106 protein-coding genes and 1 pseudogene (2 of these 107 cut by a window edge) are annotated in these 112,791 nt (G+C 62.5%); 52 read left to right on the top strand and 55 right to left on the bottom strand.

Annotated elements, in window-relative coordinates; translation table 11 throughout:
- Window positions 1-238, bottom strand: the 5' portion of a protein-coding gene (locus tag ACTJKM_RS07245; protein WP_058329436.1) for a TIGR02301 family protein. It extends 209 nt beyond the left edge of the window; only the first 238 of its 447 coding nucleotides appear in the window; the start codon lies at window positions 236-238; its stop codon lies off the left edge, out of view.
- Entirely contained in the window at window positions 235-696 is a 462-nt protein-coding gene (locus tag ACTJKM_RS07240) for an NUDIX hydrolase (protein WP_058329435.1), read from the bottom strand. The genes ACTJKM_RS07245 and ACTJKM_RS07240 overlap by 4 nt, the downstream gene beginning before the upstream one ends.
- 60 nt (window positions 697-756) lie before the next feature.
- Between ACTJKM_RS07240 and ACTJKM_RS07235 the strand changes: the two genes are divergently transcribed.
- Window positions 757-1,530, top strand: coding sequence for an SOS response-associated peptidase (locus ACTJKM_RS07235; RefSeq protein ID WP_058320248.1), 774 nt, complete (start codon window positions 757-759; stop codon window positions 1,528-1,530).
- 3 nt (window positions 1,531-1,533) lie between these two features.
- On the opposite strand, the gene ACTJKM_RS07230 is transcribed toward ACTJKM_RS07235, so the two are convergent.
- Complete coding sequence (locus ACTJKM_RS07230) at window positions 1,534-1,677, bottom strand: hypothetical protein (RefSeq protein ID WP_176907119.1); 144 nt, start codon at window positions 1,675-1,677, stop codon at window positions 1,534-1,536.
- A gap of 413 nt (window positions 1,678-2,090) precedes the next feature.
- On the opposite strand from ACTJKM_RS07230, the gene cysS reads away from it, so the two are divergent.
- The 8 genes from cysS (at window position 2,091) to rarD (ending at window position 9,313) form a co-directional block, all read left to right on the top strand.
- Window positions 2,091-3,482, top strand: a complete 1,392-nt coding sequence (cysS, locus tag ACTJKM_RS07225; protein WP_058329434.1) for a cysteine--tRNA ligase — start codon at window positions 2,091-2,093, stop codon at window positions 3,480-3,482.
- A 107-nt stretch (window positions 3,483-3,589) separates the two neighbouring features.
- Window positions 3,590-3,970 (top strand): VOC family protein, encoded by a 381-nt coding sequence (locus tag ACTJKM_RS07220; protein ID WP_058320247.1) that lies wholly within the window; start codon window positions 3,590-3,592, stop codon window positions 3,968-3,970.
- A 12-nt stretch (window positions 3,971-3,982) separates the two neighbouring features.
- Window positions 3,983-4,474 (top strand): GFA family protein, encoded by a 492-nt coding sequence (locus ACTJKM_RS07215; protein WP_058320246.1) that lies wholly within the window; start codon window positions 3,983-3,985, stop codon window positions 4,472-4,474.
- Entirely contained in the window at window positions 4,471-4,947 is a 477-nt protein-coding gene (locus ACTJKM_RS07210; protein WP_058320245.1) for a GFA family protein, read from the top strand. The genes ACTJKM_RS07215 and ACTJKM_RS07210 overlap by 4 nt, the downstream gene beginning before the upstream one ends.
- Window positions 4,920-5,441: a GFA family protein gene (locus tag ACTJKM_RS07205; RefSeq protein WP_440635488.1), complete on the top strand. Its 522-nt coding sequence runs from the start codon at window positions 4,920-4,922 to the stop codon at window positions 5,439-5,441. The genes ACTJKM_RS07210 and ACTJKM_RS07205 overlap by 28 nt, the downstream gene beginning before the upstream one ends.
- Before the next feature lie 2 nt (window positions 5,442-5,443).
- Window positions 5,444-6,406 carry a prolyl aminopeptidase gene (gene pip / locus ACTJKM_RS07200; RefSeq protein ID WP_058329433.1) on the top strand — a complete coding sequence of 321 codons (963 nt, stop codon included), beginning with the start codon at window positions 5,444-5,446 and terminating at the stop codon, window positions 6,404-6,406.
- 34 nt (window positions 6,407-6,440) lie between these two features.
- Window positions 6,441-8,057, top strand: a complete 1,617-nt coding sequence (cimA, locus tag ACTJKM_RS07195) for a citramalate synthase (RefSeq protein WP_058329432.1) — start codon at window positions 6,441-6,443, stop codon at window positions 8,055-8,057.
- Window positions 8,058-8,371: 314 nt separating this feature from the next.
- On the top strand, window positions 8,372-9,313 hold the full coding sequence (gene rarD / locus ACTJKM_RS07190) for an EamA family transporter RarD (protein WP_058329431.1): 942 nt from the start codon (window positions 8,372-8,374) through the stop codon (window positions 9,311-9,313).
- A 73-nt stretch (window positions 9,314-9,386) separates the two neighbouring features.
- Here the strand turns inward: rarD and ACTJKM_RS07185 are convergent, their stop codons facing one another.
- A complete protein-coding gene (locus tag ACTJKM_RS07185) occupies window positions 9,387-10,007 on the bottom strand; it encodes a TIGR00730 family Rossman fold protein (protein ID WP_058320243.1) in 621 nt (206 codons plus the stop codon).
- A 244-nt stretch (window positions 10,008-10,251) separates the two neighbouring features.
- Between ACTJKM_RS07185 and ACTJKM_RS07180 the strand changes: the two genes are divergently transcribed.
- The 4 genes from ACTJKM_RS07180 (at window position 10,252) to pssA (ending at window position 15,809) form a co-directional block, all read left to right on the top strand.
- Window positions 10,252-12,027: an Ig-like domain-containing protein gene (locus ACTJKM_RS07180; protein ID WP_440660087.1), complete on the top strand. Its 1,776-nt coding sequence runs from the start codon at window positions 10,252-10,254 to the stop codon at window positions 12,025-12,027.
- A 196-nt stretch (window positions 12,028-12,223) separates the two neighbouring features.
- A complete protein-coding gene (locus ACTJKM_RS07175; RefSeq protein WP_057252736.1) occupies window positions 12,224-14,110 on the top strand; it encodes an ABCB family ABC transporter ATP-binding protein/permease in 1,887 nt (628 codons plus the stop codon).
- Between the two features lie 115 nt (window positions 14,111-14,225).
- Entirely contained in the window at window positions 14,226-14,924 is a 699-nt protein-coding gene (locus ACTJKM_RS07170) for a phosphatidylserine decarboxylase (RefSeq protein WP_058329429.1), read from the top strand.
- A gap of 9 nt (window positions 14,925-14,933) precedes the next feature.
- Window positions 14,934-15,809, top strand: a complete 876-nt coding sequence (pssA, locus tag ACTJKM_RS07165; protein WP_057252733.1) for a CDP-diacylglycerol--serine O-phosphatidyltransferase — start codon at window positions 14,934-14,936, stop codon at window positions 15,807-15,809.
- A gap of 75 nt (window positions 15,810-15,884) precedes the next feature.
- On the opposite strand, the gene ACTJKM_RS07160 is transcribed toward pssA, so the two are convergent.
- The 5 genes from ACTJKM_RS07160 to alr all read right to left on the bottom strand — a co-directional run bounded on the left by ACTJKM_RS07160 (window position 15,885) and on the right by alr (window position 21,829).
- Window positions 15,885-16,625: an SDR family NAD(P)-dependent oxidoreductase gene (locus tag ACTJKM_RS07160; protein WP_057252731.1), complete on the bottom strand. Its 741-nt coding sequence runs from the start codon at window positions 16,623-16,625 to the stop codon at window positions 15,885-15,887.
- 12 nt (window positions 16,626-16,637) lie between these two features.
- Complete coding sequence (gene purF, locus ACTJKM_RS07155; protein WP_057252730.1) at window positions 16,638-18,128, bottom strand: amidophosphoribosyltransferase; 1,491 nt, start codon at window positions 18,126-18,128, stop codon at window positions 16,638-16,640.
- 145 nt (window positions 18,129-18,273) lie between these two features.
- Complete coding sequence (locus ACTJKM_RS07150) at window positions 18,274-18,897, bottom strand: CvpA family protein (RefSeq protein ID WP_057252728.1); 624 nt, start codon at window positions 18,895-18,897, stop codon at window positions 18,274-18,276.
- A 231-nt stretch (window positions 18,898-19,128) separates the two neighbouring features.
- A complete protein-coding gene (gene radA, locus ACTJKM_RS07145; RefSeq protein WP_058329428.1) occupies window positions 19,129-20,532 on the bottom strand; it encodes a DNA repair protein RadA in 1,404 nt (467 codons plus the stop codon).
- Window positions 20,533-20,689: 157 nt separating this feature from the next.
- On the bottom strand, window positions 20,690-21,829 hold the full coding sequence (alr, locus tag ACTJKM_RS07140) for an alanine racemase (protein WP_058329427.1): 1,140 nt from the start codon (window positions 21,827-21,829) through the stop codon (window positions 20,690-20,692).
- 154 nt (window positions 21,830-21,983) lie between these two features.
- Here alr and ACTJKM_RS07135 point away from each other — a divergent pair, with 154 nt between their 5' ends.
- The 3 genes from ACTJKM_RS07135 (at window position 21,984) to ACTJKM_RS07125 (ending at window position 23,924) form a co-directional block, all read left to right on the top strand.
- Window positions 21,984-22,841, top strand: coding sequence for an AraC family transcriptional regulator (locus tag ACTJKM_RS07135; protein WP_058329426.1), 858 nt, complete (start codon window positions 21,984-21,986; stop codon window positions 22,839-22,841).
- A gap of 121 nt (window positions 22,842-22,962) precedes the next feature.
- Window positions 22,963-23,616, top strand: coding sequence for an AzlC family ABC transporter permease (locus tag ACTJKM_RS07130; RefSeq protein ID WP_058329475.1), 654 nt, complete (start codon window positions 22,963-22,965; stop codon window positions 23,614-23,616).
- Entirely contained in the window at window positions 23,613-23,924 is a 312-nt protein-coding gene (locus ACTJKM_RS07125) for an AzlD family protein (RefSeq protein ID WP_057252725.1), read from the top strand. Before ACTJKM_RS07130 ends, ACTJKM_RS07125 begins: the two co-directional genes overlap by 4 nt.
- A 110-nt stretch (window positions 23,925-24,034) precedes the next feature.
- Here ACTJKM_RS07125 and ACTJKM_RS07120 read toward each other — a convergent pair whose 3' ends face one another.
- A complete protein-coding gene (locus ACTJKM_RS07120) occupies window positions 24,035-25,537 on the bottom strand; it encodes a replicative DNA helicase (RefSeq protein ID WP_057252724.1) in 1,503 nt (500 codons plus the stop codon).
- Between the two features lie 334 nt (window positions 25,538-25,871).
- Between ACTJKM_RS07120 and ACTJKM_RS07115 the strand changes: the two genes are divergently transcribed.
- The 3 genes from ACTJKM_RS07115 to ACTJKM_RS07105 are packed head-to-tail and all read left to right on the top strand — an operon-like array spanning window position 25,872 to window position 29,146.
- Window positions 25,872-26,315, top strand: a complete 444-nt coding sequence (locus ACTJKM_RS07115; protein ID WP_057252722.1) for a MarR family winged helix-turn-helix transcriptional regulator — start codon at window positions 25,872-25,874, stop codon at window positions 26,313-26,315.
- Between the two features lie 5 nt (window positions 26,316-26,320).
- The gene (locus tag ACTJKM_RS07110) at window positions 26,321-28,030 is read left to right on the top strand and encodes an MFS transporter (protein ID WP_082663723.1); all 1,710 of its coding nucleotides are present in this window, start codon (window positions 26,321-26,323) and stop codon (window positions 28,028-28,030) included.
- A gap of 18 nt (window positions 28,031-28,048) precedes the next feature.
- The gene (locus ACTJKM_RS07105; RefSeq protein ID WP_058329424.1) at window positions 28,049-29,146 is read left to right on the top strand and encodes an HlyD family secretion protein; all 1,098 of its coding nucleotides are present in this window, start codon (window positions 28,049-28,051) and stop codon (window positions 29,144-29,146) included.
- Between the two features lie 102 nt (window positions 29,147-29,248).
- Here the strand turns inward: ACTJKM_RS07105 and rplI are convergent, their stop codons facing one another.
- The 6 genes from rplI to ACTJKM_RS07075 all read right to left on the bottom strand — a co-directional run bounded on the left by rplI (window position 29,249) and on the right by ACTJKM_RS07075 (window position 33,574).
- Window positions 29,249-29,824 carry a 50S ribosomal protein L9 gene (gene rplI, locus ACTJKM_RS07100; protein WP_057252717.1) on the bottom strand — a complete coding sequence of 192 codons (576 nt, stop codon included), beginning with the start codon at window positions 29,822-29,824 and terminating at the stop codon, window positions 29,249-29,251.
- 33 nt (window positions 29,825-29,857) lie between these two features.
- Complete coding sequence (locus tag ACTJKM_RS07095) at window positions 29,858-30,811, bottom strand: hypothetical protein (protein ID WP_058329423.1); 954 nt, start codon at window positions 30,809-30,811, stop codon at window positions 29,858-29,860.
- A gap of 191 nt (window positions 30,812-31,002) precedes the next feature.
- The gene (gene rpsR / locus ACTJKM_RS07090) at window positions 31,003-31,251 is read right to left on the bottom strand and encodes a 30S ribosomal protein S18 (protein ID WP_025426448.1); all 249 of its coding nucleotides are present in this window, start codon (window positions 31,249-31,251) and stop codon (window positions 31,003-31,005) included.
- Window positions 31,252-31,277: 26 nt separating this feature from the next.
- The gene (rpsF, locus tag ACTJKM_RS07085; RefSeq protein ID WP_057252714.1) at window positions 31,278-31,724 is read right to left on the bottom strand and encodes a 30S ribosomal protein S6; all 447 of its coding nucleotides are present in this window, start codon (window positions 31,722-31,724) and stop codon (window positions 31,278-31,280) included.
- A gap of 274 nt (window positions 31,725-31,998) precedes the next feature.
- Window positions 31,999-32,511: a ClbS/DfsB family four-helix bundle protein gene (locus ACTJKM_RS07080; protein WP_058329422.1), complete on the bottom strand. Its 513-nt coding sequence runs from the start codon at window positions 32,509-32,511 to the stop codon at window positions 31,999-32,001.
- Between the two features lie 19 nt (window positions 32,512-32,530).
- Entirely contained in the window at window positions 32,531-33,574 is a 1,044-nt protein-coding gene (locus ACTJKM_RS07075) for an aldo/keto reductase (protein WP_058329473.1), read from the bottom strand.
- A 355-nt stretch (window positions 33,575-33,929) separates the two neighbouring features.
- Here ACTJKM_RS07075 and fabD point away from each other — a divergent pair, with 355 nt between their 5' ends.
- The 7 genes from fabD (at window position 33,930) to gmk (ending at window position 41,110) form a co-directional block, all read left to right on the top strand.
- A complete protein-coding gene (fabD, locus tag ACTJKM_RS07070) occupies window positions 33,930-34,874 on the top strand; it encodes an ACP S-malonyltransferase (RefSeq protein ID WP_058329421.1) in 945 nt (314 codons plus the stop codon).
- A gap of 39 nt (window positions 34,875-34,913) precedes the next feature.
- On the top strand, window positions 34,914-35,651 hold the full coding sequence (gene fabG / locus ACTJKM_RS07065) for a 3-oxoacyl-[acyl-carrier-protein] reductase (RefSeq protein WP_058329420.1): 738 nt from the start codon (window positions 34,914-34,916) through the stop codon (window positions 35,649-35,651).
- Window positions 35,652-35,984: 333 nt separating this feature from the next.
- Complete coding sequence (locus ACTJKM_RS07060; protein WP_003531676.1) at window positions 35,985-36,221, top strand: acyl carrier protein; 237 nt, start codon at window positions 35,985-35,987, stop codon at window positions 36,219-36,221.
- Window positions 36,222-36,437: 216 nt separating this feature from the next.
- The gene (fabF, locus tag ACTJKM_RS07055; RefSeq protein ID WP_057252706.1) at window positions 36,438-37,703 is read left to right on the top strand and encodes a beta-ketoacyl-ACP synthase II; all 1,266 of its coding nucleotides are present in this window, start codon (window positions 36,438-36,440) and stop codon (window positions 37,701-37,703) included.
- Between the two features lie 551 nt (window positions 37,704-38,254).
- On the top strand, window positions 38,255-39,460 hold the full coding sequence (mltG, locus tag ACTJKM_RS07050; protein ID WP_058320228.1) for an endolytic transglycosylase MltG: 1,206 nt from the start codon (window positions 38,255-38,257) through the stop codon (window positions 39,458-39,460).
- Between the two features lie 99 nt (window positions 39,461-39,559).
- A complete protein-coding gene (locus ACTJKM_RS07045; RefSeq protein WP_058329419.1) occupies window positions 39,560-40,447 on the top strand; it encodes a YicC/YloC family endoribonuclease in 888 nt (295 codons plus the stop codon).
- Window positions 40,448-40,450: 3 nt separating this feature from the next.
- A complete protein-coding gene (gene gmk, locus ACTJKM_RS07040; protein WP_057252701.1) occupies window positions 40,451-41,110 on the top strand; it encodes a guanylate kinase in 660 nt (219 codons plus the stop codon).
- A gap of 93 nt (window positions 41,111-41,203) precedes the next feature.
- Here the strand turns inward: gmk and rsmA are convergent, their stop codons facing one another.
- From rsmA to ACTJKM_RS07005, 7 genes are all read right to left on the bottom strand, one after another.
- Window positions 41,204-42,031, bottom strand: a complete 828-nt coding sequence (gene rsmA, locus ACTJKM_RS07035) for a 16S rRNA (adenine(1518)-N(6)/adenine(1519)-N(6))-dimethyltransferase RsmA (protein WP_057252700.1) — start codon at window positions 42,029-42,031, stop codon at window positions 41,204-41,206.
- Entirely contained in the window at window positions 42,031-43,059 is a 1,029-nt protein-coding gene (gene pdxA, locus ACTJKM_RS07030; RefSeq protein WP_057252698.1) for a 4-hydroxythreonine-4-phosphate dehydrogenase PdxA, read from the bottom strand. Before pdxA ends, rsmA begins: the two co-directional genes overlap by 1 nt.
- A 13-nt stretch (window positions 43,060-43,072) precedes the next feature.
- Window positions 43,073-44,011 carry a peptidylprolyl isomerase gene (locus tag ACTJKM_RS07025; RefSeq protein ID WP_057252696.1) on the bottom strand — a complete coding sequence of 313 codons (939 nt, stop codon included), beginning with the start codon at window positions 44,009-44,011 and terminating at the stop codon, window positions 43,073-43,075.
- A gap of 187 nt (window positions 44,012-44,198) precedes the next feature.
- Complete coding sequence (locus tag ACTJKM_RS07020) at window positions 44,199-46,550, bottom strand: LPS-assembly protein LptD (protein WP_058320227.1); 2,352 nt, start codon at window positions 46,548-46,550, stop codon at window positions 44,199-44,201.
- Complete coding sequence (gene lptG, locus ACTJKM_RS07015) at window positions 46,550-47,632, bottom strand: LPS export ABC transporter permease LptG (RefSeq protein ID WP_058320226.1); 1,083 nt, start codon at window positions 47,630-47,632, stop codon at window positions 46,550-46,552. The genes ACTJKM_RS07020 and lptG overlap by 1 nt, the downstream gene beginning before the upstream one ends.
- A complete protein-coding gene (gene lptF / locus ACTJKM_RS07010) occupies window positions 47,626-48,795 on the bottom strand; it encodes an LPS export ABC transporter permease LptF (protein ID WP_058329472.1) in 1,170 nt (389 codons plus the stop codon). Before lptF ends, lptG begins: the two co-directional genes overlap by 7 nt.
- A gap of 97 nt (window positions 48,796-48,892) precedes the next feature.
- Window positions 48,893-49,234: a hypothetical protein gene (locus ACTJKM_RS07005; RefSeq protein WP_156432983.1), complete on the bottom strand. Its 342-nt coding sequence runs from the start codon at window positions 49,232-49,234 to the stop codon at window positions 48,893-48,895.
- On the opposite strand from ACTJKM_RS07005, the gene ACTJKM_RS07000 reads away from it, so the two are divergent.
- Both ACTJKM_RS07000 and ACTJKM_RS06995 read left to right on the top strand, forming a co-directional pair.
- The gene (locus tag ACTJKM_RS07000) at window positions 49,212-50,705 is read left to right on the top strand and encodes a leucyl aminopeptidase (protein WP_058329418.1); all 1,494 of its coding nucleotides are present in this window, start codon (window positions 49,212-49,214) and stop codon (window positions 50,703-50,705) included. The two genes, ACTJKM_RS07005 and ACTJKM_RS07000, sit on opposite strands and share 23 nt — an antisense overlap.
- 41 nt (window positions 50,706-50,746) lie before the next feature.
- On the top strand, window positions 50,747-51,196 hold the full coding sequence (locus tag ACTJKM_RS06995) for a DNA polymerase III subunit chi (protein WP_058329417.1): 450 nt from the start codon (window positions 50,747-50,749) through the stop codon (window positions 51,194-51,196).
- A 73-nt stretch (window positions 51,197-51,269) separates the two neighbouring features.
- Here the strand turns inward: ACTJKM_RS06995 and ACTJKM_RS06990 are convergent, their stop codons facing one another.
- On the bottom strand, window positions 51,270-52,196 hold the full coding sequence (locus ACTJKM_RS06990) for a Gfo/Idh/MocA family protein (protein ID WP_058329416.1): 927 nt from the start codon (window positions 52,194-52,196) through the stop codon (window positions 51,270-51,272).
- Window positions 52,197-52,422: 226 nt separating this feature from the next.
- On the opposite strand from ACTJKM_RS06990, the gene ACTJKM_RS06985 reads away from it, so the two are divergent.
- On the top strand, window positions 52,423-53,265 hold the full coding sequence (locus ACTJKM_RS06985) for a GNAT family N-acetyltransferase (protein ID WP_058329415.1): 843 nt from the start codon (window positions 52,423-52,425) through the stop codon (window positions 53,263-53,265).
- 19 nt (window positions 53,266-53,284) lie between these two features.
- On the opposite strand, the gene ACTJKM_RS06980 is transcribed toward ACTJKM_RS06985, so the two are convergent.
- Window positions 53,285-55,174, bottom strand: a complete 1,890-nt coding sequence (locus ACTJKM_RS06980; RefSeq protein WP_058329414.1) for an ABC-F family ATP-binding cassette domain-containing protein — start codon at window positions 55,172-55,174, stop codon at window positions 53,285-53,287.
- Between the two features lie 324 nt (window positions 55,175-55,498).
- Between ACTJKM_RS06980 and ACTJKM_RS06975 the strand changes: the two genes are divergently transcribed.
- From ACTJKM_RS06975 to ACTJKM_RS06965, 3 genes are all read left to right on the top strand, one after another.
- Complete coding sequence (locus ACTJKM_RS06975; RefSeq protein ID WP_057252679.1) at window positions 55,499-55,786, top strand: hypothetical protein; 288 nt, start codon at window positions 55,499-55,501, stop codon at window positions 55,784-55,786.
- A 145-nt stretch (window positions 55,787-55,931) separates the two neighbouring features.
- Window positions 55,932-56,210, top strand: coding sequence for a hypothetical protein (locus ACTJKM_RS06970; RefSeq protein ID WP_058329413.1), 279 nt, complete (start codon window positions 55,932-55,934; stop codon window positions 56,208-56,210).
- Window positions 56,211-56,299: 89 nt separating this feature from the next.
- Window positions 56,300-56,752, top strand: coding sequence for a MarR family winged helix-turn-helix transcriptional regulator (locus ACTJKM_RS06965; protein ID WP_058329412.1), 453 nt, complete (start codon window positions 56,300-56,302; stop codon window positions 56,750-56,752).
- 10 nt (window positions 56,753-56,762) lie between these two features.
- Here the strand turns inward: ACTJKM_RS06965 and ACTJKM_RS06960 are convergent, their stop codons facing one another.
- Window positions 56,763-57,842 (bottom strand): GGDEF domain-containing protein, encoded by a 1,080-nt coding sequence (locus tag ACTJKM_RS06960; protein WP_162770863.1) that lies wholly within the window; start codon window positions 57,840-57,842, stop codon window positions 56,763-56,765.
- A gap of 248 nt (window positions 57,843-58,090) precedes the next feature.
- Between ACTJKM_RS06960 and ACTJKM_RS06955 the strand changes: the two genes are divergently transcribed.
- On the top strand, window positions 58,091-60,727 hold the full coding sequence (locus tag ACTJKM_RS06955; RefSeq protein ID WP_375374133.1) for a non-ribosomal peptide synthetase: 2,637 nt from the start codon (window positions 58,091-58,093) through the stop codon (window positions 60,725-60,727).
- Here ACTJKM_RS06955 and ACTJKM_RS06950 read toward each other — a convergent pair.
- A complete protein-coding gene (locus ACTJKM_RS06950) occupies window positions 60,713-61,222 on the bottom strand; it encodes a DinB family protein (RefSeq protein WP_057252670.1) in 510 nt (169 codons plus the stop codon). The genes ACTJKM_RS06955 and ACTJKM_RS06950 overlap by 15 nt on opposite strands.
- 136 nt (window positions 61,223-61,358) lie before the next feature.
- Between ACTJKM_RS06950 and ACTJKM_RS06945 the strand changes: the two genes are divergently transcribed.
- Window positions 61,359-62,048 (top strand): glutathione S-transferase family protein, encoded by a 690-nt coding sequence (locus ACTJKM_RS06945; protein WP_058329409.1) that lies wholly within the window; start codon window positions 61,359-61,361, stop codon window positions 62,046-62,048.
- 102 nt (window positions 62,049-62,150) lie between these two features.
- The gene (ndk, locus tag ACTJKM_RS06940) at window positions 62,151-62,573 is read left to right on the top strand and encodes a nucleoside-diphosphate kinase (protein WP_034803877.1); all 423 of its coding nucleotides are present in this window, start codon (window positions 62,151-62,153) and stop codon (window positions 62,571-62,573) included.
- A 77-nt stretch (window positions 62,574-62,650) separates the two neighbouring features.
- Here ndk and ACTJKM_RS06935 read toward each other — a convergent pair whose 3' ends face one another.
- On the bottom strand, window positions 62,651-63,160 hold the full coding sequence (locus ACTJKM_RS06935; RefSeq protein WP_058329408.1) for a hypothetical protein: 510 nt from the start codon (window positions 63,158-63,160) through the stop codon (window positions 62,651-62,653).
- Window positions 63,157-63,717: a CGNR zinc finger domain-containing protein gene (locus ACTJKM_RS06930; protein WP_058329407.1), complete on the bottom strand. Its 561-nt coding sequence runs from the start codon at window positions 63,715-63,717 to the stop codon at window positions 63,157-63,159. Before ACTJKM_RS06930 ends, ACTJKM_RS06935 begins: the two co-directional genes overlap by 4 nt.
- A gap of 67 nt (window positions 63,718-63,784) precedes the next feature.
- On the opposite strand from ACTJKM_RS06930, the gene ACTJKM_RS06925 reads away from it, so the two are divergent.
- Window positions 63,785-64,681, top strand: a complete 897-nt coding sequence (locus ACTJKM_RS06925) for a branched-chain amino acid ABC transporter permease (RefSeq protein ID WP_110878171.1) — start codon at window positions 63,785-63,787, stop codon at window positions 64,679-64,681.
- Window positions 64,682-64,713: 32 nt separating this feature from the next.
- Here the strand turns inward: ACTJKM_RS06925 and ACTJKM_RS06920 are convergent, their stop codons facing one another.
- The 5 genes from ACTJKM_RS06920 to ACTJKM_RS06900 all read right to left on the bottom strand — a co-directional run bounded on the left by ACTJKM_RS06920 (window position 64,714) and on the right by ACTJKM_RS06900 (window position 68,942).
- Window positions 64,714-65,181, bottom strand: a complete 468-nt coding sequence (locus ACTJKM_RS06920) for a molybdenum cofactor biosynthesis protein MoaE (protein WP_058329405.1) — start codon at window positions 65,179-65,181, stop codon at window positions 64,714-64,716.
- A gap of 4 nt (window positions 65,182-65,185) precedes the next feature.
- Window positions 65,186-65,446, bottom strand: coding sequence for a molybdopterin converting factor subunit 1 (moaD, locus tag ACTJKM_RS06915; RefSeq protein ID WP_057252659.1), 261 nt, complete (start codon window positions 65,444-65,446; stop codon window positions 65,186-65,188).
- Window positions 65,443-66,030 (bottom strand): CDP-diacylglycerol--glycerol-3-phosphate 3-phosphatidyltransferase, encoded by a 588-nt coding sequence (pgsA, locus tag ACTJKM_RS06910; protein WP_057252657.1) that lies wholly within the window; start codon window positions 66,028-66,030, stop codon window positions 65,443-65,445. The genes moaD and pgsA overlap by 4 nt, the downstream gene beginning before the upstream one ends.
- 129 nt (window positions 66,031-66,159) lie before the next feature.
- Complete coding sequence (uvrC, locus tag ACTJKM_RS06905; protein ID WP_058329403.1) at window positions 66,160-68,181, bottom strand: excinuclease ABC subunit UvrC; 2,022 nt, start codon at window positions 68,179-68,181, stop codon at window positions 66,160-66,162.
- Window positions 68,178-68,942 (bottom strand): SDR family oxidoreductase, encoded by a 765-nt coding sequence (locus ACTJKM_RS06900; RefSeq protein ID WP_057252655.1) that lies wholly within the window; start codon window positions 68,940-68,942, stop codon window positions 68,178-68,180. Before ACTJKM_RS06900 ends, uvrC begins: the two co-directional genes overlap by 4 nt.
- 367 nt (window positions 68,943-69,309) lie before the next feature.
- Here ACTJKM_RS06900 and ACTJKM_RS06895 point away from each other — a divergent pair, with 367 nt between their 5' ends.
- Window positions 69,310-69,948, top strand: a complete 639-nt coding sequence (locus ACTJKM_RS06895; protein ID WP_057252653.1) for an outer membrane protein — start codon at window positions 69,310-69,312, stop codon at window positions 69,946-69,948.
- A 61-nt stretch (window positions 69,949-70,009) separates the two neighbouring features.
- Here ACTJKM_RS06895 and ACTJKM_RS06890 read toward each other — a convergent pair whose 3' ends face one another.
- The 4 genes from ACTJKM_RS06890 to ACTJKM_RS06875 form a co-directional block, all read right to left on the bottom strand.
- Complete coding sequence (locus ACTJKM_RS06890; RefSeq protein ID WP_057252648.1) at window positions 70,010-70,600, bottom strand: glutathione S-transferase; 591 nt, start codon at window positions 70,598-70,600, stop codon at window positions 70,010-70,012.
- An 82-nt stretch (window positions 70,601-70,682) separates the two neighbouring features.
- Window positions 70,683-71,399, bottom strand: coding sequence for a ribonuclease T2 family protein (locus ACTJKM_RS06885; protein ID WP_440660079.1), 717 nt, complete (start codon window positions 71,397-71,399; stop codon window positions 70,683-70,685).
- Window positions 71,400-71,401: 2 nt separating this feature from the next.
- Complete coding sequence (locus ACTJKM_RS06880; protein ID WP_058329402.1) at window positions 71,402-71,842, bottom strand: hypothetical protein; 441 nt, start codon at window positions 71,840-71,842, stop codon at window positions 71,402-71,404.
- 51 nt (window positions 71,843-71,893) lie between these two features.
- On the bottom strand, window positions 71,894-72,763 hold the full coding sequence (locus ACTJKM_RS06875) for a 23S rRNA (adenine(2030)-N(6))-methyltransferase RlmJ (RefSeq protein WP_058329401.1): 870 nt from the start codon (window positions 72,761-72,763) through the stop codon (window positions 71,894-71,896).
- A gap of 69 nt (window positions 72,764-72,832) precedes the next feature.
- Between ACTJKM_RS06875 and ACTJKM_RS06870 the strand changes: the two genes are divergently transcribed.
- The 5 genes from ACTJKM_RS06870 to ACTJKM_RS06850 all read left to right on the top strand — a co-directional run bounded on the left by ACTJKM_RS06870 (window position 72,833) and on the right by ACTJKM_RS06850 (window position 80,732).
- Entirely contained in the window at window positions 72,833-74,968 is a 2,136-nt protein-coding gene (locus ACTJKM_RS06870) for a molybdopterin-containing oxidoreductase family protein (RefSeq protein ID WP_058329400.1), read from the top strand.
- A gap of 32 nt (window positions 74,969-75,000) precedes the next feature.
- Window positions 75,001-75,894 carry a cation diffusion facilitator family transporter gene (locus ACTJKM_RS06865; protein ID WP_058329399.1) on the top strand — a complete coding sequence of 298 codons (894 nt, stop codon included), beginning with the start codon at window positions 75,001-75,003 and terminating at the stop codon, window positions 75,892-75,894.
- Window positions 75,895-76,040: 146 nt separating this feature from the next.
- Window positions 76,041-76,637, top strand: coding sequence for an NUDIX domain-containing protein (locus ACTJKM_RS06860; RefSeq protein ID WP_058329471.1), 597 nt, complete (start codon window positions 76,041-76,043; stop codon window positions 76,635-76,637).
- Between the two features lie 103 nt (window positions 76,638-76,740).
- Window positions 76,741-79,350, top strand: a complete 2,610-nt coding sequence (gene mprF, locus ACTJKM_RS06855) for a bifunctional lysylphosphatidylglycerol flippase/synthetase MprF (protein WP_093232191.1) — start codon at window positions 76,741-76,743, stop codon at window positions 79,348-79,350.
- Entirely contained in the window at window positions 79,347-80,732 is a 1,386-nt protein-coding gene (locus ACTJKM_RS06850) for a virulence factor family protein (RefSeq protein ID WP_058329397.1), read from the top strand. Before mprF ends, ACTJKM_RS06850 begins: the two co-directional genes overlap by 4 nt.
- 59 nt (window positions 80,733-80,791) lie before the next feature.
- Here the strand turns inward: ACTJKM_RS06850 and purN are convergent, their stop codons facing one another.
- Both purN and purM read right to left on the bottom strand, forming a co-directional pair.
- Window positions 80,792-81,460, bottom strand: a complete 669-nt coding sequence (purN, locus tag ACTJKM_RS06845; RefSeq protein ID WP_057252632.1) for a phosphoribosylglycinamide formyltransferase — start codon at window positions 81,458-81,460, stop codon at window positions 80,792-80,794.
- Entirely contained in the window at window positions 81,457-82,527 is a 1,071-nt protein-coding gene (gene purM / locus ACTJKM_RS06840; protein ID WP_058329396.1) for a phosphoribosylformylglycinamidine cyclo-ligase, read from the bottom strand. Before purM ends, purN begins: the two co-directional genes overlap by 4 nt.
- 372 nt (window positions 82,528-82,899) lie before the next feature.
- Between purM and ACTJKM_RS06835 the strand changes: the two genes are divergently transcribed.
- The 4 genes from ACTJKM_RS06835 (at window position 82,900) to ppx (ending at window position 88,523) form a co-directional block, all read left to right on the top strand.
- Complete coding sequence (locus ACTJKM_RS06835) at window positions 82,900-84,021, top strand: AI-2E family transporter (protein WP_058329395.1); 1,122 nt, start codon at window positions 82,900-82,902, stop codon at window positions 84,019-84,021.
- Between the two features lie 26 nt (window positions 84,022-84,047).
- Window positions 84,048-84,737, top strand: coding sequence for a DnaA regulatory inactivator HdaA (gene hdaA / locus ACTJKM_RS06830; protein ID WP_058329394.1), 690 nt, complete (start codon window positions 84,048-84,050; stop codon window positions 84,735-84,737).
- 64 nt (window positions 84,738-84,801) lie between these two features.
- A complete protein-coding gene (locus ACTJKM_RS06825; RefSeq protein ID WP_057252898.1) occupies window positions 84,802-86,988 on the top strand; it encodes an RNA degradosome polyphosphate kinase in 2,187 nt (728 codons plus the stop codon).
- Window positions 86,989-86,999: 11 nt separating this feature from the next.
- The gene (gene ppx / locus ACTJKM_RS06820) at window positions 87,000-88,523 is read left to right on the top strand and encodes an exopolyphosphatase (protein ID WP_058329393.1); all 1,524 of its coding nucleotides are present in this window, start codon (window positions 87,000-87,002) and stop codon (window positions 88,521-88,523) included.
- Between the two features lie 65 nt (window positions 88,524-88,588).
- Here ppx and ACTJKM_RS06815 read toward each other — a convergent pair whose 3' ends face one another.
- Entirely contained in the window at window positions 88,589-89,947 is a 1,359-nt protein-coding gene (locus tag ACTJKM_RS06815; RefSeq protein WP_058329470.1) for an esterase-like activity of phytase family protein, read from the bottom strand.
- Window positions 89,948-90,153: 206 nt separating this feature from the next.
- Window positions 90,154-91,050, bottom strand: a complete 897-nt coding sequence (locus ACTJKM_RS06810) for an AraC family transcriptional regulator (protein WP_082663721.1) — start codon at window positions 91,048-91,050, stop codon at window positions 90,154-90,156.
- Here ACTJKM_RS06810 and ACTJKM_RS06805 point away from each other — a divergent pair.
- Window positions 91,049-91,456: a DUF2000 family protein gene (locus ACTJKM_RS06805; RefSeq protein ID WP_058320201.1), complete on the top strand. Its 408-nt coding sequence runs from the start codon at window positions 91,049-91,051 to the stop codon at window positions 91,454-91,456. The genes ACTJKM_RS06810 and ACTJKM_RS06805 overlap by 2 nt on opposite strands.
- A gap of 22 nt (window positions 91,457-91,478) precedes the next feature.
- Here ACTJKM_RS06805 and ACTJKM_RS06800 read toward each other — a convergent pair whose 3' ends face one another.
- From ACTJKM_RS06800 to ACTJKM_RS06785, 4 genes are all read right to left on the bottom strand, one after another.
- Window positions 91,479-92,528, bottom strand: coding sequence for an adenylate/guanylate cyclase domain-containing protein (locus tag ACTJKM_RS06800; RefSeq protein ID WP_058329392.1), 1,050 nt, complete (start codon window positions 92,526-92,528; stop codon window positions 91,479-91,481).
- Between the two features lie 283 nt (window positions 92,529-92,811).
- Window positions 92,812-93,963, bottom strand: a complete 1,152-nt coding sequence (rnd, locus tag ACTJKM_RS06795) for a ribonuclease D (protein WP_057252617.1) — start codon at window positions 93,961-93,963, stop codon at window positions 92,812-92,814.
- 78 nt (window positions 93,964-94,041) lie between these two features.
- Complete coding sequence (locus ACTJKM_RS06790; protein ID WP_058329391.1) at window positions 94,042-95,442, bottom strand: multicopper oxidase family protein; 1,401 nt, start codon at window positions 95,440-95,442, stop codon at window positions 94,042-94,044.
- Between the two features lie 95 nt (window positions 95,443-95,537).
- Window positions 95,538-96,779: an MFS transporter gene (locus tag ACTJKM_RS06785; protein WP_058329468.1), complete on the bottom strand. Its 1,242-nt coding sequence runs from the start codon at window positions 96,777-96,779 to the stop codon at window positions 95,538-95,540.
- Window positions 96,780-97,102: 323 nt separating this feature from the next.
- Between ACTJKM_RS06785 and aspS the strand changes: the two genes are divergently transcribed.
- Window positions 97,103-98,890 (top strand): aspartate--tRNA ligase, encoded by a 1,788-nt coding sequence (gene aspS, locus ACTJKM_RS06780; protein WP_058329390.1) that lies wholly within the window; start codon window positions 97,103-97,105, stop codon window positions 98,888-98,890.
- A gap of 168 nt (window positions 98,891-99,058) precedes the next feature.
- On the opposite strand, the gene groL is transcribed toward aspS, so the two are convergent.
- The 5 genes from groL to ACTJKM_RS06755 all read right to left on the bottom strand — a co-directional run bounded on the left by groL (window position 99,059) and on the right by ACTJKM_RS06755 (window position 105,261).
- Complete coding sequence (gene groL, locus ACTJKM_RS06775; RefSeq protein ID WP_057252609.1) at window positions 99,059-100,684, bottom strand: chaperonin GroEL; 1,626 nt, start codon at window positions 100,682-100,684, stop codon at window positions 99,059-99,061.
- Window positions 100,685-100,796: 112 nt separating this feature from the next.
- Window positions 100,797-101,030 (bottom strand): hypothetical protein, encoded by a 234-nt coding sequence (locus ACTJKM_RS06770; RefSeq protein WP_057252607.1) that lies wholly within the window; start codon window positions 101,028-101,030, stop codon window positions 100,797-100,799.
- A gap of 134 nt (window positions 101,031-101,164) precedes the next feature.
- Window positions 101,165-102,172: a lysophospholipid acyltransferase family protein gene (locus tag ACTJKM_RS06765; RefSeq protein ID WP_057252605.1), complete on the bottom strand. Its 1,008-nt coding sequence runs from the start codon at window positions 102,170-102,172 to the stop codon at window positions 101,165-101,167.
- Window positions 102,159-103,592: a cytochrome P450 gene (locus ACTJKM_RS06760; RefSeq protein WP_110878177.1), complete on the bottom strand. Its 1,434-nt coding sequence runs from the start codon at window positions 103,590-103,592 to the stop codon at window positions 102,159-102,161. The genes ACTJKM_RS06765 and ACTJKM_RS06760 overlap by 14 nt, the downstream gene beginning before the upstream one ends.
- Window positions 103,593-104,061: 469 nt before the next feature.
- Entirely contained in the window at window positions 104,062-105,261 is a 1,200-nt protein-coding gene (locus ACTJKM_RS06755) for a hypothetical protein (protein WP_058320196.1), read from the bottom strand.
- A 425-nt stretch (window positions 105,262-105,686) separates the two neighbouring features.
- Between ACTJKM_RS06755 and parC the strand changes: the two genes are divergently transcribed.
- Both parC and ACTJKM_RS06745 read left to right on the top strand, forming a co-directional pair.
- Window positions 105,687-107,963 carry a DNA topoisomerase IV subunit A gene (gene parC / locus ACTJKM_RS06750; RefSeq protein WP_057252599.1) on the top strand — a complete coding sequence of 759 codons (2,277 nt, stop codon included), beginning with the start codon at window positions 105,687-105,689 and terminating at the stop codon, window positions 107,961-107,963.
- A gap of 168 nt (window positions 107,964-108,131) precedes the next feature.
- Window positions 108,132-108,458: pseudogene (locus ACTJKM_RS06745) on the top strand (helix-turn-helix domain-containing protein); the annotation flags it as partial.
- Between the two features lie 105 nt (window positions 108,459-108,563).
- Here the strand turns inward: ACTJKM_RS06745 and ACTJKM_RS06740 are convergent.
- The 4 genes from ACTJKM_RS06740 to hemB all read right to left on the bottom strand — a co-directional run bounded on the left by ACTJKM_RS06740 (window position 108,564) and on the right by hemB (window position 112,019).
- Entirely contained in the window at window positions 108,564-109,460 is an 897-nt protein-coding gene (locus ACTJKM_RS06740) for a DMT family transporter (protein ID WP_058329388.1), read from the bottom strand.
- A 3-nt stretch (window positions 109,461-109,463) separates the two neighbouring features.
- A complete protein-coding gene (locus ACTJKM_RS06735) occupies window positions 109,464-110,252 on the bottom strand; it encodes an arginyltransferase (RefSeq protein WP_057252595.1) in 789 nt (262 codons plus the stop codon).
- 138 nt (window positions 110,253-110,390) lie between these two features.
- Window positions 110,391-110,855: an RDD family protein gene (locus ACTJKM_RS06730; RefSeq protein ID WP_058320193.1), complete on the bottom strand. Its 465-nt coding sequence runs from the start codon at window positions 110,853-110,855 to the stop codon at window positions 110,391-110,393.
- A gap of 147 nt (window positions 110,856-111,002) precedes the next feature.
- Window positions 111,003-112,019, bottom strand: a complete 1,017-nt coding sequence (hemB, locus tag ACTJKM_RS06725; RefSeq protein ID WP_058320192.1) for a porphobilinogen synthase — start codon at window positions 112,017-112,019, stop codon at window positions 111,003-111,005.
- A 186-nt stretch (window positions 112,020-112,205) separates the two neighbouring features.
- On the opposite strand from hemB, the gene ACTJKM_RS06720 reads away from it, so the two are divergent.
- Window positions 112,206-112,643 (top strand): DUF6163 family protein, encoded by a 438-nt coding sequence (locus tag ACTJKM_RS06720; RefSeq protein ID WP_058320191.1) that lies wholly within the window; start codon window positions 112,206-112,208, stop codon window positions 112,641-112,643.
- A 130-nt stretch (window positions 112,644-112,773) separates the two neighbouring features.
- Window positions 112,774-112,791 carry the start of a transcriptional regulator LdtR gene (gene ldtR, locus ACTJKM_RS06715; RefSeq protein WP_058320190.1) on the top strand. It continues 495 nt past the right edge of the window, so the window shows 18 of its 513 coding nt (coding positions 1-18); its start codon is at window positions 112,774-112,776; the stop codon falls past the right edge of the window.

The raw sequence follows: 112,791 nt of genomic DNA, 5'->3' as shown, positions 1-112,791 counted from the left end.
AGACATCCTCCGGCTCCTTGACGCAAAGGTTCCTGAGATAGTGAACGGAGCCGATGATTTCGGAAAGCCGGATCAACCTCTGGTCGTAGGGTGTGGGTTTCTCCTCCGCGACGGCAGGGGCTGCAGCCTCGGTGGTTGCCGTCTCTTTCGTCGGCGTTTTTTGCGCCGCCGCACCGGTGGCGGCTGTCAGCGCGAGGCCGGCCAGGGCAAGCCGCGCAAGGATCGGGGCAGTGATCATGGCTCCACCAAGCCGGAATTGACGGCGGTTTCAAGGCCGCGGCCGGATTCCGTGTCGATCTCCGCGAGCCTTTCCACGCATTCGCGCACGCTGTCCGGGATCGGCAAGGCAAAGATTTCGGCCGGCGTGAACCAGGCAAGACCGGCGGCGTCGTCGCTGGCAACGGCTACCGCGTCGCCACCCGCGTCGGCTCGGAAGACAGAAAGCAGGAAATGCCGTCCTTCCGATTCCTTGCCGGGCAGGTCGTAGGTTTCGAACAGCACGGGATTGCGGGCCTCTATGCCGGTCTCTTCCAACAATTCGCGAAGCGCAGTTTCAGCCGGCGTCTCTCCGGGCTCCGCCCGTCCACCGGGAAAGGCGTACATGTCGGCCGACGGCGGGTTGGCCCGCCTCACGAGCAGGTAGCGGCCGTCGCGTTCGAGAATGACCGAGGAGGCGAGTTCAGGCTTGGTCGACATCGGGAATCAAATTGCCTCAGTAACGTTGACCCATCCTACGTGAAGTGCCACATCCGTGTCATGTGCGGACGTTTTGCGTTGACGGCGACGCCGGAAGAATTGTTGGAATTATTTGCGCTGCTGGAAAGCGAAGACTTTCCGGCGCGCTTCAACATAGCGCCCACCCAGCCGATCATGGTCGTCGTTTCCGGCGAACGGGCTCAGCCCGGCAGCAATCTTCCGGAACGCAAGGCGGTCCTCGTGCGCTGGGGGTTCATGCCCGGGTGGGTCAAGGACCCGCGTGACTTTCCGCTGCTGATCAATGCCCGCGCCGAATCGGCGATTGAAAAGGCATCGTTCCGGGCGGCCATGCGACACCGGCGCGTGCTGGTGCCGGCCTCCGGCTTCTACGAGTGGCGCCGGCCGCCGAAAGGCAGCCGCGAGCCGTCGCAAGCCTATTGGGTGCGCCCGCGCAAGGGCGGGATCGTTGCCTTCGCCGGTCTGATGGAGACCTGGTCGTCGGCCGATGGCTCGGAAGTCGACACCGCCGCCATCCTGACGACGGCGGCCAATGCCTCGATCCGGCAGATCCACGACCGTATGCCCGTCGTCATTAAGCCCGAGGATTTCGCCCGCTGGCTGGACTGCAAGACGCAGGAGCCGCGCGAGATTGTCGATCTCTTCGGCCCCGTGGCGGAGGATTACTTCGAGGCGATCCCCGTTTCCGACAAAGTCAACAAGGTTGCCAATGCCGGCCCTGACATTCAGGAGGCGGTGACGCCCAAGGTCGCGCCGGACGCTCGACCCGAGAGCAAACCGGCCGAACCGGCTAACGCACAGATGTCCCTGTTCTGAGGGTCAGGCGGGCCGCTTGGTCAGCTTGGTCGCAGGCTTCACCTTTGCCTGCAGCGCGGCGGCGAGTACGGCCTTCAGGCCGAGCGGGCGATACTGTTCGATGAGATTTGCGGATTTGGCGACGTCTTTGGTCTTTGCGGCTTTCACTTGCACTCACTCCTTGATGCTTACCTGAACCGGATACATGCCGTTCTCGTCATTCAGCGCGAAAACGACGCTCCTCCCTGTTCTCCGGAGACAGGAACCGTGGTGCAGAACCAACTACACCGCGAATCTGTTTTCCGCGTGGCGCTCTCAGATAAGCCCAATCATGACAAATCCATGGCCGCCGTTTCCCTTTCGATAGCTTACTGTGCTTGCATGCGGCTGACCTCTTGACCGAGCACAGGCGACGCGCGATAAGTGAGCCTATGAAAACGGTTATCTGCATTATCTGCCGGAAGATTATTCGCTAGCGTCCCGCTGGCCTGGCCGTTTTCGTCTCCTAAAATCCAAGATGACAAACGCGCGGGCCGCCCGGGCGCCGTGTTTCGACGGTCGTATGCATATGGAGATTGGGAATGGGCGGAGCGCCGACACTAAAGCTGTACAACACGCTGACGCGGGAGAAGGTCGAGTTCCGGCCGATCGATCCCGACAACGTCCGCATGTATGTCTGCGGCCCGACGGTCTATGATTATGCCCATATCGGCAATGCCCGGCCGGTGATTGTCTTCGATGTGCTTTTCCGGCTGCTGCGCCACGTCTATGGCGCGGAGCACGTGACCTATGCCCGCAACATCACCGACGTCGACGACAAGATCAATGCGCGGGCGCTGCGCGACTATCCGACCCTGCCGCTCAATGAAGCGATCCGGCGGGTGACAGAGAAGACCGAAACGCAGTTTCTGGCGGACGCCAAATCGCTCGGCTGCCTCGATCCCGACGTGCAGCCGAGGGCGACCGACAACATCGCGCAGATGATCGAAATCATCGAAAAGCTGCTTGCCAAGGCGCATGCCTATCAGGCGGGCGGCGAGGTGCTGTTCGATACCAAGTCGATGGCCGACTACGGTCAGCTTTCAAAGCGCAACCTCGACGAACAGCAGGCCGGCGCCCGCATTGCCGTGGAAGTGCACAAGAAAAATCCCGGCGATTTCGTGCTGTGGAAGCTTTCGGCCGACAACGAGCCGGGCTGGGACAGTCCGTGGGGCAGGGGCCGTCCGGGCTGGCATATTGAGTGCTCGGCGATGAGCAGCCGTTATCTCGGAGAGGTCTTCGACATTCATGGCGGCGGGCTCGACCTCATCTTCCCGCATCATGAAAACGAGATCGCCCAGTCCCGTTGCGCCCACGGCACGCAAGTGATGGCGAATGTCTGGATGCACAACGGCTTCCTGCAGGTCGAAGGCCGCAAGATGTCGAAGTCCGAGGGCAACTTCGTCACGATCTACGAATTGCTGCACACGGAGAAGTTTGCCGGCCGCCAGTGGCCGGGCGACGTGCTGAGGCTTGCCATGCTGATGACGCATTACCGCGAACCGATCGATTTTTCGGTGAAGCGGCTGGAGGAAGCCGAACACCTGCTTTCGAAATGGCCGGTGCCGGGCGAGGCGAAGGGTGAGGCCGATCCGGCCGTCGTGGCGGCGCTCGCCGACGACCTCAACACCGTCGCGGCGGTTCAGGCGCTCCATGCGCTCGCCCAAAAGGCGGCGGCCGATCCGAAGCTGCTCGGCGCCTTCGCGGCAAGTGCTGCGCTGATCGGCGTTGTGCCTGAGGCGGTCGAACTCGACGAGGGCGTGGTACGCGACATCGACGGCCGTGTCCGCGCCCGCCTGGAACTGCTGAAGGCGAAGAATTTCGCCGAGGCCGACAAGATCCGCGACGATCTTCTCGCCCAGGGCATCCAGCTCAAGGATGGCAAGGATGCGGCAACCGGCGAGCGTGTGACGACCTGGGACATCAAACGGTGATCGCGAGCCCGGCAGCGAGTTTTGTCCGATCCCTCTGAGCGGGATCGGACAATGCCTCGAGGAACGGCGGAAACGCGGAGAGCAGGCATGAAAGAGGAGTTCGTGCGATGATCGACCATACGGGCATTCCCGTCTCGGATTTCGACCGGGCGCGGTCGTTCTACGACAAGGCCTTCGCTCCGCTCGGCGCCTCGCTGCTGATGATGGTGCCGGTGGAACATACCGGCGGCGTCAAGGTTGGCGGCTATGGCCGCGAACGGCCGGTCTTCTGGTTGCACGAGGCGACGACCGGTCCGGGACGGCACTATGCGTTTTCGGCAAGAAGCCGCGCCGAAGTCGATGCCTTCTACGAGGCGGCGATGGCGGCCGGCGGGCGCGACAACGGCAAGCCCGGGCTTCGGCCGCACTATCACCCCGATTACTACGGCGCCTTCGTACTCGATCCCGACGGCAACAACATCGAAGCCGTCTGCCACGCGCCGGCTTGAGGAGGGGTTGCGATGAGTCTCGACAACAGGCCCTATTATACCGGAGGCTGTCAGTGCGGCGCGGTCCGCTTCCGCGTCGAGGGCAAACTTGGTGACGCATCCGTCTGTCATTGCCGCATGTGCCAGAAGGCGAGCGGCAACTTCTATATGCCCTTGGTTTCCGTTCGCGGCGCACATGTCACCTGGACGCGCGGCGAGCCGAAGCGCTTTCAGTCGTCAAACGCCGCGCGACGCGGCTTCTGCGCCGATTGCGGCACGCCGCTGACCTACGAGGCACCGGATGGCATGGCGCTCGCCATCGCCACCTTCGACGAGCCGCAGGGCATCGTGCCCACCATCCAGTGGGGCATCGAGGGCAAGCTGCCCTATGTCGATCACGTGGCCGATCTGCCGGGCGTTCATACGATGGAAGATCCGGACGCGATCGAATTTCTGACCAATCTCGTTTCCTACCAGCATCCCGACCACGACACCGAAACTTGGCCCCCGGAGGAAAGTCGATGAGCGAAAACGTTCGAACAGGCGGATGCCAATGCGGCGCAGTCCGTTTCCGTATCCGGGGGCAGCTTGGCCGTCCGTCGATCTGCCATTGCCGCATGTGCCAGAAGCAGTTCGGCTCGTTCTTCTCGGCGCTGGTGACGGCGCCGAAGGATGGCGTCGAATGGGTACGGGACGAGCCGAGCTACTTTCAGTCCTCGGTCAACATCGATCGCGGCTTCTGCCCGAAATGCGGCACGCCGATGACCTACCGGCACCCCGGCGGCCTCGAGATCGCGATCGGCACGTTTGACGATCGCACCGATCTCGCGCCGAAAATCCAGGTCAATCACGCGTCGCGGCTGCCCTGGGTCGATACCATCTTCGAACAGCCGGTGCTGGAGGATCAGGACTTCTATGCGCGGCAGGAGAGCATCATCTCCTTCCAGCACCCGGATCACGAGACCGAGCAATGGCACCCTTCGGGGGCATTCCGGTGACCATCGCCCGCATCTATACCGGTGGATGCCAATGCGGCGCCGTCCGCTACCGTGCCGAAGGCACGCTCGCGGATCCGCATATCTGTCATTGCCGCATGTGCCAGAAGGCGGCCGGCAACTATTTCATGCCGCTGGCGAATGTCGCGCGCGACAGTTTCGATATTACCCGCGGCCAGCCGTCCTGGTTCCGCTCGTCGCATCTGGTTCGACGCGGCTTCTGCCGCGACTGCGGCACGCCGCTGTTCTATGACATGCCGGATGCGGATTTCATCAATATCACGCTCGGTTCGCTCGACGATCCGGATGACGTGTTGCCCGTCTATCAGGCCGGCGTCGAGTCTCGTGTGCTGTGGTTTTCGCGGCTCGCCAGACTGCCCGAAAAAGAGACGGATGACGGCAGCGAGGTGTCCGCCACCCGCCATCTGATCATACTCGAAACGAACCGCCAGCACCCGGACTACGACACCGTGCACTGGCCGCTGACGAAAGACTGAAAATGACGACTGTACTGCGTACGCTCTACCCGGAAATCGAACCCTATGCATCGGGCCACCTCGATGTCGGCGACGGTCACGTGATCTATTGGGAAAAGGTCGGCACGCCAGGCGCCAAGCCTGCCGTCTTCCTGCATGGCGGACCGGGCGGCACGATTTCTGCCAACCATCGTCGCCTGTTCGATCCGGCGCTCTATGATGTGACTTTGTTCGACCAGCGCGGCTGCGGCAAGTCGACTCCGCACGCGAAGATCGAGGCCAACACCACATGGCATCTCGTCGCCGATATCGAGCGGCTGCGCGCACAGGCTGGGGTCGCCAAGTGGTTGGTCTTCGGCGGCTCCTGGGGATCGACGCTGGCGCTCGCCTATGCCGAGAAGCACCCGGAGCGGGTTTCGGAACTCGTGCTGCGCGGCATCTACACGCTGACGAAGGCCGAGCTCGACTGGTACTATCAGTTCGGCGTCTCGGAGATGTTCCCGGACAAATGGGAGCGGTTCATCGCGCCGATCCCGGAAGACGAACGGCACGAGATGATGCACGCCTACCACCGCCGCCTGATGAGCGACGACAAGGCGACGCGTCTTGCCGCCGCCAAGGCCTGGAGCATCTGGGAAGGCGAGACGATTACGCTGCTGCCGGAACTGTCGACGAGCGCACCTTTCGCCGACGACGAATATGCCGATGCCTTCGCGCGCATCGAAAACCACTTCTTCGTCAATGCCGGCTGGATGGACGACGGCCAATTGTTGCGGGATGTTCACCGGCTTCACGGCATTCCCGGCGTCGTCATCCACGGGCGTTACGACATGCCGTGCCCGGCGAAATATGCCTGGCAGTTGCACAAGGCCTGGCCGGGGTCCGAGCTCCATCTGATCGAAGGGGCAGGGCACGCCTATTCCGAGCCCGGCATTCTCGACCGGCTGATCCGGGCGACGGACCAATACGCAGGCAAGACCGAGTAAGACCAGCAAGAACCGAGCATTTGGACGATTAGCCATGACCAGGGAACGCATCTACCTCTTCGACACGACGCTACGGGACGGGCAGCAGACGCCCGGCATCGACTTTTCGGTCGAGGACAAGATTGCGATTGCGGGTCTGCTCGACGCGTTCGGCATGGACTACATCGAGGGCGGCTATCCCGGCGCGAACCCGACCGACACCGAGTTTTTCACGCGCAAGCGCACGCAGAAGGCATCTTTCGTCGCCTTTGGCATGACCAAGCGCGCCGGGGTTTCGGCGTCGAATGATCCGGGCCTCGCGGCCCTGCTTGCCGCAAAGAGCGACGCCATCTGTCTGGTCGCCAAGAGCTGGGACTATCATGTCGAGGTCGCTCTCGGCTGCACGAACGAGGAAAACCTCGACAATATCCGCGCTTCTGTCGAGGCGGTGGTCGCCTCCGGTCGTGAGGCGATGGTCGACTGCGAGCATTTCTTCGATGGCTACAAGGCCAATCCGGCTTACGCGCTCGCCTGCGCGAAGACTGCTTTTGAAGCCGGCGCCCGCTGGGTTGTGCTCTGCGACACCAATGGCGGCACGCAGCCGCCGGAGGTGCGCGAGATCGTCACTGCTGCGATCGCTGCCGGCGTGCCCGGCGCCAATCTCGGCATCCATGCCCACAACGACACCGGCCAGGCGGTCGCCAACTCGCTGGCGGCGGTGGAGGCCGGCGTGCGCCAGATCCAGGGAACGCTGAACGGCATCGGCGAGCGTTGCGGCAACGCCAATCTCGTCACGCTGATCCCGACGCTCGCGCTCAAGGAGACCTATTCCAATCGCTTCGAAACGGCGATCGATGCCGATCGCCTGCAGGAATTGACGAAGCTCGCCCATTCTTTCGACGAGCTGTTGAACCGCTCGCCGGATCAGCAGGCGCCCTATGTCGGCGCATCGGCCTTTGCCACCAAAGCCGGCATCCATGCTTCGGCACTGCTCAAGGACCCGCGCACCTATGAGCACGTCGCGCCGGAAAGCATCGGCAACCTGCGCAAGGTCATGGTCTCCGATCAGGGCGGCAAGGCCAATTTCATCAACGCGCTGAAGCGCCGCGGCATCGTCGTCAGCAAGGACGACCCGAAACTCGACAAGCTGATCGCCATCGTCAAGGAACGGGAAGCGACCGGCTATGCCTATGAGGGGGCGGATGCGAGCTTCGCGCTGCTGGCAAGCCGCATCCTCGGCACGGTGCCGGATTTCTTCCACGTCGAAAGCTTCCGGGTGATGGTCGAGCGCCGCTTCGACGCCAACGGCCATCTGAAGACCGTATCGGAAGCGGTGGTGAAGGTGGTGGTCGACGGCGAGACGATGATGTCGGTTGCCGAAGGCCATGGCCCGGTCAATGCGCTTGACCTCGCGCTGCGCAAGGACCTCGGCAAGTACCAGTCGGAAATCGAAGATCTCGAACTGGCGGACTATAAGGTCCGTATCCTCAATGGCGGCACCGAGGCGATCACGCGCGTGCTGATCGAGTCGACTGACGGGACCGGCGCACGCTGGTGGACGGTGGGCGTCTCCGACAACATCATCGACGCATCCTTCCAGGCACTGATGGACAGCATCATCTTCAAGCTGTTGAAGAACCGCGACCATGTCGGCCTGATTGCCGCCGAATGACGTCGGCGGCGAGGTAGGGCAGGCTCCGCTGCGGTGGGATGATAAGCAAAACTCACCATCTCTTCACGGAAATGAATTGGTGCATTCCCGGGCGTTGGAGTAGGACGCATCCGTGGGAGGCTTTGTCGGTTGGTAAGCCGCGCCTTCCCTTCAGCACCGCGCGTCTTATCCGACGCGCAAAGGTCGCTGTAGCACTTTGAATTGCTGCATGTTTTTGTCCTTAAATCGGATGCGATTTAAGGACGCACGCAGGAGCGACCGGAGAGCGGCCCGTTGCCACCACGGCTTCGCCAAACACACCAGGAAAAGATGTTATGGCTGAGCCGAACGCGAAAGCACCCGCCGAAAATACCGATTCCGCGAGAGGCTTTGCCTTCGCGCTGACCGCCTATCTGCTTTGGGGCTTTCTGCCCTTCTTCATGAAGGCCGTCTCTCACATTCCGGCGCCGGAAGTGGTGGCGCACCGGATCGTGTGGTCGGTGCCGCTCGCGGGTCTGGTTCTGCTTTGGCTCGGTCGTACCGATGACATCACGGTGGCGCTGCGCTCGCCGCGCATGCTGCGCATGGCGGCGTTGACCGCCGTGCTGATCACCATCAACTGGGGCATCTATGTCTGGGCGATTGGCGCCGGCCGCGCGATCGAGACGGCGCTCGGCTACTATATCAACCCGCTGTTTTCGATCTTCCTCGGCGCGGTGCTGCTGAAGGAAAAGCCGAACCCGGCGCAGATGGTTGCGATCGCGCTTGCGGCATCGGCCGTCGCCGTGCTCGCCTTCGATGCCGGCGGCCTGCCGTGGGTGTCGATCGGCCTTTGCCTGTCCTGGGGCTTCTATGCTTTCTTCCGCAAGACGCTGCCGGTCGGTCCGAACCAGGGCTTCTTCCTGGAGGTGTTGCTGCTCAGCGTTCCGGCGCTCGGCTATATCATCTGGCTCGAGGCGACCGGGCAGGGGCATTTCGGCGATACAGGCACGGCCGATGTTCTCTGGCTGATGTCCTGCGGCGTCGTCACCGCCATTCCATTGATGATCTATGCCAACGGCGCCAAGCTGCTGCGGCTGTCGACCATCGGCATCATGCAGTACATCGCCCCGACGATGATCTTCCTGATCGCCGTCTTCGTCTTCCACGAGCCCTTCGGCACCGCGAAGCTCATTGCCTTCGGCCTGATCTGGGCGGCGCTGGTGATCTATTCGGGCGCGATGTTGGCCGAAAGCCGTGCGCGTCGCGCAGCATTGCAGGCGAGTCCGGCCGAGTAACACAAGCGAATGGGACAAAAACGAAAAAGGCGCGCCGGTGAGCGCGCCTTTTTGTTGTCCGGAAATTAAAAGATCAAAGCCTGGAAATGATCTCAGCCTCGCCCTCGCGCCCGTTGCCACCACTGGCAGCAGCAAGAATGGTCGGAACGATGTCGACCGCATCATTGACGACGAGCGGCTGCACGAGGTGCGCCGTGTGTACGAAACCCTCCTCGCGCATGTGCTGCAGCAGATCCAGCATCGGCCGCCAGAAGTTGTTGATGTTACCGAAGACCATCGGCTTGCGGTGACGGCCAAGCTGCGCCCAGGTCATGATCTCGACGATCTCTTCCAGAGTGCCGATGCCGCCCGGGAGCGCCACGAAAGCGTCGGCCCGTTCGAACATCGTGTGTTTGCGCTCGTGCATGTCGGCAGTGACGATCAGTTCGTTCAGCTGGCCGAGCGAATGGCGGGTGGCTTCCTTGTCCATGAGGAATTCCGGGATGATCCCGGTGACTTCGCCGCCGTTGGAAAGGACGCCGCTGGCGACGGCTCCCATGATGCCGCGCGTGCCGCCGCCATAGACCAGGCGAAGACCGTGATCGGCAATCGAGCGGCCAAGTGCGCGGCCGGCTTCCATGTAGGCGTTGTCGCGTCCCGGCTGTGAACCGCAATAGACGCAGATGGATCGAATCGTGCTGTTCTCAGTGCTCATGCCCCCAAAAAACATTGCAGCGCAGCATGGGTCAAGAAAAATGAGGGGAAAGCTGGGTTTCCGGCGGTTGCGGCGCCCTTGACTGCTTGTGTGCCGAATCGCGAATCGCTAGCAATTTCAGGGATTGATTGAAGAAATCGGACGGTTCGCTTGCTGTTGCGCTATAATGAATGGCGCAAGCCCGCACCGCAGGCCGATGAGTGGGCATGCGCGGAGCGTTGCTCCGCTCCGTGTGGAGAGTGGCATGATCAAAAATAAGGCCGGCTGGGTGGCCATTACTGTCCTCGTGGCAGCGACAGCGTTGATGGTATTCGTGGTGCAACCGAACCTGCGTGGTGACGGCAAGAAGCCGGCAGACGAACCGGCCGCAGGCAACGCGAGCCAATCGAACGAGACTGCTGCTGGCACCGGCGGCCCGCAGGCGACCGAAGGAACCGCGAAGCCGCTGGACGCCAAGGCCGGTGAGGCCGAACAGACAGCCAATGCTGCGCCGACGAACGCACCCGCCGAAAATCCGGACGTGCCCGGTTTCGATGTGCTGCGCGTGGAGCCCGATGGATCGACCGTGATCGCTGGGCACGCCGAGCCCGGTTCGAAGCTCGAGATTCTGAGCGGCGACACCGTTGTCGGTACCGCCGATGTCGGCGCGACGGGTGACTTTGCGGCCGTCTTCGACAAGCCTCTGCCGGCTGGCGACTATCAGTTGACGCTGCGCAGCACCGGTGAAGACGGCACGGTGAAGAGTTCCGAGGAAGTTGCGACCGTTTCGGTTCCCAAGGACCCCTCCGGTCAACTTCTCGCCATGGTGTCGAAGCCAGGTGAGGCAAGCCGACTGATCGCGACGCCGGAAGCTGCCAAGGCCGAAAGCGAGCAAGGGACCGACAACAAGCCGACCGAGGTCGCATCGACTGCGACGCAGACGCCGCTCGCGACCGGCGACGCATCCTCGGCTCCGGCAAAGGCGCTCGGTGTTCCCGGCTTGCAGGTGAGTGCCGTCGAGATCGAGGGAAGCAAGATGTTCGTCGCGGGCAGCGCCAGGCCGCGTGCGCTGGTGCGCGTCTATGCGGATGACAAGCTGCTCGGAGAAATGAAGGCCGACGACAAGGGCAATTTCGTCGTCGATGGCGAGATCGAGTTGACCGTTGGCAGCCACATCATCCGCGCCGATATGCTGAACGAGGATGGCACCAAGGTCGCTATGCGCGCTTCGGTTCCCTTCGACCGCCCCGCAGGCTCGCAGGTCGCCGCCGTGGCGCCGTCGGGCACGCCCTCGGCGACAGCCGGTCTTGATGGCGTACGCGCCGAGGCAGGCAAGGCGCTGGCTCTGTTGAAGGGGCTCTATGCCAATGGCAAGGTCCCGACAGGCGAGCAACTCGCCGCAGCGCGTTCCGCAACAGAGATCGCTCTGAAGTCGCTGGCCGACTTCCGGCTCGCCGACAGCTCCGATCAGGCGCTGGCCGCGGCCTCGGCACGGGCGTCGAAGGCGGCAGCCGATGCGCTGGCAGCCTTGAAGGCCGCGCCGCAGGATGCGCCGAGCGTTGCTTCGGCGCTTGCCAAGGTCGACGCGAGCGTCGGTCCGGTTCTGGCCGAGCGCGGCAGCGCGACGCCGGCGTCGGACGCGCAGGCCCAGCCGAAGGGCAATGCCCCGGCGCAGGGTGAACTGGCAAAGGCGATGGGTGCAGGCAGCGCAGTGGCGAGCGACGCCACGACGACGCCGGCGCCAAGCACTGAAACCGCAGCCGCGGCCCCCACGCAGGAAGAGCCTCAGACGGTCCAGCAGGAGCCGCTCAAGGAGAGCAAATCCTCCGTGATCATCCGTCGCGGCGACACGCTGTGGCAGATTTCGCGTCGCGTCTACGGTGCCGGCTTGCGCTACACCACGATCTACCTGGCCAACCAGGACCAGATCGAAGACCCGGACCGCATTCGCCCGGGACAGGTTTTCGGTGTGCCGGATAAGGCGCTGCCGGACGATGAATCGCGCGAGATTCACAGAAAGCACATGAAACACGAGCAATAGGCAGTCGATCGCCCGCCAACAACATTGCGGCGGCGGCGATGGATGCCTATCTCTCGATCAAGGGCGGCGCCTTCAACGAGGCGCCGCTTTTCATTGAACGGTGATGACGGCGCTGTAGAGGGAAAGCACGGTGCGGCAAGGCTCGTGGGGCTCCCTAAGCCGTCAAGCAGCGCGAAACGTAAGAGCGGATCAGAACGTGGCACCCCAGAAGAAAACTGTTTCGGCCGATACGAGCAATCCGTTGCAGACGATCGCCAATCTCTGGCCCTATATGTGGCCGACGGACAGGGCCGATCTCAAGCTCCGGGTCATCTGGGCAACGGTCATTCTGATCATCGCCAAGGTCGTTCTGATCCTCGTTCCCTATTCCTTCAAGTGGGCAACCGATGCGCTGAACGGCAAGCCGGATGCCTTGGGTTTCCTGCCTCAGTTCCTCACCGGCGCGGTGATGCTAGTGCTCGCCTACAATCTCGCGCGCTTGCTGCAGGCCGGCTTGAACCAGCTTCGCGATGCGCTGTTTGCAAGCGTTGGCCAACACGCGGTTCGCCAACTTGCCTACAAGACCTTTGTCCACATGCACCAGCTCTCGCTGCGCTTCCATCTGGAGCGGCGCACCGGTGGGCTTTCGCGCGTCATCGAGCGCGGCACCAAGGGCATCGAGACGATCGTCCGATTCACGATCCTGAACAGCGTGCCGACCCTGATCGAATTTCTGCTGACGGCGGTGATCTTCTGGTGGGGCTACGGTTTCAGCTATCTGTTTGTGACGGCCGTCACCGTCTGGCTGTACATCTGGTTCACGGTCAAGGCGAGCGACTGGCGCATCGCCATTCGCCGCTCGATGAACGACAGCGACACCGACGCCAACACCAAGGCGATCGACTCGCTCCTGAACTTCGAGACGGTCAAATATTTCGGCAACGAAGAGATGGAAGCCCGTCGCTTCGACAAGTCGATGGAGCGCTATGAGGCCGCGGCGACCCAGGTCTGGACGTCGCTCGGTTGGCTCAACTTCGGCCAGGCGCTGATCTTCGGCGCCGGCACGGCTGTCATGATGATCATGTCGGCGCTCGCCGTTCAGCGCGGTGAACAGACGCTCGGTGATTTCGTCTTCATCAACGCAATGCTGATCCAGCTTGCAATTCCGCTCAATTTCATCGGCTTCGTCTACCGCGAAATTCGCCAGGGCCTGACCGATATCGAGCACATGTTCGATCTGCTCGACGTACGCGCCGAAGTGGTGGATCGCCCGGATGCGAGCGAACTCGTCATCGGCAAGGGCGCCATCGCCTTCAAGGACGTGCATTTCGCCTATGATCCGGCGCGACCGATCCTCAAGGGCATTACCTTCGAAGTGCCCGCCGGCAAGACGGTCGCGGTCGTCGGCCCGTCGGGCGCCGGCAAGTCGACGCTCTCCCGGCTGCTCTATCGCTTCTACGACGTGCAGGAAGGGGCCATCACCGTCGATGGCCAGGACGTGCGGACCGTGACGCAAAAGAGCCTGCGCTCGGTCATCGGCATGGTGCCGCAGGATACCGTGCTCTTCAACGACACCATTGCCTATAACATCCGCTACGGCCGGGTCTCTGCCAGCGAGGCCGAGGTCGAAGCGGCCGCTGAGGCGGCACAGATCGCCGGCTTCATCCACACGCTGCCCGAAGGCTTCCAGGCCATGGTCGGCGAGCGTGGCCTGAAGCTCTCAGGCGGCGAGAAGCAGCGCGTCGCAATCGCCCGCACCATCCTCAAGGCGCCGCCGATCCTGATCCTCGACGAGGCGACATCGGCACTCGACACGCGCACGGAACAGGAAATCCAGTCAGCGCTCGACGTGGTCTCGCGCAACCGCACGACGCTCGTGATCGCCCACCGGCTTTCGACCGTAATCAACGCCGACGAGATCATCGTGCTGAAGGATGGCGTCATCGCCGAGCGCGGCACCCATGGCGAGCTGATTGACCGCGACGGCCTCTATGCGTCGATGTGGAGCCGCCAGCGCGAAGCAACGCAGGCCGAGGAGCAGTTGAAGCGCGTGCGCGAAAGTGACGATCTCGGCATCGTTACCCGCGGCGAGCCGGCGATCTGATGGCGTTTCTTTCTTTGCTGAGCGCGACGCGTTTTGTCGCTGTCTGGCGGGCAACGTTGCCCGCCAGGGGATTTCGCGCTAGTTCACGTTCCACGGAAAATCTGGAGTAGAGTTTATGAGCCTGGTCAATACGATCCGCAACACGCTCGTACCGGTGCACAAGGAAGGCTATCGCTTCGTCGCGATCTTCTTTGTCGTGTCGCTGGTGCTTGGCTTCCTGTGGGAGCCGTTGATGTGGATCGGCTTCGTGCTGACCGCCTGGTGCGCCTATTTCTTCCGCGACCCTGAACGCATGACGCCGATCGACGACGATCTGGTGATCAGCCCAGCCGATGGCCGCGTTTCGTCGATCGCAACGGTGCTGCCGCCGGAAGAGCTGAACCTCGGCTCGGAACCGATGCTCCGCATCTCGGTTTTCATGAACGTGTTCAACTGCCATGTGAACCGTGCGCCGATGGCCGGCACCATCACCCGCGTCGCCTACCGCGCCGGCAAGTTCGTCAATGCCGAGCTCGACAAGGCCAGCCACGAGAACGAGCGCAACGGCCTGGTGATCGAGACCAAGCACGGTGCGATCGGCGTCGTCCAGATCGCCGGCCTCGTTGCCCGTCGCATTCTCTGCTGGAAATATGAGAACGGCTCGCTGGACGCAGGCGAGCGCTTCGGCCTGATCCGCTTCGGTTCGCGGCTCGACGTCTTCCTGCCCGCAGGAGCCGAGCCGCGCGTCAGCGTCGGCCAGACTGCCGTTGCCGGCGAAACCGTGCTTGCCGAGTTCGGCTCGGCCAAGGGCCCGGTCCTCAGCCGTCGCGCATAAGGAGTGTACATGGAAGGCTCTGAACAGGAAAACCCAGCCGAACCGCCGAAAGCTACCGGCGACGCGAGCGGTTCAAACGACACCGGTCGTGGTCCTCGGCTGCGCGAGATACCGCTGCGGCTGATGATCCCGAACCTGATCACGGTGCTGGCGATCTGTGCCGGTCTCTCGGGCATTCGGCTCGCCTTCGAAAACCGCATCGAGCTTGCCGTTGCCATGGTCTTGCTCGCGGCCTTCCTCGACGGCATCGACGGCCGCGTTGCACGCCTGCTGAAGGCGACGTCGAATTTTGGCGGCCAGATGGACTCCCTCGCCGATATTATCAATTTCGGCGTTGCGCCGGCGCTCGTGCTTTACGTCTTCATCCTGGATCAGGCCCGCTCGATCGGCTGGATCGCGGCGCTGATCTACGCGATCGCCTGTGGCCTGCGGCTTGCGCGCTTCAACGTCATGGCCGAGCGCCAGTCCAAGGCGCCGTGGCAGTCGGAATATTTCGTTGGCGTGCCGGCACCGGCAGGCGCCATGCTGGTCCTGCTTCCGGTCTATCTCGGCCTCTTGGGATTGGCGCCCGAGCGCACCTTCGCGCTGATTGCATCGGGCTACACCGTGCTGATCGCCTTCCTGCTGGTCAGCCGTCTGCCGGTCTGGTCCGGCAAGTCGGAAAACAGCCGTGTGCGCCGCGATCTCGTCCTGCCGGCCATTCTCGGCGTCGTCTTCTATGTCGCGACGCTGATGACCTATACCTGGGAGACGATGGCGGTGACGGCCCTTGGCTACCTGATCACGCTGCCTTTCGGCGCGCGCTCCTGGCAGCGCAAATACGGCGGCGACTGGCCGGCCCATCCATCGACAGGCGGCGACGGCCTGCCGGGTGACAAGGACTGACTGAGTTTCAGCTAAGGTACAAAAAGGCCACCGTGGTGACACGGTGGCCTTTTTGTTTGGAAAGCGCGCCGAAGCTTACTCCGGCATCCGGTAATCGACGATCTTGTCTTCGCGGACGATGTAGAGCTTGCCGGTCTCAGTCTGGTCAGGGCCGACGAGCGGCAGAAGCTTGGCGGCAACTTCGGAGGGATGCGGCACGGTCTCCGGATCCTCGCCGGGCATCGCCTGGGCGCGCATCGCCGTGCGGGTGGCGCCGGGATCGACAGAGAGGATGCGCAGCGGCAGGCGCTGCGTTTCGCCGGCCCAGGTGCGAGCCAGCGCCTCGACGGCGGCCTTCGATGCGGAGTAGGGGCCCCAGAAGGGCTTGCACTTGTGCGCAGCGCTCGACGACAGGATCAGCGCACGGCCGGCGTCCGATTTGATCAGCAGCGGCTCCAGCGAGCGGATCAGCCGCCAGGTGGCGTTGACGTTGATGTTCATTACCTTTTCGAACACCTTCGCCTCGACATGGCCGATCGGCGAGATCGTGCCGAGCACGCCGGCATTGGCGACCATGATGTCGAGCTTGCCCCAGCGCTCGTTGATGGCGCCACCGAGCTTGTCGATCGCTGCCATGTCGGCGAGATCGAACGGCACCAGCGTCGCCGAACCGCCCGCCGCCTTGATCGCGTCGTCGAGTTCTTCAAGCCCGCCGACGGTGCGCGCGCAGGCGACGACATGGGCACCGGCCTTGGCCAGTTCGAGAGCGGTGAAATAGCCGATACCGCGCGATGCGCCGGTGACCACGGCCACCCGGCCTTTGAGATCGATCGTCATTTTATTGTCTGATTATCCGTTGCTGGCGAGAACCGAGAGTTTGCGGACATTGCTGGCGCCTTCCTGGTCGAGAAGGCGGGTCGGATAGTCCCCGGTGAAATAGTGGTCGGTGAACTGCGGCGCCTTCGGATCGCGCTTCTCGCCGCCGACCGCCTCATAGAGGCCGTCGATCGACAGGAATTCGAGCGAGTCTGCCCCGATGTAGCGGCACATGGAGGCGAGGTCGACATGCTGGTTGGCGAGCAGCTTGTCGCGATCCGGCGTGTCGATGCCGTAGAAATCCGGGTGGAAGATCATCGGGCTCGCGACCCGCACATGCACTTCGCGTGCACCGGCCTCCCGCATCATCTGCACGATCTTCACCGACGTCGTGCCACGCACGATCGAATCATCGACCAGAATGACGCGCTTGCCTTCGATCATCGCGCGGTTGGCTGAGTGCTTGAGCTTGACGCCGAAGGCGCGGATCTGCTGCGTCGGCTCGATGAAGGTGCGGCCGACATAGTGGTTGCGGATGATGCCGTATTCGAAGGGAATGCCGCTCTGCTGGGCATAGCCAAGGGCGGCCGGCGTTCCGCCGTCCGGTACCGGAACCACCACATCGGCTTCGACGGGCGCCTCCTTGGCGAGATTGATGCCCATGTTCTTGCGCGACACGTAAATGCTGCGGCCGCCGACGACCGAATCCGGGCGGGCGAAATAGACATATTCGAACAGGCAGAGGCGTTCCGGCTGCGATACCTCCGGCTTGCGAGAATCGATCGAGATCGATCCGTCGGGCTGGATCTCGCAGATGATCACCTCGCCGTTCTCGACATCGCGGACGTAAGTTGCGCCGATGATGTCAAGCGCGCAGGTCTCGGAGCAGAAGATCGGCTTGCCGTCGAGTTCGCCCATGACGAGCGGTCGGATGCCGATCGGGTCACGCGCGGCGATCAGCTTGGTGCGCGTCATCGCCAGCATCGAGTAGCCGCCTTCCATCTGTCGGATGGCGTCGATGAAGCGGTCGGACGAGGAGGCCTGCTTGGAACGGGCGATCAGGTGCAGGACGACTTCGGTGTCGGAGGTCGACTGACAGATGGCGCCATCGGCGATCAACTGACGGCGAAGGGTGAGGCCGTTGGTGAAGTTGCCGTTGTGAGCGATCGCGATGCCGCCGACTTCAAGTTCGGCAAAGAGCGGCTGGACGTTGCGCAGCGCCACTTCGCCCGTCGTCGAGTAGCGGGTGTGGCCGATGGACATGAAGCCGGGGAGCTTTGCCAGCGTCGCCGGGTCGGTGTAGTGGTCGCCGACGAGGCCCATGCGCTTTTCGGTGCAGAACTGCTTGCCGTCGAAGGTGACGATGCCGGCGGCTTCCTGGCCGCGATGCTGGAGCGCATGCAGGCCGAGCGCCGTCAGCGCCGCCGCGTCCGAGTGCCCCAATATGCCGAAGACGCCGCACTCTTCGTGCAGTTCATCGCCTTCGAGTTCATCGTGGATTTCCATGGATCTCAGATCGGTCATCACTGTCGCCTTTGCTCCGTACCGGTGCGCATATCGTGATCAGGCCCGCCATCTTCAAGCGATCTTAGCTGAAAACGGCTGCAAGCGTTATTCCCCAAAAGGACAAAGCCCGCGGGGCGGGCTTTGTCGGCAAATCGTTCCTGTCTCAGCCGTTGGTGGCCGGTGCGTCGTCGGCGGGCGCCTGCTCCGGCGTCGTCGACGGTGTCTGGCCGGGGGTCGCCGCCGGTGCTTCGCCTTCACCTTCGCCGGTGGTGTCCTTGCCGCGCAGGCGGTCGAGAATGGTGGCGTCGGCTTCTTCAGGCAGAAGCGCGATCAGCTTGTTGCCGAGATTGTCGAGCAGCGGCTTCGATTTCGCCTGGGTTACCCAGGTCGGCTGCTGCTGCGGCGCGACGAGCCAGTTGAAGAACAGCATGGCGACGACGACCAGCAGGATGCCGCGGGCGGCACCGAACAGGAAGCCGAGGGTGCGGTCGAGCGCGCCGATGCGGCTGTCGATGATGAAATCGGCAATCCGCATGGTAATGAAGGAAATGATGATCAGCGCGACCAGGAAGATCACCGCCGCCGATCCGATCAGCGCGACAGTATCGCTGTTGGTGTACTGCTTGGCGTAGGGCAGAAGCTGCGGGTAGAGGAAATAGGCGGCCGCGGCCGCACCGACCCAGCTCGCGACCGAGAGCACCTCGCGCGAGAAGCCTCGAACCATGGCCAGGATTGCGGAAAACAGGGCGACGCCGAGAACGATACCGTCGAGAATTGTAATGGGCATTTTGTCCTTACTCCGGACCCGGTTCGTCCGGGTCTCCTCAAGCCTATCCGCCATCGGCCCTGCTTGACGTTCAGGGCATTTTCAGCCTCTTCGCGGCCCCTACAGCGCTGCGCGTCCTTTCGGGCGCGCAAAGGTCGCTGTAGCGCTCAGACCTGCTGCATAATTTTGTCCTTAAATCGATCCCGATCTAAGGAACTATGCAGTAGTGGACGGTCTGCGACACCCGCATCTTCAATCTTCGTCCTCCACCGGTCTCAGCGCGTTTCGCGATCCCGCGATGCGCGCCACCAGATCCGGCAGGCTTTCCATTTCGCTCCATCGGCCATTGCCGTTTTTCGGCAATTCGGTGGACGCGGACGGCAGGACCGCCTGCGAGAACCCGAGTTTCTCGGCTTCCTTAAGGCGTTGTGCGGTATGCGCAACCGGCCGGATGGCGCCCGACAAGCTGACTTCGCCGAAATAGACGCAATCCGCCGGAAGGGCAAGCCCGGCAAGCGATGAAACCAGTGCGGAAGCCACAGCTAGATCGGCGGCCGGCTCGGAAATGCGGTAACCGCCGGCGATATTGAGATAAACGTCGTGCTGGCCGAGGCGTACGCCGCAATGGGCTTCGAGCACAGCGAGGATCATCGATAGGCGGGCCGAGTCCCAGCCGACGATAGCGCGCCGCGGCGTACCGAGTGAGGTCGGCGCGACGAGCGCCTGCACTTCGACAAGAATGGGGCGGGTGCCTTCCATGCCGGCAAAGACGGCGGCGCCCGGCGATTTTTCGTTGCGTTCTCCGAGGAACAGTTCCGACGGGTTGGCGACTTCGCGCAGACCCTTGTCCGACATTTCGAAAACGCCGATCTCGTCGGTCGGGCCGAAGCGGTTCTTGACGGTGCGCAGGATGCGGTAGTGGTGGCCGCGGTCGCCTTCGAAGTAAAGCACCGCATCGACCATGTGTTCGACAACGCGAGGGCCGGCGATCTGGCCCTCCTTGGTGACGTGGCCGACGAGCACGACGGCGGTGCCTGTCTGTTTGGCGAAGCGGATCATCGCCTGCACCCCGGTGCGCACCTGGGTGACGGTGCCGGGCGCCGAATCGACGATGTCGCTCCATAGCGTCTGGATCGAATCGATGATCACCAAATCGGGGCGCTTGCCTTCCGAAAGCGTTGCCAGGATGTCCTCGACATTGGTCTCTGCGGCAAGCAGCACGTCGCTATCGGCAGCACCCAGGCGCTGGGCGCGCAGACGCACCTGAGCAACGGCCTCCTCGCCCGAGACATAGATGACCCGGTGGTTGCGACGCGAAAGTGCGGCCGCTGCCTGCATCAGCACGGTTGACTTGCCGATCCCCGGATCGCCGCCGACGAGCAACGCCGAGCCGCGCACGAAGCCGCCGCCGGTCACCCGATCCAATTCCGAAATGCCGGTCTGGATACGCGGCGCGTCCTCGATCTCGCCGGAAAGCGTGGTGAGCGCCACTGGGCGGCCCTTCTTCGGCGCGCGCGTCGGACCGCCGCCGATGCCCGCTGTCGGATCGTCTTCGATGATCGTGTTCCATTCGCCGCAGCCTTCGCATTTGCCCGCCCAGCGGGTGTGGACGGTGCCGCAGTTCTGGCAGATGAATTGGGTACGGGCTTTCGCCATCAGGATCGGACTTTCGAAATCTGGGAGCCGCCGGCACACATGCGAGGCGATGCCGCCGACGACAGAAGAATCACCTTCGTCGTCACATAATGCCGCGGAACGCGGAACAAAAGGTGAATTTTAGCGAAGGCCGCAAGGAAAATGCAGGAAAGCCACGTCAGACGGCGCCGACATAGTTCCTGATGTAACGATGCCCGAGGCTGGTCAGCAGCTCATAGCCGATGGTTCCGCCGGCGCGCGCCACGTCGTCAATGGCGATGTTTCGGCCGAAAAGCTCGATGTAATCGCCCGGCCGCGCTGCACCGGCCGGCAGGTCGGTGACGTCGAACAGGCTGAGGTCCATGGTGACGCGCCCCACATGCGGCACGCGCTTGCCGTGCAGGAAGCCGAATGCCCCTGACGGGGCTGCCTGCCGTAGAGTCACGCCGCCGCCGGAGACCGAACGATGGTAGCCATCGGCGTATCCGACAGCGACGGTGGCGATGCGGCTGTCCCTGTCGAAGCGGGCGGAGGCGCCGTAGCTCGCCGTGCCTCCGGCCGCGACCTCGCGGATCTGGATGATCCTGGCTTCGGCGGTTACCACTGGGGTCATCGGGTTGATGGCATCGTTGACCGCCTCGCCGCCATAGACGGCGATGCCCGGCCGGGTGAGCTCGAAATGATAGTCGGCGCCCAGGAAGACACCGCCGGAATTGGCAAGGCTTGCATCGACACCCTCATAGGCAGCTGTCGCTTCGCGGAAGCGCCCGAGCTGGTAGGCGTTCAACGGGTGCTGCGGTTCGTCGGCACAGGCGAGGTGGCTCATGATCAGGACTGGCGAGAAGCTTGCGGGTCGCGCCGGGTCATTGGCAAGCGCCACGGCGGCCTCGACCGAGAGGCCCAGCCGGTTCATGCCGGTATCGATATGCAGCACGCAGGGGTGGTCGCCGCGCTCGGAAAGAGCCGCTATGAACACCGCAAGCTGCTCGTCGGAATTGATGATCGGCACCAGGTCATTGTCGAAGAAGAGCTCTTCGTTGCCCGGCCACATGCCCGCGAGAATGTAGATGCGGCCCTCCGGAACGAGGGGGCGCAGTTCCGCACCTTCCTCGGCATTGGCGACGAAGAAGTCGCGCGCACCGGCGGCATAGAGGGCAGGGGCTGCATCATCGATGCCGAGGCCATAGGCGTCCGCTTTCAGGACCGCTGCCGCCCGCGCCTTGCCGGAGCGGGCATTCATCGTCCGCCAATTGTCGGTAAGCGCACCGAGATCGATCGTGAGGCGGTTGGAGGCGGAAAGAAATTCTGGGGGGAGCATGCCGGACACTCTTCGTGGACGATACGAAGAGCAATACAGCCAACGGCCCATGGTCGCAAATGCTCGCCTGTCGCATCGCCGTCACGCGGGCCCTGAAGGAAGGATGAGCACTTTTGTGCAAGACGGGATCGCCTCGGGTCACTATGGTTGCCCAATGCAGACGATTTCGCAGGAAGAAGCCATAGAGGTCATGCCGATTGAAGGCGGTGAGCGCACGCGCTTTTGGCGCGATCCTCGCTTTATGGGCATGGAATGTCTGACGGCGACCTTCATTACCCATGAATTCGCGCCGCATGCACATGAGACGTTCAGCATCGGCGCGATCGAGGCGGGCTCGCAGATCAGCAAGATCAAGGGCGAACGTTCGGAGGCGGGCCCTGGGTTCTTCTACCTGATCAACCCCGACGAAATCCACGACGGCCACCCCGGCGGCAGCGGCTATCGTTATCGCATGGTCTATCCGAGCGCCGATCTGCTGGTGAACATCATCGAGGACGTGACCGGTCGCGCTTTCAAGGGAACGCCGTCCTTCTCGAGGCGGGTGCTGCAGGATCCGGACCTCGCCTTGTCCTTTCATCAAGCGCACCGAACGCTTGAGCTGGCAGGCGGCACGCTCGAGGCCGAAGAAAGAATGTTCGGCGTGCTTGCGGCGATGTTCGAGAGGCACGGCAGTACGATCATCACCCCGATCGAGACGCGCGAGCAGTCCGCCGTGCATCGGGCGCGGGACTATCTGATCGAGAATTATGCTGAAGACGTCGGGCTCGAGGAACTCGCCAAGGTCGCAGGGCTCAGCCGCGCGCACCTGATCCGCGCCTTCCGCAAGGAATTCCATATCACTCCACATGCCTTTCTGACCGACAAGCGCGTGCGCACCGCCAAGACCTTGCTCAGGCATGGCTGGTCGGCGGTGGATGCGGCCTACCAGTGCGGCTTCGCCGATCAGGCGCATTTCAGCCGCCACTTCAAGGCGCGCACCGGCGTGACACCCGGCGCCTTCCGTGCCGGCTGATCACTTTCGTTCAATACGGGACCTGCTTCCGCCTATAGACGTTCTCCGTTTCGTGTGAATGGAGACAGGGACGTTGCAGGTAAGAAATGCGTTGCAGGAATTTCGGGCCGCGGCGATCGCGATGACGCCGCTGATCGTCGCCGTCATGCCGATCGGCCTGGTGTTCGGTGCGGTGGCGGCGGCCAAGGGGCTGACGCCGGCCGAGGTGACGCTGATGAGCGCACTGGTCTTTGCCGGCGGGTCGCAATTCGTCGCCATGGATATCTGGACACATCCGGCGAACTGGGCCGCACTCGGCTTCTCGGCACTGCTCGTCAACGTCCGCCATGTGCTGATGAGCGCTTCGATCGGCAGCAAGCTTGACGGTTTCTCCGGGCCGGCCCGCTATGCCTCGATGCTGCTTCTCGCCGATGAAATCTGGGCCATGGCCGAGATGCGCGCGAGCAATGGCAAACTCACGCCCGCCTGGTATGCCGGCCTCGCCGTGCCCTTCTACTGCGCCTGGGTCCTGACGAGCCTGACGGGCGCGATGGTTGGCGCCCTGCTGGGCGATCCCAAGGTCATCGGCCTCGACTTCGCATTCCCTGCCGTTTTCATCATCCTGGTCATGGGTTTCTGGAAGGGGCGCGAAACGGGCGCCGTTCTGGCCGCAAGCGCTTGTGCGGCCGTGGTCACGCATCAATTGCTGCCGGGCGTCTGGTACATTGCGGCGGGTGCTGCAGCCGGCGTCGTCGTGGCTATGCTTTCAGGCGGACACAAGGAGGCCCACGCATGAGCGTCGATCTCAACACTTTGCTTGCGATCCTGGCCATGGCCGTCGCGACGGTCGCGACCCGCATCGGCGGTCTCGTGCTGATCCGCTATGTCACGATCGGAGAAAACCAGAAGCGCGCCCTCGAGGCCATCCCGCCGGCGGTTCTGATGGCGGTCATCGCTCCGACGGCACTGGTCACCGGCCCGGCCGAAACGATTGCCGCTGCGGCGACGGCCGTTGCTGCAACCAGGCTGCCGCTCTTGGCATCCGTTGCCGTCGGCGTGGTTTCGGTGGCGTTGTTGCGTCAGGTTCTAGGCGGTGCCTGGTAAAAGGCGGTGCCGGTTGAGCCCATCACGCTTGGGCGGCTCGTTGTGAAGTAGAGCGGGCTGGGAAACCGCAAACATTTTTCCCAGCCCGCTCCGGCCGCCCCCACGGAACTCTAGTGTTCTTCGTACTGGGTGAAGGAGGGATCGGCGAGATCGGTGAAGCGCGTGAATTCCGACTGGAAGGCGAGCTTCACGGTGCCGGTCGGTCCGTGACGCTGCTTGGCGATAATCACGTCCGCCGTGCCCTTTACCTGCTCCATCTTCATCTTCCACTCTTCGTACTTCGGATCGAACTCGTCGCGCGGCTCCAGGTTCTTCACGTAGTATTCCTCGCGGAACACGAAGAGCACGACGTCGGCGTCCTGCTCGATCGAGCCCGATTCACGAAGGTCGGAGAGCTGCGGGCGCTTGTCTTCGCGGCTCTCCACCTGACGGGAGAGCTGCGACAATGCGATGATCGGAACATTCAGTTCCTTGCCGAGCGCCTTGAGGCCGGTGGTGATCTGGGTGATTTCCTGCACGCGGTTGTCGCTCGACTTGCCCGAGCCGGTCATGAGCTGGATATAGTCCACTACCAGGCAGTCGAGGCCGCGCTGGCGCTTCAGGCGCCGGGCGCGGGCGGAAAGCTGGGCGATCGAGATACCACCGGTCTGGTCGATATAGAGCGGCACCTTCTGCATCATCTGCGAGCAGGCGACGAGCTTTTCGAAGTCGGCCTCGGAAATGTCACCGCGGCGGATCTTCGACGAGGAGACCTCGGTCTGCTCGGAGATGATACGGGTGGCGAGCTGTTCGGACGACATTTCGAGCGAGTAGAAGCCGACGACGCCGCCGTTCCTGGCCTTGAACGAACCGTCCGCCTGGACTTCCGGCTCGTAGGCCGCGGCGATGTTGTAGGCGATGTTGGTGGCAAGCGAGGTCTTGCCCATGCCCGGACGTCCGGCAAGCACGATCAAGTCCGAGCGCTGCAGGCCGCCCATGCGGCCATCCAGCGAATGGATGCCGGTCGAAATGCCCGAGAGGCTGCCGTCGCGCTCGAAGGCCGCACCCGCCATGTCGATCGCGAGCGCCACGGCATCGTTGAACGACTGGAAGCCGCCGTCGTAGCGGCCGGTCTCGGCGAGTTCGAACAGGCGGCGCTCGGCATCTTCGATCTGGCCCTGCGGCGGCATATCGAGCGGCGCGTCGTAGGCGATATTGACCATGTCCTCGCCGATCGTGATCAGCGAGCGGCGAAGAGCGAGGTCGTAGATCGCGCGGCCGTAGTCTTCCGCATTGATGATCGACACGGCTTCGGCAGCGAGACGCGCAAGGTACTGCGCGACGGTCAGGTCGCCGACCTTTTCGTCGGCCTTGAGGAAGGTCTTGATGGTGACGGGGTTCGCGGTCTTGCCCATGCGGATGATGTCACCGGCAACCTCGAAGATCTTGCGGTGCAGCGGCTCGTGCAGATGCACGGGCTTCAGGAAGTCCGAGACGCGATAGAAGGCGTCGTTGTTGACGAGGATCGCGCCGAGCAAAGCCTGTTCGGCTTCAAGGTTGTTCGGCGCCTCGCGATAGTGCTGGTCCGCCTGATCCTTGCCGATAGGGGATAGCTTTCGCGCCGCGTCATTCATGTCGTTTTATCTCTGCCTTTGTCTGGTGTGGCACCGGTTTGCGATCTGGCGCGAGCCGGGTCAAGTGCAGGGGGGACACACTCGCAAAGCGTCTCATCGCAGCCTCGCGCTTTTCCCGTTGTTCGACTGATCCACAGGCCAGGTTCACAAAAGCGTAGAATCTCGCCTTGCTACAAAATTGGCCGTTGACGCGACGAATCACCCGAGCCTTCCGGGCATGGGGAAGTCTAGCGCCGTCCTCCCCCGCCTCAAAATCCTGATCTTGAAAATCCCCCGCATTTGGATTAGATAGAGTCAAAATAATTAGCATGCTAGTAATATGGAAAAGATACCAATGTATCAGCCCACCGTGAACCGCGAATTGTTCGATGCTCTGTCGCTGGTCAATCGCAAGCTGCGGGCCGTGTTCGATGCTCGGGTGAAGGAGAGGGGCCTCACGCTGTCGCGGGCCCGAGCGCTCTTCGCCTTGACCCGGAAGGATGGTTTGAACCAGCGCGAGCTGGCCGATGAGCTCGATATTGAAACGCCGACACTGGTGCGATTGCTCGATGGCATGGAGAAGCAAGGTTTCATCGAGCGGCGGGTCGAGGCCTCCGACCGGCGCGCCAAGCAGATCCATATGACTGAGTTCGGTCGCTCCGTCGCTGACGAAATCCTGCGGCTTGCCGACGAGATTCGGGCGGAAGTGCTGCAAGGTATCGATGCCGCCGAACTTGCCGTGACGCAGCGAGTGGTGCGGGCGATCGCCGACAACGTCCAGTCGCTGGCGCGCGAGTGACGGCGATGAGCGCAGTCGCCACTGCTGCTGCAAACGACAATCGTAACGCCGCTCCGCTGGAGACGGGCGTGGCTAGCTATGACGAGGAGGCGGTTTCTCCCGCTGCACCGATCCCGGCCCCGGTGCCGGCGCCCGCCCCGGTCGACAAAAGCCTGGCACTATCGGCGGTCTATGTCGTCGGGTCGGTTCTCCTGTTCCTGACGCAGGGCCTGGGCATGAACCTGGCGCTTGCCAATCTGACGCAGATCCAGGGTTCGCTCTCGGCGACCTCTGTCGAGGCCGGTTGGCTGTCGGCGGCTTACATGGCGCCCAATGTCAGCCTGTCGATCGCGCTGGTGAAGATTCGCGCTCAATACGGGCTGCGCCGCTTTGCCGAAATCAGCATCGTCGGCTTCGTCATCGTATCGCTGATGAACGTCTTCGTTTCCGACCTGCATTCGGCCATCGTCGTCCGCTTCATCAGCGGCATTGCTGCTGCACCGATGTCGACGCTCGGCTTCCTCTACATGCTCGAAGCCTTTCCGCCGGCGCGCAAGCTGACAGTCGGTCTGGCACTGGCGCTCACCTGCACGACGATCTCCGCGCCGATCACCCGGCTGATCTCGCCGACCCTGATCGAATATGGCCAGTGGCATGCGCTCTACACGCTCGAAATGGCGTTGGCACTGATCGCGCTGCCGATCATCTATCTGCTGCCGCTGACGCCGGTGCCGCATGCCAAGGTCATCCAGCGCACGGATATCCTGAGCTATCTGTTCGTCGCCGTTGCCTTCGGCTGCCTAGCCATCGTGTTGACCATGGGGCGTCTCTACTGGTGGTTCGAGGCACCCTGGCTCGGCGTTCTCCTGGTCGTTTCAATCGCAACACTGACGACCGTGGTGCTGATTGAACTCCATCGCAAGGTGCCGTTGATCGACATACGCTGGATCGCCTCGAAGGAGATCGTGCACTTTGCTGCCGTTCTGCTCGTCTTCCGCCTGGTTGCCTCCGAGCAGTCCACGATCGCGACGAATTTATATCAACAGCTCGGCCTCCAATTCGAACAGGTCGCGACGCTGTATTGGATCATCCTTGCCGCGGCGATAGCCGGCGGCCTGCTCTGTGCCGTGCTGATGAACCCGCAGCATGCAGAGCGTGTGCACGTCCTGGCGCTCGGCCTGCTGGCGACCGGCGCCTACATGGACAGCCAGGCGACGAGCCTGACACGGCCCGAGCAGATGTATCTGAGCCAGGCGATGATTGCCTCGGGCACTGCGCTCTTCCTGCCGCCGGCCATGGCGCGCGGCTTCAAGGCTGCGCTTGCGAAGGGGCCGAGCTACATCTTGAGCTTCATCGTGATCTTCCTCTTCACCCAGAGCATCGGCAGCCTGGTCGGCTCCGCAGCCTTCGGCACCTTCGTAACGATCCGTGAAAAATTCCATTCCAATATTCTCTCCGAACAGATCGTCTTGTCGAACCCGCTGGTTGCCCAGCGCGTCAACCAGCTCTCCGCCGCCTATAGCAAAGTGATGGGCGACAAGACCTTGCTGGGCGGCGAGGGCACCGTGCTCCTGTCGCAGCAGGTCACCCGTGAAGCCTATATCCTCGCCTACAACGACGCATTCCTGCTTGCCGCCGTGATCGCGCTTTTCGCGCTCGCCGGCCTGCTCCTGCACATGTCCTACAATTGGCTCACGCAGCGGCTGACCGACCCCGCGCCGGCACCGGCCGCCTGATTAATCGAGTTGATGACCATGCTGAAGTTCCTACGTTCCCCGACCACCATCATTGTGCTCCTTGCCGGCATCGCCGGCGTGACCCTCGTGCTCTATGCCTGGCGGCTGCCACCGTTCCACAGCTCCGTGGAGATGACGGAGAATGCCTATGTGCGCGGCTACGTCACGATCATGAGCCCGCAGCTTTCGGGCTATGTCGCCGATGTTCCCGTGCACGACTACGAGGCGGTCAAGGCCGGGCAGTTGCTGGTGAAGATCGACGATCGCATTTACGCCCAGAAGCTGGCGCAGGCCGAAGCGACGCTTGCCGGGCAGAAGGCGGCGCTCGCCAACTCCCATCAGCAGGAACTGTCGGCCAAGGCTGGCATCGCCGCCAGCCAAGCGCAGCTCGATAGCGCCAAGGCGGCCTTCAATCGGGCGCACGCCACCTGGGATCGTATTCGCCCGCTTGCCGAAAAGGGCGTGTCGACGCGCAGCGATGCCGATCAGGCGCGTGCCGGCTTCGAACAGGCGGACGCGGCTGTGAGCCAGGCAGAGGCCGGGCTGGAAGTGGCGAAGCAGGCATTGGCGACCACGCTTGGCGCGCGCGCCGGATTGGAAGCTGCCGTGACCGGTGCCGAGGCGGCCGTCGAACTGGCGCGTATCGATCTTGAAAACACCCGCATCGTTGCACCGCGTGACGGCAGGTTGGGCGAGATCGGCGCACGGATCGGTCAATATGTGACGGCGGGATCGCAACTGCTCGCGCTGGTGCCGAACGAAGTGTGGGTCGTCGCCAATTTCAAGGAGACCCAACTCGACGGCATGAAGGCTGGCCAGCCCGTCACCATTGCGGTCGACGCCCTGCAGAAGAGCGAACTTACGGGACACATCGAGCGCTTCTCGCCGGCAGCCGGTTCGGAATTCAGCGTGATCCGCGCGGACAACGCCACCGGCAATTTCACCAAGGTGGCCCAGCGCGTCGGCGTGCGGATCGTGGTCGATCCCGGTCAGCCGCTGGCTGAGATGCTCTCGCCCGGCCTCTCGGTCGTTGTGCGCGTCGACAAGGACGCGCCGGCGCGGACTGCGGCGGATCAGGTGACCAGCGACACCATGCCCGTCGCTGCGCATGGGTAATCTGCCGCCTCGCGTCTTGCGGTTTTAGTTCTACCCCCTGAGCCCATAAAAAAAGCCCGGATCGATGACCCGGGCTTTCTCATTTGGGATGGCCGCTAAGGCTTATTCTTCTTCGCCTTCGAATTCGGCTTCCGGGTTGAAGAAGTCTTCCGGCTTCAGGGCATCTTCGTCAACGCCGTAGATGGCGTCGGCCGAGGTCAGGCTTTCGCCCTTGGACTGGCGCTCGGCTTCTTCAGCCGAACGGGCAACGTTGACTTCAACCGAGATCTCGACCTCCGAGTGCAGGTGCAGCGTGACCTTGTGCAGGCCGATCGACTTGATCGGGTGGTTGAGGTCGACCTGGTTGCGGCCGACGTTGAAGCCTTCGGCAGCGAGAACTTCGATGATGTCGCGAGCAGCAACCGAACCGTAGAGCTGGCCGGTTTCGCCAGCGGAGCGGACGATGACGAAGGTCTTGCCGTCGAGCTTTTCGGCAACCGACTGGGCTTCCGACTTGCGCTCGAGGTTGCGGGCTTCGAGCGTCGAACGCTCAGCTTCGAAACGGGCCTTGTTGGCGGCGTTGGCGCGCAGCGCCTTGCCGAGCGGCAGCAGGTAGTTGCGAGCAAAGCCGTCGCGGACCTTTACGGTTTCGCCCATCTGGCCGAGCTTGGCGATACGTTCGAGAAGAATGACTTGCATGTTGGTTTTCCTTTCAGTGTTCCAATTCGTTGGTCAGTTTTTTCCAACCGGCGTGACCGCGATGGTGCGTCGCGTATCGATCAGGCCGGACAGGAGGAAGAAGAATGCCGGGATCGTGAACACGAGCACCGACAGGTATGCGATCCACAGCACGGGAAGCCGCCAGGACTTGCCGCGCGTGCGGAAATGGAAGGAGGCGAAGCCGGCGAGCAGAAAGCCTGCGCCGAAGGTTCCGCAGATCAACGCACCGATCGTTGCGGGCGCGCCGCCGAGGAAGGTGAGGACCAGGCCGCCGAGGAAGATGAAGATCGCGTTGCGGTGCATGCGCAGCGTCGAGGGGATATCCTCGCGCGGGCGCAGCGACCGGCCCGACATCTGCACGATGCGGGTCGCGACATAATAGGCGGTAAAGAGCATCAGCACCCAGATCGCACCCTGGACGAGCGGCAAAGCGAGTGTGAAGAGCGACTTGATCTGGGCAACGGCAGTGACGTCCGGATTATAGCCCGGGTCCTGCGCCTTCACCGCCTGGATGACGATATCGACCATGCGGTCGGAGATGTCGGCGCCATAGCCGACGATGAGGCCGACGATGATCATGCCGACGGTCACGAGGCCGGCGAGGTGGCTGAGAATATCGGAGAGCGGATACCAGGCGAGCGCTTCGTCGGGGCCACCGAGTTCGGAGGCCGGACGGGCAAGATTGGCGAGGTGGCTGAGCCAACCGGCCGGGATCAGCGTGACGACGAGGATCAGCAGCGCGAAATAGGGCGAGATGAGCGCGGCAGCGGTGGCACCTGCGCTGACGATCGCGGTGATCGCCGCTGCATTGCCCCAGCCAAGGCCGGCAATCAGGATCGGGAGTGCGGAGGCGGCATAGAGGACGATCGCAAGAGACGACTGCGTGTTCGCGCCCATCGACAAGAGGGCGGCGGTAAAGCCGGCGAGAACGCCGGTCAGCAGCGATGTCCTGTTCACGTTCGTCACGTTCGCTGTCCTGCTTCGTGCAGTTAGGGGATGGCAGAGCCCGGCCCCAGCATGGGATTTTGGTGCTGTCGCACCTGTTCCGATCCGCGCCCACCGCGGAAGGGAGAGAAAGAGGCGCTCACCTAAGGGGAGCGCCTCTCCCTGGAGTCAATTTCCGTCGAGTCAGATGACCAACGGAGAGTCAGCCGTTCTTAGGAAACGACGTAGGGCAGCAGGCCGAGGAAGCGTGCACGCTTGATCGCCTGGGCGAGTTCGCGCTGCTTCTTCTGGGAAACGGCCGTGATGCGGGAAGGAACGATCTTGCCGCGCTCGGAAATGTAGCGCTGCAGCAGACGGATGTCCTTGTAGTCGATCCGCGGAGCGTTTGCGCCCGAGAAGGGGCAGGTCTTGCGGCGGCGGTGGAACGGGCGACGAACCGGAGCGGAAGAAACTTCAGCCATTGTCTTTATCTCCTAAAGCTTCTTGATTACGCGCGGTCTTCGCGCGGACGACGCGGGCGGTCTTCGCGGTCGCCACGGTCCGGACGCGGACCACGGTCGCCGAAGCTGCGCTCCGGACGGTCGCCATCGCGGCGCGGACGATCGTCGCGGTCGCGCTTCTGCATCATGGCAGACGGGCCTTCCTCGTGCTTCTCAACGGCGATCGTCATGTAGCGCAGGACGTCTTCGTTGATGCGCATCTGACGCTCGATTTCGTGAACAGCCGCTGCCGGAGCGTCGATGTCCATGAGAACGTAGTGAGCCTTGCGGTTCTTCTTGATGCGGTAGGTGAGGGACTTCAGGCCCCAGTTCTCGACGCGACCGACCTTGCCGCCGTTTGCTTCGAGCACGCCCTTGTACTGCTCGACGAGACCGTCGACCTGCTGCGGCGTGATGTCCTGGCGGGCCAGGAATACGTGTTCATAAAGAGCCATTGTGGCTTGCCTTTCTTGCGTTAATCAGCCCGGACCTCGGCGGCTAAGCCTCAACGACTGTTCTTAGTGGCTGACAGGCAGCCGGCAAGAAAGTGTTGTATCGAGACGGTCGAGAGCGGAGACACGGGAGGCCGGAAAGACTTGCAATCCTAACGGCTCCCCTCGAGGAAGCCGGCCCTCCGTTCAGCCACCAGCCAGAAGACCGGGCATTTCGAACAGCGCGCTTATACGCATTTTTCGCCGGAAGGCAAGGCTTGGCGCATCTTTTAGATATCTAGGCCAGCGCTTTGGCCTTCTTCCACTTGCGCAAACGCCCTGAGGCATTGGCGTAGGGAGAGGATGTGTTGAACTGAATCATGCGACCAAGCGTCCATTTGCCGTACCACGGCTTCCCGTAGAGCGCCTGGTCGTCCCGCGCCTTGATCAGCGCTTCCAGCGTTTCGTTGCTGCGTCGCAGGCGGGCGATGAGCTCCGTCGGCGAGAGAGCCCGGAAATCGGCATAGAACTTCTGTGCGAGCCTGCCGAGCTCGTTCCATTTATATCCGGTCTCGGGGAAGTCGACCGGTTCGCCGCGCTGATCGCGGTCGATCCACTTGATGACGAGTTCGCCCCAGCCGATGAGGTAGGCGACGAGATCGCCGACGCTCATCGTGGTGCCCTTGGCGTGCCCTTCGAGCGAAGGCTCGCGAAATTGGTCGTCGGAGACCTGTTCCAGTTCGCGCATCAGCTTGGCGAACTGGACGTCGATCGCCTTGAGCAACTCCGCTTTTGTCTGAGGCACGGCCATCGGCGATCGATTCTCGCCTTTAGATCGGCATGGGGTAGAGACGGTGCAGCCGCCGAATGCCGTTCACGACGTCCTGCGACAGGGTGAGGTCGACGGCGCCAAGATTGGTCTTCAGCTGTTCCATCGATGTCGCGCCGATGATGACGGACGCCATGAACGGCCGCGTCAGGCAGAAGGCGATTGCCATCTGAGCGGGATCGAGGCCGTGCTCGCGTGCAAGCTGCACATAACCGGCAACCGCCGGCTCCTGGTGCGGGGTGAACCGGCCGCCGAGGTCGCCGTTGATCGAGAGGCGGGAGCCCGTCGGCTTGGCGCCGTCCAAATACTTACCGCTGAGCAGTCCGGCTGCGAGCGGCGAATAGGCAAGCAGCCCCACGTCCTCGTGATGCGATAGCTCGGAGAGGTCGAGATCATAGGCGCGGTAAAGCAGATTGTATTCGTTCTGGACCGAGGCGACCCGCGGCAGGCCGTGACGTTCGGCCATGTCGATGAACTTCATCGTTCCCCAGGCCGTTTCGTTGGAGAGACCGATGGCGCGGACCTTGCCGGCCTTCACGAGATCGCCGAGCTTGTCGAGGATCGCCCTGAGATCGCCGGCGACATGCGCCTTGTCCTGCTTGGCCGGGTCGTAGGACCAGGCATTGCGGAAATGGTAGTGACCGCGGTTCGGCCAATGGATCTGGTAGAGATCGACGTAGTCGGTCTTCAAACGTCGAAGGCTGGCGTCGATTGCCTGTTCGATGCCTTCCGGCGTGGTAGGACCGCCATTGCGAATATAGGGCCGGCCGGGGCCGGCGACCTTGGTCGCGAGCACGACGTCGTCGCGGCGGCCGCGCTTTGCCAGCCACTCGCCGATGAAGCGCTCGGTATCGCCGTAGGTCTCGGACGAGAGCGGCGTCGTCGGGTAGAGTTCTGCCGTATCGATGAAATTCACGCCCTTGTCGAAGGCGTGGTCCAGTTGTTCATGCGCTTCGGCGACGGAATTCTGCGAGCCCCAAGTCATGGTGCCCAGGCAGATTTCCGAGACCCTGATGTCGGTGCGGCCAAGCGTGTTGTAACGCATTGAATGGAGATCCTTGTGAAAGACGTGCATCGGCCCCGTGGGAAGGGGTGCGCGCGCCGGAAATGGAGTGATAGCCTTCGCCCTTGGGAGTGTTGAAGGCAGGTCGACTTCGGGCGGCAAACTTACGCCTTGATTGGTGAAGATCAAGGGCAAAAGGCGGCTGCGGCTCGGTTCGGCGGGCCTTGCGCGCTTGACTCGCCGTTCAGGAATGTGAATGGAGAGGAAACCAGAGCGGGGCAAGAAAAAGCGTGTGCGGTTATCCGCCCGCGTCCCGCTCTAACTCATAAGAACCGATCACTATGATTTTGTGTCGATTCGACCCAAAATCATAGTGATCTAGGGAAGGGACTATCCCATGAGCATTGCATTCACGTTTCCAGGCCAGGGCAGCCAGGCTGTCGGCATGGGCAAGGATCTGGCGGACGCTTTTCCGGAAGCCGCTGCCGTCTTCGCCGAGGTTGACGAGGCGCTCGGAGAGAAGCTGTCCGAGATCATGTGGAACGGCCCCGAGGAAACGCTGACGCTGACCGCGAACGCGCAGCCGGCGCTGATGGCCGTATCGATGGCCGTCATCCGGGTGCTCGAAGCCAAGGGACTCGACATCAAGTCGAAGGTCTCCTTTGTCGCCGGCCATTCGCTGGGCGAATATTCGGCGCTCTGTGCTGCCGGCACCTTCTCGATCGCCGACACGGCGCGTCTCTTGCGCATTCGCGGCAACGCGATGCAGGCGGCCGTACCGGTCGGCAAGGGTGCGATGGCCGCGATCATCGGGTTGGAGCATGCCGATGTCGAAGCCGTCTGCCGCGAGGCTTCGGCACTCGGCTCCTGCCAGATCGCCAACGACAATGGCGGCGGCCAGCTGGTCATTTCCGGAGAGAAGTCTGCCGTCGAGAAGGCTGCCGCATTGGCATCCGAAAAGGGAGCGAAGCGCGCATTGATGCTGCCGGTCTCCGCACCCTTCCATTCGAGCCTGATGGCGCCGGCCGCCGACGCCATGCGCGAGGCTCTCGCCAAGGTCGAGAAGCACAATCCCGTCGTACCCGTGGTCGCCAACGTGCTCGCCGCACCGGTCAGCGATGCCGACGAAATCGCCCGATTGCTCGTCGAGCAGGTCACCGGCCAGGTCCGCTGGCGCGAGACGGTCGAATGGTTTGCCGCCAACAATGTCACGACGCTTTATGAACTCGGTTCCGGCAAGGTCCTGACCGGGCTTGCCCGCCGGATCGACAAGACTGTCAACGGTATCGCCGTCAATACGCCTGCCGATATCGACACGGCTCTTGCAGCACTGCTCGCGTAAGCCGTCGAACAAGCGCACCAGTTACAAGGAATCAATCAGATGTTCGATCTTTCCGGCCGCAAGGCTCTCGTCTCCGGTGCATCCGGTGGTATCGGCGAAGAAATCGCCCGCATGCTGCACGCGCAGGGCGCGATCGTCGGCCTGCACGGCACGCGCGTCGAAAAGCTGGAAGCGCTCGCCAATGAACTCGGTGATCGCGTGCAGCTCTTCCCGGCGAACCTTTCCGACCGCGCCGAAGTCAAGGCGCTCGGCGAAAAGGCTGAGGCCGAGCTTGGCGGCGTCGATATTCTCGTCAACAACGCCGGCATCACCAAGGATGGCCTCTTCGTGCGCATGAGCGACGAGGACTGGGATGCCGTTCTCGAGGTGAACCTGACCGCCGTCTTCCGCCTGACGCGCGAGCTGACCCACCCGATGATGCGCCGCCGTTTCGGCCGCATCGTCAACATCACCTCGATCGTCGGTGTCACCGGCAATCCCGGTCAGGCCAACTACTGTGCCTCCAAGGCCGGCATGATTGGCTTCTCCAAGTCGCTGGCTCAGGAGATCGCGACGCGCAACGTCACCGTCAATTGCGTTGCTCCGGGCTTCATCGAAAGTGCGATGACCGGCAAGCTCAACGACAAGCAGAAGGACGCGATCATGGGCGCGATCCCGATGAAGCGCATGGGCACCGGCGCGGAGATTGCGTCGGCCGTCGTCTATCTCGCGTCGAACGAGGCTGGCTACGTCACCGGCCAGACGATTCACGTCAATGGCGGCATGGCCATGATCTGATCCGGTTTCCGGGATGTGCCGCCCGCCGAGATTGTGCGACGGGTGATATTCAACGTCTCGGGACACCGCCTGCCAAATGCCTGAAATTCAATGTTGAGCAAGCGAATGTCAGGCATTTTCGGACTTTGCGGCAGACTTAAACCGTGTTAATCGGGCCATGACTGTTAGCAGTCGACCGGTCCCGCCAGGTGTCCGGCAGCCTTGGCTGCCCTGGGTTTGCCGCAGTTCCGGTTGGATGGATTGCCGGGTAGGCCGTCTTGGTCTATCAGGCTTACATAAGAGTACCGGTGCCGGAATAGGCGCCTACAGAAACGAAGGTCGAGGAACTCCGACATGAGCGATATCGCAGAACGCGTAAAGAAAATTGTTATTGATCATCTTGGCGTCGACGCCGAAAAGGTCAGCGAAGGCGCAAGCTTCATCGATGACCTCGGCGCGGACTCGCTCGACACCGTCGAACTGGTCATGGCTTTCGAAGAAGAATTCGGCGTTGAAATCCCGGACGACGCTGCTGACTCGATCCTGACTGTCGGCGACGCCGTCAAGTTCATCGAAAAGGCTCAGGCCTAATATCTGAGCGGCTACGGCCGCAGACGGGCCGCCGAAAGCGGCCCGTTTCAGCCCAGGGAAGTGGGCTGTCCCGCAAGCGCGGGTGCCGATCAGCAAGCGTTCTCCGCTTTTCCCTCTGATCGTGAATGAGAACCTTAAAATGGATGCCCGGATCGGGTTCGTTACACGTGGTCCGATCCGGCTCTGAAATTGAAAAGTCAGGGTGGGTCGCGGACTATGAGACGTGTCGTTATCACCGGTACCGGCATGGTATCTCCCTTGGGTTGCGGAACTGAGGCGACGTGGGCGCGCCTTCTTGCCGGGCAGAATGCTGCACGCAAGGTAACCGAATTCGAGGTCGAGGACCTTCCTGCCAAGATCGCCTGCCGCATTCCCTTCGGTGACGGCACCGACGCAACATTCAACGCCGACGACTGGATGGAGCCGAAGGAGCAGCGCAAGGTCGATCCGTTCATCGTCTACGCGATGGCGGCCGCCGACATGGCGCTTGCCGACGCCGGCTGGAAGCCGGAGACCGACGAAGACCAGATCGCGACCGGCGTGCTGATCGGTTCGGGTATCGGCGGTCTCGAAGGCATCGTCGAAGGTGGCTATACGCTGCGCGACAAGGGCCCCCGCCGCATTTCGCCATTCTTCATTCCCGGCCGCCTCATCAACCTTGCCTCCGGCCAGGTGTCGATCCGCCACAAGCTGCGTGGCCCGAACCATTCGGTTGTCACCGCTTGTTCGACCGGCGCGCATGCCATCGGCGACGCCAGCCGGCTGATTGCGCTCGGCGATGCCGACGTCATGGTCGCCGGCGGCGCGGAATCGCCGATCTGCCGCATTTCGCTCGCGGGCTTTGCAGCCTGCAAGGCGTTGTCGACGCAGCACAATGACGACCCGCAAAAGGCATCGCGCCCCTACGATATCGACCGTGACGGCTTCGTCATGGGCGAGGGCGCCGGCGTCGTCATCCTCGAAGAGCTCGAGCACGCCAAGGCGCGTGGCGCCAAGATCTATGCGGAAGTGGTCGGTTACGGCCTTTCCGGCGATGCCTTCCACATCACCGCCCCGTCGGAAGATGGTGACGGCGCCTATCGCTGCATGCAGATGGCGCTGAAGCGCGCCGGACTGACGGCGGCCGACATCGACTACATCAACGCCCACGGCACTTCCACCATGGCGGACACGATCGAGCTTGGCGCCGTCGAGCGCCTTGTCGGCGAGCATGCGTCGAAGATCTCCATGTCCTCGACCAAGTCGGCGATCGGTCACCTGCTTGGCGCTGCCGGTGCTGTCGAAGCGATCTTTTCGGTGCTCGCGATTCGCGACAATATTGCGCCGCCGACGCTCAACCTCGACAATCCGTCTGTGGAAACCAAGATCGACCTCGTGCCGCACGTCGCGCGCAAGCGCGAGATCAACGTGGCGCTGTCGAACTCCTTCGGCTTCGGCGGCACGAACGCCTCTCTGGTCCTGCGCCGTTACACGGGCGCCTGATCGGGGCCCTGGCAATCATCGGATCGATCCAACAAGTCGGTCCGATGATCCTGCTTTTGCCGCATTGCTCGCTACAAGCATGTTTTGGGAGGATGCGCCGCCATCGCGGCGGCGTTGCCGACCGCTATGTTCGCGCAAGGCATATCTGTCAGTTTGCCATTTAGCTATTGCCGGGAACATGTCGTTCGCCCCAGGGATAACCGAAGGCGGCGCGTTCCGAACGACTGCATGTCTCCTGTCTGGTTTAAGGATGAAGCAGGCAGCCATTTAGAGTGTTACAGCGACCTTAACGCGTCCTATAAGACGTGCGGTTCTGTAAAGTGTCAGGTCCCCGTCGCGTTCTCTTGAATGGACGGTGAACCGACACATTTCTGTGGTTCTTGGGTGCCAATGCACCGCGCCGCAGGTCTATTGTGTTGAAGACTGCGGAATGCCGCCCGCCAGGTCGGCGCCGTTTATGAAATTGACTTAAGCCTGCCATGGTCCAGTCCGAAATTCGCACCGGGGGCAGGATAGAGAATGAGGCTGCGAATTTCGGGTTCGGGATAATCGTGAGCGACTCAAACGATAACGGCGCGGCGCAATTCGGCCGCAATGAAAACGCGAGCAACGGGCCGATCATTCCGAAATCGGCAAACGAGGCACTGCGCCCGGAAAAAGTGCCACAGCCCCCGAAGCGGTCGCGCAAGGCGCGCAGCCAGGTGGTGATTTTCCTGAATTTCGTGATGACCATCATCGTCTTTGCGGCACTCGCTGCGGCCGGCACGGTCTACTATGCCATGCATCAGTACGAGAAGCCGGGTCCGCTGCAGGCAAACCAGAACTTCATCGTCAGGGGCGGCGCCGGCATGAGCGAGATCGCCAGCGGTCTCGAGCGCAGCAACATCATCACCGATGCGCGCGTCTTCCGTTTCGTCTCGGAGGCCTATCTCGACAACGAGACGCTGAAGGCCGGCGAATACGAGATCAAAGCCGGCTCGTCGATGCAGGACGTGATGCAGCTTCTGAAGTCGGGCAAGTCGATCCTCTATTCGGTTTCTCTGCCCGAAGGCCTGACCGTCAAGCAAATGTTCCACAAGCTTTCCGACGATCCGGTCCTGGTTGGCAATCTGCCGACCGAGCTTCCGCCGGAAGGTTCGCTGATGCCCGATACCTACAAGTTCACACGCGGTACCAAGCGCGGCGAGATCGTTCAGCAGATGGTTGCCGCCCAGAAGGTTCTGGTCGATCAGATCTGGGAGAAGCGTGATCCGAACCTGCCGGTCTCGACGGTCGAGGAACTCGTCACGCTGGCTTCGATCGTGGAGAAGGAAACCGGCCGCGCCGACGAACGGCCACGGGTCGCCTCCGTCTTCATCAACCGGCTCGACAAGGGCATGCGGCTGCAGTCCGACCCGACGATCATCTATGGCATTTTCGGCGGTGACGGAAAGCCGGCGGACCGACCGATCCTGAAGTCCGACATCGACAAGCAGACGCCCTACAACACCTATATCATCAAGGGGCTGCCGCCGACGCCGATCGCCAATCCGGGCCGTGCAGCGCTGGAGGCGGTCGCCAATCCTTCGCGCACGCCGGAGCTCTACTTCGTGGCCGACGGTACGGGCGGCCATGTCTTTGCCGAGACCCTGGACGAACACAACGCGAATGTAAGGCGTTGGCGCAAGGTAGAAGCCGAGAAGGCTGCGGAAGCCGCAAAGGCGGCCGCCGACGCTGGAACGGCCGAACCGGCAGCGACAGCAGCGCAGCCGCAATAAACGCCTGCATTGTGGACGGATAGATCACGGCGCGGATATCCCTTGCGGGATGCCGCGCCGTCGACTTATTGCTTCTGCTGAAACACAACGGAGGTGACGATGCCGCTCCAATCGATGACCGGCTTTGCCCGGAGGGAAGGCAGCAGTGGCCGCCGCCGTTGGGCCTGGGAACTGCGCTCCGTCAACGGCAAGGGTCTTGATCTCAGGTTACGCCTGCCGCAGGGGCTCGAGCGCTTCGAGCCCGAAGTGCGCAGGCTCGCGGCCGATTATTTTTCGCGCGGCAATCTCCAGATCGGACTTTCCGTCAGCGGCGCGGAAGCGACCGTCGAGGCAGTGGTCAATCAGGGTGCGCTGACGGCGGTCTTGAACCTGCGCGAACAACTCGGTGATCTCGTCGACCCGGCGCCGCTGAAGTTCGACACGTTGCTTTCCATCCGCGGCATTGTCGATTTTCGCGAACCGGAAGAAAGTGAAGAGGAACGCGCTGCGCTTGATATGGACATCCTCGAAGGACTGAGGCTGGCGCTTTCCGATCTCCGCGTCATGCGCGAAGACGAGGGAGCCGCGCTCTGTCAGATCCTGCTGGCGCAGGTTGAAGGCATAGAGACACTCACGGCGACGGTAGAGGCTGATCCATCGCGCAGCGCCGCGGCGATCGCCGATCGGCTCGCGCAGCAGGTGGCCCTGGTCATGGACAATGGCTCCTCGCTCGACCGGGAACGCCTCTACGCCGAAGTGGCGCTGCTTGCCACCAAGGCGGATCTTCGGGAAGAAATCGACCGGCTCGGCTCGCACATCGTTGCGGCGCGCGATCTGTTGTCGAAGGGCGGCCCGGTTGGCCGCAAGCTCGACTTCCTGGCACAGGAATTTAACCGAGAATCGAATACGATCTGTTCCAAGTCGAATGCGGCCGCCGTATCGGCCGCCGGCATCGAACTCAAGGTCGTCATCGACCAGTTCCGCGAACAGGTCCAGAATCTGGAGTAAAGCATGACCCCGGCGACCCCTTCGCCCATCAAGATTGCCCGTCGTGGGCTGATGCTCGTCATTTCCTCGCCGTCCGGTGCTGGAAAATCGACGATCGCGCGCAACCTCCTGGAAGCTGATCCGGAGATGAGCATTTCCGTCAGCGTGACGACGCGCCAGCGCCGCCCGAGCGAAATCGACGGACGGCATTATCATTTCAAGACGATCCGTGAATTCGAGGCGCTCAGGGCAACCGACTCGCTGCTCGAATGGGCCGAGGTGCACGGCAACTTCTACGGAACGCCGCGCGACGCCGTCGAAGCGGCGATGGCCGCCGGCCGCGACATGCTCTTCGACATCGATTGGCAGGGCGCTCAGCAGCTTCAGGAAAAGATGGCCGGCGACGTCGTGTCGATCTTCATTCTGCCGCCGTCGATGGCCGAGCTGCAGTCACGCCTGCATCGCCGGGCGGAGGACAGCGAAGAGGTGATTGCCACGCGGCTTGCCAATTCGCGCGCCGAGATCGAGCACTGGCGGGAATACGACTACATCGTCCTCAACGACGACCTCGACCGCGCGTTTTCTGCGGTGCGGGCGATTGTCGAGGCGGAGCGTCTGCGCCGCGACCGGCGCCCGGGTCTGTTTGACTTCGTCAACGGGCTCCTGACGGAGAACCCGTTCTGACAACTGCAAAAGTATGGCTCCTTCGGGAGCCATTTTCGAATCGCGCCATATCTCGCCCGACTGGCGGCTGACCGGTCGCGATTGGTCTCTCGCTTAGAGGCAGTTTGCCAACCGGCAGAACTCTTCCACCGAAAGCGTCTCGGCCCGTCGCTGCGGGTCGATATCGACCTTTGCCAACAGGGCCTCGCCGCCAAGCGGCTTCAGGCTTTGCCGCAACATTTTGCGGCGTTGGCCGAAGGCAGCGTGCGTTACCTTCTCCAGAGATGAAACGGAGCAGGGGATCGGATTTTCCACGGGCTCCAGATGGACCACCGATGACGTCACCTTGGGTGGCGGCGTGAAAGCTTGCGGCGGCACGTCGAAGGCCATCCGTGCCTCTGTACGCCAGCCGCAGAGCACACCGAGGCGCCCGTAGTGATCGTCATCCGCCTCGGCGACGATCCTGAGGCCCACTTCACGCTGGAACATCAGCGTCAGCGATTGCCAGAAAGGCGGCCAGCGTTCGGGCAGCAGCCAGTTGACCAGCAATTGCGTGCCGACATTGTAAGGCAGGTTGGCGATGATCTTGACCGGCCCGCCGTCGGCAAGCGTCTCGAACCGCGTCTTCAGGGCGTCGCCTTCGATCACCTGCAACCGGCCGGGATAATGCGCGCCGATTTCGGCAAGCGCCGGCAGGCAGCGGGAGTCGCGTTCGATCGCGATGACCTTCTTGGCGCCGAGAGCCAGGATGGCGCGCGTCAGGCCACCGGGACCAGGGCCGACCTCGATGACCGTCACGCCTTCGAGCGAACCGGCAGTCCGCGCGATCTTCTGTGTCAGGTTGAGGTCGAGCAGGAAATTCTGGCCGAGCGCCTTCTTGGCGTCGAGGCCGTGGCGCTGGATCACGTCGCGCAAGGGGGGGAGACCGTCGAGCGCGGCCATCAGCGGGTATCTCCTGGCATATTGGCCGCGAGCGTTGCGGCAAGGTCGAGCGCAGCTCTCAAGCTGTCGTCGCGGGCAACGCCCTTGCCGGCCAGACTGAAGGCAGTACCGTGGTCGGGCGATGTGCGGATGAAGGGAAGGCCGAGCGTGACGTTGACGCTGTCGTCGAAGCCGAGCGCCTTTGCCGGGATCAGCGCCTGATCGTGGTACATGCAGATCGCAACGTCGTAGGTCGCGCGCGCCCGATCGTGGAACATGGTATCCGCGGGCAGCGGCCCCACGGCATCGATGCCTTCAGCGCGCAGCCGGTCGATGACGGGGCGGATGATCGCGTCATCCTCAAGGCCGAGCGCGCCGTTTTCGCCGGCGTGTGGATTCAGTCCGGCGATCGCGAGGCGCGGGCGTTCAAGCCCGAAGCGGTTGCGCAGATCCGCCGCCGTTATCACGCAGGTGCGATAGATGAGATCCGGCGTCAGCTGGTGCGGCACATCCTTCAGCGGGATGTGGATCGTGACGGGGACGGCGCGCAGCTTCGGCCCGGCAAGCATCATGACAGGCAGAACAGGTTGCCCCGTTGCTTTCTCGGCGAGATCCGCCAGGTACTCGGTATGGCCCGGAAAGCGGAAGCCGGCATCGTAAAGGACTGCCTTGGCGATCGGGTTGGTCACGACCGCGGAGGCTTCGCCGGCGGTCACGAGCCGTACTGCCGTGTCGATCGCGCCGATGACGGCGCTGGCATTGGCAGTGTCGGGATCGCCTGCAGTGACCGGGTGAGGGCAGGCAAGCGGCAGCACCGGCAGCGCCGCATCGAACGCGGACATGGCGCCGGCACAATCCGTCTCCCGAAGGGGAACCAAATAGCCAAGCGTCGCCGCACGCGCGGCAAGCACCGAAGGATCCCCGATGAACAGGAAGGGTGCCGTCGCGTGTTCGCGGCGGCCAAGCCAGGCCGAAAGGCTGATGTCCGGCCCGATACCGGCCGGGTCGCCCATGGTCAGGGCGAGTGGTCCGCCGGTTGGTTCGCGCATGTTGCCGTTGTGCTTACTTGTTGACGATCTGCGCTTTCTTGCGCAGTTCCTCGAGGTATTTTTCGCTGTTCGGATCTTCCCCGCCGGCCTTCTTCTTGCCGATGTCCTCGGCACGGAAGACGATTTCTGCGGCCGTGTCGTCGTTGACTTCACGCTTCTTGCAGATTGCCAGGTACTCGACGCCCTTTTCGGTCACGCGGGTTCCGGTCGTGCCGTTCTCCCCGGCCTTCTCGACCAACGGCTTCCACTCGTCCGGCAGCTGCTGGGCAAGCATCCGGCCGAGACTGCGGATCGAAACGTCGCGATAGTTGGCGGCAAAGGTCTTCGACGTCTCGCAGCCCGGGAACTGTGAACGGGAGGCGTTCGCCTCGGCCTGCCGCTTTGCCGTGATGGCGCCGCGCTTCTTCTCGGGAATGACGAAGATCACCTGCTGCAGGAAGTATTCGGTGGTCACCGGCTTGTTGCCGCCGCCTTCCATCATCCGTTTGACGAGATCGGCGCCCTGGAGGCGGCTCGAATTGCCATAGCGGAAGTTGACCGCGCGGGGCCAGCTCATCTGTACGGCGATGAATTGCTTGAAGTGATCGGCGCCGACACCGGCCTGGTCGAGGATCTTGCCGAGCTGTTCCGCCGAAAGCTTGTTGCCCGCAGCAAAACGGGCATAGGCGGCATCGACGTCCTGCGTGCTGACGGATTGTCCGATGCGAACGATTTCGGCGCGCTTCAGGACCTCGTCCACCAGTTGCTTCTTCGCTTCCTCGGGGCCGCCCTTCTGGCGCTGAAGACGCAGGAATGCAACCCGCTTGGCAATATCGCCCGAGGTGATCACGGTGTTGTTGACCGTTACCTTGACCTGGCTTGCAGCCTGCGCACCGGCACATGCCGCGATGCTCAGGGCTCCGGCCACAGCCAATACCGAAAGCGTCCTCAAGATCGACATTTTCCCGCCCATTACCTTTTCCTGTTTGCCGGACGATCACCGCCGTCGGGCCTTGTCCGCCTACCGGCTTTGCGCCGTTGCCTTATCTTGTCGGAGGAAATGCATAATACATGCGGCCAAACGATGACAAGACCGTTTGAGCAGCCCAAAATTGCGCGAGGGGGCGAACTTCGCGTTCCGCCCCCTCGTTTCAATGATCTTAATAGTAATCCAGCTCTTCGAACTTGGTGTCGCCGACATTCACGTCACCGAGCGTACGGAAGCTGATTCTGGCGCCGATCGACCAATCGTTCGCCAGCGTGCTGCCGGTATCGCGTTCCTGCTTGTAGACAAGCGAGAACAGGGTGTCCTGATCGTCGTAGGTGATGCCGAAGCCGTTGCGCGTGATGACGTCCTGGTTGATGTCGTAAGTGATGGCACCAAAGACCGACCAGTAGTCATGGAACTTGTAGGCGGCCGCCGTCTGGATTTCGTCCTGGTTCACCTGCGAGCCATAAAGCGGCTGCGCTTCGATGCGTGTATAGGTCATCGCCGCCTGCCACGTCGTGCCGAGATACCCGACGGTCGCATCGGCACGGCGCAGTGCCAGATCCTTTTCGTCGAGGCGGCCCGAGAGGCTCGCCATCAGGCCGGACGGTGCGTCGATGCCGAACATCGCGACATAGTCCGAGCGCTTGGTTTCCAGACCGGAATTCGCGCCGGCCTTCACCAGGTCGTCGGTTGCGAAGGAGTTCAGGCCTCCGAGATGGAAGGATTGGCCGACGATGCTGCGCAGGCCGTAGCCACTGTCGAAGGTACCGGTATAGCGGAAGCCGACATTGGCGCGCGTACCACCTTCGACCCGGTCGAAGCCAGAGAACTTGTCGCGGTCGAAAAGGTTGGTCGCATCGAACACAAAGCTCTGGGCGTCTTCGTTCGGCAGGCCACCGGCGTCCTGTTCGTCAGGGCGTGCGTAGAGCTGAGCGATCGGCTCAAGCACGTGGCTGCTGTTTTCGCCGACGAACAGGATCGGGTAACGGGCTTCGAGACCGGCGGTCAACATGTGCCGCGTCGCCGCGTCGCTGGTGTCGTAGTCGCCGGTGTAGAGCGGTCCCGGCGCGTCCATGTTGAGGCCGAGGGCATCGCCGCGCGCCGCAAGGAGCGGCGTGACGACGAGACCGCCGGGAGCGATGAACATGCGCTTCCATTCAAGCTCGCCGGTCAGGCGGTGGGTCGTGCCCTCAAGGCCGCGGAAACGATTGACGACACCGGGGACGGTTTCGAGGTCCAGCCGGTTTCGTTTGACGTTCGTGAAGTTGACGGTTGCCGAAAGCTCGCCGCCCAGCACGGGCTTTGGCGCCTTGTAGGAGTAGTCAAGGACCTGCGTAACGGGTTGCTGGTTTTCATTGATGCTATTCGGGTCCGCGTCCTGAATGTCGAAGTAGAAGGCGCGCAGATCGAAGAAGTTTCGCTTGCCGAGGCCGGTCAGATAGGCCTGGTTGACATAGGTCGTGTTATCGAAGTTCGACAGTTCGTAGGTCTTGGCGAAGTTGGCATCCGACTGGACGAGGACGTTCCAGCCGAACGTCCAGCGCGGGTTGATCTCGAATTCAGCCCGCGACGCGATCATGCCGCGATTGGTCTTCATCGCGTCGACCGTGCCCGGCGTGAACTTGCTCTTGTCGAGCTGGCTGATGCCGGCAACGTTCAGCGTATGGAAGCCGTTGTGGAACCGCTGACGGAACTCGCCCTCCAGCAGGAAGCCCTGCCGGGTCAGGCCCGTCACGGTTGCCGTTGCATCCATATAGGGCGAGATCGCCCAATAGTAGGGGACGCCGACGCCGACGCCGAGCTTCTGGGCCGAGCGGAACGTCGGGAACAGGAAGCCGCTCTTGCGCTTGACCGTATGGTCGGGCAGCTCCATCACCGGGATATAGGCGATCGGCTTGCCGAAGAGTTCGAAGCGGGCATTCTCAAGCCGAATCGTCCGCGTGCGACCGTTCTGAACGACGCGTTGCGCCTTGATATGCCACAGCGAGCGATGCTCCGGCTTGGTCGAGCAGGGCGTGCAGGCCGTGTAGACGGCCTCGTTCAAGATGAACTCCTCACCGTTCCGACGCTCGCCGCTCGTGGCGGCAAGACGGGTCAGATCGGTGGTTTCGATTCGCATCTGCTCAAGGAAGCCGTCGCCGAAATCGTCGGTGACGTCCATCTTGTCGGCGTAGACGACATTGCCGCCCGGCTCGATGAACTGGATTTCCCCGGATGCATAGATGCGGCCATTCTTCTGGTCGTATTCGACCTGACGGGCCACCATCTTATAGCCGCCGTAGTCGATCTGCACGTTGCCGCGCACGATCACCTTCTCGGCGTCCTTGTTGTAAACGAGCTCATTGGCGGACAGAAGCAGCTTGGCGTCTTCTGGCATGTTCGGGCGCAGCGAATCGAGGCGGTCCGAAGTCTGCTGCGCCATCGCAGGCGCACTCATTCCCATGGCAAGTGTCTGCAGCGCCACGCCTGCAAGCAGGGTAGCGTTGATCAGCGTCATGCGTTTGCGGTTCACTACCGCCACTAGCCATCCTCCTGATTTAAAAGAATCGTCGAGCCCAGCGCCATCGCTACAACAACTGGCAACCAGGCTGCAACGAAAGGAGGCACAATGCCGCTGCTCCCGAATGCTTTGACAAGCACGGTGACGACATAAAGCACGAAGCCTGAAAGGATGCCACCGAGAATTACGGAGCTAGATTGGTTAAACCGGCTAAACTTGAGCGACACGCAGGCGGCTATCAGCGTCATGGCGACGAGAAGCAGTGGCAGCGAGAGCATCGAGTGAAATTGGGTTTCCATGCCATTGGTTGAAAAACCAAAGGAGCGAGCCACCTCGATCTTTGCCGGAAGGTCAAAAAACTGAATGGAATCAGCCTTTGCAAGACGTTCCTGAACAAACTCGGCTTTCAGATTGGTGCTGAGTTGTGCTGTTTTCAAACGCCGCGGCAGCTGCCCGTTTCGCGTTTCAGTTACTTCGTTAAGAAGCCAGTAACCATCTTCGAGTTTCGCGGACGTCGCATCCTGTCTCAGAATGATCGTTCCCTGTGGATCGAAGTGGATAACGGTGACGTTGAGGAGCGTCGTGCCATTGTCCTGGACCGAGCGCGCGCCGATGATTGTATCGGTACCGTTGTAGATCTGTCGCAGCCACGGAATCGATCCGGAATCCGAGGATCGCGAGGCGCCCCATTCCGCCAGCAGTGCCTCCCCACGCTTCGTTCCCCAGGCCGCCAGCGGGTTGAGCGCAACGACAGCGAGCACGCCGAAGAGGAAGGCGCCAAGGACGAAGGGACGCAGGAACTGCCAGACGGAAATACCTGCGGCGCGGGTCACGACCAGTTCGTAGCGCCGGTTGAGGGAGATGAGCGCCGCCATTGCCGAAAACAGCGCCACAAACGGTATCGTCTGCTGGAGGATCAGCGGGATACGGAGGGCGGTCATCAGCAGAGCGCCGGTGATCGAATAGTGCGGCAGGTTCGCCAGGCGGCTCGCCTGCTCGCTGAAGTCGATGATGAAGATCAGCGAGAAGATGCCGACGAGGAACCAGAAAGTGGTGATCACATAGCGGATGAAGAAATAGCGTCCGAGCGTGCCCATCATGATGGCTGCCCTCCCTCGGCGTCACGCCGCACCAGGCGCAGGCGAACCAGGAGATCCTGCAGCTTTTCCTGCCCGGTCATCGGGATATCCAGACGTTTGTTGCTCACCAGCTGGTGAATGCAGAGCCCGCCGGCTGCGAGCGGCACGATATACATCAGCGGCACGAACCAGATGGAATCCTCGGCGCTGTTGCCGGCATAGAAGGTCATCCAGCGGATGAGCAGCGCTGTTCCGAGCGCGCTCACCATTGGATGGACGCGTGCTTCCCGGTGAGAGCGCGCATCGCTGCTGAACACCAGTGCGATCAGGCCGAAGAGCAGCGGAAAGGTCCACTCCGTCAGGCGGCGGTTGATCTCGGCTGTGAAGGCAAGCGGATTGTTCTTGTAGACCTGATCGTTCGGATCGGGATTGAGAAGGCCGGCCAGGTCGCGGTCCTTCGCCCGGATCGTCGCCTCGCGCGTGGTCTTGGTCATGTCGGCGAGGTCGAAGGCATAGGAATCGAACTTGATGATCGAGACGCTGCCGTCAGGCAGTTTGCGTTGCACCTCGCCGTCCTTCATCACCAGCGCGGAGCTCTTTTCATCCACCGCGCCTTCGCGGGCGTAATAGACGAGCTCGAAGGCGGGATTGCGCGAATCGGCAACGAAGATGCCCTGCAATACGCCGCCGCTGCGCCGTGCTCCGACCTGAACGTAGAGCCCGTCGGCAACCTTGCGGAACGAATTCTCCTGAACGACCGACGACAGAAGGTCGGCGTTGGCGGTCGCCAGCATTTTGCGTACCGAAACGCGCGAATAGGGCTCGACGAAGTTGTCGACCGCGAAGGACAGGACGCTCAGGGCCGCGGCCAGATAGATGACCGGCCGGATGATGGCCATGCGCGAACTGCCGGCGGCGTTGAGCACGGTCAGTTCCGAATCGGTGTTCATCGTGGTCAGGGTCTGGGTGACGCCGATGACCAGTGCGAAGGGCAGGATGATCGGGATGACCGAAGGCAGGATGAGGGTTGCCAGTTTGGCGAAGGCCAGAACCGACTGGCCGCTGTCGGTAACCAGGTTGACGTTGGCAAGCGCCTGCGTCGTCCACACAATGCCGAGCAATGGCAGGAGTGTCGCGAGGAACATGACCAAGGCACGCCGGAAGATGTAGCGTTCGATCAGCTTCATGCCCGTGTCCGGTCCAAAATCCTGCTCATGTTTCTGTCCGGCGGCGGCGTCGGACCGGGCATTGCCCGGGTCCAAACCGAAGCCCGGTTCTTACCCGCTATTTCGTGTCGCTCAAACTGTGAAGCAACAGGGATAATTTAAGGCGAAGAACCTCGGTTAACCGCATGTAAACATCCGGGGGCATCTTGCCAAGCGGTTGAAAAGCGAGAAGGGTGCCGGCCACAGCTTTGACGGTGGCGAATGTTGCGAATATTTTCCACTGTAACCGCCCGGTAACAGGGCGGATCGCCACAAGCCTCGCCGTGTCATCCAGATGCGTCGCGGCCAGATCACCTTGCCCTGGCGCCCGGCTCTCGGAAGCTACTTTCGATTCTCTGGCTGCGCACGGAAACAGGAAAATATCCCGGAGTTTTTCAATGCCGATGAAGTTCGAGTTCACCTTTGCCAAGTCCCACCGGCCGAGCGGCGGCGTTGCCGTGCTCCTCAAGACGTCGGGTGGCGGAGCCGCGGCCGGCGCGGATGTCGCCGATCCGGAAGACGTCGTGACAAAGGCAGCCAAGGTGAAGAAGTTCACCGGAAAGGCGTTCTCCAGCCTCGATATCGTTGCGCCGCATGGCTCGCCGGCTGACCGAATCATCGTGTTTGGGCTCGGAGAGGCGGATGCGCTTTCGGATCACGATTGGCTGAAGGCCGGCGGCGCCGTTGCGGCGAAACTCGGCTCAGTCGACAAGGTGACCGTATTCGTCGATGCGCCTGGGGTCGACGTGACCGGCAGGGCGGCAGCAGATTTCGCGCTCGGCATGGAGATGAACGCCTATAGCTTCGACGGCTACAAGACCAAGAAGGCCGATGACGACGCCAAGTCCTCCGGCAAGCCGACCAAGGTCACGATCGTCACCGGTACCGTCATTGCCGCGAAGAAGGCTTTCGGCACAGCAGAGGCGGTGGCTGAAGGCGTGTTCCTGGCGCGCGACCTGGTGAACGAGCCGGCGAACGTACTGGGGCCGGTCGAGTTTGCCGCCAAGGCGAAGGAACTGGAGAAGCTCGGCGTCGAGGTCGAGATTCTCACGGAAAAGGAAATGAAAAAGCTCGGCATGGGCGCGCTGCTCGGCGTCGCCCAGGGGTCTACCCGACCGCCGCGCCTCGTGATCATGCAGTGGAAGGGCGGCAAGGCCAAGGAGCGGCCGCTTGCCTTCGTCGGCAAGGGCGTCGTCTTCGACAGCGGCGGCATCTCGATCAAGCCGGCCGCCGGCATGGAGGAAATGAAGGGCGACATGGGCGGTGCGGCCGCCGTCACCGGCCTCATGCATGTGCTGGCCGCGCGTGAAGCGAAGGTCAACGCCATCGGCATCATCGGCCTTGTGGAAAACATGCCCGACGGCAGCGCCCAGCGCCCCGGCGACATCGTAACCTCGATGTCCGGCCAGACGATCGAAGTGATCAACACGGACGCCGAAGGCCGTCTCGTGCTCTGCGATGCGCTCTGGTATTGCAACGACCGCTTCAAGCCGCAGGCAATCATCGACCTTGCGACGCTGACCGGCGCCATCATGGTTGCCCTTGCGACCCATCACGCCGGCCTGTTCTCCAACGACGACCGTCTGGCCGGGCAGCTCCTTGCCGCCGGCATGGCGACGCAGGAACGCCTGTGGCGCATGCCGCTCGGCAAGGAATACGACAAGATGATCGACAGCAAGTTCGCCGACATGAAGAACACCGGCGGCCGTCACGGCGGTGCGGTGACGGCGGCGCAGTTCCTGAAGCGTTTCGTCAAGGACACGCCCTGGGCGCATCTCGATATCGCCGGCACCGCCATGGGCGCGCCGACGGATGAGGTCAACCAGTCCTGGGGCTCGGGCTTCGGCGTCCGGCTGCTCGACGAGCTGGTGCGGGCGAGCTACGAATCCTGACCCGCCGTGCTGGACGTGACGAAAGGCGGGAAGCAATCGGCATGACCGAAATCCTGTTCTATCACCTGACGGAATCGAAGCTCGAAGACGCGCTGCCGCCGTTGCTCGACAAGAGTGTCGAGCGCGGCTGGCGGGTGGCCGTGCAGACGATCGACGCCGAGCGGCGTGACGCGCTGGACACGCATCTCTGGGTCTATCGCGACGAGAGCTTCCTGCCGCATGGCACGGATGCCGGTGATTTCGCTGCCGATCAGCCGGTGTTGCTGGTGGCCGACGAAGGCAATGCGAATGCAGCGACGGTGCGTTTCGTCATCGATGGCGCCAGCCCGCCTGATGTTTCGGCCTATGAGCGCATCGTCTTCATGTTCGACGGCTACGATCAGGATCAGCTTGAAGGCGCGCGCGCCCATTGGAAGCGGCTGAAGGGGGAGGGGCACAACCTCACCTACTGGCAGCAGAACCGCGACGGCCGTTGGGAAAAGAAGGCCTGAGTTTACAACGCATTGCGACGAACAAAGCCCGCGGCCGATACCGCGGGCTTTGCGTTTCTGCCTGTCTGGAAAATCAGTCGTGGAACGCTTCGACGAACTTGCGCTTGCCGAGCATGAAGGCGTCGGCGACGTGACGCAGCGGCGCCAGATCGACGTCCGACCGCCCGGCTTTGACGATCTCGGCGAAACGCCGATAGAGCATCGGGTATTCCTGTTCCGGCTCCTGATGCACGAGCTTGCCGTCGACGGCGAGCTTGGCGCCGCCTTCGGACAGCACCATCTCGCCCGCCGCCGTCCGGGCGACGATATCCCAGCTCTGCTTGCCGGTCTGGCGCCAGTCGAATTCGGCGGAAACCGGCAGTTTCTTCCCATCCGTGAAGGTGATGTTGGCAGCAATCGGCGCGTCGCGATTCTCGGGGAACTCGAGCACGGCCGAGGTCACGAACAGCGGGCGCGGCAGAATGTGGGTGACGATCGAAAGCGCGTTGATGCCGGGATCGAAGACGCCGAGGCCACCCGCCGCCCAGATCCATTCCTGGTTCGGGTGCCAGTGGCGCACGTCTTCCTTCCAGATGACCTGGACATCATTGATCGTCGTTGCCGCCAGGAAGGATTTTGCCGCTTCCACGGCCGGCGCGTAGCGGGAGTGCCAGCTCGCAAACAGCGACAGCCCCTTCGATGCCGCCAGCGCCTCGAGGTCTGCGACCTCGCTGAGGGTGGCACCGGGAGGCTTTTCCAGGAACACATGCTTGCCGGCGTCGAGTGCTGCGCGGGCGGCGTCGTAGCGATACTGCGGCGGCATGCAGAGCGATACGGCCTCGATCGCAGGCACGGCTTCGAGCATCGCCTCGATCGATTTGAAGTTGTCGATGCCGTCGACCGTGCCATGCCGGCTTGCGGCGGCGATCAGGTGATAGTCGCTGTTCTTGGCGATCGCCGGCAGGTGCTGGTCGCGAACGATTTTGCCGACGCCGACAAGGGCAATTTTGATGGGGGCCATGGTGTTCCGCTCGATTTGTATGACTTATTGTCGGCTCTTGTAGCAGATTGCGCAGGGTGGACAAGCGCTGCCGGTCCGTCGCCAGCATATGCCATCAATGTCGGGGAAATCGACAGATTATCATTCCCTCTGAACGCCACCGCGCTAGCTCTACCACCGGACGTGCCGTTTCGTCCCGTCAACGGGCTGACGATAGGGCGATCTGACCGCCCAAGAGGAGTGAACCATGCAGCAGCAAATCCGTCGGGCCAGCCGCGCTGAACTCGACGTCATGATCGAGTGGGCGGCCGAGGAGGGGTGGAATCCCGGGCTCGGTGATGTCGGCCCCTTCTGGGCGGCCGATCCGGACGGCTACTGGATAGCCGATGGAGAGGACGGGCCGGTCGGCGCCATCTCGCTGGTGCGATACAACGAAAGCTACGCCTTTCTCGGCTTCTACATCACGCGACCGGAACACCGCGGCAAGGGGATCGGTCGGCAACTGTGGCAACAGGCGATGGCCGTCGCCGGGAACCGCATCGTCGGCCTCGACGGCGTGGTCGCGCAGCAAGAGAATTATCGGCGGTCCGGCTTCACCTATGCCCATGCGAACATCCGCTACGGCGGAGTCATCGATGTCATCGAGCCGCCCGGCGCCGATCTCCTGGAGGTCGCGCCGATCCATATGTCGCTCCTCACCGAGTATGACCGCCGCTTCGTCCCGGCGCGTCGCGAGGCGTTCCTTCGCGAATGGCTGAAGTCGAGCGATGGACGGCGCAGTATCCTGCTGCTGCGCGACGGCGCGGTGGCGGCCTATGGAACGATCCGGGCTTGCCGAAACGGGTTCAAGATTGGACCGCTCTTCTCCGACACCGAGACCGGCGCCGATCTGGTCTTTCGCAAGCTCGCCGCCGGTGTCAATGGCAGCGAAATTTACCTCGACATCCCCGAACCGAACGCCTCGGCCAAGGCGCTTTGCGATCGCTACAATCTGCGGCCGGTGTTCGAGACGGCGCGCATGTATCGCGGGCCCGACCCCGGGCTGCCGTTGGCACGGATCTACGGCATCACCACGTTCGAACTGGGCTGACCGGTCGGGCAGGCTTCTGTCAGCCGGCCATTGCCTCTTCATACTCGGCGGAAAGCTCAAGCCATTGCTCTTCGGCGTGAGCGAGTTTCACTGCCGCGTCGGAGCGTTCCTTGGCCTTCTGGGCGGCTTTCGCAGGCGACTTTTCGTAGAGCACCGGATTGGCCAGTTCCACATCAAGTGCCTGAATCAGTTTCTCCAGTTTTCCGGTCAAGGATTCGATTTCATTGATCTTCTTGCGGAGCGGCGCCAGCGAAGCGCGCTTGTCGGCATTGACCTTGCGCTGGTCCGCCTTCGAGAGGCTGTCATCGGCTCCGTTCGGCTTGGCCTTGTCGTCCTTGGGCTTGGGTCCGCCGACGATCAGGCTGCGATAATCCTCGAGGTCGCCGTCGTAGCTCGTCACCGTTCCGTCGCGCACCAGCCACAGCCGGTCGGCCGTTGCCTCGATCAGATGGCGATCGTGCGAGATCAGGATGACAGCGCCGGAATAGTCGTTGAGGGCGGTGATCAGCGCGTTGCGGCTGTCGATGTCGAGGTGGTTGGTCGGCTCGTCGAGGATCAGGAGGTTCGGTGCGTCGAAGGCGGCAAGGCCCATCAGCAGCCGTGCTTTCTCGCCACCCGAGAGATCCTTGGCAGGCGTTTCCATTTTTTCCGTCGCCAGCCCCATCTGCGCCACGCGCGAACGCACCTTGGCTTCGGGGGCGTCCGGCATGCGCCGGCGCACATGCTCGACGGCGCTCTGCGTGGGGATGAGGTCGTCGAGCTGGTGCTGGGCGAAGAAACCGACCTTGAGGTTCGGCGCGATCTTCAGTTCGCCCGCCTCCGGCGCCAGTCGGCCGGAGATGAATTTGGCGAAGGTCGACTTGCCGTTGCCGTTCGAACCGAGCAGCGCGATGCGGTCGTCGGTATCGATCCTGAGGTTCAGCCGCTTGAGGATCGGCTTGCTGGGCTCGTAGCCAACGGTACCGCCGGTGACGGCAATGATCGGCGAGGCGGCTTCCTTCTCCGGGTCCGGGAAGGAGAAGCCCTGGACGTGATCCTCGATCACCGCCGCAATCGTGCCCATGCGCTCAAGTGCCTTCACGCGGCTTTGCGCCTGGCGTGCCTTGGTGGCCTTGGCCTTGAAGCGGTCGATGAAGCTCTGGAGGTGCTTTCGCGCCGCATCGTTCTTGGCTTTCGCCTTCATCTGCAGTTCGTCGGCCTCGGCCTTCTGCCGCTCGAACTGGTCGTAGGGCCCGCGATAGAAGGTGAGCTTTTTCTGGTCGAGATGCACGATGGCGTTGACCGCCGTGTTCAACAGGTCGCGATCGTGACTGATGATGATGACGGTGTGCGGATAGCGGCGAATATAGTCTTCGAGCCAGAGCGTGCCTTCGAGGTCGAGATAGTTGGTCGGCTCGTCGAGCAGCAGCAGGTCCGGTTCGGAAAAGAGCACGCCGGCGAGCGCCACCCGCATGCGCCAGCCGCCGGAAAAGGAGGAGGCCGGGCGCAACTGCGCGTCATGATCGAAGCCGAGGCCGGCGAGAATGCTCGCGGCCCGCGCTTCCGCTGAGTGGGCGCCGATGTCGGCAAGCCGCGTCTGGATTTCGGCGATGCGGTGCGGATCCGTTGCGGTCTCGGCCTCGGCGATCAGCGCCGAACGCTCCTTGTCAGCCTTCAGCACGATCTCGATCAGTGGCTCCTCGGTGCCGGGCGCTTCCTGCGCCACCTGGCCGATACGGGCGTTCTTCGGCAAGGAGACGCTGCCGGCCTCGGAGGCAAATTCACCGGTGATGATGCGAAACAGCGTCGACTTGCCGGCACCATTGCGCCCCACGAGCCCGGCCTTCGTGCCCGCCGGAAGCGTCACGGATGCGTTTTCGATGAGGAGACGGCCCGCAATACGGGCGGAAAGGCCGGAAATCTGGATCATTGCGGCCTTTTGCCCGGACTCGTCCGGGAAGGCAAGAGGCACAATCCTGGCCGCGTTCGCCTGAGTGACCGCTCGGTGCCCGTTCTCGATTTCAAGGGGTCATTGTTATCGATTTTTGAACAAGGCGTTCCGACAATCGATACTACACATCCTCATCGTGAGGGACCATCTCAATAACGGAAGGGCGGGGAACGCTCTTCTGACCGCCTCGATCGACTGAACGCCATCGGCAAGGGCCCCGCGTTTGGAGAGACGACCGATCCGGCCACGGACAATTTAGATGAAACCTCGTTCATGTGAACGAGCCTCCCAGGAGTGAAGACCATGAAAACTGCAATCCAGACCGCTCTTTCCGCCGCTCTCGTTGCAACCGCTATCCTCGGTGGCGCCTCCGCTGCCTTCGCCGGCGGCAGCTACTACGAAGGCGTCAGCCCGACGCCGCTCTACACCGAGCGCACGCCTGCGGTGACGGGCAAGACCTCCTTCACCATCGGCAATTCGGAAGCTGGCTATGTTGACAGCACCCGGACCGGCTCGGTCGTCAACTACGGCGTTGCGCCGAAGAGCGTGATCGGCGGCGAAGGTGAATACTATCAGGGTATTTCGCGCTAACCGCGACGAAGAAGGGGTGCGGGTTTCTCCCCGCACCCTCTTTCAAGGGATTTGATTGATCATTGCCATGATCCTATGAGGCGACCTCCCAAGCGCCCAGGCGGGGCTTAGCCCCCACCGTCTATCTCCACCAAGGAACCGATCTATGAAGAAGTCCATTGCCGCGATCCTCGTTGCGGCCGCCATGCTTGGCGGCGCGTCGGCCGCTGTGGCCGGCGGCAGCTACTATGAGGGTGTGAGCTCCACGCCGCTCTTCACCGGCCGCGCCGAAGCGTCCGCCGGCACCGGTGTCTCCGCGAGCACGACCAGCCGCGGCGACTATTATGCGGGCGTCGAAGACAGATCCGTCGACACGACGGCAACCGGCGCGATCGCCGACAGCGGCGCCAAGGGTCTCGGCCAGGCCGACGAAAACAAGCAGTAAGTCACGCCAAACGGTTGACCGAACAGCCCGGTCCCGCCACGCGGGGCCGGGTTGTTTCGTTTTGGCGTTGCCAAATGAGGTACATTGCCATGACAGAAAAAATCGAAGTCGCCGAGCGGCTCTTCGATCTCTATCAGTGCGTTCATCGCCTGGTGAACACATCGATGTCGGAGGAAGGCGTTTCGCTCGCGCGCAGCAAATTCCTGTTCTATCTCAACACGCTGGGCCCTTGTCGCTGCGCGGATATCGCCTCAGCGCTCGGCTTTGCGGCGAGAACCGTCACCGAAGCGATCGACGGGTTGGAGCGGGACGGCATGGTCGTCCGTGACGCGGACCCGGAGGATCGCCGCGCGAAGATCATTTCGATCACCGATCGCGGCCGGTTGGCACTGGAAGCGGCGCTACAGCCACGTCATCGCACGATCGACGAATTGTTCTCGGCGCTCGATGATTGTGAGCGTACCGAACTCTTTCGCTTGCTTGGCTGTCTCCGAGAGAAGGCGACGGAGATCGACGAAAACCGCCAGCCGGTCGCTGCCTGACACGCGACACTCAGGCGGCGTTCTGACCGTAGGTCCTGCCGCGGTCGCGGCCGAGTGCCGCCGAATAGCTAAGGATGCCGGCGCCATCGCGCGCGCCGGCCAGTGCCAATTCGGCCTGGGTCAGGAGATCGGCGCTCGTCGTTGCCGGCTGGGCTATGGTGATGCCGGCCACAAGCGAGAGCGTCTCGGCGGTGTACGCGCGCCCGGGAAGGGTGACCTTCAGTTCCTCCACGGATTGGCACAGGCGCCGACCAATGGCTTCGGCGTTTTCGACGCTGACGTCCCGGCAGACGACGGCAAAGTCCTGCTGACCCACGCGGGCGACGAAGTCGTTCTTCTTGATCGACTTGCGAAACAGCGCCGACAGCTTGGTAAGCGCCTTGCTCGCAACCGTGCCACCGTGGTGCTCGGCCATCTCGCGAAGCCCTTCGACAGAGACGAGAAGCAGGGCGACCGGCCGGTCGGTTCGCTCCGTTTCGAGAATGGAGTCGAGCTTCGCTGTCAGCGCCAGACGGTTCGGCAAGCCGGTAGCGGGGTCGCGGGTGAGCGACCGGCGGCTTTCGGCGAGATCTCCCTCGAGTTCGGCCATGCGCTGCGCACTGGTTTCCAAGGCGTGCTGCAGAGCATTCTCTTCGTTCATCAAACGGCCTGCCGCTTCGCGCAGCCGCGCGGCGTCGTCCGCGAACTCCGACAGGCCGACGACAGGGTCAGCTGCCAACCGACCGGCGAAATGATCGAGTTCGGTCTTGAATGACTGCTTCTGCGCCAGCGCAAGCTTGAGCGTGCTGGCCATGTCGGCGAGGGCTTCCTGGGCTGCGGCTCTCGCCCGGTCCGCGGCGAGGGCCGCGTGGGAGACGAGGTGATGCTTGAGGCCCAAGGCGTCCAGCAAGTCCTGTTGCGGATTGTGCCCGAGCTCGGGAAGCTCCCGGGAAAGCTGGGGCAGGCGACCGGACAGCGCCTCGTAGAAAAGCTCGTAGTTGCGGGGCAGGGCAGCGACCCCGTGCGCGGACATTGCGTGCGCCACCTTCAGAATGATCGCCGCCTGCCTCGCCTGCGATCGGCTGGCGTCCGCTGGAACTTGCCTGGTCATTCTGTCGTGGTCCCCAATGTGTGCCGGATCGTGGTGTCCGGATCCAACGGCACTATGGAAGCCTGCATTTAAGGGAGTCTGAAGATTTCGGCCGGCCGCCCATTCGCGCCCGGTATGGTTGCTGAATTCCCTCTGCTCGGGGTCGGACGCAACCGGGAATCGCATGCCAACTGACAGCCGTCAGTCCCGGCAATCTTTATACTTGACGCCTTTAGTCACCAATTATATTCGGCGCTGCTAAATCGGGCATGGGGGCCCGAGGCAAACAGCGACGGTCAAGGATGTCCCTCTCGTTCATTGCGGATCTGGCGAAATGGGGCGACCGGCCGGCGCTGGTCTTTTCCGGGCAGCGGGTCGTCACTTATCGGGAACTCGGCGAGCGGGTCGCCCGCCAGGCACTTGCTTTCCGAAGCCCACGCGGGCTGGTGGCGATCGAGGCCGAGCTTTCCGAACATGCGATCGTCGCTTATCTGGCAGCGCTGACAGCTGGCCATGCCGTGGCGATGCAAGCCCCGAAGAACGCGGCTGCCGGATCCTGGGTCGATGCCTTCGATCCCGATTATGCCTTTCGCCGGATCGACGGCCGCTGGCGCACGGAACAGCCGCTGCGGCAAAGTGACAGTGCGCCGCATTCCGAGCTGGCGGTGATGCTCTCGACATCGGGCAGCACCGGTTGCGGCAAGGCCGTCCGCTTGTCCCGGCAAAACATCTCCGCAAACGCCGCGTCCATCGCCGACTATCTCGGCCTGACGGCGGATGACCGCGGTTGCCTCATTTTGCCGCTCCATTATTCCTACGGCCTGTCGGTACTGAATTCTCACCTGGCAGTCGGCGCCAGCCTCTATATTCCCGGTGGATCGATCCTCGATACCGATTTTCTCGAAGGTCTCGCTGCAAGCGACAGTACCAACCTTGCGGGCGTGCCCTATTCCTACGAATTGTTGGAGAAGGTGGGCTTCCGCGATCGGCGGTTCCCGCGCTTGCGCTTCATGACCGTGGCGGGCGGTCGGTTGAGCCCGGACGTCATCCGTCTCTACAACGACCACCTCAAAGCCCAAGGCGCGGCCTTTTTCGCCATGTACGGCCAGACCGAGGCCACCGCTCGGATCGCCTATGTGCCGCCCACCCTGCTTGCCGGTAACGAAGACAGGATCGGCGTCGCGATCCCCGGCGGGCGCCTTCTGATCGAGAACGAGAGCGGAGCGCCGATCGAAAACGATGGTGTGGCCGGCGAACTCGTCTATCACGGCCCGAACGTCATGATGGGCTATGCCACATCGCGCGACGATCTTTGCCGCGGCGCCGAACTCGCCGAATTGCGCACCGGCGACCTCGCGATGCGCCATGCCGACGGCCTGTTCCAGATCGTCGGCCGCATGAAGCGGATTTCCAAGATCGCCGGCCTCAGGATCGCTCACGATGTGTTGGAAGCGGCGCTCGAAAGGCGCGGCATCACTGCTTCTGTCGTCGGTGACGATGCCGGCCTTCACGCCTTTTATGCCGGCAGCCGCGATGCGGAAGAGATCAGACGGTTCCTCGCACAGGCAAGCGGGCTGACGCTTTCGCATCTCAAGGCCACCCCCCTTGCCGAAATGCCGCGGCTTGCCAGCGGCAAGGTCGACTACAACGCGCTGAACATGGCGGCCCGCCAGGCTGCGGCGAACGTTGACGACGACAACGGCGGCATCGAAGAGCTTTTTGCGCAGGTCTTCTATCCGAAAAGGGTAAAGCGCTCCGACAGTTTTGTGTCGCTGGGCGGCGATTCCCTGCGCTTCGTTCAGCTCTCGATCGGTCTGGAAAAGGCGCTGGGGCAAGTTCCGGACGCCTGGGAGACCTTGTCTATCGCCAAGTTATCGGCCGAGGAGCGTCGCGAGACCGCCACGCGGCGGATCGGGATGGATCTGCTGATTCGCGCACTGGCCATTCTGCTGGTCGTGCTGCACCACGAACTACTTTGGCCCATCCCCGGCGGATCGGCAGCCATGGTCGTTCTCGCGGGCTTCAGCCTCGCCCGCTTCCAGATGGGCCCACTTCTGGCGGGAGACGGCCTGGCCATCCTGCGCCCGCTCGCCCAGGTGCTCGTGCCATACTATCTGATCGTCGCCGCCTATGCGGTCGCCTGGGGCGAGGTGCCCTGGGCCTCGGTCTTCCTCGTCGGCAATTTCGGTGTGGCCCTGCCGGAGACGCACGGTATGGTGCCGTATCTCTACTGGTTCATCGAAGCCTATTGCCAGATGATGCTCGTCTTCGTCGGGCTCTTCGCCATCCCACAGTTCCGGCGGTTCGTGTCGGCAAGGCCTTTCGCCGCCGGTATGAGCCTGCTCCTGGCGGCGCTCGCCGCCAGGCTGGCGCTGCCGCTCCTGTGGCCGATCGGCAATCGCCAGATTTTTACCCTGCCGTGGATCTTCTATCTCGCGGTCATCGGCTGGTGCGCCGCTGTCGCCGAAACGGGCAAACAACGGCTGCTGCTGATGATGGCCGGCACAGGGGCGTTCCTGTTCTTCGGTCTATACGAGGGGGTCTGGATCGGGACGAAGGTCAAGTACCTCCTGCAAATCGCCGTCCTCGCGGCGCTGCTTTATCTCCCGCGCATCAGCGTGCCGCGCTCTGCGGCACAGCTCATCCTGCCTTTGTCGGCGGCGGGCTTCCACATCTACATCCTGCACCGCTTCGTTCCCGAACTTCTGTTGGCGCCGCTGCAACCGGCATTGCCAACCGTGGCGTTTTCGGTCCTGTCGATCGTCGGCGGTGTGGTTCTCGGCCTGGTCGCCTGGCTCGGCCAGCGTCAGGTGCTCAAGAAGCTTGCGGAGTGGCGGGAGTGTGAGCTCCGGCCACTGCGGTCGCCTGGGTTGGGGGCGCTCCGGTCTCCGCTACGCCCACTTTGACCCTTCGGTTCTCAGGAAATACGCGAGATCCAGCGTTATGGATGGGCGGCCGAGTGCGGTCAGCGTTGCATGCGCCTGGCCGCGATGATGGGTCTGATGGTTGAAGAAATGCCCGAGCGTCGGCGCCAGCTTCTGCGTGATGACCGTGGGGTTGGTGAGCGGTGTATAGGTGAGGTCGGCGCTGAGGCGTGCATCACTCAGGCCGTCGATCCAGGCAATGATGCGTTCGTCCTCAGCAGTTCGCGCGGCGGCGAGCGCCGAGAGGTCGTCGTGGAGGATCGTGTCGAGCGAGGCCGGGGTGTCGCCCTCGTGCGTAAAGCGCTTCATCCAGACCCGATCGGCAACGAGGATATGGTTGAGGGTCGAAAGCAGCGAGCCGAAGAAGGCGCCGCGGCTTTCCCGCAATTCGGCATCGGTCAGTTCTGCCGCAGCGGCATAGACCAGGCGGTTCGCCCAGCGGTTATAGTCGGCGAACATGCGAAAGTGATCGAGCATCGGGTATCTCCTTTGAAGGGGCGGCGACGCTAACTCGAAACCGCATTTCTGTGGCTGATATCACTCATGAAATTTACTGATTTGATGACGTGGCCGATTTGTCGTTCAAAGGGACGCCAACCGACCGGGAGTTCATATGTCGAGAAAACTCTATTCGCTTTGCGGGGCCGACAGGACGCGTCCGTTCTCGCCGCATGTGTGGAAGACGAAGATGTCGCTCGCGCACAAGGGGCTCGATTTCGACGTCGTGCCGATCGCCTTCACCGAGATCCACGCGGTCGAGGATGGGGCGACGAGCCTGGTGCCGCTGCTGCGGGACGGAGAACGTCTGGTGAAGGACAGCTTCGAGATCGCGCTTTATCTCGAACAAACCTATCCGGATCGCGCGCTGCTCTTCGCCGGTGAGGGGGCGATGGCGATCTCCCGCTTCGTCGAGGGCTGGTCGCAGACGACGCTGCATCCCGCCATCACCCGCATCATCATCAGGGATATTCACGATCGCCTCGATCCGGTCGATCAGGCCTACTTCCGGCAGAGCCGCGAGAAGCGTTTTGGCACGTCGCTTGAAGCGGTAGCCGAAAGCGGCGGCGCCGCGCTCGAATCCTTCGCTGAAAAGCTCGAACCTTTGCGCCATATGCTGAAGTTTCAGGAATTCCTGGGCGGCGCCTCGCCGCTTTTCGCCGACTACATCGTCTTCGGCGCGTTTCAGTGGGCGCGCATCGTCTCGCCGCAGCGCCTGCTTCAGCCAGGCGATCCCGTCACCGATTGGTTCGAGCGGTGCCTCGATCTGCACGGTGGGCTCGGACGTAGTGTGACGGCTGCGTGAAACCCGCTTGGCCCGAGCCGAATCATCGGTGAACCCCCTTGTTTTGCGCGGGATTGGCGGCTAATGAACCGCCACTTCTCAAGAAACAAGGGATTTGAGCCAATGGCTATTGAACGTACCTTCTCGATGATCAAGCCGGACGCTACCAAGCGCAACCTGACCGGCGCCATCACCAAGATGCTCGAAGATGCCGGCCTGCGCGTCGTCGCTTCCAAGCGCGTCTGGATGAGCCGCCGCGAAGCCGAAGGCTTCTACGCCGTTCACAAGGAGCGTCCGTTCTTCGGCGAACTGGTCGAGTTCATGTCCTCCGGCCCGACGATCGTTCAGGTTCTCGAAGGCGAAAACGCAATCGCCAAGAACCGCGAAGTCATGGGCGCCACCAACCCGGCAAACGCCGACGAAGGCACCATCCGCAAGGTTCACGCCCTGTCGATCGGCGAAAACTCGGTTCACGGTTCGGATGCTCCGGAAACCGCTGCTGAAGAAATCGCCTACTGGTTCTCGGGCACCGAGATCGTCGGCTGATTCATAATCTTCGGTTCGAGCCGCAAAGGCTTGAATTGTTTCAGGATTTGAGCCGGAGCGGAAACGCTCCGGCTTTTTCATATCGGGCAAGTCGCCGTCTCGAAACGTTCGGGCGCCTTGCCGTCCCTGAAGACCTCGGGGTTCTTGTCGTAAGCGGGGCCTTCGACCAGCGGCTTGGCCGGCAGGATATCCTGGTCGACGTCAGAGGTGACCGTCGTTTCCAGCTTTTGCAGCGTTTCGCCGGCAGGCCCTTTCACCTCGATCGTCACCGCATAGGGCCTATCCTTTTTGACGCACGTCAGATCGGGGCTTTCCAGCACCACTCTGTCGAGTTTTGGAAAGAGCTTGCGCGTCACCGTGAGCGACGCGCCGCCCACCGGGTTCTCGAAGGTTGCGATGACGACGCTTCCTTCGGGCACCGGCTCCGTTTTCTGAAGCGTGATCGTGTAGACCGCATAGGCGAGGCGGTAGTTGAAGATGAACATCTTGCCCGTCAGCTTCAGCGGATCCGGACCGGTCTCACGCTGGCACCCGGCGGCGAGCAGTGTGATGGCGGCCGCCGCAAGCGTAGCGATCATCCTCGTCATAAGCCGGTTTCCTCCCTGTTGCGATGGTAGTGGCGTTTGGCCTTGGTGCGATTGCCGCAGACGGCCATGTCGCACCAGGTCCGGCTGCGGTTGCGGCTGCGGTCGAGAAACAGCCATCCGCAGTTCGGACAGATCTTCAGCCGGTCGGGCTCGGTGCTGGCGGCAAGGCTGAGGGCGGATTGCGCGGTTGCGGTGTCGAGCGAAAGTGCGCCGCCGTGAGGCAGGGAACGGCGGAGAACCGCGGCGATCGCCTCGAGCAAATCGGCCAAGAACTCCGGCCGTCCATCGGCCGATATCTCCGCGCGAAAGTGCCGGTCAGTCGCTTCGCGCAGCTGCAGCAGCCGGCCGCGATTCTCCGCTGCGACGGGCGCCAGCGCACCGAAGCGGGCACTCTCTGCTCCGAAACGGTTGGCCGCTTCCGCAAAGGTATCAATTGCCGCAACATCGGCGAAACGGTCGATCCGGCGCTCCGGATCGGCGCGCAGGATGATGGAATTGGCCACGTCCAGCGCCAGCGCGCCGCCGGCAAATCGATGGGCGGTCCAGGTGAAGGTCATGCGAAAATCCTAACTGGCAAAAATGATTTTACCAGTTATATTGATCTTGTCACGCTCCGGATGCGCCATGCTCTATTTTCTGCAGCAGCTCGCCAATGCCGTCCCTGTCGCTGCCCTCTATGCGGCGCTCGCCTTTGGCTATGCCATCGCCTTCGCGGTGACGCGCCGGGCGGATCTCACCTATGGCGCGCTCTTTGCCTTCTCGGGCCAGATGTTCGTGCTGTTTGCTGATTTCGGCTGGAACCGGCTGTGGCTGGTGTTGCCGGCCGCCCTTGGCCTCGGCGCGGCTGCGGCCCTGAGCTTCAGCGTTGGCGCCGGGCTCGTCGCCGGGCGTTATGTCATGCGGCCGCTCGCCTTTTCGTCAGCCAACACCGTCGTCGTCGCTTCGCTCGGCTGCCTGTTGGTGCTGATGGAAGCGGCGCGGCTCGCCTCTGAAACACGCAGCCTGTGGCTGCCGCCGTTCCTGAACGGGAATATCGTCTTCTGGGACGATCCTCGCTTTCCGGTGACCTTGACGGTCATCCAGCTCGGCAACACCGTGCTCATGGCTGCGCTCGTGGCGGCCGGGCACTGGTATCTCACGCATTCCCGGGCAGGGCGGTTCTGGCGCGCCGTATCGGAGGACAGGGGGGCTGCAGCGCTCTGCGGTGTCGACGCCGCGACCGTTTACATCGCCGCCTATGGCGCGGCATCTTTGATCGCCGCCGTCTGCGGCATTCTCGCAGCCTCCTACTACGGCAACATGGATTTCGGCACGGGGCTCACCTTCGGCGTCAAGGTGCTGTTCATCGCCGCAATCGGCGGCCAGGCTTCGCCGCTTTTTGCAGCCCTTGGCGCCGCCGGGGTCGGTTTCCTCGAAACGCTCTGGAGTGCCTATGGCCCCATCCTCTGGCGCGATTTCGTGATCTTCGGTTTCCTGGTGATCGTGCTGGTCGTGACGCGCCGGGAGAAAGTCATTCCCTAGTCAAACGGGAGGGGAAGTCCCCGCATGTAGCGCTATTTCGTCGACCAGCGGTCCCGCGCCGTGTCGTCGGCATCCTTGGCGCTGACCCAGCCGCCGGTGGTGCCGTCGCCGAGGTGTTCCTTCTTCCAGAAAGGCGCTGAGGTCTTCAGGAAATCCATGATGAAGTTGGCGCCGTCGAAGGCGGCCTGCCGGTGCCGCGAGGCGGCGACGACCAGCACAATATTGTCGCCGGGCATGATCTTGCCGTAACGGTGGATGGCGGTGGCGGCCCGCAGCGAGAAGCGCTCAACCGCCTCGTGGCAGATGCGCTCGATCTCCGCTTCGGCCATGCCTGGATAATGTTCGAGCTCAAGCGCAGCGAGCGTGCCCGCCTCATCTCTGCAAAGCCCGGAGAAAGTGACGACCGCGCCGACGTCCGCCCGTCCGGCAGAGAGCTTCGCGACCTCCGTATTGAGATCGAAGTCCTCGCGCTGAACGCGCACGTTCACCGGCGCGTTCATGGGCTCAGCCGCCCGTCATGGGCGGAAACAGGGCGATCTCACGGGCGCCGGCAATCGGCTCCTTGTGGTCGACATGTTCCTGGTTGATGGCCGCGCGGATGACGTTTTCATGTTCGAGCGCCGCTTCGTATTCGTCGCCGAGCGTCTTCAGATGCTGGAGCAAGTCGGCAATGGTGACGACGCTGGCGGGAACGTCCAGGGTCTCTTCGCCCTTGCCGATGCGCTCGCGCACCCAGGAGAAATAGACGAGATTGACGGTGCTCATTCGTTGACCACGTGCTTGAGGCCGGCGCGGAAATAGTCGTAGCCCGTGTAGAGCGTGATGGCGGCGGCGATCCACAGGAGCACGATACCCGCTTCCGTCGTGTAGGGCAAAATCTTGTCGCCAGCAGGACCGGCGAGCAGGAAGGCGATGGCGACCATCTGGATCGTCGTCTTCCACTTGGCGATGCGGGTGACGGGCACGCTGACCTTCAGTGCCGCCAGATATTCGCGCAGGCCGGACACCAGGATTTCGCGGCAGAGGATGATGATCGCAGCCCAGATCGACCAGCCGGCGATCGTGCCGTCAGCGGCGACCAGCAGCAGGATCGAGGCGACAAGCAGCTTGTCGGCGATCGGATCGAGCATCTTGCCGATGTTCGACGTCTGCTTCCAGATGCGGGCGAGATAGCCATCGAAGAAGTCGGTGATCGACGCAATCGCGAAGAGCGTGACCGCCGTCCAGCGCGCGAAATCCGAACTGTGCAGCCGCCCTTCGATGAAGAAGCAAAGGACGATCAGCGGCACGATCAGGATTCGGAAATAGGTGAGCAGGTTCGGGATGCTGTAGGCGACGGGCGTGGGCATGGATTCGTGTTCTCTGGTTCGTCAGGTACAGAATGACTTTGCTGACCGGAGGTCAACAGGTCATCACGCGGCAATTGTCATATTTGCCTGATTCCATGTGAACGCCCGGTGAATTGTGACACCCGGTTGTCATTTGGCACCATCGTCGTGGAAATGTTCGTAGACCAGCCGGGCCACCGTCTCGGAAATCCCGGCGACGGCCATCAGGTCGTTGATGCCCGCGCGCGAGACGGCCTTCGCGGTGCCGAAATGCGTCAACAGCGCGCGCTTACGCGTCGGCCCGATGCCGGCGATTTCGTCGAGCGGGTTCTTGACCATCTCCTTCTTGCGACGGGCGCGATGCGAGCCGATCGCAAAACGGTGCGCTTCGTCGCGCAGCCGCTGGATGAAGTAGAGCACCGGATCGCGTGGCGGCAGCGTGAAGCTGTCGCGGCCAAGCGCGAAGAAGCGTTCGCGTCCGGCGTCGCGGTCGACACCCTTGGCGACGCCGATCGCGGTAACGCAGTCCTCGACATCGAGCTCCTTCAGGATGGCCCGCACGGCAGTCATCTGCCCCTGGCCGCCGTCGATGAGGATGACATCGGGCCAGGCGGGGAAAGCGCCGTCGTCAGACTCTGCGGTCCGGTCCGGCTTGCCTTCTTCCTTCAGCAGTCGCGAGAACCGCCGCGTCATCACTTCCCGCATCATGCCGAAGTCGTCGCCCGGGGTGATGTCGGTCGATTTGATGTTGAACTTGCGGTACTGGCCTTTGACGAAACCTTCCGGCCCCGCCACTACCATGCCGCCGACGGCATTGGTGCCCATGATGTGGGAGTTGTCGTAGATCTCGATGCGGCGCGGTGCGCGCTCCAGTTTGAAGGTTTCCGAGAAGCCTTCGAGCAGGCGCGATTGCGAGGCGGTTTCCGCCAGCTTGCGGCCATGGGCTTCGCGCGCGTTGGCGAGCGCATGATCGACGAGATCCTTCTTCTCGCCGCGCTGCGGCACCTGGATCGCGACCTTGTATCCGGACTTTTCGCTCAGCGCCTGGCCGAGCAGTTCCTGCTCCTCTACCGCCTCGCAGAGAAGGATCTGCCGGGGACAGGGCTTGTCGTCGTAGAACTGCGCCAGGAACTGCGAGAGCACCTCCGCTGTCGGCAGCGACGGGTCGGCCTTCGGGAAATAGGCGCGGTTGCCCCAGTTCTGACCGGTGCGGAAGAAGAAGACCTGGATGCAGGATATGCCGCCCTCGTGATGGATCGCGAAAACATCGGCCTCCTCGACACCGGCGGGATTGATGCCCTGGTGGCTCTGGACGTGGCTGAGCGCTGCCAGCCGGTCGCGGTAAAGGGCGGCCCTCTCGAAGTCGAGGTTCTCCGAAGCCTCGCCCATGGCAGCCGCGATGGTTGCCTTCACCGCCTGGCTCTTGCCCGACAGGAAGTCCTTGGCTTCGCGCACCAGTTCCGCATAGTCGGGGTCGCTGATTTCGCGGGTGCAGGGCGCCGAACAGCGTTTGATCTGGTAGAGCAGGCACGGCCGCGTCCGGGTCTCGAAGACGCTGTCTGTACAGGTCCTGAGCAGGAAGGCGCGCTGCAGCGAATTGATCGTGCGCCCGACGGCGCCAGCCGACGCGAAGGGGCCGAAGAAGTCCCCCTTGCGGCTGCGTGCGCCGCGGTGCTTGTAAAGCGCCGGCGCCCGGCTGTCGCCGGTCACCAGGATATAGGGGAACGACTTGTCGTCGCGCAAAAGCACGTTGAAGCGCGGCCGGAGGCGCTTGATCAGGTTCGCTTCGAGCAGCAGCGCCTCGATCTCGGTGCGCGTCGTCACGAACTCCATGTTGGCGGTCTCGCGCACCATGCGCGCGATACGGTTGGAATGGCCACGTCCCTGGGCATAGTTGCTGACGCGCTTCTTCAGGCTGCGCGCCTTGCCGACATAGAGAACGTCGCCGGTCTCGTTGAACATGCGGTAGACGCCAGGGCCGTTTGGCAGGAGCTTGACGAAGGCCTGGATCAGCTCCGCGCCCTTCAAGCCTTCCATTTCGGCGCGATTCTCGTTCCACTCGACGGGTGGCGTGGCACTCGTGCTTTCTGCGACCTCGATCAGATCGTCGTCGTCTTCCGCTTCGCTGCCGTCATAGAGGATGCCGCCGTCTGTCGGCACGCGTCCGTTCATTCCACTATCTCCCTGATGTCGGGCGTTTCCCAGGCGAGGTGCTGGCCCCCGTCGAGCGCGATCATCTGTCCGGTAATCGACGGCGTGTCGAACAGGAAGCGGATCGTCCGTCCGAATTCGTCGAGCGTCGGCCCGCGTCTGAGAATCAGGGCTTCGACCTGCGCCTCAAAATCCTGCGGGTCCTGCCGCTCGTTTGGCAAAGTCGGCCCGGGGCCGATACCGTTGACGCGGATGCGCGGGGCGAGCGCCTGCGCCATCGTCCGGGTAGCGGTCCAAAGCGCCGACTTCGACAACATATAGGAATAAAAGCGCGGATTGGGAGCCCAGACGCGCTGGTCGATCACGTTGACAATGAGTCCATTGGCGTCCGCCGGAAGCAGTTCAGCGAAATCGCGCGCCAACAGGGAAGGGGCCTTCACATGCAGGGCGAAGTGCTGATCCCAGATTGATTCGTCGAAAGCGTCGAGGCTGTCCTTCTTGAAGACCGAGGCATTGTTGACGAGCAGGTTCAGCGGGCCAAGCGCCTCTGCGGCGCGTGCGATGAGCGTCGAAGTCTCCGCCGTATCGGTGAGGTCGGCGCGAAGCGCGATGGCCTTCGTTCCACCTTTCGAGAGTGCTTCGACCAGAGCTTCCGCTTCGTCAAATGAGGCGTCGGCATGAATGGCGACCGAAAAGCCATGGGCCGCGAGGTCCTCAACTATAGCTTTGCCGATCCGCTTGGCGCCCCCGGTCACGAGGGCGGCCTTTCGTGCTTTCTTCAACGTTTCATCCCGCTTTTTCGAATCTTCGCGTCAGCCGACCAAGATATAGGCAAGAAACGTGAGCCTGAAACACTCCCTGACAGTTTCTTGCCGAAAAATTAATGGAATTGGCGTAAATTGTATTATTTTGTATGTGTATAGTATATCTTTCGTTAATCTTGAATCATGGTTAATAAATCCCCTGTTGCACCAAGGCAACATCAAATTTCGGGCGTGTTTGTGCCACCAAAATTTCACATTTTGGCTCTTGTGAATCCGCATTTGCTGACCAATTTCAGCTCAACCGGGCGGGTTAATTGAAAGTTGTCCGATGTTTCACTGTGGGACCCCAAGCCCAAGGGGCATCGGTACGAAAAGGAGAATATTTATGCGTACGCTCACCACCACCCTCATGGCTTCGGCTATGACCCTCATCGCCTTCCAGGCCGCCCAGGCTGCTGATGCGATCGACGAAGTTCCGGCTGCTCCGCAGGCCGAATACACCGAGCCGGCGCAGAAGAACTGGTCGGGCGCCTATGTCGGTGGTACCGCCGATTGGCACCATGGTCAGTTTGACGCGACCGGCAGCAACACGGCAGCCGGCTTCGGCGGCGGTCTCTACGGCGGCTACAACATGCAGAGCGGCCAGATCGTATACGGCGGCGAAGCGGATGTCGGCTACTCCGGTCAGGATTCGAGCAAGGGCAACCTGCGCATGAAGCAGGGCGTCAACGGCTCGCTGCGCGCACGCGTCGGCGTCGATCTGAACCCGGTTCTGCTTTACGGCACCGCCGGTCTCGCCGTCGGCCAGGCCAAGGGCACCGTTGGTGGCGCTTCCGACAAGAACACCATGGTCGGCTGGACCGCAGGTGCCGGCGCGGAAACCTTTGTCACCGACAACATCACCGCACGCGTCGAGTACCGTTACACGGACTACGGCTCGAAGGACTTCCGGATGGGCGGCACCAACGTCTCCTCCGGTTACGACGAACACAGCGTTCGCGTCGGTATGGGCGTGAAGTTCTGATCGGCTCTCGCCGGATCAAACAAGAAGGCCGGGGCGACCCGGCCTTTTTTGTGCGCGTTTCCTACGCTTTGAACTTGGAATAGTCGGGAAAGTGCTTTTCGAACTTCGCCGGCCAGTTCTTGAGTTTGGCGCGACCCTTCTGCCATTCGCCGGCAAAGCGCAACTCGATGTAGCGCAGCATCGCCGCAAGGGCGAAATGGCCGCCATGGAGCTTGGCTCCGGTCTTCGGCAGGTTGGCGTTCAGATGGTCGAGGCTGCGTTCGACCTTTTCCCATTGCCGGTCGATCCAGGGCTGATGCACCTTCTCCGGCGGGTGTGAACGTTTCTCGTAGACGATCGCCAGCAGGCTGTCGCAGACACCGTCGCACAAAGCTTCGAGGATCTCGACATCGGTCCGCTTGCCCGCGTTCTTCGGGTAAAGCTTGCCCTTCGTTTCCCGATCGATGAAGTGCATGATCGCGCGGCTGTCATAGACCGAACGCCCATCGTTAAGGATGAGTGTCGGTATCTTACCGAGCGGATTGTTGCCGATCAGTTCGGGTGGATTGGCTCCGGTGTCGGTCAGGACGCTGTCGGCGGAGAACCCGGCATAATGCGCCGCCATCCGAACCTTGTTCGAATAGGGCGAGGCAGGAGAGTACAGTATCTTCATCGAGCGTCTTTCTTCTGGTCCAGAGCAATTCCGACGAGAGTGCGAAGCGGAATTGCGTCCGGAATTGCCTAAGAACAAATACCTATGGAGCCGGAGGCAGTGAAACGCTGTCTTTCCTGCATGCCTGGCGATCGACCGCCGGGCAGGATCGGAAATTCAGCGACTTGTCGAAGCAGATCCGGATTTCTTCGAGCATGTTGCCTTCGCACGTAACCGCGACCGCGTCTTTTGTCATGCCAGGGTTTTGGGCGACGAGCGTGCTTTCGATCGCGTTGACGGACATGTTCGTTTGTTGCCGGGGCGGGGAGAGTTCTGCTGGTAGCGCGAGCCTGTTCCAGGCCGCGCGTGTGACGGCGAAGTAGTCCTCCTGACTGAGCCCGGAACAGGTGCCGTGCTTGCGCCACTGATGGCCGATCAGGCCCATCGACGGAATGAGATCGAGATACCGCTTGCCGAGCGAGGAGGGCACACGGTCCGATTGCCGCGTCGGGCAGAAATCCGGGAAACCTCTTTCGTTCTGAGGCCATAGGCCGTGCACAATCAGGCCGCGGTTGCTGCCGATCTCGCATTGGCTGGATTTTCCGTTGGGATCGTTGTCGCCGCACCAGGTCGGCGACCAGGAGAGCGAAAGCACATAGAAATCGAATCCGCTGCCGACCGGCACCGCGTCGATTGCTTTTGCAGGTTTCGTCTCGGCAGCCGGCGGCGCCTTCTCGGTACTCTGATCGCTGCAGCCGGCCAGGCTAGCCGCAACGAGAAGCGCCGGCAGAAGCCGGCGCGCATTCCGGATTGCTTTCATGATTAGCGGAGCGAGGCGCAATGCGCGCCATAGACATACCAGGGATCAAGCCCGCCGACGCAGAACTCGATGCTTCTGCCGACGCCGGCAAAGCCCCAGGGGCGTTCGATGAGGTAGTAGAGCGAGCGCTGCTGGCCGTCGGTCATGACCGCCGTAGCATAGCAATATTCACGCTCGACCAGATGAGTCTCATCGCGGAACTCTTGCCGGTTCTGTCCCATGTTGCGGATATCGGCGATCGACAGATTGGCGTGCAGGTAGTTCGCATCCCGGTATTCGAAGCGCGAAGTGATGAAACCGAGCACCGAGGACTCGCTGCAAACACCTGCGTTATAGGATTGGACCTGGCCGCTGCCGATATAGTCGGCGGCGGATGCGCCCGGCGCTGCGGCGGCGGCGAGGGAAAGCGAGATGAGAAGCGTTGCTGCGAGCGTGCGAGTCATGGGCGTCTCCCTATATCGTCACAGGAGATTGCGGTGTGTCGCGCCCGTCCGTCAAGCCCCTCGGGTTGCCTGTTCTTCACCGCGCAGCCAGAAGCAGCGGGCGGAGGCGAAGCGATCCTGCGCCAACCGTGCTTTCAGGAACGGCAGCAGCAGATCGAGTTCGCCCTTCAGCGTGAAGGGTGGATTGACGATGATGAGACCGGAGCCGGAGAGGCCGGTGGTTTCGCGGTCGCTGCGGACCGACAGTTCGGCGCAGAGCATCTTCGGAATTTCGAGCGCCTTCAGTGCTTCGTGGAAAGCCTTGATGGGCGCGCCCTGCTTCACTGGATACCAGAGGCAATAGATGCCGCCGGCAAAGCGCCGGTAGGCGCGCGCCAGGCCATCGGCGAGGCGTTCGTATTCGCCTTCCTTTTCAAAGGGCGGATCGACGAGGATCAGCCCGCGCTTCTCTTTCGGCGGCAGATGGGCGCCGAGCGCCAGCCAGCCGTCCAGTTCGGTGATCCGGCTCTGGAAGTCGCCGTCGAAAAGCCGATGCAGGGTTTCATAGTCGTCCGGGTGCAACTCCATGGCAGACAGCCGGTCCTGCGGACGGAAGAGCATGCGCGTAAGCTTCGGCGAGCCGGGATAAAGCTTCAGCTCGCTGCCGGGATTGAGCGTACGGATGGTTTCGAGATACGGGGCGAGGATCGCAGCGATTTCGACAGGCAGATCGTCCTCGAGAAGCCGGCCGATGCCGTCGCGCCATTCCCCGGTCTTCTGCGCCTCTTCGCCGGAGAGGTCGTAAAGCCCGATGCCGGCATGGGTATCGAGCACGCGAAACGCCTTCTCCTTCTGCTGGAGATAGGTGACGAGGCGTGCCAGCACCGCGTGCTTCAGGACGTCGGCAAAATTGCCCGCGTGGTAGATGTGCCGATAGTTCATGAGCGCCGCCGATGGCTGAGATCAATTGTTGCGATGGGTGAACGATTGGCTCTTTGAGCCCGTTTGTCGATGCCATATAGAAAAGCCATGAACGTTGCGACCCCCATCAAAGCAGAAAAATCGATCGGCCATTCGGTCTGTCCGCACGACTGTCCCTCCGCTTGCGCGCTGGAGGTGGATCTGACTGCCGAAGGGCGGATCGGCCGCGTGCGTGGCGCTTCCGCCAACACCTACACCGCCGGTGTGATCTGCGCCAAGGTGGCGCGCTATTCCGAGCGCATCTACCATCCCGGCCGCCTCATGGTGCCGCAGCGGCGCAAGGGCGACAAGGGTGAGGGGAACTGGCAGGACGTCAGCTGGGAGGCGGCGCTCGACGAGATCGCCGACCAGTTCATCCGCGCCGAGCAGAAACACGGTGCGGAGGCGATCTGGCCCTACTTCTATGCCGGAACCATGGGGCAAGTGCAGCGCGATTCCATCGAGCGCCTGCGCCACGCCAAGCGTTACTCCGGCTTCTTCGGCTCGATCTGCACCAACATGGCCTGGACCGGCTTCGCCATGGCGACCGGCGCCTTGCGCGGACCCGATCCGCGCGAGATGGCCAAGGCCGATTGCGTGGTGATCTGGGGGACGAACGCTGTCGCGACCCAGGTCAACGTGATGACGCACGCGGTGAAGGCGCGCAAGGATCGCGGCGCAAAGATCGTCGTCATCGACATCTACGACAACCCGACGGTCAAACAGGCAGATATGGGTCTCGTCTTGAAACCCGGCACCGACGCAGCGCTCGCCTGCGCCGTTATGCACATCGCCTTTCGCGACGGCTATGCCGACCGGGCCTATATGACGGAATTCGCCGACGACCCCGCCGGGCTCGAAGCACATCTCAAGTCGCGCGGACCGGAATGGGCTTCCGCCATCACTGGTCTTTCGGTCGATGAAATCGAAGCCTTCGCCAAGCTTGTCGGCACGACGCCCAGAACCTATTTCCGCCTCGGCTACGGCTTTACCCGCCAGCGCAACGGCTCGGTCGCCATCCATGCGGCCGCCTCCGTCGCCACCGTTCTTGGCTCCTGGAAGCATGAAGGCGGCGGTGCCTTCCACTCCAACAACGATATCTTCAAGCTCGACAAGCGCGAACTGATCGGCTCGGCCTTCCACGATCCGGATGTCCGCATGCTCGACCAGTCGCAGATCGGTCGCGTGCTGACCGGCGATGCCGAGGCGCTGCGCCACCGAGGTCCGGTGACGGCGATGCTGATCCAGAACACAAATCCGGTGAACGTCGCGCCGGAACAGCGGCTGGTGAAGCGTGGCTTCCTGCGCGATGATCTTTTCGTTGCGGTGCACGAGCAGTTCATGACCGATACGGCTGCCGTCGCCGATATCGTGCTGCCGGCCACCATGTTCCTCGAACATGACGATCTCTATCGTGGCGGCGGTCACCAGCACATCCTGATCGGCCCGAAGGTGGTGGAGCCGCCGTCGACCGTGCGCACAAACCTGTTCGTCATCGAGGAACTGGCCAAGCGCTTGGGCGTTGCCGACCATGCCGGCTTCGGCCTGACGGAGCGCCAGCATATCGACCGGCTGCTTGCCAACTACGGCATCGGCTACGAGGAGATGAGACAAGAGAAGTGGCTGGACTGCCAGCCGGCATTCGAAGACGCGCACTACCTCAAAGGCTTCGGTCATCCGGACGGCAAGTTCCGCTTCAAGCCGGACTGGACGGGAACGCCGGCGGCGAACCGGCCGCCGAAGTCCATGGGCATTCAGGGGCCGCATGCAGCGCTGCCGGAGTTCCCTGACCATGTCGACCTGATCGAGGTTGCGGACGCCGAGCATCCCTTCCGCCTCGCGACCTCGCCGGCCCGTTCCTTCCTCAATTCGACCTTTGCCGAGACGCCTTCTTCGATTCAGAAGGAAGTGCGCCCGGAAGTGATGCTCCATGCCGAAGACGCCGAGGCGCTCGGCATCGCCGATGGCGATATCGTTCAGCTCGGCAACCAGCGTGGTGAGATCCGCCTGCATGCGAAGATCGGCGGGGGAACGCGTCGCGGCGTTGTGATCGCAGAAGGGCTCTGGCCGAACGGCGCCCATCTCGACGGGGAAGGGATCAACGTCCTGACCGGTGCCGATGCGGTGGCGCCCTATGGCGGTGCCGCCTTCCACGACAACAGGGTCTGGGTCAGATTGGCGCGCTAAATCAGGTTGTTCAACGGCAGACGGAACCCTCCATGAGCGGCGACCACCACCATGCAGATGTCGGTAGCACGCCGGTTTCGAGGCTCTGGGCGTCGCTCGGCCTGACCGGCGGCTTCATGCTGGCGGAGGTCGTCGGCGGTGTACTGACCGGCAGTCTGGCTTTGATCTCCGACGCGATGCACATGTTGACCGACACCGCGGCCCTTGCGATCGCGCTCGTCGCCATCCATGTGGGCCGCCGCCCATCCGATCTGCTGCGCACCTACGGTTATGCGCGTTTCGAAATCCTCGCGGCCGCCTTCAACGCGCTGCTCTTGCTCGCCGTTGCCTTCTACATTCTCTACGAAGCCTGGAAGCGGCTGTCGGAGCCGCAGGAGATCCAGTCGGGCGGCATGCTGGTGATCGCCGTCATAGGCCTTCTCGTCAATCTCGCCTCGATGCGGCTCCTGACGAGCCACAAGGACGAGAGCCTCAACGTCAAGGGTGCCTATCTCGAGGTCTGGTCGGACATGCTCGGCTCGCTCGCCGTCATCGTCGGTGCCGCGGTCATCTGGTTCACCGGTTGGAAATGGGTGGACTCCCTGCTCGCCGTCGGTATCGGCTTCATGGTCTTCCCGCGCACCTGGGTGCTGCTGAAGGAGTGCATCAACATCCTGCTCGAAGGCGCGCCGCCGGGCGTGCGGCTCGCCGATGTCCACGCGACGATCGCCGCCGTGCCTGGTGTCATCTCGGTGCATGATCTTCACCTCTGGGCAATCACCCAAAACCAACCGTCGTTGACCGCCCATGCGGTGCTCGCCGAGGGCGCCGATGGTGAAACGGTGCGCCGGGCGATCGAAGAGCGGCTGCGCCAGGAGTTCGACCTGCATCACACGACATTGCAGATGGAGCGCGAAGACCGCGCGACAACGGAACACATTCACTAGAACGCCGTGCGTTCAGACGAACGCACAAAGGACGCTCTAGCACTTTGATTGTAGAGCATCTTTCAGCTTTCGAGTGCTTCCACTTGAAAGCGGGATGCTCTAGAGGCAGGAACGGCCGGATGGCTGCCGCCAACGAAGGATTTCGCATGAGCACACATCACGATCCGCGCGTCAGGATCATCGGTCGCCGCACGCTTTGGGACGGGTTCATCCATCTTGAGGAAGTGACGCTCGAACAGGACATGTCGAACGGCATGACCGCGACCTTGAAGCGCGAGGTTCATGATCATGGCAGTGCCGCGACCATCCTGCTCGTCGACGCCAAGCGGCAAAGCGTGGTGCTTGTGCGGCAGCTGCGCGTTCCCGTGCTCTTGCAGGGGGACGAGGCCTACATGATCGAAGCGGTGGCCGGGTTGTTGGACGACGACACCCCGGAAGTTGCGATCGCCCGCGAGGCGTTGGAAGAGACCGGCTACCATGTCGAAGGCGCCACCCACCTTTTCGATGCCTATATGAGCCCGGGCGCGCTCACCGAGCGCACGAGCTTTTTCGTCGGCCACATCGACGTCACGGAAAAGCGTGGGGATGGCGGCGGGCTTGCGCATGAGGGAGAGGACATCGAAGTTCTCGAAATACCGCTTGATCGGGCCTTCGCTATGATCGCCACCGGCGAGATTTGCGACGCCAAGACGATCATGCTGCTGCAATGGGCAAAGCTCAACCGCAACGAACTCAGCGGCTAAATCATTGTTTTATAAGAAGATAATTTATTACGGATATTTCACTTTTTGATCGGTATCGGGTAAGCTAAAGCGCTGATGTTCTCATCATTGACATGGGCGCCCCATGACATCCTCCCTTTCGGAAAGCGCAACCGACGACGAGCAGCAGGCGGAGGGGGGCTGGATTTCCTTCCTGCGCCGCAACCGTCGCTCTCTTTCGGCCGCTGGTACGCTATTTGTGATCGCTCTCTTCGGCTTTGCGATCTTTCACCTGACATCCGAAGTTCAGTACGATGAAGTCGTCCAAGCCTTGGCAGATACGCCCTGGGCGTCGCTTGCGGCGGCGGTGTTCTTCACGGCGCTGAGCTTCCTGGCGCTGACCTTCTATGACGTCGGCGCGCTCGATTATGTCCGGCGCAAGCTGCCCTATGCCGATGTGGCGCTGACGGCCGCTTGCGCCTATGCGGTCGGCAACACCGCCGGTTTTGGCGCCTTGAGCGGTGGCGCGATCCGCTACCGGTCCTATTCCCGCCTCGGCATCGAGCCGGAAAATATTGCCCGGATCATTGCCTTCGTGACGCTTGCCTTTGGGCTCGGCCTTCTGACGGTGACCTGCCTCAGCCTGCTGGCGGTCGGCGAATATGTGGCGCCGATGACCGGGCTCGATCCGCTTTTGCTGCGCCTGATCGCCGTCGTCATCCTCGGCGGGTTGTTCACCGTGTTCTTCCTTGCGCGCGACGGCCGCGAGGTCAGCCTCGGACGCCTGACATTGCGGCTGCCGGATTCGCGCACGGTCTCGCGCCAGTTCCTGGTGACCGCGCTCGATCTCGCCGCTTCGGCAACCGTCCTCTATGTGCTCCTGCCGGCCGGCACCATCGGCTGGCCGGCTTTCCTCGCCGTCTACTCGCTCGCCGTCGGCGTCGGTGTTCTCAGTCACGTTCCAGCCGGCCTCGGCGTCTTCGAGACGATCATCATCGCGACGCTCGGCCACAACACCGATGTCGACACCATTCTCGGCGCGCTGGTTCTCTATCGCGTGATCTATCACGTGCTGCCGCTGGTGATTGCGATCGCCGTCGTTATCGGCATCGAGCTCCGCCAGCTCTCCGGCCATCCGGTCGCCTCAAGTGTGCGGCGCGTTGGCGGCCGGATGACGCCGCTGCTGCTGGCGACGCTCGGCGTCGTGCTCGCGATCATGCTGGTGCTTTCGAGCGTGACGCCGACACCCGACGAAAATCTGGCCTTTCTTGAAAGCCTGCTGCCCCTGCCGATCGTCGAGGGCGCCCATTTCCTCGCAAGCCTGCTCGGCCTTGCGCTCGTCGTCGTCTCCCGCGGCCTGGCGCTGCGCCTGGATGGTGCCTGGTGGGCGTCGATCGTGATTGCGATCGCCGCACTCCTGCTGTCGCTGATCAAGGCGATCGCGGTGGTGGAAGCGGGCATGCTCGCCTTCTTTCTCCTGGGGCTGCTCGTCAGCCGTCGCCTGTTCGTCCGTCCGGCATCCCTCTTTGGCCAGGCGCTCACCATACCGTGGCTGACGGCGCTTGGGGTCATCTGCCTCGGCGGACTGGTCGTCCTGCTCTTCGTCTACCGCGATGTCGAATACAGCCACGAGCTCTGGTGGCAGTTCGAATTTTCGGCCGAGGCGCCGCGTGGGCTGCGGGCGCTCCTTGGCGTCACCATCGGTGCCAGCATGCTTGCGATCTGGAGCCTGATGCGCCCGGCAACCGGGGCGGCGGAGCCCGCGTCCGACGATGCGATGGAGCGCGCCTTGGCGATCGTCGAGGCGCAAAACATGTCCGACGCCAATCTGGTGCGCATGGGCGACAAGAGCATCCTGTTCTCGGCCGACCGGCGGGCCTTCATCATGTACGGGCAGCGGGCCCGTTCCTGGATTGCGCTCTTCGATCCGGTCGGACCAATCGACGCCTGGCCGGAACTGATCTGGCATTTCATCGAGAAGGCGCGAGCCGCCGGCTGTCGTGCGGTTTTCTACCAGGTGTCGGCCGAAGGGCTTGCCTACTATGCCGATGCGGGGCTGCGCGCCTTCCGGCTCGGTGAACTGGCGCGCGTCGATCTCGCCCGTTTCGAGATGAAGGGCGGCAAGTGGGCAAACTTGCGCCAGCAGGTCAGCCGCGCCCAGCGCGACGGGCTGGAGTTCCAGGTCGTGCCGCCGGCGGACGTTCCTGAAATCATGGCCGACCTGACGGCTGTTTCCGATGCCTGGCTCGCCCATCACAACGCCAAGGAAAAGGGCTTCTCGCTCGGCGCCTTCGATCCGGACTATCTGACGGAGCAGCCGGTTGCGATCCTCACATGTAACGGACGCATTGTCGCTTTCGCCAATATCCTCGTGACCGGGACGAAGGAGGAGGGCACCGTCGATCTGATGCGCTTCTCGCCGGACGCGCCGAAGGGAGCCATGGATTTCCTCTTCGCCCAGGTAATGGAATATCTGAAGGGGGAGGGGTTCCGCGCCTTCAATCTCGGCATGGCACCCCTGTCCGGCATGTCGACGCGCCAGATCGCGCCGGTATGGGATCGGGCCGGCCGTACCTTCTTCGAACACGGCGAGCGCTTCTACAACTTCAAGGGCCTGCGCGCCTTCAAGTCGAAGTTTCATCCGCAGTGGCAACCGCGCTATCTTGTCGCCAGTGGCGGCATCAATCCGATCCTCGCCTTGATGGATGCGACATTCCTGATCGGCGGCGGTCTCAAGGGAGTGGTGAAGAAATGATCCGTGTCGCGAACGCCTGGAAATGCCTCACCTCGGCGGCGTTGCTGCTTTCGGTTTCCATTCTTCCTGCTGCCGCGGAAGACGCGCCGAAGAGCTACGATACCGGGATGATCCCGTCGCCGCGCATCATGTTGCCCAAGGAAAAGGCGACCGCACTGGTCGTGCTGCTTTCGGATGCTTCAGGCTGGACGGACAAGGAGCAGGCGGTCGCTGATACGCTCACCGGTGACAAGACCATCGTCATCGGTGTCGATCTCAAGGCTTATCTCGCGTCGCTCGCCAAGGATGACGGCGACTGCATCTACATGGTCTCCGATATCGAATCGCTCAGCCAGCAGGTACAGCGCGCCATCGGCAGCGATGCCTACCAACTGCCGATCGTTGCCGGTGTCGGCGCCGGTGGCGCCATGGCGCTCGCGATTGCCGCCCAGACGCCGCCAGCCACGATCGGCCAGACGCTGGCGGTCGATCCGGAGGAGGGCATCGCGCTCAGGAAACAGCTCTGCACTCCGGCCGATAAGGTGAAGAAAGGCGACCGCATGGTCTATGGCTTGACCGATGGTGCCTTGCCGGACCCGGTCTCCGTCGTCTTCTCGCCGGCAGCCTCCGCGGATGGGCGCTCGCATGTGGCCGCGCTTATCGCAAAGCATCCGGATGTCGATCAGGAAGACAGTGACGATGATGCCTTCACGGCATTGTCCGACCATCTCTCGGATATCATCGACAGCGAAAGCGACGCCGGCAACCCGTTCGGCCTGCCGCTGACCATTCTCGACGCCAAGCCGACGCGCGATACGATGGCGGTGATCTATTCGGGTGACGGCGGCTGGCGTGACATCGACAAGGAAGTCGGCGACGTCCTCCAGCAGCAGGGGGTGCCGGTCGTCGGCTTCGATTCCCTGCATTATTTCTGGTCGGAACGCGATCCCCAGGCGACGGCGGACGACCTTGCCAAAGTGATGAGCTACTACCGCAAGCACTGGAACGTGCGCAACGTACTGCTGATCGGCTATTCCTTCGGTGCCGACGTTCTGCCGCGAACCTTCAACCTGCTGCCATCAGGCGAAAAGGCGCATGTCCGCCAGGTGACGCTGATGGCGCTGTCGCACTTGGTCGACTACAAGGTGTCGGTGCTCGGCTGGCTGGGTGCGGAAGGCGATGGCAAGGGCGGCGATCCGCTCGACGACATCAAGCGCATCGATCCGGCGCTGGTGCAATGCATCTACGGCACCGACGAAGAGGATGATGCCTGCCCTGAATTGAAGGGAACGGGCGTCGACGTCATCGGCATCGACGGTGGCCATCACTTCGACGAGGACTATCCGGCATTGACGCGGCGTGTGCTCGATGCGCTCGATCGCAGGCTGGCGTCGGCGAAGTGATGAATTGATCCAGCGCATCTTCCGCTTCCAGTAATTTCACTGAAAGCGGGGTGCTCTAATCAGGCGGCAGGCGAGATCAGCGTGGCGGTTGCTTCGGCAGCGCTATGGCTCACCGCGCGACCATCTTCCATGCGCACCTTGCCCTCGGCCATCAGCCGGAGCGCCATCGGATAGGTGCGGTGCTCGACGGTCAGCACCCGCGCTGCAAGGCTTTCGGATGTATCGCCGGGGAGAACCGGCACCACTGCCTGCGCGAGGATCGGGCCTTCGTCCATGCCTTCGGTCACGAAGTGCACCGTGCAGCCGGCGACCTTCATGCCGGCGTCGATCGCCCGCTGATGGGTGTGCAAGCCGGGGAAGAGCGGCAGCAGCGAGGGGTGGATGTTGAGGATCCGCCCTTGATGGCGCTGGATGAAGGTTGCCGAAAGCAGCCGCATATAGCCGGCCAGGCAGATGATATCCGGCGATAGGCGATCGAGCTCGGCAAGGATTGCCGCCTCGTGGGCGTCCTTGCTGTCGAAATCCTTGCGCAGGAAACTGCGTGTGGCAATACCGAGTGCTGCCGCCTTGACGAGGCCGCCGGCATCCGCCTTGTCGGCGATGACCGCAACGATCTCGGCGGGAAAACCTGGCTCGGCCGCGGCTTTCGCCAGCGCCAGCATGTTGGAGCCGCCACCCGAAATGAAGACGACGACCCGCTTCTTGCCCGTCGAGACCTCAGTCGTCATAGGGCGAGGGTGCCCTTGTAGATCGTGCCGGCAGCACCTTCGTCGCGCGCGACCATCCGGCCGAGCGTGAAGACGGTTTCACCTTCGTCGGTCAGCACAGAGGCGATCTCCGCAGCCTTGTCCGCCGGGACGACGACGATCATGCCGACGCCGCAGTTGAAGGTGCGCAGCATCTCGTTGGCAGCAACGCCGCCGGTCTGTGCAAGCCAGGAGAACACCTTCGGCGCCTTGATCGCATCGAGGTCGATCTCGGCGGCGAGGTGCTTCGGCAGCACGCGCGGAATGTTCTCGGGGAAGCCGCCGCCGGTGATATGGGCGAGCGCCTTGATCGCGCCGGTCTCGCGGATCGCCTTCAAGAGCGGCTTCACATAGATGCGCGTCGGCGTCATCAGGAGATCGGCAAGCGTGCCTTCGCCGAACGGCGCGGGTGCGTCCCAGGCAAGGCCCGAGAGCGCGACGATCTTGCGCACCAGCGAGTAGCCGTTGGAGTGAACGCCCGACGATGCGAGGCCGAGGATGACGTCGCCTTCGCCGATGTCGCCGGCGGGAAGGAGTTGGCCGCGTTCGGCAGCGCCGACGGCAAAGCCTGCGAGATCATAATCGCCACCCGAATACATGCCCGGCATCTCGGCGGTCTCGCCGCCAATCAGCGCGCAGCCCGCTTCGCGGCAGCCGCTGGCAATGCCGGCGACGATCGCGGCACCCTGGTCCGGGTCGAGCTTGCCGGTCGCGAAATAGTCGAGGAAGAACAGCGGCTCGGCGCCCTGGACCACCAGGTCGTTGACGCACATGGCAACGAGGTCGATGCCGACGGTGTCGTGCTTGTTGGCGTCGATGGCGATCTTGAGCTTGGTGCCGACGCCGTCATTGGCCGCAACCAGAACCGGGTCGGTGAAGCCTGCCGCCTTCAGGTCGAAGAGACCGCCGAAGCCGCCGATCTCGCCGTCGGCACCCGGACGCCTCGTCGAGCGCACATGCGGCTTGATCTTCTCGACCATCAGGTTGCCGGCGTCGATATCCACGCCCGCATCGCTATAGGTGAGGCCGTTCTTTCCCGACTGGCTCATGCTCGTTCTCCAAGGCTCGTCGTGCGACAGATATTTTGCGGATGCGATTGGCACGGCAGGCAAGGGAGTGCAAGCCGAGAGCATGCATTGGCGGCGTTTTTTCAACATTTTGCCCATATCCCACGATAGAAGCGAAGCAGCATAGCTCCAAACCGTGCGGCCTCACCCGGTTGGACTTGACCGGCGCCCGCGCCGCCCCCTATCTCCTTGCAGGGTTGTGATACGCGATCGGCGCATGCGGCGCGCCAGCGCGGGATGTGGAAAAGTGTGCGCGGTTTTCCGCCCGCATCCCGCCCTCGCTTGTGACAAGCGACCACGGTTATGATTTTAGGTCGACCCGACCTAAAATCATCGCGATCTAAAGGGAGTGTCATGGATATCAAGGTCAGCGGTTCCGGATTGCAGCGCCAGGTTATATTCTGGCTGCTGGTGCTTGCCGCCTTCATTGCCTTCCTCATGGTTTTCAGCTCTATCCTGCTGCCGTTCCTTGCCGGCATGGCGCTTGCCTATTTCCTCGATCCGGTCGCCGACCGTCTCGAGCGGCTTGGCCTCAGCCGGTTGATGGCGACGGTCGTCATCCTGATCGGCTTCGTCGTGGTCTTCGTGCTGGCGCTCATGGTCATCATTCCCGTGGTCGTCAGCCAGGCCTCGGATTTCATCGCGAACATCCCGGGCTACGCCGCCAAGCTGCAATTGCTCGTCAACGAAGCGCAGACGCGCCTGATCCCCGATTGGCTGGCGAGCCAGATGCCGTCGCTCAAGCAGAGCTCCGGCAAGCTGCTGGAACAGGGAGCCGCTTTCGTCGGCACGCTCTTCCAGCAGATCTGGAACTCCGGCGTGGCGCTGCTCGATGTCATTTCGCTGCTGGTCGTTACCCCTGTCGTCGCCTTCTATATTCTGCTCGACTGGGACCGGATGGTGGAGAAGGTCGACAGCTGGGTTCCGCGCGACTACGTCTCGGATGTGCGCCAGATCGCCCGAGACATGAACACGACGATCGCCGGCTTCGTGCGCGGGCAGGGCTCGCTCTGCGTCATCCTTGGCCTCTATTACGGTATCGGCCTGTCGCTGGTCGGTCTCAATTTCGGCCTGCTGATCGGCCTCTTCGCCGGCATGATCAGCTTCATTCCCTATGTCGGATCCATGGTCGGCCTCGTGCTCGCTGTTGGCGTTGCCCTGGTGCAGTTCTGGCCGGACTACCTTTGGATCGGCCTCGTGCTTGCAGTTTTCTTCAGCGGTCAGTTCATGGAGGGCAACATCCTCCAGCCGAAGCTGGTGGGTAAAAGCGTCGGCCTGCATCCGGTCTGGCTGATGTTTGCGCTCCTTGCCTTCGGCGCGCTCTTCGGCTTCGTCGGTCTGCTGGTGGCGGTGCCGGCAGCAGCCGCCATCGGCGTGCTTGTCCGCTTCGGCATCCAGCGGTACCTTGATAGCGACCTCTATCACGGGCACGGCAAGGCCGTGGAAAAGAAGGCGAAGAGCGACAAGGCCGCCTGATTTCCGACGATTGTCCCGAGTACAGCATGACAAAACGCCCATTCGAACAAATACCCCTGGCCTTCGGCCACGACCCGGCGAAGGGCCGTGAGGACCTGCTCGTCTCCGACAGGCTGAGCGCTGCGATCGCCATCGTCGACCACTGGCCGGACTGGCCGTCGCCGGTCGTCATCATCGCCGGGCCGGTCGGCTCCGGCAAATCGCATCTCGCCAGCATCTGGAAAGAGCGGGCAGGGGCCGAAACGATCCATCCGCTCGCCGGCTCCGATGCCGCCCTGATCGCCGCGGAAAAGCCTGTCCTCTTCGAGGACGCCGACCGCAGCGGCTTTGACGACACGACGCTTTTCCACGTCATCAACAACGTGCGCCAGCATGGCACCGGTCTCCTGATGACGACGCGGCTCTGGCCGATGTCCTGGCCGGTTACGCTGCCGGATCTGCGCTCGCGCCTGAAGGCGGCGACCATCGTCGAGATCGGCGAGCCGGATGACGAGTTGCTGACGCAGGTGCTGATCAAGCTTTTCGCCGACCGCCAGCTCTTCGTCGACGAGCGGCTCGTGGGCTATATCGTTCAGCGCATGGAGCGGTCGCTGGAGGCGGCGCAGACGATCGTCGAGCGCATCGACCATCTGGCGCTTTCCCGCGGAACGAAGCTCAGCCGGGCACTTGCTTCCGAAGTTCTCGAAGAACTGGGGAATCGGCGGCGGTCCGATTGACTGTCACAGAACCGTCGTCAAACTGAGATAGCCGGTGCAGCCGGAGCAATGGGATCGAATGAGCATGGATAACGCGGTATCGGCGGTGAACGAAAACCAGGCGGCAGTGGAGGACATCGATCTGCTGACCAGCCCGCGGCGCTTCATCAACCGCGAATTCTCCTGGCTGCAGTTCAATCGTCGCGTGCTTGAAGAAACGCTGAATACGGCACATCCGCTGCTGGAGCGGATTCGCTTCCTGTCGATCTCCGCTGCCAACCTCGACGAGTTCTTCATGGTGCGCGTTGCGGGCCTGGAAGGGCAGGTGCGCCAGGGCCTTTCCATGCGCTCGCCCGATGGCAAGACGCCGGTCGAACAGCTCGAAGACATCCTCAAGGAAATCGACAATCTGCAGATGGAGCAGCAGGCCTCGCTTGCGGTCCTGCAGCAGTATCTCGCCAAGGAAGACATCCTGATCGTGCGCCCGGCGTCGCTGTCGGCGCAGGACAGGAGCTGGCTTGCCAACGAGTTCGACCAGTCGATCTTCCCGGTGCTGACGCCGCTCTCGATCGATCCGGCGCACCCGTTCCCGTTCATTCCGAACTTAGGCTTCTCGATGGGCCTGCAGCTCGTCAGCAAGACTGGCCGCGAGCCGATGACCGCGCTCTTGCGCCTGCCGGTCGCGCTCGACCGCTTTATCCGGCTGCCCGACGTCAAGAACGTCATCCGCTATATTACGCTCGAAGATATGGTCAGCCAGTTCATCGATCGGCTGTTCCCCGGTTACGAGGTCAAGGGTTCCGGTACCTTCCGCATCATCCGCGACAGCGATATCGAAGTGGAGGAAGAAGCCGAAGACCTGGTGCGCTTCTTCGAAACCGCGTTGAAGCGCCGTCGCCGTGGTTCGGTGATCCGCATCGAGACCGATTCGGAAATGCCGGCGTCGCTGCGCCAGTTCGTCGTGCAGGAACTCGGCGTTCCGGAAAACCGCATCGCCGTTCTCCCCGGCCTGCTGGCGCTCAACACGCTCTCTGAAATCACCAAGGCGCCGCGCGACGATCTGCGCTTCGACCCCTACAATCCGCGCTTTCCCGAGCGCGTCCGCGAGCATGCCGGCGATTGCCTGGCGGCGATCCGCGAGAAGGACATGGTGGTCCACCACCCCTACGAATCCTTCGACGTCGTCGTGCAGTTCCTGTTGCAGGCGGCACGCGATCCTGAAGTGGTCGCCATCAAGCAGACGCTCTACCGCACCTCGAACGACAGTCCGATCGTGCGCGCGCTGATCGATGCGGCTGAAGCCGGCAAGTCGGTGACGGCGCTGGTCGAGCTCAAGGCCCGTTTCGACGAGGAGGCCAATATCCGCTGGGCGCGCGACCTCGAGCGCGCCGGCGTGCAGGTCGTTTTCGGTTTCATCGAACTCAAGACTCACGCCAAGATGTCGATGGTGGTGCGGCGTGAGGAAGGCAGGCTCAGGACCTACTGCCACCTCGGCACCGGCAACTATCACCCGGTGACGGCGAAGATCTATACCGACCTGTCGTTCTTCACCTGCAACCCGGTGATCGCCCACGACATGGCGAACATCTTCAACTTCATCACCGGCTATGGCGAGCCGGAAGCCGGCATGAAGCTCGCGGTTTCGCCGCACACGCTGCGCCCGCGCATCCTCAAGCACGTCGACGAAGAGATCGAACATGCCAAGGCCGGGCGCCCGGCGGCGATCTGGATGAAGATGAATTCTCTCGTCGACCCGGAAATCATCGACGCGCTCTACAAGGCGAGCCGCGCCGGCGTCGAGATCGACCTCGTGGTGCGCGGCATCTGCTGCCTTCGGCCGCAAGTCCCCGGGCTCTCCGACAACATCCGTGTCAAGTCCATCGTCGGCCGTTTCCTCGAACATTCCCGCATATTCTGCTTCGGCAACGGCCATGGGCTTCCATCGGAAAATGCCCTTGTCTATATCGGCTCGGCGGATATGATGCCGCGCAATCTGGACCGGCGGGTCGAGACGCTCGTGCCTCTCATCAACCGGACTGTGCACGAACAGGTTCTGTCGCAGATCATGCTGGGCAATCTCATCGACAACCAGCAGAGCTACGAAATTCTTCCTGATGGCACCTCTCGCCGGATGGAAGTCGGCAAGGACGCCGAGCCTTTCAACGCACAGCACTATTTCATGACCAATCCCAGCCTCTCCGGCCGGGGTGAAGCCCTGAAGTCCAGCGCACCGAAGCTCATAGCTGGCTGGAAGAGCGGCTGGCACAAATAAACTGGAATTGCATGGTCGAATCAGAAGCGCAGGGGCGTCTGCCCGGCATCCGCCCGGTTTCCGTTATCGATATCGGTTCGAACTCCATCCGCCTTGTCGTCTATGAAGGCCTGAGCCGCTCGCCGGCCATGCTGTTCAACGAAAAGGTGATGTGCGGTCTCGGCAAGGGCATCGATGCGACCGGACGCATGGACGAAGAAAGCGTCGAGCGCGCGCTCAGGGCGCTGCATCGCTTCCACGCGCTCTCGAAGCAGGCGCGTGCCATATCGATGTATGTGCTCGCCACGGCGGCAGCACGCGAAGCGAGCAACGGTCCGGCCTTCATCGAGAAGGCGGAGGCGATCCTCGGCCATAAGGTCCGTATCCTCACCGGCGAGGAGGAGGCCTATTATTCTGCGATGGGTATCGTCAGCGGCTATCACGATCCTGATGGCGTCGTCGGCGACCTTGGCGGCGGTTCCCTTGAGCTCGTCGACGTCTCGGGCACGAAGATCGGCAAGGGTATCACCCTGCCGCTCGGCGGCATCCGGCTGTTCGAACACAGCAATGGCTCGCTCACGAAAGCGCGCACCTGGGTGCGCAAGTTCATGAAGAACTCGGCCGTGCTGAGGACCGGTACGGGCCGCACCTTCTACGCCGTCGGCGGCACATGGCGCTCGATCGCCAAGCTGCACATGGAGACCCGGGACTATCCGCTGCACATGATGCAGGGCTACGAGATTTCCTACGACGAGGCGATGGCGCTGCTGCCTGAAGTGATCGAGCCGAAGAGCATCAAGCCGTCGGCCTATGCGACGATCTCGAAGAGCCGCCGCAGCCTTCTGCCCTTCGGGGCGATCGCCATGCAGGAAGCGCTCTCGATCATGAAGCCGGAGCGGATTTCCTTCTCGGCACTCGGTGTGCGCGAAGGCTATCTGTTCTCGTTGCTGAAGGACGAGGAACGCGCCCAGGATCCGCTGCTGACGGCGGCGAATGAAATCGCCATCCTGCGCGCCCGCTCACCCGAGCATGCGCGTGAACTGGCCGACTGGACGGGCCGCATGGTGCCGTTCTTCGGGATAGAAGAGACGGAAGAGGAAAGCCGTTATCGTCAGGCCGCGTGCCTGCTCGCCGATATCAGCTGGCGCGCGCATCCCGACTATCGCGGCCTGCAGGCGCTGAACATCATCGCCCACTCGACCTTCTCCGGTATCACCCATGCGGGCCGCGCTTATATCGCGCTTGCCAACTACTACCGCTTCGAAGGGCTGAACGATGACGGCGCCACGAACGCGCTTGCCGGTATCACCACGCCGCGCTTGCTGGAACTGGCGAAGCTGCTCGGCGGCCTGCTGCGTGTCGCCTACCTGTTCTCGGCGTCGATGCCGGGGATTACGCAGAACCTGACGTTCCGCAAATCGTCCCAGCCGGACGTGGATCTCGAGATCGTCGTTCCGGCCGCCTATTCGGAGTTTGCCGGCGAGCGGCTGGATGGGCGCCTGCAGCAACTCGGCAAGCTCACCGGCAAGAGGCTCGCTTTCCACTTCGAAAGCTGAGGCTGAGGAAAATCTTGTTTCTTGCGGAAAGGCCGCGCCAACCTGGGCTGGCGCGCCCTTTTTGATTATTCGGCCTTCAGGAAATCGCCGACTTCGAGCAGCACGAATTCATTGTCATCGGCCTTGTCGAGCGCGCGACCGGCCGAGAACGGCAGGTTGTTGTCGTTGCCGACGATGATGTGGGTCTCATTGACGCGGTCGACGTTCTCGATGGTGACGAAGGGCATGTCGTAGAAGCCTTCGCCGCCGCCCTGGCGCTTCTTGTTATCCGGGTCGGCGATCTTGAGCAGGTCGATGTAGCCGATCTTTCGCACGGCCTTGCCGACATTGCTGTCATCGAAGGCGATCTTGTAGATGCGCTTGACCTTGGAGCCGGTGGCGAAGCAGTCCGGCTTCGGGTCCTTCGGATCGGCACACGCCTTGTCGACCGTGCCGGCGCCGTTGTCGCGTTCGATCACCAGCGCGGTCTTGTCGTCGAGCATGTTGAAGTCGCCGATCGCCTCGCCGCCTTCAGCCAGAGGATAGAGCCAGCTGCGACCGGTCCAGGCCTTGCTCGCGACATCGAGTTCGATGATGCGTAGCGCCGGGCGACCATCGGCCTGCTCGACCGTTTCGCCGTCCGTCCAGAGGGGGCCTTCGAGCAGGCCATAGAGCTTGCTGCCATCCTTGGAAAGGGCCATGCCTTCATAGCCGCCGGAGCGCTTCAGGTTGAAAGCGGGCGTCTTCTTCGACGGGTCGGCCTGCAGCGTCAGCGTCGGATTGTCGGGCGACAGGACCGGCTTGCCATCGACCGTCGTCGCAATCACGTCCGTCAGCTTGCCGTCGAGATCGAACTTGAGGATGTAGGGTCCGAATTCTTCGCCAACCCAGAAGCCGTCGGCGACCGGCTGGATCGATTCGACGTCGAAATCGGCCCCGGTGAAATAGCGCTTGTCAGAACCTTCCATGACGATCGGGAAGGGTGCCTTCTTGTCCGGGTCGGTGAGGAAGAGGGTCTTCAGCGCTTCGACCTTGCCGCCATCCCAATCCATCCTGACGTGATGCAGCATCAGCATGGCGTCGGTGGAGTTCAGCTTGTTGCCGAAGCCATTGTCGGAGAGGCTCCAGAACGTACCGTCTTCCATCGCCTTGATGCCGGAAAAGCCTTGCATCGGCTGGCCGTTGAAGGGCAGCGAAAGCCCGGTCGGGCGAACGCCGTCCTTGCCCGGCACGGTGCCGGGCGCTTCCGCGCGCTTGCGGTCCGCGGTGGTGAACTTGCCGGAGGTCTTCAGGTAATCGGGCGCATCCGAGGGAGCGGCGATGATCGTGTTCGCCGGCAGGATCGCGTGACCCTTCAGCGTTGCGGTGAAGGACTTTTCCTCGGCCGAGGCGGCCATCGTCATCAAAAGTGAGAGCGCCGCGGTGGCGAGAAGCGTTTTCGTCATAAAAGTCACCATGGGTTGGAGCCTCCTGCATGCCTCCTTAAATCGCCCTCGATTTAAGGACAAAGACATGCAGCAATTCGAAGTGCTACAGCGACCTTTACGCGTCTGATAAGACGCGCGGCGCTGTAGACCGCAACCCGATAGGCGGCTTAGATGACGAAGGGGTGATGCTTGTCTGACAGACCGATGAAGCTTTGGTGACAGGCTTAGCCGGCAATGGCGAGGCTCGCCCAGCGCCCGGGCGTTATGCCATAGGCCCGCTTGAAGTGGCGGGTGAAATGCGCCTGGTCGGCAAAGCCGGTTTCGAGCGCAGCACCTGCAAGACTTTCTCCCCTGGCAATCATCTGCCGGGCGCGCTCCAGCCGGCGCATCAGGAGGTAGCGATGCGGGCTTGTGCCGAGAACTTTGCGGAACTGCCTCGCCAGCGTGAAGCGATCGAGCCCGCTGACGGCCTCGAGTTCCTGGGAACCCACGGGCCGCTCGAGATTGGCGCGAAGGTATTCGGTTGCCTCCAGAACGGCGTGCTTGTCGGCCTTTCCGGGCTTGATGTCCTTGGCGCCGGCATGCCGGTAGAGGCCCTCCGCGATCCGAACGAGGATGTCGTCAAGCGCCAGCTCGTCGATGCCATTGTCGAGGTCCATCACGGCTTCTCCGACCGCCTGCCGCAGGGCCTCGTCACCCACGACAGGTGCTGCGACGAAGGGCAGGGCGCGCCCCGTTTCTCCGAGCGCGGCGAGCAAGCGTTCCGGCTGCAGATACATCATCCGATAGCGCAGCCCGATCTCCGTTCCCGCGCCGCCATCGTGGATCTCGTCCGGGTGGAGGATGATGATGCTCCCGGGTTTGCTGAAGCGGCTTTCGCCGCGGTACTGGAATGTCTGGATGCCGCCCAGCGTCACGCCGATCGCATAGGTGTCGTGGCGGTGCGGCTCAAAGAATTTCCCATGCAGGCGCGCTTCTATGCGCTCGATGCCATCGACGGCGGGAGCGACCCGGATACCGTCACCTTGAGTCCCGCACAATCGTTCAAGATCGACGGCAGCACCCTCCGATAATGCGTCTTCCGGCACGCCCTGTCGGGCTGAAATGGAGATGACCGTCATGTTCGATACCAAATTTGCGATCGTATTGCGCGAAGACCTGGCAACCTGGCAAAAGCTGAACGTCACCGCCTTCCTCGCCACCGGTATTGCCGGGCAGAAGCCCGATATCATCGGTGAAGACTATCGCGATGGCGCTGGCAACGTCTACAACGCCTTGAGTGTTCAGCCGATCATCGTGCTCGCCGCAGATGGGAAGACGCTTGGCAACATTCAACGGCGTGCGATCGAAAGGGATGTGCGGACGTCGATTTATGTCGACGGCATGTTCGCCACCGGCCACGACAATGCCAATCGCGCGGTTTTCGCGGAAACCAGCCCGGACGATGCCGCGGTCGCCGGCATCGCCATCCATGCGGACAAGAAGCTGGTCGACAAGATTACCAAGGGCGCAAAACTGCACGGCTGAAGCGGCTACGGCCCGACGGTGACTATTCCGCCGCACTGGGCGCAAGGGCGGACGTCGAGCCTCCGACACGCAGTGCCAGAACGCCGAGCTTTTGACCGCGGCCCTTGATCGCGTGCTCGCCGAGATCCTCGACCCGGACATAGTGCGGCAGACGCATCTTGCGGGCGAGGTCGGTGGAGATCAGCACCTGGTGGCCGAGTGTCTTGCAAAAGCCTTCCAGCCGGGCGGTGGTGTTCACCGTATCGCCGAAATAGGTGATCTTGTGCCTGTCGAGGCCGATTTCGGCAGCGACGATGGTGCCGCCATGAAGGGCAGCGCGCAGGCGCGGGACCTCGCCGAATTCCTTCTGCCAGCGGTGCGCCTCCACATCAATTATTTCCAGAATGTCGAAGACGCAATGAATGCAGGCCGCATTGTTGGTGGCGCGGTCGAAGGGCCAGGTGATGACGGCAGCGTCGCCCACATAGTCGTCTATCGACCCCCGATAGCGCAGCACAGGGTCGGCAATCGTCGCGAACAGCCGGCCGAGATATTCCTGCATCCTGAGGTCGCCGTGTTTCTCGGCGTAGCTGGTCGAGCCGGCGAGGTCGACGAACAGGAAGACGCGCTCTTCCTGAACCGGATTGCGGTAACGGCCCGTCAGCAGGCTCAGAAAGACATCGCGGCCTAACAGTTCACGAACCCGGAGGATGAAGACGAGCGAACCCGAGATGCCCAATGCGAAGAGCAGGACCGTCTTGGATGGCGTCATCGCCTCCATCCAGTTGTCGTCCATAACGCCGCTTGTCTGCATGATCAGGCCGGCCGCCGCGTAGCCGACGTCGAGAAGCACGAAGTAGATCGCAAGCGAGGCGACAAAGAAGACGGGCGTCGAGAAGGCGTGGATCCGCCGATTGAGGCGCCGGAAGATGATGCGTCTCTCGAAGGCAATGATCGGCAGGCACATAAAGAGCGCGTAGGTGGCGCCGATCAGGGCGCCCTTTCCATAGAAAACCCATGCGTAAACTGCCCCTGCGCCCGCGATGACGAGCAGCAGCAGAAGTCCTTCGAAAGTGGAGAAGCGCCAACGCATAGGAAGCCCCGGTACGGAAGAAGCGGCATACGTGTCAGTCGGCACGCAACGTTGCCGCTCTGCCACGCCTACAGCGGCGCGCGTCTTATCAGACGCGCAAGGGTCGCTGTAGCACTTTGAATTTCTGCATGTTTTTGCCCTTTAATCGGGTACGATTAAGGAAACATGCAGTAGTCACCTTCGTTCGAGACGATGGTGATTCTGTTCCGCCCGGCTTTCAGCTAGAGCCGGATTCGGGCGGAAACTTGACTCCGTCCGATACTATTTGCCGCTTGAAGCAAATCTAGCTGCCGAGCTCCACCGTCTCGATCTTCTTGTCGACGAAACGAAGAGCCACTTCGCCGTTGATGAGCTTCAGCGCGGTTTCACCGAAGAGTTCGCGCCGCCAGCCCTTGAGCGCGCCGACATCGGCCTTCTCGCCCTCGGCGGCGATCCTGTCGAGATCGTCGCTGTTGGCGATGATCTTCGCGGCCACGCCCTGCTTTTCGGCGATGAGCTTCAAAAGAACCTTGAGCATTTCGCCTGCGGCAGCGGCGCCTTCCGGCGTATGGTTTTGGCGCGGTAGCTTCGGCAGATCGGTCTTCGGGATCGCGAGCGCCTCGTTGACCGCCTCGATGACCGCAGTTCCGGCGCTGGACCGTTCCCAGCCCTTGGGAACGGTCCTAAGCCGTCCCAGGGCTTCCGCGTCCTTCGGCTGCTGCTGGGCAATCTCGTAGATGGCGTCGTCTTTCAGGATGCGGCCGCGCGGTACGTTGCGGGCGCGCGCCTCGCGTTCGCGCCAGGCAGCGACGGTCTTGAGGACGGCGAGTTCGATCGGTTTCTTGACGCGCATCTTGAGACGCTGCCAGGCGTCGTCCGGATGCAGGTCATAGGTGTCGCGTGCCTCAAGGATCGCCATCTCTTCAGTCAGCCACAACGAGCGCCCCTCGCGTTCCAGCTCTGCGGCCAGGTACTTGTAGATGTCGCGCAGATGCGTGACGTCGGCGAGCGCATAGTCGAGCTGCTTGTCGGTCAGCGGCCGGCGGCTCCAGTCGGTAAAGCGTGAGGACTTGTCGATCTGCGTGCCAGTCACGCGGTTGACGAGCTGGTCATAGGAGACGCTATCGCCGAAGCCGCAAACCATGGCCGCGACCTGTGTGTCGAAGATCGGGTGCGGAATGAGGTTGCCGAGATGGAAGATGATCTCGATGTCCTGACGCGCGGCATGGAATACCTTGATGACTTCAGGATTGGCCATCAGCGCGAAGAAGGGCGAAAGGTCGATGCCTTTGGCCATCGGGTCGACAATGACGGCGAGATCCGGACTTGCCATCTGGATCAGGCAGAGCTCCGGCCAGAAGGTCGTCTCGCGCAGGAATTCGGTGTCAATCGTAATATAATTTGAACGGGCCAGCTGCTCGCAGGCGGCCTCAAGGTCTGTGGTTGTTTCAATCATCAGATTTAAATCACTGTGGCAAAAATGCGGCTTAGATTTTCGTGTAGCTCTTCGCGGCATCTGTCACAATCGAAATTCTCAGACGATCTTGAAATAACCCGTCATGCCGGTCTTCTGATGCTCGATGATGTGGCAATGGATGACCCAGTCGCCCGGATTGTCCGCTACTAGCGCCACTTCCGCCTGTTCGTCGGGCAAAAGCAGGATCGTATCGGTCGGCGGCGGCAGGAAAGTCCGCTTGTTGGAATTGAGGATGCGGAAGCTCAGGCCGTGCAGATGGATCGGATGCGCGTGCGGCGTCCGGTTGGCGACCTCAAGAACATAGCTCTTGCCGAGCTTCATCTCCTCGATCGGCGCGATCGGGTCCGGCGTGTCGCCCGGCCACGGCACCTTGTTGATCGCCCAGAACGTATAGCCGAGCGAGCCGCAGATCGAAGGTGCTGCCTTGTGCTCGGCCGTCGCCGTCAGCTCGATCGGCACACGGGTCGCGACGGAGAGATCCGCCTCGGCGATCGGGTTGGCGGGCAGGGGGGCGACATCCCTAAGGTCGCGTTTCAGCGACGCGCCGATCGCCCGGAAGCGTGCGATGGTCCAGGGATGCGATCCGCGGAAATTGCCGAGGGAAACGGTCTGGCCCTCGCCATCGGGCATGCGCAACGCCAGGTCGACACGCTGGCCTGGGCCGAAGTCGTAGCGATCGAGGGAAAAGGGTTTGTCGACCGGGTTGCCGTCGAGCGCGATCACCATCGCCTCAGCGCCATCGAGGCCGATCGTGTAGATGCGGGTAACGTCGGTCGCGGCGATGCGCACGCGAATGAGCCCGCCGGCCGGTGCGTCGTAAGTCGGTTCCTGCTGCCAGTTGGCGGTGCGCACCGTGCCATAGGTGCCGCCGCGCGCGGCATCGCGCGGCTTGAACGGATCGATGAAGGCGCCGCCCGTGCCAAGCCGCCAGTCGCGGAGGTTGAGCACGATCTCGGCATCGAAGACCGGATCCTCGGGGTTCTCGACGACAATCACGCCGGTGAGCCCGCTGCCCATCTGGGTCAGCGTGTTGCAGTGCGGATGGTACCAGAAGGTGCCGGCGTCCGGCGGCGTGAAGAGATAGTCGAATTGGTCGCCGGGGTAGACATAGGGCTGCGTCAGCTCGGGAACGCCATCCATGGCGTTGGCGATGCGAAGGCCGTGCCAGTGCACCGTCGTCGGCTCGTCGAGCCGGTTGATGAGACGCGCGGCGTAAGGCGCACCCTTGCGCATGCGCAGGACCGGCGGCACGCCGCTGTTCTCAGCCTCGCCCAAACCGTAGGTCATCACCTTCGGCGTCACGCCATCCCTGCCGATCTGCGCTTCGGTGAGGCGTGCCGTCAGGATCTGCGGATCCGGCGCGGCCCCGGCGCGGGCCGCCATGCCGGCGCCGAGCGCAAAGGCACCTCCCAGAGCAGCGGAGCCTTGAAGAAAAGTGCGGCGACTGATGACGGGCATTTCGGCAATCTCGGCTGCTGTTCAGGTTGCTGCCGGTTCTAAACCTGATTGTGGAGTTCAGCAATTATCCGAACTGCGCGCATCTTGCCGCAGGCTCAGCCATCCTTGCGCTTGTGGTTGTTGCCGGCGGCGAGCTTGTTGAAGAAGGACGAGGTGCGCAAAAGGTTGCGGAACGGCATTGCGCGCTCGCCGGCGGGCACCGGCCCGCGCGCCGTCATGCGGTGCAAGGTGTAGAGCATGAACAGGAACAGGATCGCCGCCGTGTAGATGAAGAGCGCCTGCGGCCCGAAGATGTCGAGCAGGAAGGACGCAAAAAGAGGCCCGATGATCGCGCCGAGCGACCAGAAGAACAGCATGCCGGCAGATACCAGCGCATGCTGCCCCTCGGCTGCGTGGTCGTTGGCATGCGCCGAGCAGAGCGAATAGAGCGGCATGGCAAAAGCGCCGAAGAGGAAGATGCCGGCAAAGTTCAGCCATTCGTCGTTGCCGGCGCCGAAGGCCAGGAACAGGCCGGCGAGCAGCGAGCCGAAGGTGGCGATCAGGATGATCAGCCGGCGGTCGATCCGGTCGGAATAATGGCCGAGCGGATATTGCAGCACGACGCCGCCGATGATGCCGGCGCTCATGAAGGTGGCGATCGCCGTCACTGAAAGGCCGATGCCCTGGGCATAGATGGGCCCGAGCGAGCGGAAGGCGGCGTTGGTGAGGCCGACGACGATGCACCCGACAGTCGCGAGCGGCGAAATGTTCCAGAGCGCCTTGACGTCGAACCGGATCGCTTCGGGCGCTACCGGGCTCGACCGGTCGGCAAAGGAGATCGGCACGAGCGACAGGGTCAGTGCCATGGAGATGATGGCGAAGAGTTCGAAGCCCTCGAGGCCGATGCCCGGGATGACATATTGCGCCGCCGTCACCGATCCAAGGTCGACGAGGCGATAGACGGAAAGCGTACGCGCCCGGTTGGCGTTGGTGACGCTGGCGTTCAGCCAGCTTTCGACGGTCGCAAACAGGCAGGCGAAGCAGATGCCGGCAAGCAGCCGCATCAGAAACCACATCAGCGGATTGATGACGAGCACCATCGAAATGGCCGCGGCGGAGGCTATTGCCGCCATGGCCGAGAAGGTGCGGATGTGGCCGATGGCGCGCAGCATGCGGGTGACATAGACGCAGCCGAGCGCGAAACCGATATTGTAGCCGGCCCCGACGACGCCGATCAGGGATGTCGAGAAACCTTCCTCCAACGCACGAAGCGAGATGAAGGTGCCCTGCAGGCCATTGCCGCCGATGAGGATGCCTGCGGTGACGAGGAGGGGGATGAGCGGGCGAATCTGAGACATGGGGCAGGCGACATCCGGGAAAGCGGCCGCGACTCGGGGGATCATTGTGGGGCCTTCCAATGTGTAGCCCCGCATTCCGTGGCCGGACAGCCCCGAATTGTGACGATTGCCGTTCTTTTCGCGGCATTTCGGCCGGCTTCGGTCTCAAGCGGCCTTGGACTGGCCGTTTCCTTGGTTTAGAACGCATCTCCATCTGGGGCGGCGGCGGTCGCGCGGCTTGACAAAGCCGGCGCATCATGCGCTTTTCCGCCCGATTTTGACCATGTGCCGCGCGCCGTGTCCCACGAGCCTGCGCGGCTCTTTCGCAATTCCGGGATAAAACGATGCATCGTTACCGCAGCCACACCTGTGCCGCCCTCCGCAAGTCGGACGTCGGCTCCACCGTTCGCCTTTCGGGCTGGGTCCACCGTGTCCGTGACCATGGCGGCGTGCTCTTCATCGACCTGCGCGACCACTACGGCATCACCCAGGTCGTCGCCGATCCGGACAGCCCGGCCTTCAAGTCGGCTGAAACCGTTCGCGGCGAGTGGGTCATCCGCATCGACGGCCGCGTCAAGGCTCGTACCGACGACACCGTCAACAAGGGCATGCCGACCGGCGAAATCGAGCTCTACGCGCAGGAGATCGAGGTTCTCTCGGCCGCCAAGGAATTGCCGCTGCCGGTCTTCGGCGAGCCGGACTATCCGGAAGACGTGCGTCTCAAGTACCGCTTCCTCGACCTGCGCCGCGACACGCTGCACAAGAACATCGTCAAGCGCACCCAGATCATCTCGTCGATGCGCCGCCACATGGGCGAAGTCGGCTTCACCGAATACACCACCCCGATCCTGACGGCCTCGTCGCCGGAAGGCGCACGCGACTTCCTGGTGCCGTCGCGCATCCATCCCGGCAGCTTCTACGCCCTGCCGCAGGCGCCGCAGCAGTACAAGCAGCTCTTGATGGTTGCCGGCTTCGACCGTTACTTCCAGATCGCGCCGTGCTTCCGCGACGAAGACCCGCGCGCCGACCGCCTGCCGGGCGAGTTCTACCAACTCGACCTGGAAATGAGCTTCGTCGAGCAGGAAGACGTGTGGTCGACGATGGAGCCGGTCATCCGCGAGATCTTCGTCGAGTTTGCCGATGGCAAGCCGGTGACGGAAAAGTTCCCGCGCATCCCCTATGACACGGCGATCCGCAAATACGGCTCCGACAAGCCGGATCTGCGCAACCCGATCGAGATGCAGGCGGTTACCGAGCACTTCGCCGGCTCCGGCTTCAAGGTTTTCGCGAACATGATCGCCTCGAACCCGAAGGTTGAAGTCTGGGCGATCCCGGCCAAGACCGGTGGCTCGCGCGCCTTCTGCGACCGCATGAACGCCTGGGCCCAGAGCCAGGGCCAGCCGGGCCTCGGCTACATCTTCTGGCGCAAGGAAGGCGAAAAGCTCGAAGGCGCCGGTCCGCTTGCCAAGAACATCGGCGAGGAACGCACCGATGCGATCCGCACCCAGCTTGGCCTCGATGACGGCGACGCCTGCTTCTTCGTCGCCGGCGACCCTTCGAAGTTCTACAAGTTTGCTGGCGAAGCCCGCACACGCGCCGGCGAGGAGCTGAACCTCGTCGACCGTGACCGCTTTGAATTCTGCTGGATCGTCGACTTCCCGTTCTACGAATGGCTGGAAGACGAAAAGAAGATCGATTTCGCCCACAACCCCTTCTCGATGCCGCAGGGTGGCCTCGAGGCGCTGAACACCGAAGATCCGCTGTCGCTCAAGGCCTACCAGTACGACATGGTCTGCAACGGCTTCGAGATCGCCTCCGGCTCGATCCGTAACCAGCTCCCGGAAGTCATGGTCAAGGCCTTCGAGCTGACCGGCAAGTCGCAGCAGGAAGTCGAAGAGCAGTTCGGCGGCCTCTACCGTGCGTTCCAGTACGGCGCGCCTCCGCATGGCGGCATGGCATTCGGCATCGACCGCGTCGTCATGCTGCTCGTCGGCGCGAAGAACCTGCGCGAGATTTCGATCTTCCCGATGAACCAGCAGGCGGTCGACCTCCTGATGGGGGCGCCGTCCGAGGCGACGCCGGCCCAGCTGCGTGAACTGGCGCTTCGCCCGATCCCGCAGAAGAAGGATTGAGGTCGAAGAGACCTGTCAAAAACGAAAGCCCGGCGATCGTTTCGCCGGGCTTTTTTCATGGTCTGCCTGTGATCTGGGTTCAGTGCTTGCCGTAGAACGGCGCGGCTGAATTGGCCCCAAGCCCTCGACGGTCGCGTTCGCCATGCGAGAATGAGCGTCTGGCGGCCGTCAGAAGTCCATTCCAGCACCAGACGGCGGCGTCGGTCCGTTCTTTTTCGGTTTTTCGGCGATCATGGCCTCGGTCGTCACCAGAAGGCCGGCGACGGAAGCCGCATCCTGCAGCGCCGCGCGCACGACCTTTGCGGGGTCGATGACACCCATGCGGAACAGATCGCCGTACTCTCCGGTCTGGGCGTTCCAGCCGTGGGCAAAGTCACTGTTCTCCCGCAGCTTTCCAACGATCACCGAACCTTCAGCGCCAGCATTCTCGGCGATCTGGCGCGCCGGCGCCTCGAGCGCCCGCCGAACGATCTCGATGCCGACGCGCTGATCGTCATTGGCGGCCTTGAGCCCGTCGAGCGCGTGGACGACCCTCAGCAGCGCGACGCCGCCGCCGGGCAGAATGCCTTCCTCTACCGCGGCTCGCGTCGCATGCAGGGCATCGTCGACCCGGTCCTTCTTTTCCTTCACTTCGACTTCGGTCGAGCCGCCAACCCGGATCACCGCAACGCCGCCGGCGAGTTTGGCGAGCCGTTCCTGCAGCTTTTCCCGATCATAGTCGGAGGTCGTTTCCTCGATCTGTGCCTTGATCTGGCTGACACGTCCGCCGATATCCGCCTTCGTTCCGGCGCCATCGACGATCGTGGTGTTTTCCTTCTCGACCATCACCCGCTTGGCGTGCCCGAGCGTGTCGAGCGTCACGTTTTCAAGCTTGATGCCGAGATCCTCGGAAATGACCGTGCCGCCCGTCAGGATGGCGATGTCCTCGAGGATGGCCTTGCGCCGATCTCCAAACCCGGGGGCCTTGACGGCTGCGATCTTGAGACCGCCGCGCAGCTTGTTGACGACGAGCGTGGCAAGCGCTTCGCCCTCCACATCCTCGGCGATGATCAGCAAGGGACGGCTCGCCTGGATGACCGATTCGAGAATCGGGATCATGGCCTGGAGGTTAGAGAGTTTCTTCTCGTGGATGAGAATGTACGGGTCCTCAAATTCGACGCGCATCTTCTCCTGGTCGGTAATGAAATAGGGGGAGAGATAGCCGCGGTCGAACTGCATGCCCTCGACGATCTCAAGTTCGATCTCGGCGGTCTTGGCCTCCTCGACGGTGATCACACCCTCGTTGCCGACGCGCTCCATCGCCTGTGCTAGATAGTTGCCGATTTCCTTGTCGCCGTTGGCGGAGATCGTGCCGACTTGGGCGATTTCCTCGTTGTTGGAAATCTTGCGGGCATGGATCTTCAGTTGTGCCACGATCGCCTCGACGGCGAGGTCGATGCCGCGCTTGAGGTCCATCGGGTTCATACCCGATGCGATTGCCTTGACGCCTTCCCGGACTATCGCTTGAGCAAGCACCGTGGCCGTCGTCGTTCCGTCGCCGGCAACATCGCTGGTGCGTGACGCCACCATGCGCAGCATCTGCGCCCCCATGTTCTCGAACTTGTCTTCGAGCTCGATCTCCTTGGCAACCGAGACGCCATCCTTGGTGACACGCGGCGCACCGAAGGCCTTGTCGATCACCACGTTCCGCCCCTTCGGGCCGAGCGTCACCTTCACGGCATCGGCGAGGATATCGACGCCACGCAGCATACGGTCGCGGGCATCGCTACTGAACTTGACTTCCTTGGCTGCCATCGTTGACCTCCCTCAACACAAAACACGTGGCCTGATGCTCCCGCCGCCCGCCGCGCGGGGGCAACCTTGCATGCAATCAAAAATCACTAGCGCAGCCTCGCCGCCTGATCGGCTAGGTCGCGAAGTCCCGTTCCTCGTCATTGTCCGGCGTCAGGATATCGATCAACGCCGCAACCCGGCCAGCCGGCAAGTGGCGGCCTTCGCCGATCAGCGCCTCGTCGTTGTTGACCCAAGCAATGGCCTCGGCGAGTTCGCCGGCCGTGGCCCCCGTCGCCAGCAACTCGGCCATCAGTGTCTCGTCGACCGGGCCAAGGATAGCGGTGATATCCGCATGCTTCAGTCCCATGGGCTCCTCCTTCCGTTTTATCGGTCAGGAATGCGGGGACCTCGGATCCCCGCCCAATGTAAATAGGCCGGGGTCTGAAGGCATCAAGCGCTGATCATATCATGGAAGCCAAGTGGGCGGAAAACCATGAGGCGTCATTCCGGCCGAAGCGCGTTGTCCAGGAAATACCATTGGTCGAGATGCGCGCGAACGACGGGCTCGATCGCATCGTTCAACAGCAGCATATCTTTCACGAGGCGTGCATTCGGCTCATCGGAAGCCGGAAGCCGGAGGGGCTCCAGCGCCTGGCATTCGAAACGGAAACCGTCGGTGCGCAAGCCGTACCAGGGGCAGATCGTGGCACCCGTCATGCGCGCCAGGCGGATGGCAAGCGCGAGATTGCCTTCCTGATGAGGTTTGCGATCGAAGAACGGTCCGCGGATCATGCCGCCAAAGCCTTCGTCGCAGAACATACTGACGACGCCGCCGCTCTTCAGGATCTTGATCGCCGGTCGGATTCCTTCCATGCCCGGCGGCAGAAACCGCAATCCGGCCTTGCTGCGGACGCGCTCGGCGATCCATGCTTTGGCACGGCTCTTGGGTGGTACGTAGAAGGCATGAGGCTGGAGACCGAGACTGCGGAACGCGATCGTCCCAACTTCCCAATTTCCGAGATGAAGCCCGACGAGGACGACGGGGCCGTCTTTCGCCACGTCGCGGATCGGAGCAAGGCCATCGGTCCGCAACCTCTCGCCATGCCGCTGCAACCTGTTGATGACGGAAAATTCTGTCATCAGCCGTCCCTGGGCCTGGCAGTTTTCGAGGAACAAGGCTTCCTGTTCCTCGGGGCTCAGGTCCGGACGCAGATGTTTGATCGTATCCCGGGCGCGCTGCGTGGCGATCTTGTGAAAGCGCGGCACCACGAAAAGGCCGAGTGCGGCCCCCAGGCGTGAGCATGCATCCATCGGCAGAAGCTTCATGCCGAAATGGGCAGTGAGATTGGCAAGGTTCCACAGATTGTCGGTAATCCAATAGCGCCGGAAGGCCCGGGACCGGTCACCGCCTGCCAATGCGTCCCCAAGACGCGGCGGTTGCTCCTCAGCGAAAGTCCAGGCCTTGCGCTTGGCAATCGGTCCCCTGACGCCAGGATTATCCGGCGCCATGCGACGTGCCTTCTCGCCTGTGTAAAGTGACCGGAAGCCCGCCCTTCGGTCTGAGGGTCAGCCGGCAGATCGGCTCGACCGCGTGGCGTTCGCGCAGGCGAACCCGGTAGCGCTGAGCGATGATCGCCAGGCAGAGGATCGCTTCCGTCAGGCCGAAATGCAGGCCCGGGCAGACGCGGGGGCCGCTGGCGAAGGGAATGAAGCTGTAGGGCGTCGGGCGACGGCCTTCGGTGAACCGCTCCGGATGGAAGTGGTGTGGGTCTTCGAACAGACTTTCCGTGCGGTGCAAGAGCCATGGCACGATCAGGACGAGCGAGCCCGGCTCGGCGGCAACGTCGCCGATCATGTCCGCCTCGCGCGTCTGTCGCGCCAGGATCGGAACCGGCGGGTAAAGGCGAAGCGTTTCTTCAATGACGGCCCGGCACCATTCGAGCTGCGGCACGTCGTCGATCGTCGGCGTCCGGTCGCCGCAGACCCTGGCGATCTCGTCGTGCACGGCCTTCTCGATCCAGCCTGCTTTCGAAAGCAGATACCAGGTCCAGGTAAGTGTGGCTGCCGTCGTCTCGTGACCGGCCATGAAGATGGTCGCGGCTTCGTTGCGCAAGGCGACGAGGTCGAGCTTCAGCTCCGGATTTCGCTGCTGCCGCCGGATGAGCAGTTCGACCATCGAATTGTGGTCGCCGCGGCCGGCAAGGTGATCCTCCACCACCTTGTCGATGGTCCCATGGATGCGCTTGACCGAGCGGCGCAGGCTCGGTGTGCGCAGGACGGGCAAGCCGTCGTCGAAGCCGAGGAAATAGCCGATGTTGATGGAATCGACCAGCGACTGGTAGCTGGTGAAGCCCTCGGTCACGGCAGCCGCACTGTCGTCTCCGAGTTGGTTGCCGAAGACGCTGCGTGCGATGATCTCGGCGGTCAGGCCCGCCATTTCGTGCAGGGCGTTGACCTCGGCACCGTCGGGCATCTGGTTCCAGCGCTCGACCAGTTCGCTGGTTGTCTTCTCCATGACAGGACCGAAGGACGGCACTCTCTTGGCGTGGACGATGTCGGCCACCAGCGGCCGGCGTTGCTTCCAGGTGTCTCCATCCGAGATGAACAACCCGTCGCCGAGCAGAAACTCGAGCGCCCGGCGCATCTGCGGGCTCTTGCGCTCGAAGTTCTCGTGTCGCTTGACGACCACTTGTCGGATCAGATCGGGCGAGTTGACGACGATGATCTGCCGGCCGAGGATCCGGGTCTGCGAGACGTTTTCGGTATAGTCGCTGGCGCGCCAGATCGACAGGAAATCCGTCCGCGCCTGAAGCAGGAGCCGTAGCGGCTTACCTGGCGGACCCGAATAGTAATCGGCACGGACGGGGGCGAATTTCCCCTCCAGCAATTCTTCCCTGAAATTTACAGATTGCTGGAGCCAGGCGAGCATTTACGTCCGATCTGCCGTAATATGAAGATGATATTCAGGCGTATATTTGTATTTCTTACACAGAGTCCGAGAATTCCTCGTCGAGGCTGAAATGCTCTCAAGTTCACGGAACGTCGAATTCTCGGCCGCCTGAGTGTGGCATGCACGATTTTGATGAAAAACGCTATCGCCCGGCGGTGAAATTTTCTTGGCGCCATGAACGACGTTCGGAGAGAGTAACGGCCACTGCAACCGAAGCGCGCGCCTTCAAGACGTACGGTGCCGACCGTTCGCATGGCCGCAAGTAGAAACAGCCCTTGTCCTGTGGAGGGCCGGCGGGTGCAAAATACAGATCTGCTGAATGAAGCTGGACCAGAGGTCCTGTGGGCTACGGCAAATCAGGTAGGCTGAGCCGCTAAAGTTTGCGCGCCCGGTGGGCGCGCAAAGCTCGTGGTAAGGTCGGTTGCTCCGGGCGGAGCAAGCGGGGCGATCAGTCGTTCGCGGTCACCTTGACGCCGAGCACCGACGGAATGGTGTTCGGTGCGCCCATGGCAGCGCCCATGATCATCGGGAACGGAACCGGCTTTTCCGGTGCCGCGCTGATCGTCAGGCTCTTCGGTCCATCGAGATAGGCGTTGACGGCGGCCGACACCTGGTTCTGCAGTTCTGGCACATTGAGCTGCGCCATCATGATCGGCACCAGGCCCTTCAGCGACTGAGCCATCTGCTCACCCGAAACGCCCTGCTGCGAACCGGCATAGTCCAGCGCCTTCTTGGTGATCGAGGCATCGTCGAAGCGGACTTCGGCGCTGTTGAAGGTCAGCTGCTGCATCAGGCCCATCATGGCAAGGCCCATGGCTTGGTTCGCCTCTTCCTTGTTCGGATTGGCCTCGGCGGCCTTCATCGCTTCCTGCATGGATTTCACGAAGGCAAGCGTGTAGCCGGAAATGTCCAGGGCAAAGTTCAGCCGGCCGACGTTCTTGAAGTCGAGGGCATATTCTTCGAGTGCGACATTGCCGCTTTCGACCTCCCAGCTGCCTTTCATCGTCAAGGCGCCGTCGATCGTGGTGAGGCCGAGCTTTTCGATCGCCTCCTTGGTCTTGGCGTCCTCGACGGTCGACAGGTCGGCCTTGATGCCCGAGGCGGTCGCGTCGAAGTCGAAGCCGGCGTCATTTTCCTGGCGTGCCAGGTTCGCTTCGGTGCTTTCGAGCGAGAAGACTTCCTTGCCCTTGGCGTTGAGAGCGATCGGGCCGGTGCTGGCGCTTTCGTAGAGAAGAATGTCGTTGATCGTTCCACCGTTGGCATTGGCGGGGATCGTCAGGCCGGAAAGTAGGATGTCCTTGACCGAAATGCTTCCCTCGTCCTGGCTGACATTGACGTCAGGGAACGACACGGTTTCGGCGTAGTAGCCGCCACCTTCGGTTTCCTCGACACCTTCGAAGGTCAGATCACCGATCTTCAGGCTCGTCGGTTCGCCCGGCTGGCTGGCGACCTTCAGCTGCACGCCGGTCACCGTCACCTTGTCGCCGTCCACTTCGGCCTTGTCATAGGTGATGGAGGTGCCGTTCGCGTTCGTTGCCGCGTCGAGCTTCTTCATCAGGTCCGCGCCGTCGAGTGCGAAGGCCGGGCTGGTAAGCGTGAGGAGCGCGGCGCTCGCCATCATCAGGCGGATCTTGCGCGTGTGCATCATTGTCGAGTTCCTTCGTAAAATCTTTGATTGTGTAACTGTTTCGAAGATGAGGCGTGGCTAATCTGGTTTGTCTCCGCAGAGGGCGTCAACTGGGAGCGAACGGCAACATCCGGAAGTTTTCGGCGGCCAGTTCGTGTCTTGCAATCCCCCTCACAAATCGTCCAAATCAACTACAGCCGAAGCTATTACGAAACAGGGCGAAATTATATTCGCTTGGCCAAACCGCACATGTTCCTGGTCGGGCATGCTTTCCGGGATGTTACCAAGCGCTCGCCTCCGACGCATAGCCGTCCGACCGTTACACGAACATTGCGCCGGAGCAAGCGGATCGCTTCACGCGCCAACTGTTGGCGGGTAAGGGGTTCTCCACAATCGCATCCCCTGAAAACCTTGCTGTTCCGGGTTTGTTGCGCTAGCAAGGTCCCATGGGACAAAGCCTTAATCCCCCGTCAGGCGGGGACGACAATATTCAGCCGGTTGACCTCAAGGCGGCGCTGGAAGAGCGTTATCTTGCCTATGCCTTGTCGACCATCATGCACCGCGCGCTTCCGGACGTCCGCGACGGGTTGAAGCCCGTGCATCGCCGTATCGTGCATGCGATGAGCGAAATGGGCCTCAGACCCAACTCGTCGTTCAAGAAATGCGCCCGCATCGTCGGCGACGTCATGGGTAAGTTCCACCCGCACGGCGACGCCTCGATCTACGACGCGCTTGTGCGCCTGTCCCAGGAATTTGCAATCCGCTACCCGCTCGTCGACGGCCAGGGCAACTTCGGCAACATCGATGGCGATAACGCCGCGGCGATGCGATACACCGAAGCGAAGATGACGGACGTCTGTTCGCTCCTTCTCGACGGGATCGACCAGGACGCGGTGGATTTCCGCCCCACCTACAACGAGGAAGACCAGGAGCCGACCGTGCTCCCTGGGGCCTTCCCGAACCTGCTCGCAAACGGCGCAACCGGCATCGCGGTCGGCATGGCGACCTCGATCCCGCCGCACAACGCGCATGAACTGTGCGACGCGGCGCTGCACCTCATCCGCCATCCGCAAGCGACCGTCGAAGATCTGCTTTACGATCCGGCCAATCCGCAGAAGGGCGGCATCGAGGGGCCAGACTTTCCGACCGGTGGGGTGATCGTCGAAAGCCGCGAAAGCATGGCCGAATCCTACCGCACCGGCCGTGGCGGTTTTCGTGTCCGCGCCCGCTGGGCCCAGGAGGATCTCGGCCGTGGCGGTTATCAGATCGTCGTCACCGAGATTCCCTATCAGGTTCAGAAGTCGCGCCTGATCGAAAAGATTGCCGAGCTTCTGGTTGCGCGCAAGCTGCCGCTGCTCGAAGACATTCGCGACGAATCCGCGGAAGACGTTCGCATCGTTCTCGTGCCGAAAAGCCGCTCGGTCGATGCCGGCATCCTGATGGAGTCGCTGTTCAAGCTGACCGAGCTTGAGAGCCGCATCTCGCTGAACATGAACGTGCTGTCCATGGGGCGCGTACCGCGGGTCATGGCGCTCAACGAGGTGCTCTCGGAATGGCTGGCGCATCGCCGCGAGGTGTTGCAGCGCCGGTCCCGCCATCGCCTGGCGGCGATCGATCGCCGGCTCGAGATACTCGCCGGCTATCTCGTCGCCTATCTGAACATCGACGAAGTCATTCGCATCATCCGCGAAGAAGACGAGCCGAAGCCGGTCATGATGGAGCGGTTCTCGCTCACTGATCTGCAGGCCGAGTCGATCCTCAACATGCGCCTGCGCTCCTTGCGCCGGCTCGAAGAGTTCGAGATCCGCACCGAATTCGACGCCCTGTCGAAGGAGAAGGCCGAGATCGAAGCGCTGCTCGCGTCGGAAGAGAAGCAGTGGCAGACCGTCGCCTGGGAGATCGGCGAGGTCAAAAAGAAGTTTGCCAAGGCAACCGAAATCGGCAAGCGCCGCAGCACCTTCGCGGATGCACCGGAGGCTGACGTGGAGGCGATCCAGCAGGCGATGATCGAGAAGGAACCGATCACCGTCGTCATCTCGGAAAAGGGCTGGATCCGGGCACTGAAGGGCCACATCTCCGACACGTCGTCGCTCCAGTTCAAGGAGGGCGACGCGCTCAAGGTGGCGTTCCCGGCGCAGACGACCGACAAGATCCTGGTCTTCACGACCGGTGGAAAGGTCTACACGCTCGGCGGCGACAAGCTGCCTGGCGGTCGCGGCCATGGCGAGCCGCTGCGCATCATCGTCGACATGGAGAACGACCAGGACGTCCTGACCGCCTTCGTCCATGATCCGGCGCGCAAGCTCATCGTCTCGTCGGCTGCCGGCAACGGTTTCGTCGTGACGGAAAGCGATATCGTTGCCAATACCCGCAAGGGCAAGCAGGTGATGAACGTCTCGATGCCGGACGAAACCAAGCTGGTCGTGCCGGTCAAGGGTGACCACGTTGCCGTCGTTGGCGAGAACCGCAAGATGCTCGTCTTCCCGCTCGTCCAGATCCCCGAGATGGCGCGCGGCAAGGGCGTCCGGCTTCAGCGTTACAAGGATGGCGGCATCTCCGATATTCGCTGCTTCACGATCGCAGAAGGGCTCATCTGGGAAGACAGCGCTGGCCGCGTCTTTACCAAGACGAAGGATGAACTGATCGAATGGCAGGCCGATCGCGCCTCGGCCGGTCGCGTCGTTCCGAAGGGCTTCCCGCGCAGCGGAAAGTTCAGCGGCTGACCATAAAATACCAGCCGTGCGGCCGATGAGCCGCATGGCTGGTGTCCCAATCCGGGGCATTGAATTTGCGCATTAAGGTATTGGAAATACAGTCGAACTCGAGCGAAAAGCGGCGCTTGTATGTGCCGGCGTATCATGGATGACTGCCCATCCAACAGGATGGATACGATGCCGAACGCCAATGCCCTCGACGAAATTCTCCTGGCGCTCGCCAGCCCGGTACGCCGGCGGATCTTCGAGATCCTCTTTGCCGGTGAGGCGCGTGTCGCCGATATCGCCTCGGCCGTTGCGGTGCGCGGCGAAGAATTGGAGAAGCACATAGCACTCCTCGAGGCAGCGGGCCTCATCACGCGCCTGCGGCGCCGCGAAGGCGAATCCCTAAGCGGAAATCCTGCGCCTTTGAGCGAGGCGGCCACCTGGATCAACACCAACCGCGAGCTTTGGGCGATGCGTGTGCAGATGCCGGAAACCCGGCTGGCCTCCGGCGCGCCGGAGCCTGTACCCGAGCGGACGCCGATTCGCGACCGCCGCAGCGAAACCGAACAGAAGTCGCGCCGCCCCCGGCCGACCGGTCCTCGCCGTGAAAATTGATCGATAGCGCTACTCGGCGCAGGCCACCGCGGACCTCAGCGCTCTGCTGCGCATCTGCCAGAGCGAATGGCCGATGAGGGCGAAGATCAGGATCGCGCCACCCATCAAGGTCTGCGTTGTCGGGGTTTCGGCAAAGACCAGCCAGACCCAGATCGGCGCCAGGATCGTTTCCAGCAGGTAGAACATGCCCACTTCCGGCGCCGAGAGGAAACGCGGTCCCGTCGCCAGGCAGAAGAAGGCGAGCGGGATCATCACCAGACCGTTGAAGAAGATGTAGCCGGGTTCCGCAATCGTGAATCCCGAAGGGGACAGCATCAACAGAGCGACCGCTGCCGGGAAGATCGCCGTGACCAGCGGCACCAGCGCCATGTCGCGCTTGCTTGCGCGGCTGATCGTGATCGCGCTGGCAAGCAGGAAGGCGGAGGATGCTGCCATCGCATCGCCGAAGAGGTGGCCGCTTTCCAACCCGTCCTGAACGATCAATCCGACGCCGAACACCATGATCAACATCGTCACGAGCGTGGCGTTCGATGGTCGTTCCTTCAGGAAGATCCAGGACAAAATGGCGGCAAACATCGAGGTGAAGGCGAGGATGAAGACCACATTCGCCGTCGAAGTGTTGAAGACGGCGAGCAGGAACGTGCAGGAATTGATGCCGTAGAACAGGCCGACGACGAGCCCGGTCTTGCCCGGCAACAGTGAAATCTTCCGGCCGAACACGCGGTTGATCACGAACCAGGCGCCGAGCGCGATCACGAACGTCGACAGGCTGCGCACCGCGAGCAGCGACCAGACGTCGCCACCGGCGGAACGGATGAGCGGGATATCGAAGGAAAGGGCAAGGCCACCGAGGCCGGTGATGGCAAGGCCACGCCGGTGCATCACGGCATCAGAAGATGAACTCAATGTCTAACCCGTTTTCGTAGGAGCGGCTTCCAAGGTGGCGTCTCCGCCTTCATAGCGTTCCCAGCCACGGGCCATAAGGTGTTCTTGCGGCAAAAATTTTGTTTTATACCCCATCTTCCGCGATCCCTTGACCCAATAGCCAAGATAGACGTGGGGCAGGCCGCGCTCGCGGGCGCGACGAATGTGGTCGAGAATCATGAAAGTGCCGAGCGAGCGGTCCTCTCGCGCCGGGTCGAAGTAGGAGTAGACCATCGAAAGACCGTCGCCCATGCGATCGGTCAGCGCTGCTGCGATGAGTGGCCCGCGTGCCTTCTCGCTGATGCCGTCGCCTTCGACCCGCAGGCGGTACTCAATGATCTTCGTGTGCACGTGCGTATCTTCGACCATCATTGCGTAGTCGAGCACCGACATGTCCGACATGCCGCCCTTCTGATGCCGGCGGTCGAGATAGCGGCGGAAGAGATTGTACTGTTCGCTGGAAGGCTCAGCCGGATACTCTGCCGAGATCACATCCTGATTGGTGGCAAGCACCCGGCGCATGGAGCGCGTGGGCTTGAACTCGTTGGCAAGAATGCGCACCGAAATGCAGGCGCGACAGGTCTCGCAGGCTGGGCGGTAGGCGATGTTCTGCGACCGGCGGAAGCCGCCCTGGGTCAGGAGATCGTTGAGTTCCGGCGCACGTTCGCCCACCATGTGGGTGAAGACTTTTCGCTCCATCTCGTTCGGCAGATAAGGGCAGGCTGCCGGCGCAGTCAGGTAGAATTGCGGAGACGGTGTGGTCTGTGTGTTCATCGAGTGCGGAGGTCACTCTGCGCGCGGTTGTTCATGACAATAGCATGGCGGAAGAATGGAAAACGTCAACTCACTCGTTTGCAGCTTCCGCCTCCGCCGTCCAGTTATTTTAGCGTTGCCGACAATGGCTGCGTCCGGTCAGTACATGTCACGGCGGACCGTGACGGTGCCAATCAGGAGGTCGTGCAGCAGGCGGCTGCGGTCGGTAAAGAGGCCGATCAGCAGGATCAGCGGCGTCAGCAGAGCGTTGGCGATCCAGAAGATGACGAGGTGGACGATGGCGGTCAGGAAGTCCATCGGGCGCCCGTCGGTGCGGGCGATCGCCAGGCCCATCATGCGCATGCCGGGGGAGGCCTGTTCGCGGCCGCCGACCGTGAGGCCGAAATAGAGCATGGCGACGATCGCAAAGAGCGCCGGGTAAAGCATAAAGCCGAGGCCGAGCGTCAGGATGCCCAGGAAGAAGACGACGACCGCCGCCGGGATCCACAGAAGCGCGATGATGGCGTAGTCGAGCAGGAAGGCAAAGATGCGTCGCGACAGCACGCCCTGATAGGCGCGCCAGTCATTGCTCGGCAGCCTCAGGTCTTCGTTGTGCATGGTCATCCGTCTAAGCCTCGCTTGGTTGCATGCAGGATATGGGATGGTGATGCCTGCAAAACAAGGATTGGAGGCTCACCACAGCGCCGCGCGTCTTATCAGACGCGCAAAGGTCGCTGTAGAAGATTGATTTGCTGCAACAGAAGCTCGCGCTTAACGGCCCTTGGCAAGGATACGAGCCACCTCGACGGCGAAATAGCTGAGGATGCCGTCGCAACCGGCGCGCTTGAAGGCGAGCAGCGTTTCCAGCATCACCTTCTCGCCGTCGATCCAGCCGTTGGCGGCGGCGGCTTTGACCTGCGAGTATTCGCCGGAGACTTGGTAGGCAAAGACAGGCAGGCCGAAGGCCTCCTTCATGCGCCAGCAGATGTCGAGATAGGGCAGGCCCGGTTTCACCATCAGCATGTCGGCGCCTTCCTCGACGTCGAGGGCAGCATCGCGGATCGCTTCGGTGCCGTTGGCCGGGTCGATGTAATAGGTCTTCTTGTCGCCCTTCAAAAGGCCGCCGGTGCCGATCGCCTCGCGATAGGGGCCGTAGAACCCGGAGGCGAACTTTGTCGCATAGGACATGATGCCGACATTCTGGTGCCCGGCGGCGTCGAGCGCCTGGCGGATCGCGCCGATGCGGCCATCCATCATGTCGGAGGGGGCGATGATGTCGGAGCCGGCATCCGCCTGGGCGACCGCCGCCCTTGCGATCATCTCGACGGTTTCGTCGTTGACGATCTCGCCGTTGCGAAAGATGCCGTCATGGCCGTGGCTAGTGAAGGGATCAAGGGCGACGTCGGTGATGATGCCGATCTCGGGCACCGCTTTCTTGAAGGCCCGCGTCGCCTGATTGATCAGGTTGTCGGCTGCAAGGCTGTTGGAGCCGGTCTCGTCGCGCAGCCCCATGTCGATGTTCGGGAAGGTCGCAATCGCTGGAATGCCGAGATCGGCCGCTTCCTTGACCGCTTCCACCGCCTTGTCGATGCTCATGCGGCTGACGCCGGGCATCGCCTCGATCGGCTGGACGATGTTGCTGCCCGGCACGATGAAGATCGGCCAGATCAGATCGTCGACGGTCAGGCGGTTTTCCTGCACCAGTCGCCGCGTCCAGTCGGCCTTGCGGTTGCGGCGCATGCGGCGGTGGCCGGTGATCCTGTCCACAAGATTTGTCCTGTCGTTCATCGCGCCCACGCCTTTCCGGTCAAAATCATCGTTAGCCAAGCGCTTTATCATGGGGCGGCGGCAATTGGGAACCGCGCGCCGGGCGAACGAACTGCGGCATTTCTTCTCTTCAAAAAGATAGCAGCAGGGGAGGGGAAACTGCGATCCTGCTGGCGGATGAGGAAGACCCGCCCTATCTTGCCGGCCATGCTTCATGATTCTGCCCACGTGCTGAAACCATCGCTGACCGAGATCCTCTTCGGCGTCTTCCTGCGTCTGGTCTCTGCCTCGTGCATCTGGTTCGCACTTAACTACTGGGCCATGCTGATTGGCTTTTCCCATGGTGGCGCCGGGCGCTTCGATCTGTTGTCGCCGGAGTGGCGCGCGGCTGCGACGGCGCTCGCCGTCGTTTATCCCGTTGCGGCGCTCGGCCTCTGGTTGCTCGTCTCCTGGGGGCCTGTGGTCTGGGTGGTCGCAGCGGCGATCGAGATCGCCATGTATGAGTTCTATCCGGTGAGTTTCGGCGCCCGTCCTTTGCTGGTCGTGCTGCATGTGGCGGTTGCCGTCACCTTCGTTCTTTTCCGGGCGGCACTCGTCTTTCAGCGCTGGCGGCAGGCCAAGCAGGTAAGAGTTGATTCACCCTGAGACAGGCTCGTCAAATGGCAAGCTCTTGTTAAGGCTGCGGTTTAAGTAGAATTTTAGACGTATTCGATAGGGTCTCACTCAAGGCGGGAAGACAAACTGACACCGCCAAACAAAACAGTGAGGCAGTCAAATGAACACGAAGATGAAG

Origin of the sequence: Ensifer sp. 22460 (assembly GCF_052044935.1) — a bacterium.
Lineage (GTDB): Bacteria > Pseudomonadota > Alphaproteobacteria > Rhizobiales > Rhizobiaceae > Ensifer.
The sequence above is the reverse complement of the archived record's forward strand: the minus strand, read 5'-3'. Positions and strand labels throughout refer to the sequence as shown.

Coding starts and splice junctions, on each gene's coding strand:
- ACTJKM_RS07240 (WP_058329435.1), bottom strand. CDS start 696: ATGTCGACCAAGCCTGAACTCGCCTCCTCGGTCATTCTCGAACGCGAC.
- ACTJKM_RS07235 (WP_058320248.1), top strand. CDS start 757: ATGTGCGGACGTTTTGCGTTGACGGCGACGCCGGAAGAATTGTTGGAA.
- cysS (WP_058329434.1), top strand. CDS start 2,091: ATGGGCGGAGCGCCGACACTAAAGCTGTACAACACGCTGACGCGGGAG.
- ACTJKM_RS07220 (WP_058320247.1), top strand. CDS start 3,590: ATGATCGACCATACGGGCATTCCCGTCTCGGATTTCGACCGGGCGCGG.
- ACTJKM_RS07215 (WP_058320246.1), top strand. CDS start 3,983: ATGAGTCTCGACAACAGGCCCTATTATACCGGAGGCTGTCAGTGCGGC.
- ACTJKM_RS07210 (WP_058320245.1), top strand. CDS start 4,471: ATGAGCGAAAACGTTCGAACAGGCGGATGCCAATGCGGCGCAGTCCGT.
- ACTJKM_RS07205 (WP_440635488.1), top strand. CDS start 4,920: ATGGCACCCTTCGGGGGCATTCCGGTGACCATCGCCCGCATCTATACC.
- pip (WP_058329433.1), top strand. CDS start 5,444: ATGACGACTGTACTGCGTACGCTCTACCCGGAAATCGAACCCTATGCA.
- cimA (WP_058329432.1), top strand. CDS start 6,441: ATGACCAGGGAACGCATCTACCTCTTCGACACGACGCTACGGGACGGG.
- rarD (WP_058329431.1), top strand. CDS start 8,372: ATGGCTGAGCCGAACGCGAAAGCACCCGCCGAAAATACCGATTCCGCG.
- ACTJKM_RS07185 (WP_058320243.1), bottom strand. CDS start 10,007: ATGAGCACTGAGAACAGCACGATTCGATCCATCTGCGTCTATTGCGGT.
- ACTJKM_RS07180 (WP_440660087.1), top strand. CDS start 10,252: ATGATCAAAAATAAGGCCGGCTGGGTGGCCATTACTGTCCTCGTGGCA.
- ACTJKM_RS07170 (WP_058329429.1), top strand. CDS start 14,226: ATGAGCCTGGTCAATACGATCCGCAACACGCTCGTACCGGTGCACAAG.
- pssA (WP_057252733.1), top strand. CDS start 14,934: ATGGAAGGCTCTGAACAGGAAAACCCAGCCGAACCGCCGAAAGCTACC.
- ACTJKM_RS07160 (WP_057252731.1), bottom strand. CDS start 16,625: ATGACGATCGATCTCAAAGGCCGGGTGGCCGTGGTCACCGGCGCATCG.
- purF (WP_057252730.1), bottom strand. CDS start 18,128: ATGACCGATCTGAGATCCATGGAAATCCACGATGAACTCGAAGGCGAT.
- ACTJKM_RS07150 (WP_057252728.1), bottom strand. CDS start 18,897: ATGCCCATTACAATTCTCGACGGTATCGTTCTCGGCGTCGCCCTGTTT.
- radA (WP_058329428.1), bottom strand. CDS start 20,532: ATGGCGAAAGCCCGTACCCAATTCATCTGCCAGAACTGCGGCACCGTC.
- alr (WP_058329427.1), bottom strand. CDS start 21,829: ATGCTCCCCCCAGAATTTCTTTCCGCCTCCAACCGCCTCACGATCGAT.
- ACTJKM_RS07135 (WP_058329426.1), top strand. CDS start 21,984: ATGCAGACGATTTCGCAGGAAGAAGCCATAGAGGTCATGCCGATTGAA.
- ACTJKM_RS07130 (WP_058329475.1), top strand. CDS start 22,963: ATGACGCCGCTGATCGTCGCCGTCATGCCGATCGGCCTGGTGTTCGGT.
- ACTJKM_RS07125 (WP_057252725.1), top strand. CDS start 23,613: ATGAGCGTCGATCTCAACACTTTGCTTGCGATCCTGGCCATGGCCGTC.
- ACTJKM_RS07120 (WP_057252724.1), bottom strand. CDS start 25,537: ATGAATGACGCGGCGCGAAAGCTATCCCCTATCGGCAAGGATCAGGCG.
- ACTJKM_RS07115 (WP_057252722.1), top strand. CDS start 25,872: ATGTATCAGCCCACCGTGAACCGCGAATTGTTCGATGCTCTGTCGCTG.
- ACTJKM_RS07110 (WP_082663723.1), top strand. CDS start 26,321: ATGAGCGCAGTCGCCACTGCTGCTGCAAACGACAATCGTAACGCCGCT.
- ACTJKM_RS07105 (WP_058329424.1), top strand. CDS start 28,049: ATGCTGAAGTTCCTACGTTCCCCGACCACCATCATTGTGCTCCTTGCC.
- rplI (WP_057252717.1), bottom strand. CDS start 29,824: ATGCAAGTCATTCTTCTCGAACGTATCGCCAAGCTCGGCCAGATGGGC.
- rpsR (WP_025426448.1), bottom strand. CDS start 31,251: ATGGCTGAAGTTTCTTCCGCTCCGGTTCGTCGCCCGTTCCACCGCCGC.
- rpsF (WP_057252714.1), bottom strand. CDS start 31,724: ATGGCTCTTTATGAACACGTATTCCTGGCCCGCCAGGACATCACGCCG.
- ACTJKM_RS07080 (WP_058329422.1), bottom strand. CDS start 32,511: ATGGCCGTGCCTCAGACAAAAGCGGAGTTGCTCAAGGCGATCGACGTC.
- ACTJKM_RS07075 (WP_058329473.1), bottom strand. CDS start 33,574: ATGCGTTACAACACGCTTGGCCGCACCGACATCAGGGTCTCGGAAATC.
- fabD (WP_058329421.1), top strand. CDS start 33,930: ATGAGCATTGCATTCACGTTTCCAGGCCAGGGCAGCCAGGCTGTCGGC.
- fabG (WP_058329420.1), top strand. CDS start 34,914: ATGTTCGATCTTTCCGGCCGCAAGGCTCTCGTCTCCGGTGCATCCGGT.
- ACTJKM_RS07060 (WP_003531676.1), top strand. CDS start 35,985: ATGAGCGATATCGCAGAACGCGTAAAGAAAATTGTTATTGATCATCTT.
- fabF (WP_057252706.1), top strand. CDS start 36,438: ATGAGACGTGTCGTTATCACCGGTACCGGCATGGTATCTCCCTTGGGT.
- ACTJKM_RS07045 (WP_058329419.1), top strand. CDS start 39,560: ATGCCGCTCCAATCGATGACCGGCTTTGCCCGGAGGGAAGGCAGCAGT.
- gmk (WP_057252701.1), top strand. CDS start 40,451: ATGACCCCGGCGACCCCTTCGCCCATCAAGATTGCCCGTCGTGGGCTG.
- rsmA (WP_057252700.1), bottom strand. CDS start 42,031: ATGGCCGCGCTCGACGGTCTCCCCCCCTTGCGCGACGTGATCCAGCGC.
- pdxA (WP_057252698.1), bottom strand. CDS start 43,059: ATGCGCGAACCAACCGGCGGACCACTCGCCCTGACCATGGGCGACCCG.
- ACTJKM_RS07025 (WP_057252696.1), bottom strand. CDS start 44,011: ATGGGCGGGAAAATGTCGATCTTGAGGACGCTTTCGGTATTGGCTGTG.
- lptF (WP_058329472.1), bottom strand. CDS start 48,795: ATGAAGCTGATCGAACGCTACATCTTCCGGCGTGCCTTGGTCATGTTC.
- ACTJKM_RS07000 (WP_058329418.1), top strand. CDS start 49,212: ATGCCGATGAAGTTCGAGTTCACCTTTGCCAAGTCCCACCGGCCGAGC.
- ACTJKM_RS06995 (WP_058329417.1), top strand. CDS start 50,747: ATGACCGAAATCCTGTTCTATCACCTGACGGAATCGAAGCTCGAAGAC.
- ACTJKM_RS06990 (WP_058329416.1), bottom strand. CDS start 52,196: ATGGCCCCCATCAAAATTGCCCTTGTCGGCGTCGGCAAAATCGTTCGC.
- ACTJKM_RS06985 (WP_058329415.1), top strand. CDS start 52,423: ATGCAGCAGCAAATCCGTCGGGCCAGCCGCGCTGAACTCGACGTCATG.
- ACTJKM_RS06980 (WP_058329414.1), bottom strand. CDS start 55,174: ATGATCCAGATTTCCGGCCTTTCCGCCCGTATTGCGGGCCGTCTCCTC.
- ACTJKM_RS06975 (WP_057252679.1), top strand. CDS start 55,499: ATGAAAACTGCAATCCAGACCGCTCTTTCCGCCGCTCTCGTTGCAACC.
- ACTJKM_RS06970 (WP_058329413.1), top strand. CDS start 55,932: ATGAAGAAGTCCATTGCCGCGATCCTCGTTGCGGCCGCCATGCTTGGC.
- ACTJKM_RS06965 (WP_058329412.1), top strand. CDS start 56,300: ATGACAGAAAAAATCGAAGTCGCCGAGCGGCTCTTCGATCTCTATCAG.
- ACTJKM_RS06960 (WP_162770863.1), bottom strand. CDS start 57,842: ATGACCAGGCAAGTTCCAGCGGACGCCAGCCGATCGCAGGCGAGGCAG.
- ACTJKM_RS06955 (WP_375374133.1), top strand. CDS start 58,091: ATGGGGGCCCGAGGCAAACAGCGACGGTCAAGGATGTCCCTCTCGTTC.
- ACTJKM_RS06950 (WP_057252670.1), bottom strand. CDS start 61,222: ATGCTCGATCACTTTCGCATGTTCGCCGACTATAACCGCTGGGCGAAC.
- ACTJKM_RS06945 (WP_058329409.1), top strand. CDS start 61,359: ATGTCGAGAAAACTCTATTCGCTTTGCGGGGCCGACAGGACGCGTCCG.
- ndk (WP_034803877.1), top strand. CDS start 62,151: ATGGCTATTGAACGTACCTTCTCGATGATCAAGCCGGACGCTACCAAG.
- ACTJKM_RS06935 (WP_058329408.1), bottom strand. CDS start 63,160: ATGACGAGGATGATCGCTACGCTTGCGGCGGCCGCCATCACACTGCTC.
- ACTJKM_RS06930 (WP_058329407.1), bottom strand. CDS start 63,717: ATGACCTTCACCTGGACCGCCCATCGATTTGCCGGCGGCGCGCTGGCG.
- ACTJKM_RS06925 (WP_110878171.1), top strand. CDS start 63,785: ATGCTCTATTTTCTGCAGCAGCTCGCCAATGCCGTCCCTGTCGCTGCC.
- ACTJKM_RS06920 (WP_058329405.1), bottom strand. CDS start 65,181: ATGAACGCGCCGGTGAACGTGCGCGTTCAGCGCGAGGACTTCGATCTC.
- moaD (WP_057252659.1), bottom strand. CDS start 65,446: ATGAGCACCGTCAATCTCGTCTATTTCTCCTGGGTGCGCGAGCGCATC.
- pgsA (WP_057252657.1), bottom strand. CDS start 66,030: ATGCCCACGCCCGTCGCCTACAGCATCCCGAACCTGCTCACCTATTTC.
- uvrC (WP_058329403.1), bottom strand. CDS start 68,181: ATGAACGGACGCGTGCCGACAGACGGCGGCATCCTCTATGACGGCAGC.
- ACTJKM_RS06895 (WP_057252653.1), top strand. CDS start 69,310: ATGCGTACGCTCACCACCACCCTCATGGCTTCGGCTATGACCCTCATC.
- ACTJKM_RS06890 (WP_057252648.1), bottom strand. CDS start 70,600: ATGAAGATACTGTACTCTCCTGCCTCGCCCTATTCGAACAAGGTTCGG.
- ACTJKM_RS06885 (WP_440660079.1), bottom strand. CDS start 71,399: ATGAAAGCAATCCGGAATGCGCGCCGGCTTCTGCCGGCGCTTCTCGTT.
- ACTJKM_RS06880 (WP_058329402.1), bottom strand. CDS start 71,842: ATGACTCGCACGCTCGCAGCAACGCTTCTCATCTCGCTTTCCCTCGCC.
- ACTJKM_RS06875 (WP_058329401.1), bottom strand. CDS start 72,763: ATGAACTATCGGCACATCTACCACGCGGGCAATTTTGCCGACGTCCTG.
- ACTJKM_RS06870 (WP_058329400.1), top strand. CDS start 72,833: ATGCCATATAGAAAAGCCATGAACGTTGCGACCCCCATCAAAGCAGAA.
- ACTJKM_RS06865 (WP_058329399.1), top strand. CDS start 75,001: ATGAGCGGCGACCACCACCATGCAGATGTCGGTAGCACGCCGGTTTCG.
- ACTJKM_RS06860 (WP_058329471.1), top strand. CDS start 76,041: ATGAGCACACATCACGATCCGCGCGTCAGGATCATCGGTCGCCGCACG.
- mprF (WP_093232191.1), top strand. CDS start 76,741: ATGACATCCTCCCTTTCGGAAAGCGCAACCGACGACGAGCAGCAGGCG.
- ACTJKM_RS06850 (WP_058329397.1), top strand. CDS start 79,347: ATGATCCGTGTCGCGAACGCCTGGAAATGCCTCACCTCGGCGGCGTTG.
- purN (WP_057252632.1), bottom strand. CDS start 81,460: ATGACGACTGAGGTCTCGACGGGCAAGAAGCGGGTCGTCGTCTTCATT.
- purM (WP_058329396.1), bottom strand. CDS start 82,527: ATGAGCCAGTCGGGAAAGAACGGCCTCACCTATAGCGATGCGGGCGTG.
- ACTJKM_RS06835 (WP_058329395.1), top strand. CDS start 82,900: ATGGATATCAAGGTCAGCGGTTCCGGATTGCAGCGCCAGGTTATATTC.
- hdaA (WP_058329394.1), top strand. CDS start 84,048: ATGACAAAACGCCCATTCGAACAAATACCCCTGGCCTTCGGCCACGAC.
- ACTJKM_RS06825 (WP_057252898.1), top strand. CDS start 84,802: ATGGATAACGCGGTATCGGCGGTGAACGAAAACCAGGCGGCAGTGGAG.
- ppx (WP_058329393.1), top strand. CDS start 87,000: ATGGTCGAATCAGAAGCGCAGGGGCGTCTGCCCGGCATCCGCCCGGTT.
- ACTJKM_RS06815 (WP_058329470.1), bottom strand. CDS start 89,947: ATGACGAAAACGCTTCTCGCCACCGCGGCGCTCTCACTTTTGATGACG.
- ACTJKM_RS06805 (WP_058320201.1), top strand. CDS start 91,049: ATGTTCGATACCAAATTTGCGATCGTATTGCGCGAAGACCTGGCAACC.
- ACTJKM_RS06810 (WP_082663721.1), bottom strand. CDS start 91,050: ATGACGGTCATCTCCATTTCAGCCCGACAGGGCGTGCCGGAAGACGCA.
- ACTJKM_RS06800 (WP_058329392.1), bottom strand. CDS start 92,528: ATGCGTTGGCGCTTCTCCACTTTCGAAGGACTTCTGCTGCTGCTCGTC.
- rnd (WP_057252617.1), bottom strand. CDS start 93,963: ATGATTGAAACAACCACAGACCTTGAGGCCGCCTGCGAGCAGCTGGCC.
- ACTJKM_RS06790 (WP_058329391.1), bottom strand. CDS start 95,442: ATGCCCGTCATCAGTCGCCGCACTTTTCTTCAAGGCTCCGCTGCTCTG.
- ACTJKM_RS06785 (WP_058329468.1), bottom strand. CDS start 96,779: ATGTCTCAGATTCGCCCGCTCATCCCCCTCCTCGTCACCGCAGGCATC.
- aspS (WP_058329390.1), top strand. CDS start 97,103: ATGCATCGTTACCGCAGCCACACCTGTGCCGCCCTCCGCAAGTCGGAC.
- groL (WP_057252609.1), bottom strand. CDS start 100,684: ATGGCAGCCAAGGAAGTCAAGTTCAGTAGCGATGCCCGCGACCGTATG.
- ACTJKM_RS06770 (WP_057252607.1), bottom strand. CDS start 101,030: ATGGGACTGAAGCATGCGGATATCACCGCTATCCTTGGCCCGGTCGAC.
- ACTJKM_RS06765 (WP_057252605.1), bottom strand. CDS start 102,172: ATGGCGCCGGATAATCCTGGCGTCAGGGGACCGATTGCCAAGCGCAAG.
- ACTJKM_RS06760 (WP_110878177.1), bottom strand. CDS start 103,592: ATGCTCGCCTGGCTCCAGCAATCTGTAAATTTCAGGGAAGAATTGCTG.
- ACTJKM_RS06755 (WP_058320196.1), bottom strand. CDS start 105,261: ATGATGCACACGCGCAAGATCCGCCTGATGATGGCGAGCGCCGCGCTC.
- parC (WP_057252599.1), top strand. CDS start 105,687: ATGGGACAAAGCCTTAATCCCCCGTCAGGCGGGGACGACAATATTCAG.
- ACTJKM_RS06735 (WP_057252595.1), bottom strand. CDS start 110,252: ATGAACACACAGACCACACCGTCTCCGCAATTCTACCTGACTGCGCCG.
- ACTJKM_RS06730 (WP_058320193.1), bottom strand. CDS start 110,855: ATGACCATGCACAACGAAGACCTGAGGCTGCCGAGCAATGACTGGCGC.
- hemB (WP_058320192.1), bottom strand. CDS start 112,019: ATGAACGACAGGACAAATCTTGTGGACAGGATCACCGGCCACCGCCGC.
- ACTJKM_RS06720 (WP_058320191.1), top strand. CDS start 112,206: ATGCTTCATGATTCTGCCCACGTGCTGAAACCATCGCTGACCGAGATC.